Below are 111,332 nucleotides of genomic sequence, written 5' to 3'. Positions count from 1 at the left end.
CGGGGCAGCCCGTGCACGTCGGCCTGTACCCGGGTGGCGACGTCCGCCGCCCGGACGACGTCCGGCGCATGTTTCCGCAAGGACGACAGTGCCCCGGACATCCCGTCGCTGCCGCCACCCGGTGCCGGCAGGGCGCGCACCAGCGGGGACAGGACGCCGGCGGACAGGTGGTCCGCCGCCGAGGCGGCGCCGCGCACGGTCCGCAGCGGGCCGCCGAGGAAGGGCAGCCGGGCGGCGCAGTACCAGGCCGGGCCCGTGGTGAGGCGGTGGGCCCGCACGGCGTGGGCCGCCGCGGACCGCACCGTACGCTCCCGCTCCCCGGCCGCGCCGGGTGCCGGTGCGATGGTCGCGGACCGTCGCAGCGCGTCGAGGTCCCGCTGGGCCGCGAGCAGTTCCGTGCGGGCGAGCAGTCCGGTGACTGCGATCCAGGCGGCGCCTGCCAGTGCGAGCGCCGCGATGGCGGGCAGGGCGTACCTGAGCGCACGGCGCAGGACGGGCACCTGGTCAAGGCGGCGGCCCGCCCCCGGCAAGCGGACGGCGCCCCGGCCGAAGCCGTGACGCCTTGGGGGTGCCGTACCGGTGTCCCGGTCCGTCATGAACTGCGGCGCCGGCGCGCGGCGAGCATCGTGCCACGGCCTGCCGCGATCAGCCCCGCCGGGGCCCCGCCCAGCGCCAGAGCCGTCCCGCTGCCCGTGCTCCCGAGGCCTACGCGCGCGGGCTGCCCGTCGGGGTACGACGTGGTGGCGGGTCCGGCCAGGACTGCCCGGCCGGCAACGTGCCGCACCCTGATCTTGGCGGCGCACTTCCGATAGGGCTTCCGGGCGAACAGTTCGAAGATGTAGGGCCCCGGATGGGTGGCCCGTGGGATGGTCACCGTGCCGGTGACGTCTCCGTGCCTGTCCGCCCTGAAGGCGCCCAGCACGGCGAACTGCCTCAGGTGCGCCGCGACCCGCTGCCGGGGAGCGAAGCCCGCGCCGTGGAAGCCCAGTCTGGCTCCGGCGTGCAGAGTGGTGGCGGTGAGCTTCAGGCAGTGGGGTCGTGGGGGGTACGGCCCCGCGGACTGCGCGTGGGCGCTCTGCGCCACCGCCAGCGGTGCGGCCACGAGCACGGCGGCCGATGCCAACGCGCCACGCCACCTGGGCGATCTCATCATGTTCACTCTCCTCCAACTTGGCCCGGACCAGGCGGCAAAGTCGGCCGTCGTCGAGATCTGAAAACCGGTAAAAGTATGAATACCGGTAAAAGTGGGATATGTGAAAATCTCCGTCGTGGCGCGGCCAAGAAGTCACCGGATGGGGTAGGCCTGTCCTCGCGGTGGTCCCGCATGAGGGTGGCTCCCGCGTTCGATGCGTGCGAGTCCCTATGGTCGGCTGCGTCCACAGGGAACAGAACGCCCCACTCCGGGTGGTTCCCTCGGTTCCATGAGGGGTGCAGCTTGGATCTCCACGGCTTCCTGAAGGCCCTGGCCAGACGCTGGCCGACCGTCGCCGTCTGCCTGGTTCTCGGGGTCGGGGCGGCGCTCGCCGCGACGAGGGTGAGCACCACCGTCTACGAGGCCGGTACCCAGCTCTTCGTCGCGACCCGCGCCGGGCAGGACACCGCCCAGCTGAACCAGGGCCAGACCTTCTCGCAGGCGCGGGTGCAGTCGTACACCGAGATCGTGACGACCCGGCAGGTGACCGTGCCTGTGGTGAAGGAGCTGGGGCTGCGCACCACGCCGGAGAAGCTGGCGTCCCGGATCACCGCCCAGGCCCCGCTCAACACCGTGCTCATCGACATCACCGTCCGGGACACCGCGCCCCGGCGTGCGGCGCGGATCGCCAATGCCGTGGCGGAACGGTTCATGACGGTCGTCGAGCAGCTGGAGACGCCCAAGCGCGTGCCCAGCTCCCAGAACTGGACCGGCGGGGAGACCTCCCCCGTCTCCCTCCGAGTCACCCAGGAGGCCGTCGCCCCCGCCGCCCCGGTCTCGCCCCGGCCGCTGCTGAACCTGGCTGCGGGGGTGCTAGCCGGCCTGCTGCTCGGCGCCGGCGTCGTGGCGTTGCGCGAGACGCTCGACACCACGCTCAAGACGGTCGAGGCGCTGAGCGAGTTCACCAAGCTGCCGGGGCTTGCCACCATCCCGTACGACAGGAGCGCTTCCAAGCAGCCGCTCGTCAGCGCCTACGGGCACTCCGGGCGCGCCGAAGCCTTCCGCAAGCTGCGCACCAACCTGCAGTTCTCGCAGGTCGACGACCCCCCGCGGATCATCGTCGTGACGAGTTCGGTGTCGGGCGAGGGCAAGACCAACACCGCGGCGAACCTCGCCCTGTTGCTGGCCGAGGCGGGCGTCTCGACCTGCCTGGTGGACGCGGACCTGCGCCGTCCGTGCGTGGCCTCGGCCTTCGGCATCGTCCGGGACGCCGGCCTGACCACCGTGCTCATCGGGCAGGCTCGGGTCGCCGACGTGCTGCAGCAGGTCGCCGGTGGGCTGTCGGTGCTGGCCAGCGGCGCCGTACCGCCGAACCCTACCGAGCTGCTCGCCTCGGCGCGCATGGAGGAGGTACTGAAGGAGCTGGCGGACACGCACGAGGTGGTGATCGTCGACACCGCGCCGCTGCTGCCGGTCGCCGACACCGTGGGGCTCGCCTCGTTCGCTCACGGCACGCTGCTCGTCGTCCGTGCCGCCAGGACCAAGCGGGATCAGGTGCGCGCCGCCGCGGAATCGCTGGAGCGGGTGGGCGTGCGCGTCCTCGGCACCGTCTTCAGCATGGCTCCGGTCCCCAAGGGCGGCCGGTACGGCTACCGGAGCTACGGTGAGCTGCCCGCTCCCCGGGCGTCGGTTGCCCGCCGCGAGGCCGCTGCGCCCGCCGGGACGGGTGAGGCCAGTGGGGCTGGTGAGGAATGATCCGGGTCCTGTTCGTCTGCACCGGCAACGTGCACCGCTCGGCGCTCGCCGAGCGGCTGCTGGCCGCCCGGCTGCCGCGCGGCCCGGCCGTGCGGCCGGAGAGCGCCGGTACGCAGGCGTGGCCCCGCTCGGGCATGGAGTACTCCACCCGGACGGTGCTGGAGCGGCTGGGCGGCGACGGCTCCGGCTTCGTCGCGCGCCCGCTCACCGCCCGGCTCGTCCTGGGATCTGCGCTGGTGCTCGGGCTCTCCCGCGAGCACCGCGAGGCGGCCGTACGGCTCGCGCCGTCGGCGATGCGGCGCTGCTTCACCCTCAAGGAGTTCGTACGGCTCGCCGGCGGGGAAGCCGACGGGGACGGGCAACGGCCGGAGGGCGCCGGTGTCTTCGCCGCCGTGGTCGCGGCCGCCGCCGCCCGCCGGGGACACGCGGCCCCGGTCCCGCCGGAGGAGGACGACGTCGCGGACCCCCGAGGGAGGCCCTCTGCGGCGCTGGCCAGGTGCGCCCGCGAGATCGACGACGCAGTGGGAAGTCTCATTCAGGTGGTGCGAAGCCTCGGTAACGACGCAGGCCAGAGCGCCCTTGCACAAAAGACGCCGTCAGCTGTCGAGCACGGAACCGACCTGACCGAACAGGTGCGGGACCGGGACCCGCAGCCAGGGCGCGGCGCCTGCTGGGTAAGTGCGCCGTTTGGTCCGTGACTGGTCCGGGAGCGCTGCTCAGGATCGGGACACCGGTGGGAGAAACTGGGAGGTATAGCCGCTGTGGCGTTCGCTCCGGACAGGCCGAGCGAAAGGCGCCCGAGTGGAAAAGGCCGGGTCAGGCGCCTTTCTCCGTGGCCTTAGAAGAACCCCAGCTTCTTCGGCGAGTAGCTCACCAGCAGATTCTTGGTCTGCTGATAGTGGTCCAGCATCATCTTGTGGGTTTCCCTGCCGATTCCGGACTGCTTGTAGCCGCCGAAGGCGGCGTGGGCCGGGTAGGCGTGGTAGCAGTTGGTCCATACGCGGCCGGCCTGGATGGCGCGGCCCGCGCGGTAGGCGGTGGAGCCGTCGCGGGTCCAGACGCCGGCGCCCAGGCCGTACAGGGTGTCGTTGGCGATGCCGATGGCGTCCTCGAAGTCGGAGAAGGGTGCCACGGCCACCACGGGGCCGAAGATCTCCTCCTGGAAGACCCGCATGCCGTTGTTGCCCTCGAAGATGGTCGGCCGGACGTAGTAGCCGCCCTCCAACTCGCCGCCCAGTTCGGCCCGGGAGCCGCCGGTCAGGATGCGGGCGCCCTCCTTCTGGCCGATGTCCAGGTAGGAGAGGATCTTCTCCAGCTGGTCGTTGGAGGCCTGGGCGCCGATCATCGTGTCGGTGTCCAGCGGGTGTCCCTGGACGATCTTCTCGGTACGGGCCACCCCGGCCGCCAGGAAGTCGTCGTAGTGCCCGCCCTGGATCAGCGCCCGGGACGGACAGGTGCACACCTCGCCCTGGTTGAGGGCGAACATGGTGAAGCCTTCCAGCGCCTTGTCGTGGAAGTCGTCCGCCTTCGACGAGACGTCGTCGAAGAAGATGTTGGGGCTCTTGCCGCCCAGTTCGAGCGTCACCGGCCGCAGATGCTCGGACGCGTACTGCATGATCAGGCGGCCGGTGGTGGTCTCGCCGGTGAAGGCGACCTTCGCGACCCGGGGGCTGGAGGCCAGCGGCTTTCCGGCCTCCGCGCCGAAGCCGTTGACGATGTTGACCACGCCCGGCGGCAGCAGATCGGCGATCAGGCCCATCCAGAAGTGCACCGAAACGGGGGTCTGTTCGGCCGGTTTGAGGACCACGGCGTTGCCGGCGGCCAGTGCCGGGGCGAGCTTCCAGGTCGCCATGAGGATGGGGAAGTTCCAGGGGATGATCTGGGCGACGACGCCGAGCGGCTCGTGGAAATGGTAGGCCACGGTGTCCCCGTCGATCTCCGACAGGGAGCCTTCCTGCGCGCGGATGGCGCCCGCGAAGTAGCGGAAGTGGTCGATGGCGAGCGGGATGTCGGCGGCCAGGGTCTCCCGTACGGGCTTGCCGTTCTCCCAGCTCTCCGCGACCGCCAGCTTCTCCAGGTTCTGCTCCATCCGGTCGGCGATCTTGTTGAGGACGGCGGCGCGTTCGGCGGCGGAGGTGCGGGCCCAGCCGGGCGCGGCCGCGTGGGCGGCGTCGAGGGCCCGCTCGACGTCCTCGGCGGTGCCCCGGGCGACCTCCGTGAACGGCTGTCCGTTGACCGGCGTCGGATTCTCGAAGTACCGGCCCAGCGCCGGCGCGACGAACTCGCCGCCGATCCAGTGGTCGTAGCGGGGCAGGTAGCTCATGACGGCGTCGGCGGAACCCGGGCTGGCGTAACGGGCCATGGGGCGGCCTCCCAATCGCTCTCGGCGCGGTGCCCGCCACTCCCTGCGACGGGCGATGTGTGCACGCTAGAGCCGCGGAGGTTGCGGGAAGGTTGCGACGCGCGCGGGAACGGAGGCCTTCGCGTCGGCCCGGGAACCGCCGGTCAGGCCGTATGCGGCGCGCAGCCGGTCGGCCGTGGCCATCGGTGCGGCGCGGGCCGGGGAGCGCTCCGGCAGGGCGTCCACCAGGGCTTCCCAGATCGTCAGGTCGTCCTCGCCCCAGGGGGTGCGTGACCACTCGCGGAGCAGACCGGGGTCGTGCGCGCCGAGCAACGCGCACCGTGTCCGGTCCTCCAGCGCGCCGCGCATCCGCTGGATGCCCGGTGCCTCCGACAGCGGCAGCAGCGGACCGCGGTAAGCGGCCAGCGCGGAGTGCACCTCGCCGGCCGCCAACGCCTCCTCGACCGTGCGCACATCGGTCTCGACGGGCCGGCTGAGCCGGTACGGACGGGAGTGCAGCAGGGTGCCGACGAGCTGCCGCAGCCGGGACAGCTCGGCCCGCAGCGTCACCGGGCGCACCGCGCGCTCGCCGTACAGCAGCACCGAGAGCTGATCGCCCGTGAGCCCCTCGGGGTGCTCGGCCAGCAGCACCAGGATCTCGCTGTGCCGCCGGCCGAGCCGCAGCCGCTCCCCGTCCACGACCAGCAGCGCCTCGTCCCGGCCGAGCGCCGACAGACACACGCCCCACTCCGGTACGCCGGCGGCGAGATGAGCCTCCGCGGCGCGTGCGGTGGCCTGCACCAGGGCCAGGCTGTGCGGGCTCGCCAGATGATCGCCGCCGGTGATGTCCACCGCGCCCAGCAGCCGCCCGGTCCGCGGATCGTGCAGGGGCGCGGCCGCGCAGGTCCAGCGCTGCACCTGCCGGTTGTAGTGCTCGGCGGCGAAGATCTGGACGGCGTGATCGGCGGCCAGGGCGGTGCCCGGGGCGTTGGTGCCGGCGTGCCGTTCGTCCCAGCGGGCACCGACGACGAAGTTCATCCGCTCGGCGCTGCGCCGCACCCCGCGGTGCCCCTCCACCCACAGCAGCCGTCCCTGCGGATCGCAGACGGCCAGCAGATGGGCGCCGTCCTGCGCGAAGCTGCCCAGCAGCTCCCGGAAGACGGGCATGGCGCGGGCGAGCGGATGACTGTCCCGGTAGGCGCCCAGCGCGGGCTCGTCCAGCTCGATGGGTGCGGCGCCGTCCGCTGCGGCGTGGGCGTCCGCGGAGCGGCGCCAGGAGTCGGCGACCACTCGGCGCACCGGCGGTGCGACGGTGCCGTCGGCCAGGAAGGCCGCATGGGCCCGGCGCACCGTGCGGGTGCGCGCCACCGGGTCGGCACCGGCCTCCATCGCCAGCCAAGGGTTGACCACGTGACACCTCTCCGATGCGGCTCCTGCTCCTAGGGCGTGTCCGCAAAGTCCCGCCTGGCCCACGACGCCTGGCACGCACGCCCTAGGACCTGTCGTCGAACTCCCGCCTGCCGCGCGGCGCCCGGCAACGACCGGTCCTTGGGGCGATGGTGCTCGTACGGAGCCCAGCCGTAAACCCCACGGGGGCGCGCACGCCGGGCTCGCGCACCTCCCCGAGATACGGCGGCCGGGCGGGAGACACCGCCTCCCGCCCGGCCGGTTCGTGTCGTCTCCGTGCTACCTGATCGCCTTGATCAGCTCGCCGCTCGCGGTGTCGCCGCTCAGTTCCCAGAAGAATGTGCCGCCCAGGCCCTGGGCGTCCTTGAAGGCCATCTTGCTGCCGATGGTCTGCGGGGTGTCATAGCTCCACCACTGGTCGCCGCACTTGGCGTAGGCGGTGCCGCCCACGGTGCCGGTGGCCGGGCAGCGGGTCTTGAGCACCTTGTAGTCGTCGATGCCGGCCTCGTACTTGCCCGGTGCCGCACCGGTCGCCGTGCCGCCCGGAGCATCCTGGGTGACGCCCGACCAGCCGCGGCCGTAGAAGCCGATGCCCAGCAGCAGCTTGGTCGCCGGCACGCCGAGGCTCTTGAGCTTGGTGACGGTGTCGGTGGTGTTGAAGCCGGCCCTCGGAATGCCGTGGTACGAGGTGAGCGGGGAGTGCGGGGCCGTCGGGCCCTTGGCGTCCCAGGCGCCGAAGTAGTCGTACGTCATCGGGTTGTACCAGTCGACGTACTGGGCCGCGCCCGCGTAGTCGGCGGCGTCCATCTTCCCGCCGGCCGAGGCGTCCGCGGTGATCGCCGCGGTCACCAGATCGTTCCGGCCGAACTTCGACCGCAGCGCCCGCATGACCCCGGAGAAGGCGTCCTTGCCGCTGGTGTCGCAGGTCAGGCCGCAGGCGTTGGGATATTCCCAGTCGATGTCGATGCCGTCGAAGACATCCGCCCAGCGCTTGTCCTCGACCAGGTCCAGGCAGGACTGGGCGAACGCGTCGGGGTTCTTGGCCGCCTCGGTGAAGCCGCCCGACCAGGTCCAGCCGCCGAACGACCAGATCACCTTGAGGCCCGGATGCAGCTTCTTGAGCTTGCGCAGCTGGTTGAAGTTGCCGCGCAGGGCGCCGTTGTCCCAGGTGTCCGCGGTGCCGTCGACGCTCTGGTCGGCGGTGTACGCCTTGTCGTAGTCGGCGTAGGAGTCACCGATGGCGCACTTGCCGCCCTGGACATTGCCGAAGGCGTAGTTGATGTGGGTCAGCTTGGCCGCCGACCCCGAGGTCTCGATGTTCTTGACGTGGTAATTGCGGTCGTAGACACCCCAGTTGGTGAAGTATCCGACGACCTTGTTGCCCGCGGTGGCCGGTGTCGTCCCGGTCGCGGCGGCCGTGGACGGGTGGTGCGCGGTGCGGGCGCCGGTGGGGACGGCGGAGGCGGGTCCGGCGAGCAGGGTGCCGGCCAGCGCCGCCGTACACAGCGCGGTGGCGGCGGCGATCAGTCTGCGTGGGGCGATCAGTCTGTGGGGGGAGTGCGTCCGGGGCGGTCTGAGCATGTCGTCTCTCCTCGGAGGGGGCGAGGGATGGTGCCTGACCTGACCTGCGTTCCGAATTGGCATGAACGCGTTGAGCATGGCAGGAAAGGTAGAAGGACTAGACCAGTGCGTCAATGGTTCGGACCAATTTCCCGGCTGCGGGGAACGAGGCCCGTTCCCCGCAGCCGGTGATGATCAACCCGTGACGTGGAGCCTCCGATCGGGCATACTCCTAGCGCCACAGTCGCAGGTCATCGCCTTCCGAGACCCGGAAAGCGATCATCGGACCGGCATTACGGAACCGGCGCCGCCGCCCACCCCGCGCGCGTGTCGCCGCAGCGCCCGACAGGGAGGAGAGCGCCGCCATGACCGAGTACGGCCCCCGGCCGGTGGACCGCAGGTTGCCCACGGAGGAAGCCCGCGATCTGCTGACACTCGTACGCGAGCTCGCCGAGCGCGAGATCAGGCCCACGGCGGGCGAGGAAGAGGAAGCCGGCCGCTTCCCGCGCGAGACCTTCACCCTGCTGTCGGAATCCGGTCTGCTCTCGCTGCCCTATGACGAGGAATTCGGCGGCGGTGGCCAGCCCTACGAGGTCTACCTCCAGGTCGTGGAGGAACTCGCCGCCGCCCGGCTCACCGTTGGCCTCGGCGTCAGCGTGCACACCCTCGCGTGTCATGCCCTCGCCGGATTCGGCACCAAGGAGCAGCGCGCCGACCACCTTCCGGACATGCTCGGCGGCGGCCTCCTCGGGGCGTACTGCCTCTCCGAGCCCTCCTCGGGCTCCGACGCCGCGTCCCTGACCACCCGGGCCACCCGGGACGGGGACACCTGGACCCTGGAGGGCACCAAGGCCTGGACCACCCACGGCGGTGTGGCCGACTTCTACACCGTGCTGGCCCGCACCGGCGGTAGCGGCGCCCATGGCATCACCGCCTTCCTGGTCCCCGGCGACGCCGAGGGGCTGAGCGCCGCGGCGCCCGAGCGCAAGATGGGCATGAAGGGCTCCCCGACGGCCCAGCTGCACTTCGACGCCGTCCGCATCCCCGACGCCCGCCGCCTCGGGGACGAGGGCCAGGGGTTCGCCATCGCGCTGTCCGCCCTGGATTCCGGGCGCCTGGGCATCGCGGCCTGTGCTGTCGGCGTCGCCCAGGCGGCGCTGGACGAGGCGCTCGCGTACACCGCCGAACGGCAGCAATTCGGGCGCCCGATCCTCGACTTCCAGGGCCTGCGCTTCATGCTCGCCGACATGGCCACCCAGATCGAGGCGGGCCGCGCGCTCTACCTCACCGCCGCCCGGCTGCGCGACGCCGGTCTGCCGTTCTCCAAGGAAGCGGCGATGGCCAAGCTGTTCTGCACGGACACCGCGATGCGGGTGACCACCGACGCCGTCCAGCTCCTCGGCGGCTACGGCTACACCCTCGACTTCCCGGCCGAGCGCTATATGCGCGAGGCCAAGGTCCTGCAGATCGTCGAGGGCACCAACCAGATCCAGCGGATGGTCATCGCCAGGCATCTCGCGGGGCCGGAAACGCGCTGAGGGGGAGCGGGGGGCGGGCCGGGGTGACCCCGGCCCGCCCTCGCGTCTCGCGATCCGCACCGCACCCGCACGCCTCCGGGGGCCTGGCCGTTCAGTCCTACCTGACGTACCGTCAACTCCCGCCGTGAGGGCTGACGTTCCTGCGGCGTTCCGCCGACCGCGCGCCCAGGAGGAGACCGTGCCCGACCGCCCGATCGCGCTCGACGAGTACCCGATCCACCAGGTCCCGCTGTCCATGCGGCACGTCGCCACCGGTGACCGCAACGCCTATGACCGTTGCATCTTCCACGTCCTGGATCACTCCGGCCGCGCCCTGCTGATCGCCGGCCTCGGGGTCTATCCCAACGCCGGCGTCATCGACGCCTACGCCACCCTTCGCCTCGGCGACCGGCTGCACGCCGTACGGGCCTCCGACGCGCTCACCGACGACCGCCTCGCGCTCACCGTCGGCCCGCTCACCATCACCGTCGAGGAGCCGCTGGCCCGCCTCCGGCTGACCTGCGCCGCGGACCCCGACGATCCGGACGGCCTGGCGTACGACCTGACCTGGTCCGCGGCGTTCCCGGCCACGTGGGAGCCGCACCACACCCAGTACCGCGGCGACCGGCTGACGCTCGAAGGCCGGCGGTTCGTCCAGGCCGGCACCTGCACCGGGCGTATCCGCGTCGCGGGTGAGGAGCTCGCCGTGACGGCGGGGGAGTGGACCGGTACCCGCGACCGCAGCTGGGGGGTGCGCCCCATACCGGGCGAGGACGGCGGGCGGGCCGCCGAGGAATGGCGACCCGAGGGCTTCCACTGGATCTGGTGCCCGGTGCGCTTCGACGACCGCTTCGTGATGGTCATCGTCCAGGAGGACGCCGACGGGCACCGCACCCTGAACGAGGCGGTCTCGGTCCGCGGCGACGGCGCCCGCGATGTCCAACTCGGCTGGCCACACACCGACATCAGCTACCGCCCCGGCACCCGGCACCCCGAACGCGCCGTCCTCCACCTCACCGGTCCCGACCGCACGCCCCACGAACTGACCGCCGAGATCCTTACCTCCTCGCCGCTCGCCGTGGGCGCCGGCTACCTGCCCGCCGACGACTGGCAGCACGGCACCTGGCGCGGCCGCGGCTGGACCGATCGCCGCAGCTACGACCTCTCCGACCCGGCCGCACACCCGCTCGCCGCGTACGGCGTCACCGACCACGCCGCCCGCTTCACCCTGGACGGCCGGACCGGTCACGGCATCTTCGAACACGGCAGCTTCGGCCGGCACGATCCCAGCGGCTTCACCGGCTATGACTCCGTCGCGGGGGAGGCCGGGCGATGACGGATCACCCACTGCCCGCCGGCTCGGACCCCGACCGCGCCGCCACTCCGGCCGCGGCGCGTCCCCGCACGACCACCCGCGACCCCGAGGTGCTCACCCGCCGTCTCACCGCCTGGCTCGGCACCCGGCTCCCCGGCGCCCGCGCCCTGGCCGCGACCGTCCCGGACGCCAACGGCATGTCCAGCGAGACCCTGCTCTTCGACATCGACCACCCCGACCCGCCGGAGACCGCCTGCGCGCTGCGCCTCGCCGCCGACCCCGCCGCGTACTGCATCTTCCCGCGGTACGACATGGCACGGCAGTACCGCACCATGCGCCTGGTCGCCGCCCATACGGACGTCCCGGTGCCCCGCACCCTCTGGCTCGAAGAGGACCCGGCGCACCTCGGTGCACCCTTTTTCGTCATGTCCCGCGCCGCCGGCCGGGTCCCGCCGGACGTCATGCCCTATACGTACGAGGGGAATTGGCTCCATGACGCCACCGACGCCCAGCGCGACCGGCTGGAAGACACCAGCGTCTCGGTGCTCGCCCGGCTGCACGACCAAGTCCCGCTCGCCGCGGCCGAATTCCTCGCCACTTCGGGCACCGGCAGCGCGCTGCACCGCCATGTCGCGTCCCAACGGGCCTACTACGACTGGGTGGTTGACGGCCGGCCGCGCTCCCCGCTGATCGAGCGCGGCTTCGCCCGGCTCGCCGACCACTGGCCGCCGGATCCCGGTGAGACCGTACTGAGCTGGGGAGACGCCAGGATCGGCAACATCGTCTACGACGGCTTCGAGCCGGCCGCCGTCCTCGACTGGGAAATGGCGGCCCTGGGCCCGCGCGAACTCGACCTGGGCTGGATGGTCTATCTCCACCGCTTCTTCCAGGACCTGGCCGAAGCGGGCGGACAGCGGGGACTGCCCGGCCTCCTGTGCCGTGACCGCGTCGAGAGCCGCTATGCCGAGCTCACCGGGCACCGGCCCCGCAACATGGAATTCCACACTCTCTACGCGGCCCTGCGGCACGCCATCGTCATGCTGCGCGTGGCCTACCGCCGGATCCACTTCGGCGAGGCGCCGGCTCCGGCCGACGCCGATGCGCTGATCCTCCACCGGGACACTCTGGAGGCGATGATCGAGGGCCGCTACTGGTGAGGCCGGAGCGCCCGTACGGACGGGCGCGGAGCGGCACTCAGGCGGGCGGACGCATCCGCGGCACCCGCACCGGCCGGGTGCCCGGGCCGCCGACGTGCGAGAACGGCTGGCGGCGCCAGTCCAGGCCGGCCGGCAGGGTCAGCAGCACGGCCGCGTCCTGCTCCTGCGGGGTGTCGAGGGTGTCCTCGGTCTCCGGGGCCTCGGACACCGCCCGGCCGGAGCCCTGGCACACCGTCAGGCCGAACGGGTTCCACGGTGAGGGGCACCGGGCGTGCTCCGGGAGGATGTCCTCGTCCGCCAGCAGCGCGATCGGCTGGCGGCAGTCGGGGCAGGTCACGCGGTAGATCTCATAGGTGTCGAACGTGTCGTCCTCGCTCACGGCGCCGAGACTGTCGCCCTCCTGGGCGCCGGCGTTCGCGGCAGCGGATTCCTGCTTAAGGCGTCGCATGATGTCCATCCCCCTCGGGTGGGCCGATCGGATCGCTGACTTCCTGTGACGGGCGGTCCTGGCCACCACCAGCAATTCCCTTCATGCCGCGCGCATAATCGCGGGCGCCCGGCGGACACCGGTTCACCCATGTGGCATTGGTCACACAACCCGGCGCGAGGGTGTCCACGAGCCGGCGCGCGATGCGCATCCGCGCCCGCGCACAGTAGGTTGAACGGGTGGAGGAGTTGGACCGACAAATCGTGGAGCTGCTCGTCAAGGACGGGCGGATGAGCTACACCGACCTGGGCAAGGCCACCGGCCTGTCCACCTCGGCGGTGCACCAGCGGGTGCGCCGCTTGGAACAGCGCGGTGTCATACGGGGCTATGCCGCCATCGTGGACCCCGAAGCCGTGGGCCTGCCGCTCACGGCCTTCATCTCGGTCAAACCCTTCGACCCCAGCGCGCCGGACGACATCGCCGACCGCCTCGCCGAGGTGCCCGAGCTGGAGGCCTGCCACAGCGTCGCCGGCGACGAGAACTACATCCTCAAGGTCCGGGTGGCCACCCCGCTGGAGCTGGAGCACCTGCTCACCCGCATCCGCACCCTGGCCGGTGTCTCCACCCGCACCACCGTCGTGCTCTCCACGCCCTACGAGGCCCGCCCGCCGCGTATCTGACCGTTGATCGCCCCCCGCGCGCGGCCCACCCCCGCGCAGGGGCCAAACTGTCCGGTATGAGCGCGCACGTTCCCGAACCGGCCGGGCAGCACCCCTCCAGCCCTGCCCGCCAGCACCTTTCCCGCCCGGCCCGGCAGGACCCTTCCCGCCCGGCCCGGCCCCGCACTGTCCTGCTGCGCGGTGGCGAGGTGCACAGCCCCGCGGACCCCTTCGCCACCGCCATGGTCGTGGAGGGTGACCGCATCGCCTGGGTCGGCGAGGAGGGGGCGGCCGACTCCTTCGCCGACGGCGTCGACGAGGTCGTGCAGCTCGACGGTGCGCTGGTCACTCCGGCGTTCACGGACGCACATGTGCACACCACGGCGACCGGACTGGCGCTCACCGGGCTCGACCTGTCCGGCGCCGGCACCCTGACCGGGGCGCTGGCCCGGATCCGTGCCTACGCCGACGCCCGCCCCGCGGACCGGGTCCTGCTCGGGCACGGCTGGGACGCCGGTGCCTGGCCGGAGGGCCGGCCGCCGTCCCGCGCCGAACTGGACGAGGCCACCGGCGGCCGCCCGCTCTATCTCACCCGGGTCGACGTGCACTCCGCGGTCGTGACGACGGCGCTGCTGGATCTGGTGCCCGGCGTGCGCGGACGCACCGGATTCCGCGCCGACGCCCCGCTGACCGGTGACGCCCACCACGCGGTGCGCAAGGCCGCGTACGCCACCCTCACCCCCGCCCAGCGCACCGAGGCCCAGGCCGCCGCGCTCGCCCGGGCCGCCGCGCTCGGTATCGGCACCCTCCACGAGTGCGCGGGCCCGGACATCTCCGGTGAGGACGACTTCACCGGGCTGCTCGCCCTCGCCCGGGAGGGGGCGGGCCCGCGGGTGGTCGGCTACTGGGCCGAGGCGGTCGCATCCGCAAAGGACGCGCAGCGGATCCGTGAACTCGGGGCGATCGGCGCCGCGGGCGATCTGTTCGCCGACGGCTCGCTCGGGTCGCACACCGCCCACCTCCACGCCCCGTACGCAGACTCCCCCGGCCACACCGGCGTCGCGCACCTGCGGGCCGAGGACGTCGCCGCCCATGTCGCCGCCTGCACCGAGGCAGGGATCCAGGCAGGTTTCCACGCCATCGGGGACGCCGCCCTCACCAGCGTCGTCGACGGCGTACGGGCCGCCGCCGAGCGCGTCGGCCTGGGGCGGATCCGGGCCGCCCGGCACCGCGTCGAACACGCCGAAATGCTCACCGAGCGCACCATCGCCGGCTTCGCCGAGCTGGCCCTGACCGCCTCCGTCCAGCCCGCCTTCGACGCGGCCTGGGGCGGCGAGGACGGGATGTACGCCGCCCGCCTGGGCGCCGACCGGGCCCGCACCCTCAACCCGTATGCCGCGCTGCTCAAGGCGGGTGTCCCGCTCGCCCTCGGGTCCGACAGCCCGGTCACCCCGCTCGACCCCTGGGGCACCGTCCGCGCCGCCGTTTTCCACCGCACCCGCGCCCACGGCATCTCCGCGCGCGCCGCGTTCACCGCCCACACCCGCGGTGGCTGGCGCGCCGTCGGCCGCGACGACGCGGGCGTGCTGGTGCCCGGCGCGCCTGCCGACTACGCGGTCTGGCGCACCGGCGAGCTGATCGTCCAGGCGCCCGACGAGAGGGTGGAACGCTGGTCGACCGACCCGCGCTCCGGCACCCCCGGCCTGCCCGATCTCACCCCCGGCAACGACCTCCCGGTGTGCCTGACCACGGTCGTCGCCGGGCGAACGGTCTTCGGGCCGCCGAACGAGTGACATCGCGCGGGCAGGTGCCGCCGCGGACCGTGCTTGGCGCTCCTTGGCTCTCCTGAGGGTGCTCGGGGCTGACCTGGGGCGACGCGAAACGACGCAGGCGGAGCACCTGTTGACAGCAGACGGTCGGCGGCCGGTAGGTTCGGCCGAGTCCACCACAGGACGTCCGACCGGGAGACCTCCGCGCAGTCGTCGAACGCAGCTGGGCCATGGGGTGGTGTGCCACTGGGCACGCCACCACTGGGAGCCAGGTCCAGCACCAGCGGCACGGGGCGACGGAACGTCTCACCTGATCGGCAGGTGCGACCCGGGTGGGGCCCGGACGCTCAGTAGACAACGGCTCTCGGTCGACCCGCAGCCAGCGGGTCCCAGGTCGGCCCGAAGGGCGCCGGGCCCCTATCCGCACCACGCCGCGGCCCGCCCGCGGCCTTCTTTACCTTTTGTGCACCCCGCATCCGCAACCCGGGCCTCCCGATGTACGGTCTGCTCACTACCGCACGACCTGCAGGAAGGCCCGCGACCGTGCCATCGGGTTCCGATACCACCGAAGAAGCCGTCAGCGGCACCCCGCCCGACGGCCCGGTGCCCTCCGCGGAGTTGGGCGCCACCGCCGTGACCGCCCGGCCCCGGCGCGCCCGGCGGCTGGCCGCACTGGCCCGCCGTGAGGCGCTGCGCACCGGCCTCGCGGTGGTCTCCGGCCTCGCGCTCGGGCTCGCCTTCCCGCCGTACGACCTGTGGCCGCTGTCCCTGGCGGCGGTCGCCGCGCTGTCGCTGCTGACCCGCGGCCGGACCGCGCGCCAGGGTGCCTGGACGGGCTTCGTCTTCGGGCTGCCGTTCTTCCTGATCCTGCTGAAGTGGCTGCATGTCGTCGGCTGGGACGCGGTGGTGGGCCTCTCGATCGCCGAGACGCTGTTCGTGATGCTGCTGGGTGCCGCGCTCGCCGTCACCTCGCGGCTGCCGTTCTGGCCGCTGTGGACCGCCTGCCTGTGGGTCGCCGAGGAGTGGGCCCGCGACCGGCTCCCGTTCGGTGGCTTCCCCTGGGGCCGGCTGGCGTTCGCCCACACCGGCTCGCCGTTCACCCCGCTCGCCGCGCTCGGTGGCGCCCCGCTGGTCACCTTCGCCGTCGCGCTGGCCGGTGCGCTGACCGCCGCCTGCGCCGCCACCCTCTGGGGGCTGCGCCGCGAGGGGCCCCTGCGCCGGGCCGTGCCGGCCTTCGAGGCGTTCGGGCTGGCCGCCGCGGTGGCTCTGGCCGGTTTCGCCGTCCCCGTCCCCACGAAGGCCGACGACACCGCGGACATCGCGATCGTCCAGGGCAACGTCCAGCAGGCCGGTATGGACTTCCTGGGCCGCCCGATGAAGATCCTCGACAACCACGCGACGGCCACCGAGAAGCTCGCCGCGGACATCAAGGCCGGCCGGGCCAAGAAGCCGGATCTGGTCATCTGGCCGGAGAACTCCTCCGACCTCGACCCGTTCCAGTACCCGCAGGCCTACGACCGGATCGACCGGGCCGTGAAGGCCATCGGCGTGCCCGTCCTCGTCGGCGCCCTGGTCGACCACCCCTCCAAGAAGGGGTACGTCTTCAACGAGGGCATCGTCTGGGACCCGAAGAAGGGCCCGGGCGCCTCCTACACCAAGCAGCATCCGGTGCCGTTCGGCGAGTACGTCCCGTTCCGGGAGCAGCTCAGCAAGATCATCACGCGCTTCCAGCGGGTGCCCCGCGACTTCTACCCCGGCAACCACACCGGCGTGCTCCAGCTCGGCCCCGCCCGGCTCGGCGACGTCATCTGCTTCGAGGTCGCCTACGACGAGATCGTGCACGACACCGTCGGCGCCGGCGCCCGCGCTCTGGTCATCCAGACCAACAACGCCACCTACGGCCGCACCGGCCAGCCCGAGCAGCAGCTGGCGATGTCCAAGCTGCGCGCCGTCGAACACGGCCGGGCCGTGGTCACCGCCGCCACCAGTGGCATCAGCGCGGTGGTCGCGCCGGACGGCACGGTCACCCACCGCATCCCCGAGTTCACCCAAGGCGTGGTCTCCGCGCGTATCCCGCTGCGCGACGAAACGACGCTCGCCGACCGCGTCGGAGCCGCTCCTGAGTGGGCGCTCGCTATCGTGGGCCTGCTGTCCTGTGCCGCCGCGGTGGCCAGTGGCAGGCGCGCGCGCACGAAGGACGAGAAGGGGCAGCAGTGACAGACGGTCAGCGGCAATACGGTCCGCTCGGCACCACCTTGGTGATCATTCCGACCTACAACGAGGCGGAGAACATCAAGCCGATCGTCTCGCGGGTGCGGGCCGCCGTGCCCGAGGCGCACGTCCTGGTCGCGGACGACAACAGCCCCGACGGCACCGGCAAGTTCGCCGACGAGCTGGCCGCCGACGACGCGCACGTCCATGTCCTGCACCGCAAGGGCAAGGAAGGCCTCGGCGCCGCCTACCTCGCGGGCTTCCGGTGGGGCATCGACAACGGCTACGGCGTGCTGGTCGAGATGGATGCCGACGGCTCGCACCAGCCCGAGGAACTGCCGCGCCTGCTCACCGCCCTCAAGGGCGCCGATCTTGTCCTCGGCTCGCGCTGGGTGCCCGGTGGGCGCACCGTCAACTGGCCCAAATACCGGCAGCTCATCTCCCGCGGGGGCAGCACGTACTCCCGGCTGGTGCTGGACCTGCCGCTGCGCGACCTCACCGGCGGCTTCCGGGCCTTTCGCGCGGAGGCGCTCAAGGGCCTGGGCCTGGACGATGTGGCCTCCCAGGGCTACTGCTTCCAGGTCGACCTCGCCCGCCGCGCCGTACAGGCCGGCTTTCATGTCGTCGAGGTCCCGATCACCTTCGTCGAACGGGAACTGGGCGACAGCAAGATGAGCCGCGACATCGTCGTCGAGGCGCTGTGGCGGGTCACCGCCTGGGGGATCGGCTCCCGGGTGGACAAGATCCGCGGCCGCTGACGCCGCCCGACGTGCCGGGAACGTGCGGAGTTGTTCCGCCCCGCGACCCTCACGGAGGGCGACGGGACGGGCCAGGCACACTTGAGGCATGACGTTCGGAGCCACGCCCTCGCCGACTCCTCGGCCACCCCAGCGTTCGCGCGCCCGCCGGTTCATCCCCTTGGGCATCGCCGCCTGGGTGGTGCTGGAGATCTGGCTGCTGACCGTGGTCGCCGGGGCCACCAGCGGACTGACGGTCGCGCTGTTGCTGATCGCCGGAGTGATCATCGGCGGCTACGTGATCAAGCGGGCCGGCCGCCGCGCCTGGCAGAAGCTCACCGAGAGCATGCAGGGCAGCGGCGCCCCGTCGGCACCCGGCAGCTCCGCGTCATCCGGCAACGCCACCTCGGGCAGCGGCAATACGCTCCCGATGGCCGGCGGACTGCTGCTGATGGTGCCGGGGCTGGTGTCCGACGCGCTGGGGCTGCTCTGCCTGTTCCCGCCGACCGGAAAGCTGATCCAGCGCCGGGCCGAGAAGCTGCTGTCCCGGCGGGCGCAGTACGCCCCGGGCTCCTTCGGTGACGCCTTCCAGCAGGCCCGGATGCACCGGCCGGACGGCAAGGTCGTCCAGGGCGAGGTCATCCGCGACGACGATCCGCCGTCCCCGCGCCGCCAGGACCCGCCGCTGACCGGCTGAGAGCCCCGGCGCACGCCGGGACGGCGGGAGCCGCGGACACGGACGGACCCGGACAAGGGCGTCGCGGACACGGACAGAACAAGGGCCGGGGTCACTGCGCAGTGCAGTGACCCCGGCCCTTGTGTGCTGCTCGGTGCAATCCCGCCGTCAGGCGGACTTGCGGTTGGTGTCGCGCGGATGCACGGCAATGTTCATGGTGCCGGAGCGCAGGACGGCCAGCCGTTCGGCCAGCACCTCCTCGAGCTCCTCGCGGGTGCGTCGCTCCATGAGCATGTCCCAGTGCGTACGCGCGGGCTTACCCTTCTTCTCCTCAGGGCCATCGCCATCCACCAGAAGCGAGGGTGCACCGCATACCTTGCACTCCCACTCCGGCGGAATCTCGGCCTCAACCGAGAACGGCATCTCGAATCGATGTCCGTTCTGGCATGCGTACTCCACCGCCTGGCGCGGGGCCAGGTCGATGCCGCGGTCGGTCTCGTAGCTGGTCACCACGAGTCGCGTGCCGCGGAGAGCTCGCTCACTCATGAATCGTGCCTCCCGGGCTTGTCGCCCACAGGACAGGTGTCGCTGTCGTCGTCATCCGGTCAACGTCCGGTCGGCGGTGAAGATTCCCGCAATCGGGAGATGCGCCCACCCGTCGCCCACCACCGCCCATGATGGAGGCGCTGCGCGCCGCTGCCTTCCTTCGTGCCGCCCCTTGTTGTACCCACCATTGCCCGGTTTGTCACATCTGGCAGCAGATGTCACCCAGCGCCATGCATGGTTGAGCGCGCAGTAACGGTCCGCCTGGTGAGCCAAAGGCGTACACTACCGCCCCGCACGCCCTGGGGCTAAATCCGGTCAGGCATTGGATTTCCGGCCGCCGCGCTCGCCCGGCCTGCCGGCGCCCTCGCCGGCGGGCAAACCCGTTCGGGCCGGGGGTCGGTCCGGTGCCGGTGACCGGCGCGAAGAACCACACGGGTGCCCCGGGCGGAAGGATCCGCAAGGATCCGGAAGGAAGCAGTCGGCCGCACTCGTCGGCGAAGACGGTCGGTCCGGTCGTCGCGGTCGTCGAAGAGACGCTGTTGGTCCAGTCGTACCAGCGCCGGCCGCGTGGTGCGCGGCGCCGGGCGGCAGCCCCGGCCCCGGCACCCCGCTCAGACCCAGCACCCCCGCTCGGTCAGTACCGTCCGCAGCGTCTCGATGTGATCGGTCATGATCCCGTCCACGCCCAGGTCGAGCAGTGCGGTCATCCGGTCCGCGTCATTGACCGTCCAGACGTGGACCTGCATGCCCAGTGCGTGTGCGGCGCGCAGGAACAGCGGATCGACGACCGGGATGCCGGACTGCCGCTCGGGGACCTGGACGCAGACCGCGCTGCGCCGCACCGCCGCGCCCAGCAGCCGGTCGAGCGGCAGCGCTCCGCGGCCGTACGAGCGCAGGCGCAGGCCGGCCACGCCGCGGGTACCGAGCGAGCTCGCCATCTGCCGGCCGGCCAGCCGCTGGGTCCGTGCCACCCGGGCCTCCGAGAACGAACCGACGCACACCCGGTCCCAGGCGTTGGTGCGGCGCAGCAGGTCCAGTAGCGGCGGCAGCGCGGCCTCCGCTTTGAGGTCGACGTTCCAGCGTGCGTCGGGGAACTCCTCCAGGAGCTCCTCGAACAGCGGCAGCGGTTCGCGGCCGGCGACCCGGGCCCGGCGCACGGCCCGCCAGGGGAGCGCCTCGATCGCGCCGCGGGTGTCGGTGACGCAGTCGAGCGTCGGATCGTGGAAGGCGACGAGGTGTCCGTCCGATGTGGCGTGCACATCGGTCTCCAGATAGCGGTAGCCGAGGGCCACCGCGCGCCGGAAGGCGGCGGCGGTGTTCTCCAGGCCCTCGGCGGCACCGCCGCGGTGGGCGAAGGGCAGCGGCGCGGGGTGGTCGAGATAGGCGTGGCGGGGGCGTATCGCTGAGGTCACTCGGGCAGTATGGCGCGCTCAGGTGAAGTCCCTCCGCGGGCCACCACGGGGGACGGCTCCCCGGTCAGGTCCTTGATCGCGAAGCGGCGCAGGAAGAACTGTGCCAGTGGCCCGATGGCCAGCGCATAGACCACCGTGCCGGCCCCGAGGGACCCGCCGAGCAGATAGCCGACCGCGAGCACCGTCACCTCGATGCAGGTCCGCACCAGCCGCACCGGGCGGCCGGTGCGCTGGTGCAGCCCGGTCATCAGCCCGTCGCGCGGCCCCGGGCCGAAGCGGGCGGAGATGTAGAGGCCGGTCGCGGCACCGTTGAGGACGACGGCGAACGCCAGCAGCGGAATACGGGCACCCAGCGAGGCCGGCTCCGGGGTCACGGCCAGCGTCGCGTCCATCACCAGCCCGAGGATCACCACGTTGGACACCGTGCCCAGCCCGGGACGCTGGCGCAGCGGGATCCACAGCAGCAGGATCAGCGCACCGGAGACAATGGTGACCGTACCGATCGTCAGTCCCGTATGCCGGGATATGCCCTGGTTGAGCACGCTCCATGGCTCCAGGCCCAGGTCCGCGCGGACCATCAGTCCCATGCTCACGCCGTACAGCGACAGTCCCGTGTACAGCTGGAACAGCCGGCGTGCCAGCAGGGCCCTCCCCGGGCCGGCTTCCTTGATCATGGACACGACTCTTCCCCCTCCTGGCAGGATTGGACCGACGCGTGACACCATGTGGCATGTCCGGGCTCGGGAAGTAGAGCCAATTCGGGGAAGGTGGACTGATCTTCATGGCTCAGTGGACTTCAGCGGTAGGCGCGCCCCAACTCGCCCGCCTGCTCCGGTCGCAGGACCCGTACGACGCACAACTCGCGGTCGGCGGGCGCCGGTTGCCCGCCTACCGCAGCCTCGCCGACGGTGTGCGCCTGCTCGTACTGGAGGGCCGGATACCGGTCGCCGCTCGCTTGCCCGCCGAACGCGAACTGGCCGCGGCCTTCGGCGTCAGCCGCACCACCGTCGCCGCCGCCTACGAAGCGCTGCGGGCCGAGGGCTTCCTGGAGTCCCGGCGCGGCTCGGGCAGTTGGACCGCCGTCCCGGCCGGCAACCCGCTGCCCACCCGCGGTCTGGAACCGCTGCCCCCGGAGGCCGCCGGATCCATGATCGACCTCGGCTGCGCCGCCCTCCCGGCCCCCGAGCCCTGGCTCACCCGCGCCGTCCAGGGCGCCATGGCCGACCTCCCGCTCTACGCCCACACCCACGGCGACTACCCCGCCGGCCTGCCGGTCCTGCGCCAGGCCCTCGCCGACCGCTACACCGCCCGCGGCATCCCCACCATGCCCGAACAGATCATGGTGACCACAGGCGCGATGGGCGCGGTGGCCGCGATCTGCCGGCTGTGTACGAGCCCCGGCGAGCGGGTGGCCGTCGACTCCCCGTCGTACGCCAACATCCTCCAGCTGATGCGGGACGCCGGCGCCCGGCTCGTCCCGGTGGCCCTCGGGGAGCGGCTGGCCGGCTGGGACATCCCCGTCTGGCGCCAGGTGATGCGCGATGCCGCGCCCCGGATGGCCTATGTCGTCGCCGACTTCCACAACCCCACCGGCACCCTCGCCACCGACGACCAGCGCCGCCGCCTGGTCGACGCCGCCAAGTCGGCCGGCACGCTGCTCGTCGTCGACGAGACCATGACCGAACTCCAGCTGGACCAGGACCCCGAGCCGCCGCGCCCGGTCTGCGCCTTCGACCCCGCGGGCAGCGCGGTGATCACCGTCGGCTCGGCGAGCAAGGCGTTCTGGGCCGGGATGCGGATCGGCTGGGTGCGCGCCGCGCCCGACATCATCCGCAGTCTGGTCGCCGCCCGCGCCTACTCCGACCTCGGCTCACCGGTCCTGGAACAGCTCGCCATCGCCTCGCTCCTGAAGGGCGGCGGCTGGGAAGAGGCCGTCGAGATCCGTCGGGAGCAGGCCCGCGAGAACCGCGACGCGATTGTCGGAGCCCTGCAACGCCACCTCCCCGACTGGGAGTTCAGCGTTCCCCGCGGTGGGCTCACGCTGTGGGCGCGTACCGGCGGACTCTCCGGTTCCAGGATCGCCGAGGCGGGGGAGCGGCTCGGGGTGCGGGTGCCTTCCGGCCCGCGGTTCGGTGTGGACGGTGCCTTCGAGGGCTTCGTACGGCTGCCGTTCACGGTCAGCGGGGCCGTCGCCGACGAGGCCGCGGTCCGGCTGGCCGGCGCCGCGCGGCTGGTTGCGACGGGTGCGCCGGTGGAGACGGAGACCCGGCACGCCTTTGTGGCCTGACCGCAGGGCGGGTATGCGGCCGCCGGGCGGCTGAGCCTCAGCCCTCCGGCCGGGACGCGTCCGTCGACCCGTTGACCACCCGGGGTTCGCCGCCCTTGCTGGGTGCCGCGCGGACAGCCGCCCCCACCGGTTCGCCGGCGGACCCGTCTTCCCCGTCCTGCGTCGCCCCCTCGGCCGCGGCGGGCCCGTCCGCCGGCTCCACGGCGGCCGCGCCCCCGGACTTCCGGGTCTCCACCTTGCGGACGTCCACCGGCTTGCGGACGTCCACCGGCTTACGGACGTTTTCCAGCTTGCGGACGTCTCCCGTCTTGGCGTCTCCCGCCGTCTTGGCGTCTCCCGCGGCGCGGACGTCTTCCGTCTTACGCATGTCTCCCGCCGTGCGGACGTCTCCCGCTTTGCGCACGTCCACGGGTTGCGGTGCGTCCACCAGCTCGGCGGGACCGGCTCCGTCGGCCGGGACCGTACGCTCCGGCAGCAGCGCAAGGACGGCCTCGCGGTGCGCCCGACCGGTGGCGTCGTCGAGCGGGTCGGGGGTGGCCGGCACCTGGAGCCGCAGCACGGCAGCGGTCCCCAGGCGCACATAGCCGCGCCCCGGCGGCACCTGCGCGATCGGCGTGGTGTGCGGCGGCGCCCCGAGCACCGCCCGTACCTCTTCGGCCGTGGCGGGGCCGAGCACCACCCGGGCCTTGGTGTGCGCCCGCACCGGCTCGCTCAGCAGCTCCGCGCTCTCGAAATGCTCGGCCACGACGACCGTGACGTGGGCGGCCCGGCCGTGCCGCAGCGGCACCCGGAGCCACTCCTGCGGATCCTCCCGGCCCTCCGCGGACGCGATGTGGGCCAGCGCAGTGGGACGGTCCGCGATGATCCACAGCGGTCGCCGGGTGTCCTCCGGCGCGGGCCGGCCGGCCTGCCGCGCGCGGTTCGCCGTGATCAGCCGCCGCTCGGTCTCGTGGGAGGCCCACTCCAGCGTCGCCAGCGCGCCCGCCAGCCCGCTCTCCACTCCCAGCACCCCACGACGCCCGGCCAGACACCCGTACTCGCCGGTGCCGCCGCCGTCGATGACCAGCACATCGCCGTGCTGCAGCGCCTGGAGGGCGAGCGAGCGCAGCAGCGTCGTGGCGCCCGTCCCCGGCTGCCCCAGGGCGAGCAGATGCGGTTCGGTGGAGCGCGGGCCGGTGCGCCAGACCACCGGCGGCGCATCCCGCGTCTCCTCCCCGCCGGTGACCGGCAGGGTCCGCTGGACGAAGCCCGGATCGGTGAACCCGAGCACCAGCTCACCCGGCGAGGTGACGAAGCGCTGGGCGGCGATGTCGGTGGGCAGCGGGCCCAGGGCGGTCAGGGTGAGCTGATTCGTCAGCTCGTCCCAGGAGAAGTGGTACTCCCGGCCGCGTCCGGCCTTGGCGTACAGCACCTGCTCGATGCGGGCCCGGGCGCTGTCCTCGCCGTCGGTGAAGTACGCCGGGTACTTCAGCTGCAACCGTTCGAGCCGCCCGCTGTCGTCGAAGGCGTACTCGGGGAAGGCCCGCTCCCAGTCACCGTCGGGCGCGTACAGGGGGCTGGGGTCACCGTCGACGGAGAGGTACGGCACCAGCGCCTCGTACAGCGCGCGCAGCCGCTCGGTCGCAGCCTCACCGGGGCCGGTCTCCACCGGCGTACGCTCCCGCCCCGCCCAGGCCCCCGCACCCATCAGCGTGATCAGGGCGAGCAGCGGCCCGTACGGCACCAGGCACACGACCAGTACGCACGCCCCGACGAAGAAGGCCATCGGGCCGCGGTGCTCCCTGGGGGTGGCGACCCAGCGTCCACGGCCGGCCGCGCCCAGCCGGCGCAGCCCCCGGGCGATGATGATCAGCGGGTGGAACACGTCGGAGGCGCTGTCGGCGGCGGTGCGCGCCAGTTCGCGGCTGCGGGCGAGGGAGGCGCTGTTGGCCATGCGGGCGAGGGGTTGGCCGCTGGTCAGGATGCGGGGCAGGGGGCGCCGGGCCACGTCTTCTCCTGTTGCTCGTGCGGGGGTCGTGAGGGCTCGGTGTGGGCGGCGAGCCGGGGAACGGGCTGCACACGGAGCCGCCCGGACGGGAGCAGGCGCGGCCCGTTCGGGCGGGACCGGTGGGGTGGCGCCGGACGAGAACTCCGGACGGGAGCGCCGGACGAGAACCGCGGACGGGCTAGATCTTGATCCCCCCGAGGAGGTTGGCCAGGCTCGCCCCACCGGCCTTGATGCTGGGCGCGATGGCGGAGCTGGCGAGGTAGAACCCGAAGAGCGCGGAGACCAGGGCGTGGGACAGCTTCAGGCCGTCTTTGCGGAAGAAGAGGAAGACGATGACACCGAGCAGGACGACGCCGGAGATGGACAGAATCATGGGGTTCTCTCCTGGGTGGTGGGGACGGTCACCATGAGTTCTTCCAGCCTCACAGCACGGACCAAGCCACCAAAAGCTGCAATTGGGTGATTTATCGTTGAAATTCCCTGGATGGGCGCACCTTCTGCGTGGGCCGCTCCGGCGGATGCCCGGCGTGTCGCGGACCGATCCGGCCCACCCGGCACAATCGTGGGGTGCCGAAACCGAAGAACACGCCCCGCCGCCCGGCCCCCGTCACCCCCGACTCGCCCTGCCCCTGCGGACGCGCCGCGGCCTACCGCGACTGCTGTGCCGCCTTCCACCAGGGACGGGCCACCGCCCCGACCGCGGAGCGCCTGATGCGCTCGCGGTACAGCGCCTTCGCCGTCGGTGACACCGGATATCTGCTGCGCACCTGGCACCCGACGACCCGGCCGGGCAGCCTCGAACTCGACGCGGCGCAGCGGTGGACCGGACTCGACATCCTCGGCACGACCGGCGGCAGTGCCTTCCACACCGAAGGCACGGTGGAATTCCGCGCCCACTACACCCTGCACGGCCACGCGGACAGCCAGTACGAGCACAGCCGCTTCGTCCGCGAGGCCGGCCAGTGGGTCTATCTCGACGCGCTGCCGCCGGCCTAGGGTCTGTCGTTCGGATCAGGCCGGGCACGCGCTCCGCGGCCGCCCGGCGTCCGAACCGCGGATCCGGTCGCCTCAGTGGCCGCGCAGCTGGTCGATCTCGCGGCGCTCGCGCTTGGTGGGGCGGCCGGCACCGCGGTCGCGCAGCGCGATCACCGGGACCTCCTCGCGCGGCGGGGCCGGCGGACTGTTGTCGACGTAGCATTCCGCGGCGATGGCCGCGCCCACCCGTTTGCGCACCAGCCGCGAGACCACCACGATCCGCTCCCGGCCGGCGTGCCGCAGCCGCACCTCGTCGCCGTTGTGCACGCCGTGCGCCGGCTTCACCCGCTCACCGTTGACCCGTACGTGCCCCGCACGACAGGCCGCCGCGGCCAGCGAACGCGTCTTGGTGAGCCGTACGGACCAGATCCAGCTGTCGATGCGGGTGGTCCCCTCGTCTGAAGCCATACCCCGACTCTAGAACGGGCGCCGACGGGAGAGGTGCTCCCGCCCCACGGGAGAGACGACCCGACGGCCCTATGCGGACGACCGCTTGCCCGTCTTCTTGGCCGTGGTTTTCTTGGCGGCGGTCTTCTTGGCGGTGCTCTTCGATGACTTCCCGGACGTGGCGGCCGCGGATTTCTTCGCTGCCGTCTTCGTCTCCGCCGACTTCTTCGCGGGGGCCTTCTTGGTGGCCGCGCCGGTCTTCCGCGCTGTGGCCTGCTGCCCGGTACCGCTCTTCTTGGCGGTGCCCGAGCCCGCCGCGCTCTTCTTCGCGGCCTTGCGTCCCCGCAGGGGGGTCACGGACGCCGACTCCGACTCCGCGCCGGTGTCCTCGCCCTGCGCCGCCCGCACGCTCTTCTCCAGGGCCGCCGTCAGATCGATGACCTGGGCGCCGGACGCGGGGGCGACCGGCTCCGTGCCCTCCAGCTTGGCGGCGACCAGCTCCTCCACGGCCTCGCGGTAGTCGTCGTGGAGTTCGGCGGGATCCAGCTCGCCCAGGGAGTCCATCAGGGTCTCGGCCAGCGTCATCTCGTTCTCGCGGATCTCGACGTCGTCGGGCACCACCTCGGTGGCGGGCCGGATCTGATCCGGCCACAGCAGCTGATGCATCACCAGTGCCCCGTCGTGCGCCCGCAGCATCGCCAGCGACTCCCGCCCCCGCATCGCCACCTTGCCGATCGCGACCTTCCGGTGGTGTTCCAGTGCCTCCCGCAGCAGCGTGTACGGCTTGGCGGCGGACGCTCCGTTGGGCGCCAGGTAGTAGGACTTGTCCATCTGGAGCGGATCGATCTCGGTGGGGTCGACGAACGACAGGATCGACAGCGTCTTGGCGGTCGGCATCGGCAGCTGTGACAGATCGTCGTCGGTGATCGGCACGATGGTGTCGTCGCCGGGCGGCTGGTAGCCCTTGCCGACCTCTTCGTTCGGGACCTCGTTGCCGTCCAGCTCGCAGATCTTCCGGTACTGGACCGGCGCACCGTCCTTCTCGTGAATGCGCACGAAGGAGACCGACGAGGTGCGGTCGGTGGCGCTGTAGGTCTTCACCGGGATGGTGACCAGGCCAAACGATATGGACCCATTCCAGATAGAACGCATCTTTCATCCCTTGTGTGGGATTCTCATGGTATGTCGCCGATCACCGTCGTGGAGGGGCGGCGCCTCTCGCTGACCAACCTGGACAAGGTCCTCTATCCGGGGACCGGCACCACCAAGGGTGAGGTGCTGCACTACTGCACCACCACCGCAGATCCGCTGCTCAGCCACCTCCGCGACCGGCCGCTGTCCTTCCTGCGCTACCCCGACGGGCCGGACGGCCAGCGCTTTTTCACCAAGAACGTGCCGCCCGGCGCACCCTCCTGGGTGAAGACGTGCGAGGTCCCCCATTCGACGTCCGGGCCCACCCGCCAGGTGCTGCTGCAGGACCTGCCCTCGCTCGTCTGGGCCGCGAACCTGGTCGTCGAGCTGCACACCCCGCAGTGGACGTGCGGGGCACCGGGCATCGCCGACCGGCTCGTCTTCGACCTCGATCCCGGAGCCCCGGCCACCATCGTGGAGTGCTGCACCGCGGCCCAGTGGCTGCACGACCGGCTGGCGGCCGACGGCCTGGACGTCCACGCCAAGACCAGCGGGGCCAAGGGGCTGCACCTCGTCGTGCCCGTCGAGCCCACCCCGGCCGAGCGGACCACTGCCTACGCCAAGACCCTCGCCGTCGAGGCCGCGGCGGCCCTCCCGGAACTCGTCGTGCACAAGATGACCAAGACGCTGCGCCCCGGCAAGGTCTTCATCGACTTCTCCCAGAACGCCGCCGCCAAGACCACCGCGGCCGCCTACACCCTGCGGGCCCGCGACACCCCCACCGTCTCCGCCCCGGTCACCTGGGAAGAGATCGCCGACTGCACCGACCCGCGGCACCTGACCTTCCTCTTCGGCGAGATCGCCGCGCGCCTCGCCCGCCACGGCGATCTGCTCGCCCCGCTCCTCGACCCGGACCGCGCCCGCCCGCTGCCCGCCGCGCGGCCGGCCCGCGCGCGGGCGAGACCCCAGCGGTCCAGGTCCGCCCCTGATTCCCCGTAGATTGACGGAATGCTGGAGGGGACACCACACACATCGCAGACACCGCACGACACACTGCCGCTACGCCTGCCGGACCGCTCGGCGGACGAGGAGATATCCGGCGGCGGACCGGAGCCAGACGGCGCGGCGGAGCTGGAAGGGCATACGTCGCAGCCGGGGCAGGGCCGCCCCGCCGCGAGCACGGGGGAGGGCCCGGGTGGCGGGCTGCGACGCTCCTCGCTCCTGATGGCGCTGGGAACCGTGGCCTCGCGGGCCACCGGACTGATCCGCGCGATGCTCCAGGCGGGCGCGCTCGGTACCGGACTGCTCGCCACCACGTACAACATGGCCAATACCATCCCGATGGGCATCTACACCCTGATGATCGGCGGCGCGCTCAATTCGGTGCTGGTGCCGCAGCTGGTACGGGCCAGGGCCGAGCACCCGGACGGCGGCCGCGCCTATGAACAACGCCTGGTCACCCTGGTCCTGAGCGTCCTCGCGGCCGGTACCGTGCTGTCGGTCTGGGCCGCGCCGCAGATCGTCGCCGTCTACACGAGCGACACCCCCGAGAACCACGCCGCCTTCGAGCTCACCGTGGTCTTTGCCCGCTTCCTGCTGCCGCAGATCTTCTTCTACGGCCTGTTCTTCATCCTCGGGCAAGTCCTCAACGCCCGGAGCAAGTTCGGCGCGATGATGTGGACGCCGGTGCTCAACAACGTCGTGCTGATCACGATGTTCGGCCTCTACCTCGGCCTGCTGGCCGGCCCGGACCGCATCGAGGACATCACCCCGGGTCAGGTCGATTTCCTGGGCCTCGTCACCACGGGCGGTATCGCCGTCCAGGGACTGGCCCTGATCCCCTTCGTCCGCGCTTCCGGCTTCCGCTTCCGGCCGCGCTTCGACTGGCGCGGCAACGGTCTGCGCAAGAGCATCGGGGCCGCCCGGTGGACCCTGCTGCTGGTGCTCGCCAACCTGGCCGCGATGACCGTCGTCACCCACTTCGCCGGCGCCGCGGACCAGCAACTCCCCACCGGAGGCGTCGGATACACCGGCTACAGCCTTGCCCAGGGCATCTGGGTGCTGCCGCAGTCGGTCATCACCGTCTCGCTGGTGACCGCGCTGCTGCCACGGATGAGCCGGGCGGTCGCCGAACACCGCCTGGACGACATGCGCGCCGACCTCTCCCACGGGCTGCGGATCAGCGGGGTCCTCATCGTCCCGGCCGCCTTCTTCTTCCTCGCGCTCGGCCCGCAGACCGCTCAACTCCTGTTCGCACACGGTGCCGTGGACGCGGCGTCGGCCGTGCCCGCCGGGCAGATGCTGCAGGCCTTCGGGCTCGGGCTGATCCCGTTCTCCGCCCAGTACCTGCTGCTGCGCGGCTTCTACGCCTTCGAGGACACCCGGACGCCGTTCTGGACGGCGCTGTGCATCGCCGCCGTCAACATCGGCCTGGCCGTGGCCTGCCACCTCTGGCTGCCCGCCCGCTGGGCGGTCATCGGGATGGCCGCCGCCTACGCCGTCGCCTACGGAGCCGGGCTGCTGCTCACCGTGGTGCTGCTGCGCCGCCGGCTCGCCGGACGCCTCGACGGCCGGCGGCTGTGCCGTACCTACGGCAAGTTGGCCCTCGCCGCGGCCGCGGCTGCCGTGCTGGGCCGGCTCGTGGCCGGTGCCTGCTCCGGCGTGTCCGTCCCGGCGGGCTGGGCCTCCGTGCCGGCCCTGGCCGCCGGCGGCCTCGCCATGGCGGTGGCCTTCGTGCTCCTGGCCCGCGTCCTGAAGGTCGCTGAGCTGCGCAGTCTGCCCGGGCTGCGCTGACCCGGGCAGCGCGCTCCGTCACACTGCTCGGGGCCGCGGCCAGGACGCCCGGGCGGCGGCCCCGAGCCAGCCGATGACGGCGGCGACCGTGGCGTCGCCCAGGCTCGCGATCTCCGTCAGGGCCGTCAGATCGCCGTCGGCGGGAGCGACGCCCGCCGCGGTCAGCGCGGCCTGGAGCTCCTGCCGGCGGCGGTCGGGCATCGCCACCGGTCCCTGCCGCTGCTCCTCGGGGCGCGGCGGAGCCGGCGGCCGGTCCTGCGGGAGCAGCGGCTCGAAGTGCAGCCGGTCCTCCGGGCGGGGCGGTGGGAGAACGGGGTCCGCGGCGTACGCGGACGGGCGCTCCTGTGGGTTCGCCGGCGCACCGAGACGCTCCTCGGGGCGCGGGGGAGCGAGCACATAGCCCGGCGTGGCACCGTACGGCGGGGGAGTGGGGCGGTACTGCGACATGGGGGCCTCCACAACTCACGGTCCGAAGGGTTGGAGGGGATTCGGGTAATTCGGGTTCGAGGGGATTCGGCGGTTCGGGGCATTCGATGAACAAGGTGTCAGTTCTTCGGAAGCCGGACCATGCCCGTCCGGTTGCGAGTGAAGTGCGAGTTCACCCGATAAGGCCAATGTGCGCCGGTTGTTTCGCTAGCGTGGCCGCATGCCGAGCCCGGAAGAACTACCGAACCCGTACTGGAATCACAATGTGCACTATCACCGGCTCGTGCTGGGCGCCGTGCCGGACGGCTGCACCCGGGCGCTGGACATCGGATGCGGCGACGGCCTGCTGGCCCGCAAACTCGCGCGGCGGATTCCCGAGGTGACCGGCGTGGACCGCTCGCCGGCGATGATTCGGCTGGCCCGCGAGGCCGGAGCCCGGACCCCGAATGTCACCTTCGTCGAGGCGGACTTCATGACGGCGGCGGACGGCGTTCTTCCCGGCAGGTACGACTTCCTCTCCGCCGTGGCCGTACTCCATCACCTGGACTTCACAGCCGCGGTCCGCCGGATGGCTGCTCTGCTCACGCCCGGCGGGCGCCTCGTCGTCATCGGCCTGGCGAACAACGGGACGCCACTGGACTGGCTCATCAGCGGGGCGGGCCTACCCGCCTCCTGGATCCTCGCCCGGCGCCACGGCGGAAATTCCGGACCGTCGGGCCTGCCGGTGCAGGATCCCGACATGACGTGGAGTGAGATCCGGCGCGCTGCACAGGACATGCTGCCGGGCAGTCGCGTCAGCCGCCATCTGCTGTGGCGCTACGCATGGGTGTGGGACAAACCGAGTTCTGAATTCCGGTCGAGGTAAGCGGGCGGGGGCGTCAACTCGCCCGCGTCGCAGCACTTGGCCGCGCGCATACGATCGGGTATCGACGGCAGTGCTGCGTTTTCGGCGGAATTCGGTGATCGCCACGGAGTGCGCACATAACCCTCCCTCGCTGTTCACACCGTGATGATTCCTGCAATGGAAAGCTGCCCTGCGGCCGTGTTTCCCAACGGCCGGCGCGGGTCGCGCCCCCACATTTCGCGACTCGGCGCCACAATTCGGGGAGAGGACACCCTTCGTGGACACCACTCGCGTGACCCGTCGCGCCCGTACCGCACTGGCTCTCGCCACCGGAACGGTGCTGACGGCGGTGGTCGTACAGGTCCCGGCCAGTGCGACGGCCACCGTGGCCGGACACCGCAATGCCGCTGCCGCGCCCATCAGCCCGCACTCGCCCCATTCCATCCGGGCATTTGACGCCACGTCGTATGACGCCACCTCGCATAGCGCCATGTCGCATGACGCCGCGTCGTATGGCGACACGTACTACAAGGACGCCATCGGAAAGACCGGCCCGGCGCTCAAGGAATCACTGCACCGGATCATCAGCACCACCCAGACCGGAAAGCTGACGTACGACGAGGTCTGGGACGCGCTCAAGGACACCGACCAGGACCCGGCCAACAGCGCGCACGTGATCCTGCTGTACTCCGGCCGGTCCGCGAGCAAGGACGCCAACGGTGGCGGTCCGGACGACTGGAACCGCGAACACGTCTGGGCGAAGTCCCATGGCGACTTCGGCACCGACACCGGCCCCGGCACCGACCTCCACCACCTGCGCCCGGCCGATGTCTCCGTCAACAGCGCCCGCGGCGACAAGGACTTCGACAAGGGCGGTACGGAGGTCGCCGAGGCACCGGGCAACTTCACCGACGACGACTCCTTCGAGCCCCGGGACGCGGTCAAGGGCGACGTCGCCCGCATGATCCTCTACATGGCCGTCCGTTATGACGGCGGCGACGGCTTCCCGGACCTGGAGCCCAACGACAAGGTCGGCAACGGCACCGAGCCGCACATCGGCAAGCTCTCCGTATTGAAGCAGTGGAGCAAGCAGGACCCGCCGGACGCCTTTGAGAAGCACCGCAACCAGGTGATATTCGACAAGTACCAGCACAACCGGAACCCGTTCATCGACCACCCGGAGTGGGTCGACGCGATCTGGTGACCGGCCTCCGGCCGCGCGGGCCGGGGCGGGGCGGTCCGACCGCCGGTCCCGGCCCGCCGCGTACGGCAGTCGGGGCGCCCGCATATCGGATGGCGTATGCCAGACGGCGCCACGCCCGGGTCGTTTTTAGCGTGGCCACATGTCTCGCGTGAGTTGGGTCCCCGTCAGAGTCGCCACCACCGCCACCCTTTGTGCCGCCGGCCTGTGTGCCGTGCCCGGCCAGGCAGCCGCCGATGGCCCGAACGGCATCGACGACCTGCGGCCCGGAGCGCACCTGGTCGATCCGGCAGTTGCCGAGAACGGGCTGGACCGGCGCGGAGTGCAGTTCCTGCCCCGGGCGGACGTGCCCGAGCCACCGGATGTCTCCGCCCTGTCCTGGATGGTGACGGACATGGCGAGCGGCAAGGTCCTGGCGGCCAAGAACGCCCACCGGCCCCTGCCGCCCGCCAGCACCCTCAAGACGCTCTTCGCCGTGACGGTGCTGCCGAAGTTCGGCCAGGGGGAGGTGCACACCGTCTCGCTGGCGGACCTGTCCGGTATCGAGGCCGGGAGTTCGCTCGCCGGCCTCAAGGAGGACATGCCGTACCACGTCGATGACCTGTGGCGTGGCGTCTTCCTGCGCTCGGGCAGCGATGCCGTCCACACCCTGGCCGCCATGAACGGCGGCTGGAACAAGACCATCGACGACATGCAGGAGACCGCGTACCGCCTCGGCGCCCGCGACACGCGGGTGGAATCGGCCGACGGGTTCGACACGCCGGGCCAGGTCTCCTCGGCCTACGACCTGACGCTCTTCGGGCGGGCCGGTCTGAACAACCCGGACTTCGCCCACTTCGCGGCGACGAAGAAGGCGCAACTTCCCATGGACGGCGGCCCGGACTCGTTCGGCATCCAGAACACCAACCGGCTGCTGGTCGGCTCACACGGCGTCCGGCCGTACGACGGGCTGATCGGGGTGAAGAACGGCTACACCAGCCACGCCGGCAACACCCTGATCGCCGCGGCCCGGCGCCACGGGCGGACGCTGCTGGTCACCGTCATGAACCCGCAATCCGGGGCCCCGAACGCCGTCTACGAGGAAACCCGCACCCTGCTGGACTGGGGGTTCGAGGCGGCCCCGCGCACCACGCCCGTCGGGGCGCTCCCCGCCTGGAGGCCCGGCGACGCCGACGGCGGAGCGGAGCATTCCCCCGATCAGCGGCAGCCTGGCCTGCCCCTGCACAAGGCGGCGATCGGGACGCAGACGGACGCCGGACGGCAGGGGCGGTACTGGTGGATGCTGTCGGCCATCGGGCTCGTCGCCGTCGCGGGCCTCGGTACCGGGGTGTGGTGGCGCCGGCGCAAGCTGCGCGAGAGAGGGATCGCGAGCGAGACCGGGAGCGGGAACGAGAGCGGAGGCGGGAAGGAGAGCGAAAGCGTGGGCGTGAGCGGGGAGTCCGACTGAGGTCTCCGCCCGCACCGCCGGGCCGTCGCACACCCGTCCGATCGGTCAGGGATACGGAGGACACGCGATGGCCTTGGCCGGTGAAGGGCGACGCGTCCGTCATGGTTGTGCGGGCTGCCGGGGGTTGCTCGGTGTAGCGTCCTGATCAGCTGTCGTGGTTCCGAAGTGCCGGACGCCCGTGTCGCATTCACGGGCGTCCTTGCTGTGTAGCGCGTCTCCGGACCAGGGCGATCACCTCCGGGTTCCGCAGCACGCGGAAGCCGACTCAAGCCCATTGAACGAAGGAGACGGACATGGCTTCCGGCACGGTGAAGTGGTTCAACTCGGAGAAAGGCTTCGGCTTTATCGCCCAGGACGGCGGCGGCGCCGACGTCTTCGCGCACTACTCGAACATCGACGCCACGGGCTTCCGCGAGCTGCAAGAGGGCCAGAAGGTGACCTTCGAGGTCACCCAGGGGCACAAGGGCCCCCAGGCGGAGAAGATCCGGCTGGCGTAGTTCGCGGCCCCGCCCCTCGGTGCCCGCTCCCGATCCCGGGGCGGGCACCGTCGCGTGCGGTACGGCGCCGGCCTCACCCCATCGGCCCCGTCCACCGGCACCCCGTAAGTGCCGGGGCACCGGGCGCGGACCGGCCGGACGGCGCGGTGCTCATCCGTGCGGCGTACGACGGAACGGTGGAATGTGACCGCCGCCGGGCGGGCCGCTCAGGGCTGCGGTGGCTTGTCCTGGCCCGGTCCGCCGCCGAACTCGTCCCTGAGCTTCTCCTGGCCCGTGTCGACCTGGCCCTTGTACTTGCCCTGGGTCTTGTCGTCGACCATGTCGCCGGCCTTTTCGACGCCCTTGTCGGTCTGGCTTTCGTGGCCCTTCAGCATGCTCTTGATCTTGTCCATCATGGACATGAGTCGTCCTCCTCACCACGATCCCCCACGACTCCAGCATCGTCCCGTCCCGGGGGATCTGCATCAGGGAGCCCGGCAGGGCGCCCGCTGCCGGGGTAGGGGCCGGTGCGGCCGTGCATTCCCGGCTGCCGGAAGCCCGCCGGCGCCGTGCTGACCCGGTGTCCGGGGGCCCAGCGGCATCGCCACGGGAAACGGACGGCTCCTGCCGCGGCGCGCAGCGGCGGAGGGTCCCGCGTCGTCGCCGCACGCCGGAGGTGCCCGCCCACCCGTGTGGCGCAGTGGCCTCGCGGAAATTCCCCGGAACTGCCGTCGGCCCGCTCGACGGGCACGGCGTCGCGGTCCGGCTGAGAATGCAGCGGTGAGCGATGAACACCGCAGTGCCGAAGACGCCGCGCCGCGCGCCGTGCCGTGTGACGAGGAACGACGGCTCGCCAGGAAGGCACTGGCCGGCCATGCGCGGAACGCGGACGACCTGTCGATGTTGATGGACATGCTGGGCCTGGACCCGAGCCGTGATGCGGACGCTGAGCCGCCCTGCTGCCAGGAGCAGGGCCATGGCCACGAGTGTGGCGGTGGCCCGGCAGCCGGGCGGGGCGCCGGCCGTGAGCGTGAACGGCGGCCCGAGCCACGCCGCGACACCTGCCGCGACGCCCGGTCACGCTCGGGCGGGCCACGGGCCTAGGGGGTAGTGATGCCTCGTAGGTGCCGTGCTGCCTCGTCGTGGCACCGGTGACACACTCGGCGTCGCAAGGCATCGACCCGCTACTCGCCCGAGGAGGCCGTGCAGATGTCCGGCGCAGGCGAGTTTCCCGCGCGGCCGGGGGCGCACCCCCGCGCCCTGGTCACTGGTGCCACCGGCTACATCGGCGGCCGTCTGATCCCCGAGCTGCTCACGGCCGGGTACGCCGTACGCGCGCTGGCCAGGACCCCCGAGAAGCTGCGCGACCATCCCTGGGCGGCGCACACGGAGGTGCTGCGCGGCGATGTCACCGACGCCGACTCGGTGGCCACCGCCATGGACGGCGTCGACATCGCGTACTACCTGGTGCACGCCCTGGGCAGCGGTCGGCGGTTCGAGGACACCGACCGCGAGGCCGCGCAGATCTTCGCCCGGCAGGCCCGCGCCGCCGGAGTGCGCCGGATCGTCTACCTCGGCGGCCTCGCCCCGGTGGGCATCCCCGAGCAGGACCTGTCACCCCATCTACGTTCCCGTGCCGAGGTCGCGGACATCCTGCTGGCGTCCGGCGTCCCCACCGCCGTGCTGCGCGCCGCGGTCATCATCGGCTCCGGCTCTGCCTCGTTCGAGATGCTGCGCTATCTGACCGAGCGGCTGCCGGTCATGGTCACCCCCAGCTGGGTGCGCACCCGCATCCAGCCGGTCGCCGTCCGCGACGTGCTGCGCTACCTGGTGGGCTGTGCCCGCCTGCCCGACGACGTCAGCCGCGCCTTCGACATCGGCGGACCCGACGTGCTCACCTATCGCGCCATGATGCAGCGCTACGCGCACGTCGCCGGGCTGCCCGAACGGCTGATCCTGCCGGTGCCGATGCTCACCCCGCGCCTGTCGAGCCTCTGGATCGGCCTCGTCACGCCCGTACCGCCCGGCCTGGCCCGTCCCCTGGCCGAATCGCTGCGGTACGAGGTGGTCTGCCGCGAGCACGACATCGCCCGCTACGTCCCCGATCCGGACCCGCCGGGCCACCCCATCGCCTTCGACGAGGCGCTGCGACTGGCGCTGCGCCGGGTGCGGGACGCCGAGGTCGCCACCCGCTGGTCGAACGCCGCGGTGCCCGGCGCGCCGAGCGACCCCCTGCCCACCGACCCCGACTGGGCCGGCGGCAGCCTCTACACCGACCGGCGGGAGCGGACCGTGGACGCGCCGCCCGAGGCGCTGTGGCGGGTGGTCGAGGGCATCGGCGGCGACAACGGCTGGTACTCCTTCCCGCTCGCCTGGGCGGTACGCGGCTGGCTGGACCGGCTGGTCGGCGGGGTGGGGCTGCGCCGGGGCAGACGGGACGCCCGCCGGCTGCGGGTCGGTGACTCGCTCGACTTCTGGCGCGTCGAGGAGGTCGACCCGGGGCGCCTGCTGCGGCTGCGCGCCGAGATGCGGCTGCCCGGGCTGGCCTGGCTGGAACTGACCGTCGGCCGCGACGCCCAGGGCCGGACGCGCTACGGCCAGCGGGCCCTGTTCCACCCGCACGGACTGACCGGCCATGCGTACTGGTGGGCCGTCTCGCCCTTCCACGCCGTGGTGTTCGGCGGCATGGCCCGCAACATCGCCGCCACCGCGGAGGCCGAACACCGGGCCCGGTGTGCGGAGTGACTGCCGAGGAACAGCCTGCTGTCGGCCGAACTCCCGGTCGCCACAAGGGGGATGGGGCCGCCGAGTGCTGTCCGCCTTCTCAGGCACGCCGACAGCGGGCCCCGGGCATGCGTCGCCCGGAACCCGCCGCAGTGAGTGACTCAGTGGTGCGTCACCCCCAGTGATCCAGCGGTGAGTCACGACCAGTGATGCAGTGGTGCGTCACCACACCCGACTCAGTGGTGCGTCACCGCACCGGCCGCGAACCGGCCGCAGTTGGAGCCGGAGACGCTGACGCTGACCGACTCGATCGAGCCGCCCCAGTCCACGCAGATGCCCTTCCCGGGCAGATAGACGGGACCGGCGTAGGCGGTGTACTTACCGCTGTCGTCCACCCACGGAGAACTGCCGTTGGAGGCCGTGATATAGGCGGACATCTGTACGGCCTTACCGGTCTTGTTCCGCACCGTCACGACACAGTTCTTTCCGGTCTTTGCGCTGTACGTCAGGTACACGGTCCCCTTTCCGGTGACCGGTACGGAATTCACGACGCGGTAGCTGCTTCCGCAGACTCCGTTGTACGCGGCGGCCTTCGGCGCGGCGGTTGCGGTGGTGGCCGTCGCCATCGTGGCGATTCCCGCCACGGCCAGGATTGCCGATCCTGCGATGGCACGTGAACGCTTCATGTGGATACCCCCGTTGGGTGCAGTGCCTTGCGTGGTCGTTGCGAAGTGTTGGACACCGGCCGGCCAAGGATGGTTGCACCGCAGACGTGAATTCCCTTTTTTCTGGCCGAGTTGAGATGCCGAAACAAGGGGTTTCCGTGAATGCTGTGGCGGCAGGGGCGCAAGGGGTACGACAGGGGTACGACGAAAGGCCGGTCCCCGGCGCCGCGGAGGGCGCCGGGGGCCGGCCGGGGGTAGCAGGGCGTACGGGCTCAGCGGCCGTTCGCGAGGACCTTGAGGCGGCTGTACGTACCGTTGAAGCGGTTGCGGTCGCCCACCGGGTGACCGGAGGAGGTGTGCTGCCAGATGCTGTGGTAGTTCCAGCCGTGGGGCAGTTTGCCGACGGAGGAGCCGTAGCGCGGGATCCACAGCGGATTCGTCCGGCCGAACTTGCCGGAGTTGCCGGTGCACCGCTTCCACCAGTTGGTGGAGGTGTAGATGACCGGGTAGCGGCCGGTCTCCTCCCGGTAGGTCTGCACGAAGTCGTGGATCCAGCTGACCATCGCCTTGTGGCTCTTGCCGTAGCAGGTCGCGCCGTAGGGGTTGTACTCCATGTCGAGGGCGCCGGGCAGCGTCCTGCCGTCCCGGGACCAGTCGCCGCCGTGGTCGGCGAAGTACTCCGCCTGGGAACCGCCGCTGGAGTGGTCGGGCAGCGCGAAGTGGTACGCGCCGTGGATCATGCCGGATTTGTACGAGCCCCTGTACTGCTGCGCGAAGTAGGGGTTCGTGTAGTTGGTCCCCTCGGTGGCCTTGACGTAGGCGAACCGCACCCCGGACCTGCGCAGTCCTGACCAGCCGACGTTGTGGTTGTGGCTGGAGACATCGACGCCGGACACGCCCCTTCTGTAGGACGCCCGCGGTTCGAGGCCACCGGCCCGGAGGGTGCCCTCATGGGCCACGATGGTGGACCCCATCCAGTCCTGGTCGGGGTGGGCGGGTCTCTTCCCGGCATCCTGCGCCGTGGCGGCGCCGGACAGCGCGAGCGGCAGCACGGAGAGAAGAGAGACAAGAGTTCCGGCCGCAATAGGGACAGTACGGCGGGCCGGACCGGATCTGCGCAAGGGCATCGCATGCCTCCGAAGGCCTTCGGTTGAGTCAGGTTCGGCAGCTTTTGAGCAGAATCCTGCCGATAAGAGACTTATACGCAGAACTGCCTGACGCTAAGGCCCAACAGGCCGTCAGTCCGCCGACCGGCCTCGCATCTCACCCGTCTGGCGGCCGGAAGCGGTCGCCGGGTCCCGGTCCGAGTACCCGTCCGAGGGCAGAGCGAAGCGGGCCCCGGCTGTGCCGGGACCCGCTTCACCGCGCAGCGGCGAACGCGCCATTCCGCCGCTTCGCAAGCTGCCTTGTGCAGAGCCTGTCGGCTCGCTTGTGGGGTCCGTCATACCCGTTGCCTCATCCGGCCGGTCCGGCCTCGGTGCGTGGGCGACGGCTCTTCGGTCGGGTCGGCTCAGTAGGCGGAGTCGACGTTGTCGATCGAGCCGTAGCGGTCGGCCGCGTAGTTGGCCGCGGCGGTGATGTTGGCGACCGGGTCGGTGAGCTTATTGGCGGTGCCGGCCACGTGGTACTGGTCGAACGTGGGCTGGATCACCTGCAGCAGGCCCTTGGACGGTATGCCGTTGGCGGCGTTGACGTCCCAGCCGTTCACGGCGTTCGGGTTGCCGCTGGACTCCCGCATGATGTTGCGGTGCAGGCCCTCGTAGGAGCCCGGGATGCCCTTGGCCTTCATGATGTCCAGGGACTGGCGGATCCAGCCGTCCAGGTTGTTCGGGTAGTCCTTGACGGCCTTGCGCTCGGCGGAGCGGTTGGCGGCCTGCAGGGCGCTGTGCTGCTTCGCGACGCCGCTGACCTTCACGCGGTCGGCGACCGAGGCGGTCACCGCGCGGCTGGGCTTGGCGTTGTCGGCCTTCGCCGGCTGGCCCTTCGCACCGACCGGCTGGACCACGGCCGGAGCGTGCTCAGAAGCGGCCTGAGCGGCGTCCGGAGCCGAGGTGAGGGCCAGGCCCGAGGTGGCACCCGCGGCGGCCAGAACGGCCACGGCGATCTTGTGGGTGCGGGTGATGCGGGTGATACGGGCAGCGCGGGGCAGGGTGAAGCTGGGCATGCAGAGTGACCTCTTCCAGGTACCGGGGACGGGGAGGCGGCCTTCTTTGGCGGCGCGAGACGAACCGGAGGTCTTCGCTGCGTTCGCCGTGCGGCGTGAATCGCAAACTCGCTCTCAGCGCGTCGGAATCCATGGTTAACGTCCGCCCCGAATTGAGGCAATGGTGCTCTGTACTACTCATCTTCGTGAGAGAAACCCGCAGCCCTGAAGTGATAAGCGTTTCTGGCTCCGTTGACCCGCAATGGCCGCGCGCTGTCGACTAGGCAGACTCGTAAGTGACATACGTCGCGTGCGTCGGGTCACCCGAGAGCGGCGGTAAAGACCCCTGGAGCCCTGGCCATAAGTTGCCTGGCTCACACCGGAATTAGGGTTCCGCGGTACCGCTTTACCCGCCGGTGGTCGCCGATTTATCCGGACGACGGACCCGCGGAGCGCGCCGGGATTCCTCAAATGTGGCGAGGGGCACGGTGTCCGGGCCCGGAAAGGGCGGTAATTGTGGCCCGACTCACGGCTGATTCGCGGCCGATTCGCCGCCGGTTCGCGGCCGATTCGCGGCCGGGGCGCGGCCCGCCGTCACAGGCGCACGACGGGGCGGAGGCGCGGCGTCCGCTCGGCCGTTGGTGCGCCTGGGATACGGCGATACGGCGGTGCCGCTGGGCCGTTCGCAGCAGCGTCCGGGGCTGTCGCATGACTACGGGCCCTCCGCTCCCGGAGGGTGACACCGCACACTGTCCGCACTCACCGTAGGGAAGTGCTCATGCTCCGTCGTCTTTCCGTCGTTCTCACCGGTCTTCTCGTCACGGGCTTCCTCGCCGCCGGCCCCGTGGCCGCGGCACCGGCCGATGGCCACCGTCACCACCATCACCTCACTGCCAAGGAACGGGAGGGACTTCGCGTGGCCGAGCAGGTCCTCGACGCCCTCTTCGGCGCTCCGGTGAGCCGGGACCGCTACTGACGGGCGCCCACGCACCACGGCAGCGGCAACGGCAATGGCCCCACCCGCGAGTTGCGGGCAGGGCCACTGCCGTTGCCATGCCTGGGGCCGCCTGCGCGGCACCCGTCTCAGTCGGCTCCGACCGTCCGCACGGTCGTGTCCCGCCGGCTCAGTACGCCGAGTTGACGTTGTCGATCGAGCCGTAGCGGTGCGCCGCGTAGTTGGCCGCGGCGGTGATGTTGGCGACCGGGTCGGTGAGCTTATGGGGCGTACCCGAGACGTGGTACGTGTCGAAGGTGGGCTGGATCACCTGCAGCAGGCCCTTGGACGGGATGCCGTTGATGGCATTGATGTCCCAGTCGTTGACGGCGTTCGGGTTGCCGCTGGACTCCCGCATGATGTTGCGGTGCAGGCCCTCGTAGGAACCCGGTATGCGCTTGGACTTCATGATGTCGAGCGACTCGCGGATCCAGCCGTCGAGGTTGTTCGCGTAGCGCTTGGCGGCCTTCGGCGCGGCCTTGTGGGCGGCCTTGGGAGCGGCCTTGGGAGCGGCGGCCTTCGGCGCGGCGATGACCTTGCGGTCGGCGGACCGGTCGGCGGCCTGCTTGGCCGCGTGGCCCTGCTTCGCGACGGCGGTGACCTTGAGGCCGGTGGCGAGGGACGAGGCGAGCTGCTGGTCCTTCTTGCCGTCGTCGGCCCGGTCCTTCGCGGTGAGCGGCAGGCCGTTGGCGCTGACCGGCTTCACCGCGGCCGGCGCGTGGGCGGCAGTGGTCTCGGCGTTGCTCGGCGCCGCGGTGAGCGCCAGGGCGGCGGCGCAGCTCGCGGACGCCACCACTGCCGCGGAGATCTTGTGGGTGCGGGTGATGCGGGTCGTACGGACGGCGCGGGGCAGGGTGAAACCAGGCATGCGGATATGACCTCTTCCAGGGCTTGGTGGCGGGGGAGGCGGCCTTTGGTTGGCGCGTGAGAACCGAGGGTCATGGCCGCGTTCCGCCGCTCTGGCTGAGTCCGCAGGCTCGTTCTCGGTGCTACGCGGAACATGGTTAACGCGAGCCCTGGATGGTGGCAATGATGCTTTGTACTACCTATCTTCGTGAGATCGGGCGAGATGTCCCTTATAAAGAACGCGCTATGCAGTAATGCCGGGAAGGGCGCCGACTAGCGGCCCTCGTACGTGACGTACGTCGCGTGCCGTGCATCACGCGGCACGGACGTCAAAGGCTTCTCCGGAGCCCCGCAAAGTTGCCTGGCTCACACGGGGAAGAGGCTTTCCGCGGCGGGAAGCGGAGGCCCGGACCGACCGCCGAGTGCGCCATCGCTCGCGCCCCCTGCGGAATCCACAGGGGGCGCGACGGAGCGAGGCGGGGAAATGCGGAATGTCGGCGGAAGGTCAGTCGGCCAGCAGCCGCGCGGCGAGGCGCTCGATGCGGTCGTGCCAGGCCTCCAGCGCGGCGGCCGTGTCGAAACCCGGCGGGCCGGTCTGGGTGAGGACGAGCCGGGCGCCGTGGCCGGTGCCCCGGCCCAGCTCCCAGCGGACCGTGCCCTGCGGATGCCAGCGGTAGGCGAGCACCGACGGCGCCCGTACCTCGGTGACGGGCCCGGCCGTCGCGGCGCCGGCGGTGAAGCCCTCCGGTGCCGGTGCGCCGGCCGTGGGCTCCGCGCCCGAGGTCAGCGCGGCCCAGACCGTCTCGGCGGGCTTGACGAGCTGACGCTCGAAGCGGACCCGCGGGCCGTCCGCGGTGTCCTCGACCACGCCGTGCCCGAGATCGAACTGCTCGACGTACGCCTCGTGCAGCTCGCCGGTATCGCGCTCCATGGCGGTCGGGGCGCCGTCGAGGAGCTGTGACAGCGCGGTGAGGCACAGATGCCAGCCGGAGGCGAAGCTGGCGCCGCCGAAGCGGTCGCCGAAGGTGTGCACCAAGGTCAGCAGCGAGCCCTCCCCGTCCGGGGTGATCTCCCAGCGCAGGTGGTCCTCTCCCCAGGTGAAGGCGAAGAGCCGGGGCTCGTCGGCGTCGGTGACCGTGCCGGTCATGGCGATCCCGCTGACGCCCGGCATGACGAAGGTCATCGCCCCGCCCGGCCGGAGTTCCACGGTGACCTCGGCGGGGAACCACTGCCCGATCTGTGCCGGGTCGGTGATCGCCGACCAGACCTTCGCGGGCGGATGGGCGAGCCTGCGCTCCATGCGCAGCGCGGTGCGGCCGTCGGAGGTGGTGAGGGAGTCGGAGTGCGGGTTCATCGGGGGTCGTCCTCCATGGCGTCGAGATGCCGTTCCAGGGCGTCAAGGCTCCCGGCCCACAGATGCCGGTAGTGGGCGAGCCAGGCGTCCAGCTCCGCCAGGGGTTCGGGCCGGAGCTCGTACCAGCGGCGCTGGGCGTCCTGCCGGACCCGGACGAGTCCGGCCTCGCGGAGCACCCGCAGATGCTTGGAGGTGCCGGGCTGGCTCAGTCCGAGCTGCTCGGTGAGCTCGCCGACCAGGCGCGGCCGCTCCAGGAGCAGGTCGAGGATCTTGCGCCGGCTCGGCTCGGCGAGAACGTCGAACGGTATGGACATGACCCCAGCATGCCTCGGCGGTTATATAGCCGCAAGGGGATGTATCCGTCTCCGTGGCTCACGCACACGCCGGATCGGCCGCGGACGGCTCCCTGCGCACCACCGGCGCGAGGCAGGGTGCCGAGCTCAGCGGCCCATCGGTGAAGAACCGTGCGGCCAAGTCCCCGACCTCCTGCGGGCGTTCGAGCACCACCCAGTGATCGGCGTCGGGAATCGTCAGAAAGCGGCTGCCCGGGATGGTGGCCGCGAACGCACGCTGTCGGGCCGGCGAGGTCACCGTGTCGTGCTCGCCGCTGAAGACGAGGGTGGGGACGCCGGCCAGCCCGCCGGAGAAGTCAGGGCGGTCCAGGAGCCCGCGGTTCAGTGCTTCGACGGTGTGCCGCGAGTTCCGGGCCGCGTGCAGCATCGAGCGCCTGACGTAGCGGTACGCCAGCTCACGGTGGACGACGTGCCGCCGGGTGTCGAGACACATCAGCCCCTCGGCGACGAGGGTGGCGAAGGACTCGGTGTCGCCGTCCAAGAGGTGGTCGGAAGCCCGCCGCCACAGCTCCACCTGCGCCTCGCTGATGTGGGCCGGAACCCCGCCGAGGGCGAGGCGTGCGATCCGCCCGGGGAACCGCCGGGCGCACCCGTACGCCAGGCCCGCGCCGTAGGAGAAGCCGAAGAGATTGACCCGCGGAACGTCCAGGTCGTCGATGATCCGCTCGATCGCCGCGCACACGACATCGATGCTCGGCCCCGCCGGGAGCGGATCGGCGTTCCCCATGCCCGGCAGGTCGGCGGTCACCACATCCGCCACCGGCCCCACGTGATCTTCCATCTGCGCCCAGCCGAACATCCCCTGCAGCGCGCCGCCCAGTACCAGCACGGGCTCGGTGGTCCGCGCCGGCTGCCGCAGCCGTCGGTAGGAATAGGACAGCCCGCACACCGACAGGGTGCGGATCATTTCCTCGGACATGGCAGATTCCTTCTCGGGGACCGGCGGGAATGCGCGCCGATGGGCGGTCCAGGGCGGCTCGCTCGGGTCACCCCGGGGCCGTGGCCTGATCCGGGCGGATCCGAAAGACCGGCCCTAGCGGGTCAGTACCAGCGCGGCATTGTGGCCGCCGAAGCCGAGCGATGTCTTGACCGCACAGTCGAAGGCCGCCTGCCGGGCCTCCTTGCGCACGATGTCGATCGGGATCCGCGGATCCGGCACGTCGAGGTTGGCGGTCGGCGGCACCAGCTGCTGCTCCAGGGCGAGCACGGTGAGTGCGGTCTCGATGCCGCCGGCGGCGCCCAGGGCGTGCCCGGTCATCGCCTTCGTCGAGGTGACCAGGGGATGATCGCCGAGCACCCGGTGCAGCATGACGGCCTCGATGCGGTCATTGACCACCGTCGAGGTCCCGTGCGCGTTGACGTGCCCGACGTCGCCCGGCTGCACCCCGGCGTCCGCCAGCGCGGTACGCAGCGCCCGCTCGATGCCGTTGCCCTCGGGGTCCGGGGCCACCGCGGCGTAGGCGTCGCTGGACGCGCCGTATCCGCGGAGGTGTGCGCGGACGGGCGCCCGGCGTGCCCGGGCGTGCTCGGGGCGCTCCAGCACCAGGAGCCCGGCGCCCTCGCCGACCACGAAGCCGTCCCGGTGCGCGTCGAAGGGGCGGCAGGCCGCGGCCGGGTCGTCGCGGCGGGTGGAGACCGCCTTCATCTGGCAGGCGCTGGCGATCAGCAGCCGGGACAGCACCGACTCCGCCCCGCCGGCGATGGCGATGTCGCAGACCCCGGCGCGCAGCAGCTGGTGCGCGGTGCCCAGCGCGACGGTGCCGGAGGAGCAGGCCGTGGCCACGCCCAGGCTGGGGCCGTGGGCACCGAGATCCGTGCAGACACTGCTGGCGGCGCTGTTGACGACGGTGAGCGGGGCGAGCTTGGGCGAGACCCGCCGGGCGCCGCGCCCGGCCATCGCCACATGCTGCTGGTCGTAGAACGGCAGCCCGCCGTGCGCGGAGCCGATGACCACCGCGACGCGGCTGCTGTCCCAGGATTCCGTGTCGAGTCCGGCATCGGAGACGGCCTCCCGGGCGGCGATGACCGCCAGCTGCGAGAAACGGTCCATCAGCCGCTGGGTGGCCACGCCGAGCAGCCCGAGGGTGTCCAGATCCGGCACGGTGTACATGAAGTCGCAGGGCAGATCGGCGAGTTCCTCGTGGCGCGCCACTCCGGTGGGCGCCGTGTCCTGGGTGACGGAGTGCCACGTGGCCTTCGCGCCGACGCCCGCCGCGGTGACCAGTCCCAGTCCTGTGACGGCCGCGGAAAACGGCTCCTGGCGGCCCGTCATGCCGGAACTTTGCCGTCGACGGCCGCCACCAGCTGGCCCACGGTGTTCCTCGGGGTCAGCGACACCTCATCGAGGTCGATGTCCAGCCGCTCCTCGATGAGGACGCGGAGCTCTTCCAGTGCCAGGGAGTCCAGCCGCAGGCTGCGCAGCGGAGTCCCGTCGGTGATGTCGCCCGAGGAGACCCCGAACCGTTGGACCAGCATGGTGGTGACAACTTCTGCCGCATTCACCTGGCGCTCCTCCTTGTCGTAGGCGATGCTGCCAACCGCGTCGTGGGCGGGACTTCACCGGCGGCTCCGGCTGGTTTGACCACCCTTTATACGCCTTTGTCCTGATGACTCCCCAACCTTGGTAGCTCAATGGGGTGATGAGCGCACCAAGGTGGGCAAGGCGTCCGTCCCTCGCCTTGCGGATGCCGCGGAAAGCACCTACGTACGTAACGCCGCGGACCGTCGAGAGGTACGGGCCGGATGCCGGCGGACTCGGGGGAGCGGTGGGCTCAGGCCTCGTCGAGGGCGCTGGTCACCCGCGCCAACAGGCCCTGGAGCGTGCGCAGTTCCTCGATGGTGAGGCCGGTCGCGGCCAGCATTCTGCGCGGGACCGGCAGGGCCTGGGTGCGCAGCTCGTCGCCGGCGGGCGTGAGGTGGATGGTGACCGAGCGCTCGTCCTCGGTGCTCCGTTCGCGCCGTACCAGGCCGGCCGACTCCAGTCGCTTCAGCAGCGGGGAGAGGGTGCCGGAATCCAGCCGCAGCTGCTCGCCGATGGCCTTGACCGGCCGGGGGCCGTGTTCCCACAGGACCAGCATGACCAGGTACTGGGGGTAGGTCAGGCCCAGGTCCTTGAGGGCGTCCCGGTAGACGCCGCCGAAGGCGCGCGAGGCGGCGTGCAGCGAGAAGCAGACCTGGTGGTCGAGGCGAAGCAGTTCGGCGTCGGGCACCGGAGGCCTGGTCGTAGGGGTCATGGGACCAGGTTAGCTCGCCCCGGGTTATTTAATTGCGCACAACTTAGTTGCGCACAATTTAGATGTGTGCGACTGTAGTGCCCATCGGGCGGCCGGGAAACGGCCGCCGTGCCACGAAGGGAACCGTGATGGACGCGCTGTACACCGCTGTCGCCACCGCCAACGGCCGTGAGGGACGGGCCGTCAGCTCCGACGGCCGGATCGACCTCGACCTGGCCATGCCCCCCGAGCTCGGCGGCAACGGCGCGGGCACGAACCCGGAGCAGCTCTTCGCCGCCGGCTATGCGGCCTGCTTCGCCAGCGCGATGAGCAATGTCGGCCGCCAGATGAAGATCGACACCAAGGACGTCTCGGTCACCGCCGAGGTCTCGATCGGCAAGGACGGCACCGGCTTCGGCCTCGGCGTCGTCATGCGGGTGGAGCTGCCCGAGACCCTCGCGGGCGAGACCGGGCGGAAGCTGGTCGAGGCGACGCACGAGTTCTGCCCGTACTCCAAGGCCACCCGCGGCAACATCGACGTCGAGCTCGTCATCGAGTGAGCGGGTGAGCGGGTAGGGGCGCGGCGCACGCCGCGGGCCGGCCCCGGCGGGAGGGCGAGGTCGGTCCGCCGGGCATCCCGCAGGGGCACCGCGCACGGCCGGGGCGTGGGGCCCCGGCCGTGCCGTTTGCCTCAGGCGTCGTCGGCCGCGTACACCCGACGGCCCCCGACGAAGGTCTCCAGCACACGGGTCGCGGCGATCTCGTCCTCGGGGCCGTCGAACGGGTCGCGGTCGAGGACGGCCAGGTCGGCCAGCATGCCGGGCCGGATGGTGCCGGTGTCGTCGAGGTGGTTGGCGTAGGCGCTGCCGGCCGTGTACGCGGCGAGCGCCGCACCCAGGTCGATGCGCTGTTCGGGCAGGAAGGCCGGTGCCGAGTCCGGGGCGTCCGGGGTCCGGCGGTTGGCCGCGACATGCAGCGCGGCGATCGGGTCGGGGGAGCTGACCGGCCAGTCGCTGCCTGCCGCGAGGGTGGCGCCCGAGCGCAGCAGATCGCCGAACGGGTACTGCCAGGCGGCCCGTTGGGCGCCCAGGAAGGGGATCGTCAGCTCGTCCATCTGCGGTTCGTGGGCCGCCCAGAGCGCCTGGATGTTCGCGGTCGCGCCGAGCCGGCGGAAGCGCGGTACGTCCTCGGGGTGGACCACCTGGAGATGCGCGAGGTGCGGCCGGGTGTCGGTCCGGCCGTTCGTCCGCCGAGCCGCCTCCACCGCGTCCAGCGCCTCGCGTACCGCCCGGTCGCCCAGGGCGTGGAAGTGCACCTGGAAGCCTTCCGCGTCCAGGCGGGTGACGTAGGTGCGCAGCTCAGCGGGGTCGATGAAGGAGATGCCGCTGTTGCCGGAGGCGCAGCCGCAGGCGGTGAGGTAGGGGCTGAGCATGGCGGCCGTGTGGTTCTCGGCGATCCCGTCCTGCATGATCTTGACGCTGGTCGCCTGCAGCCGTCCGCCCGTCAACTCCGCCCGCCGGGCCAGCAGTTCGGGGATCTGCTCCACTCCGCGGTCCCGCTCCCACCACAGTGCCCCCCGCACCCGTGCGGTGAGCTTCCCCTCGCTGCGGGCGGCCACGTAGGCGGGAGTGACGTCGGACATCCCCGGAGCGTGGCCCAGCATCGCGTCCTGCCAGGCGGTCACCCCGTACCCGTGCAGCAGACGCTGCGCCCTGAGCAGGCCGGCGGTCCGCTCGGCGAGGGTGGGTTCCGGCACCAGGTCACCCACCAGCCCCATGGCCCCCTCCTGCAGCATGCCGGTCGGGCGGCCGTCGGCGTCCCGCTCGATGCGCCCGTCGGCCGGGTCCGGCGTACCGGCGGTGATCCCGGCCCGCTCCAGTGCGCAGCTGTTGGCCCAGGCGCCGTGGTGATCACGGTTGACGAGGAACACCGGGCGGTCGGGGACGAGCTCGTCCAGGAACTCCCGGGTCGGCATCCCGCCGGGGAACGCCTCCAGGGACCAGCCGCCGCCCGTCACCCACGGAGCCTGTGGATGCGCTGCCGCATACGCGCTGATCAGCTCGCGGTACGCCGCGGCGGTCTCCGCCGCGCTCAGATCGCACAGCGCCAACTCCAGCCCGCCGCCGACCGGATGGACATGGGCGTCCTGGAAGCCGGGGATCAGCAGCTTGCCGCCCAGATCGACGACCTCCGTACGGGGCCCGATCAGTTCGCGCACCGCCGTGTCGTGCCCGACGGCGATGATCCGGTCTCCGCGGACCGCCACCGCGCTCGCCCGGGTCCGCGCGGAGTCGACGGTGTGCACGGGGCCGGAGCGGAAGACGAGGTCGGCGCGGTGGTCACGGTGGGATCCGGTGGAGGCGGTGTCCGGCCCGGGTTCGGGGTGCACGGTGGTGCTGAGATCCATGAGGTTGCTGCTCCAGTGGTGTGGGGTGTGTGGTGCGGTCGTCGCAGGGGTGCGGGCGGGGGCCGTGCGGGCGGTGTGGTCTCCACGGGGCGCGGCGGTCAGCTCTCCACGGGGCGCGGCAGCGGGCCGCCGGCGTCCCCGTCCATCGGCAGGGTGAGCGCGTCGGCGTCCGTCCCCTGCCCGGTGCGGAAGTACGGGGCGCGGCGCACCCACTTGGCCCAGGCGGCGGTGGCCAGGCCCAGCAGGATGAACAGCGCGGGGAGCAGCAGCATGAACCAGCCGTTGTCCGGACTGGCCTCGAAGTGGTCGCTCATGGTCGCGTAGTCCCAGACGAGGTAACCACCGAGCCCGAAAAGGGTCAGCGCGCTCGCCGCCGGGACGACCACGTCCCGTAGCGCGCGCACCACCCCGTCACGCAGGCTGCTGCGGAAGCGCACCGCGCAGGCGAGCGCGGTCAGCCCGTAGTAGAGGGCCACTGTCAGGCCGATGGAGTTGACCGCGGTGAGGATCATGTCGTTGAGCTTGGGGATACCGACCGCAAGCACGGCCAGCAGCGCCGCGAGCGCCATGATCACGAGGGTGCCGACGGCGGGCGAGCCGTAGCGCGGATGCACGCGCTGCCACACCGGGCCCAGCGTCCGGTCGCGGGCCATCGCCAACGCGCCCCGGGCCGTGGGGATCACGCTCGACTGGAGCGAGGCGAAGGCGGAGCACATCAGGGCCGCCAGGGGCAGTGAGGCCCAGGGTTCCGGTGCCAGGGAGCTGCCGAGGAAGGTCAGTGCCTGCGGACCGTTGTGCATGAGTTCGCCGGTGCTCATCACCCGCTGGAACGCGAGCGCACCGATCAGGAACAGCCCCAGCATCACCACCAGCGCGATCAGACCGCCGCGGGCCGCGTCGGAGGCGTTGCGGGTCTCCTCGTTGACGCTGAACGCGGCATCCCAGCCCCAGTAGATGAAGACCGCGATCACCATCCCCTGGGCCAGCGCCTGCGGTGAGCCGATGTCGAAGGGGTTGAGCCAGGACAGCGAGAACGGCTGGTCGCCGATGTAGAGGGCGTAGCCGCAGAAGACCACCAGCACCGCGTACTCGAAGACCAGCAGCCACATCTGCAGCCGTGTCGCGGCCTGCACGCCGGTGATGGCGGTGACCGTGACGACGACCAGCGCGACCAGGCCGACGGCGGTGCTGATGCCGGTCGAGGACGGATCCAGCCGGAGCCCCCACAGACTGTGCAGGCCGAGCTTGTTGAGGAACTGGAGCACGACGGAGCCGGTCACCGCCCCCGTGTACGCCATGAAGATCACGTTACCGATCAGCACCACCCACCCGGTCAGAAAGCCGGGCCAGGGGCCGATGGACCGGCCCACCCAGGTGTAGCCGCTGCCGCAGTTCGGCTCGGTGCGATTGAGTCGCGCGTACGACAGGGCGATACCGAGGATGGGGAGGAAGGCGAGCAGCAACAGGGCGGGCGTCTGGCGCCCGGCGTACGCGGCCAGCGAGCCCATCCCGATGCCGATGCTGGTGGTGGCGGCGGTGCTCGACGCGGCGATGGCCACGCCGTCCTTCACCCCCAGCGAGCGGCGCATTCTCGGCTGGCCGGGGTCCTGCTGCACGGGGGAAGGCATGGCACTCACTCCTTGGACGGGCTGCCCGGACCGGACGTGGTGCCGGGCCAGGGGGGAGGTGCGGGCGTGGCGGGGCAGGGCGGCACGGGCCGGGCCCGGGATCAGGGCCTGGCCGCGTCGTGGAAAGAGAGGTGCGGTGCGGGGTACGGCACCGCGGCGATCCGTGTATGTCCGCCGATGAAACCGTCCGTTCATCCTTGTGTCAACGGTGTTGACATAACCTGGTGATTTACTGGCCCGCACGGGGCCCGGGGGCGGGCGACGGAGCACTGTGGAGGACCTGCGTGACGGAGAGCGAGCGCGTACCGGCCGAGCGCAAGCGGCGCCGGCCGACCAGTTCGGGAGTGGTCCTGTCCGCCGATCTCATCGTCGACGCCGCCTGTGAACTGATCGACGCCCAGGGCGCGCAGGCCTTCACCGTGCGCAAGCTCGGCGCAGCCCTCGGCGCCGATCCCTCCGCCGTCTACCGCTACTTCCGCAACACCGAGGACCTGCTGCTGGCGCTGGCCGACCGGCTCATCGGCGAGTCCATGGCCGGCTTCGGACCCAGCGGAGACTGGGCCGCCGACCTGCGCGAGCTGGGCCTGCGCGCCTACCGTTCCGCGCTGCGCCATCCGCAGATCGCCGTGTTCAGCACGGTGCGGGTCACGGGCCGGCCCCATGAGCAGCGCGCGGTCGACACGGGCGTGGGCCTGCTGCTCCAGGCGGGCTTCGACGAGGCCACCGCCGTCCGCCACTACCACGCGCTCGTGGACACCGCCCTCGGCCATGCGGCCCTGGACGCCGGTGTGTTGCGGCTGGCACCCGCCCAGCGCGCGGCGGACGAGCAGGCCTGGCAGGCGCAGTACGGCAGCCTGCCCGCTGACGAGTACCCGAGCCTGCACCGCGTACGGGAGCATCTCCCCCTCATGGCGGGCTCGGCCGTCGAGCGCGCGCTCGATCTGCTCGTCGCGGCGATGCGGCGGGAGGCGGCGGAGCAGGGGGAGGCTTCGGAGCGCGGGGAGTAGAGGGGGCTGCGGAGCGAGCCTGTCGGGCGTGGCTGTCGGGGGCGGCCTGAGGACGGCGGGGTGAGGAAGCGGGGCGACGGGTTGGCCGGGGGAGGAGAGTGAAAGGGAGGGGCGAAGGGCCGCCACAGGAGGCGGCACCCCGATGGGGCGATCCGGGCATTCAGCCCTCCCGGGTGCAAGCATGAGGCATGCCCTTCCAACGGCTGCCGCAGCTACAGGGACGACGGGAGCTCAGCCACGTCCTGGTGCTGATCCCGATCGGGCTCATCGTGGCGGTCTGCACGATCGATGTCCTCTCGCCGCCCCAGATCCATCTGGGGCCGCTGCTGGTCGCGGCGCCCACGCTCACCGCGGCCTTCGCCGGGCCCGGGCTGACGGCGGCGATCGGTGCCCTGGCGGTGGCCGGCCAGGTGTTCATCGGTATTGCGCGCCATGTGCTGTTCACCGAGAATCTCGAAACCCAGATCGCCGCGCTGATCGTCGTCTCCGCACTGGTCGTGGTCTTCACCGTCGCGCGCGACCGTGGCGAGCGGCGTCTCACGCAGAGCCGCTCGGTGGCCGCCGTCGCCCAGCAGGTTCTGCTCAGACCGCTGCCCGCGCGCAGCGGCCCCTTGGAGATCGCCTCCTTCTACCTGGCCGCCGAGGAGGAGGCGGAGATGGGCGGCGATCTGTTCGCGGCGGCGCGCACCACCACCAGTACCCGGCTGATCATCGGGGACGTCCGGGGCAAGGGAGCCCCCGCCTACAGCCACGCGGCCCTTCTCCTCGGCGCCTTCCGGGCCGCCGCCCACCGTCAGGCCACCCTGCCCAAGCTGGCCATTCACCTCGACGGCGCCGTGCGCTGGGACAGCAGCCAGTGGGACCACGCGCCGGACGCCGCGCCGGCGCCCGGTGCCGCTCCCGACCCGCAGGACCGCCCCGTCCCCGGAGCCGCGGATCCCCTTCCCGAGCCCGCCGGCGGCTCGGGCCTCGACACCGACGAGACCTTCGCGACCGTTCTGCTGCTGGATGCCCCCGACCACTGGCCCGTGCTGCGCACCATCAATTGCGGCCACCCGCCCGCGCTGCTGCTGCGCGACGGACGGGCCCTCACCCTGCACTCGGAGCGGACCGCCCTGCCGATCGGGCTCGGCGGCCTGACCGGCGCCCCCGGCTACGAAGTCGAGACGTTCCCCTTCGAGGCCGGGGATCTGCTGCTGCTCTACACGGACGGCGTGACCGAGGCCCGCGACGGCACGGGGGAGTTCTACCCACTGGCCGAGCGCGCGGGTGCCTGGAGCGGCTGCAGCCCACGGCAAGCGCTGCGGCTGCTGCGCGCGGATCTGCTGGCGCACACCCACGGCCGGCTGGGCGACGACGCCGCAGCGGTCGCGGTCCGACGCCTCCCGACCGGGTCGCCGCCCGCCGGGTTGCCGCCCACAGGGCGGCCGGACGGGCCCTGAGGCCACGCCGCGGTGGCCCGGCCGATACGGCGACCGCCACGGCCGCGATGAATTCGCGCAAGCCTCGCATTACCGAACATCTCCGGCATGACGCAGCCGCCATCTCGCGCGGGAATTCTGCCGCGCCCTTCCTCTCCGCTTCCCCTCCCTTTCCTCCGCCGCGCTTTCCCTGCCGCCACACTTCTCCCTTCCCTCTGTGTATTCAATTCCTCGCGCTGAGCCACCAACCATTCCGCATTCCGGACGTTTTCCGGGTGCCTCCAGGCTGACGCTTCCTCAGTGCCGCCTCGCTTGATAAACACGTCCGAATCATCCGCAAGTGGCATGGGACGCGCACCATGATCGACCGCAACACCCCGGACCAGCACATAGTCGAGTTCGACCTCACCGCACACGAGGCCCGGCGGCGCACCGAAGTCGTCGCGGCGCTGGGTGACGGCTGGGACCCCCTCGCGGTGATGGAGGGCGAGGCCGACGCCTACCGGCTCCTCTACTCGGACCTGGACGCGGAGCAGCAGGCCACCTACGACATGCTGGTCTCCGCCGGAGTGCTGCCGGGCCCCGGACGGGCCTGAGCATGCTGCCGCTCGATCCCACCGCCGACATCGGCCGCCGGGCCTGGGTGCCGTGCCCCGGCTGCCAGGACCACCAGGACTGCGGCACCTGCCTCGACGGCCGCACCTGTGAGGACCACTGGCGCTACCTCCTGTCGAACAAGGGCAGTGTGCTGCATCTGCAGTGCCCCAACTGCACCCATCTGTGGGCCTGGCAGTCCGGATTCGGAGCAGGCGGCCGCACCGACGGCTGACGACAGAACGCCACCGGTCGCCCCCGCATCGCCCCCCACCGGCCGCTACGCCTGCCGTTCCAGTGCCTCCTTGTACGCCACCTCGAATGCCGTGTCGGCCGGTACGTCGCGATCCGGCCGCACGCCGACGCCCTCCCAGTTGGTGCCCGTGACGGCATTGGTGGTCCGGGCCGTGGGCACGGTGACCGTGATGTGCTCCGTCACCGGATACCGGTCGGTGGGGTGCGCCCCGCCGCGGGTCGTCTCCCCGATCACCTCCGCGCGCTCGTACGCCTGCAGGGTGTACGCCACGTCCTCCCCGCCCGAGAAGGTGGTCGCGCTGGTGAGGACGTACACCGGACGGTAGAGATAACGCGGCGCGGGCAGGTGCGAGAGGGTCCAGTACTGCCGGGTGGAGTCGGTGGAGCGCTCGTAGAAGTCATTGAGGTGCACCTGATCGTCGGGGAAGAAATAGCTGCACCACATCGCGGCTCCCGCGGGCGAGCCGCCCCGGCACTCCCGCAGATCGAGAAGGAGAGCCCGGCTGTGCGCGACCAGCTCCATGGCCGCACCGATCGCGCGGGCACCTTCCCCGGCGTCGGCCATCCACCGGACGTCCAGATAGCCGATATTGCCGTCGAGCTGCTCGCAGCGGCGGATGCCCTGGTTCTCGGCCCGCATCAGTGCGAGGAAGGCCGCCCGGCCCGCGTCCTCCTCCGAGGACCCGGTGGCCCGGGGCTCGTCCTGCCACAGCAGTCTGAGGTGCTTGTCCGGGCAGACCTCCTGCAGATGCGCGGTCACCGCCGCGCAGAACGCGGCACCGCTCAGCGCGTCATACGCACCGGACGCCAGCCGGGCGCGGATCGCCTGATCGACCTCCACGGCGCGCTGGGGGAAGACATAGCCCGTCACTATCCGGTCCAGGGCGAGGTCGATGATCTGTGCGTGGGTGGTCATGGCTGCTGATCCTCTCTACGGGGCGGGTGCGTCATCCCGCCCGGCCGCCACTCCCGGGCCGGGCTCGTCCGACGGGGGTGGCAACGGCGGTGCATGCGGTGCGCCGGGCCTCCGGCAGCGGTAGCGTGCCGGGCATGGAGCTGCACGCACGATCGCTTTGGCTGCTGACCGAGCCGCTGCATGCGGTCTGCTACTTCGACGACCACTGCCGCGGTATGGGCAAGGACCTGGGCCTCAAGGGCTTCTGGATGGGGTATTTCGCGGCCCGCACGGCTCCCATGGGAGCCCTGGAACCCGCCGCGGCCACTGCCGTCCTCGGGGTCTTCGCACCGGGGATGGTCGCCCGGGCGCTGCCCGCGGCCTGGAGCATCGTCAGCCCGGCTCACGTCCTCGACGAGCGGGGCAGCCGTGCGGCCCGGGCACTGCGCGGGATCGACCCCGAACTGGAGGGCCGCGCCGCCGAGCTGCTGCCCCCGCTCCAGGCGATCGTCGACGACGCACCGGGCACCGCACGTCCGCTGTTCGCCGCCAACCGCGCGCTGTGCGACCACGCCGATCCCGTCGAGCGCCTGTGGCAACTGGTCACCGCCGTAAGAGAGTTCCGAGGCGATGCGCACCTCGCCGTACTCGCCGATGAGGGGCTCGACGGATGCGAGGCGCTCGTCCTGGCCGCCGCGTCCGGCCGCGTCCCCGGGGACACCATGCGGCAGGACCGCGGCTGGAGCGAGGAGGAGTGGGCCGCCGCGGCGGACCGGCTGCGTGCCCGTGACCTCGTGGACGCACGCGGCGACGCGACCGAACACGGCAGGAGGGAACGGGAACGCATCGAGGCAGCCACCGACCGGCTGGCCGGCCGGCTGCTGCGCTCGCTGCCCGAGGCGCAGACCGCGGCGATGCTGCACTCGCTGGAACCCGTGGTCCGCCGCATCCTGGCCGCGGAGGTGCTCCCCTTCCCCAACCCGATCGGCCTGCCACACCTCGATGAGCCCGTGCCGCACTGAGGTGTCCGTCAGGAGGAGTGCGGCAGTATGCCGCCCTCCTTCAGCTTTCGCTCCAGGTCCACCGTGTCCGAAGCCGGCGGCGCCTGGACCGTGACCGGCTTGTTGACGTCGGAGAACCGGATGGTCAGGTCCAGCGGCCCCTGGGCCGTCTGCGCACGCTCCCGGAACTTCACGGTCCGGTCATCGGGACCGATCCACATGTCGAGTTGCAGCTTCCGCACCCCGAGCTGCCGGTACTGCTCCACCACCTTCTTGCGGCGCGTGGCGTCCAGGGCGCTCTTGGGCGCCCGCTTCGTGAGCAGATCCGCCACCTCCACCGCGCCCGCGTAGTGCGTCGTCCGCACGCCGTCGACGGTCTCCTCGCCGACCTTCGTGACGTCACCGGACTGCGGAAGCAACGACGCCTGCGCCGCCGGGTCCTGGTCGGCCTGCCGCTGCATCCCCCCGAATCCACCGGCCCCCTTGCCCTTCATGGCGAACCTGATCCAGTGCTTGCCGTCCATCTCGGCGGCCGCGGCCGAGCCCCCGCCGAGATAGACCGAGTCCCCGACGAGCCGCACCGAGAACTCGTGCCTCTGCTCGCCCTTGGCGGCCTGCATCCGCATATCGACGGCCCGCGGGCGGAGGCTGAACGACACCTTGCCCTCGACGGTTCCCTGGCCCGGGAGGCTGCCGGAGAGGCGATACGACGCGGAGTTGAGCCGGGCGCCCTTGTTGACGGCCTTCTGCACGGCGGCGACCGGTGCGGCGCGGAAGCCCTCCGGCGCGGAGCGGTGCGCGGACGGGCCCGGGGACGCCGTGCATGCCGCCGTGCCACACAACACGGCGCCGGTCAGCAACGTCCCCACGACGCGGAACGAAGTACGGGAAATACGAGTCATGGCCCCCCCATGAACACACGGACATATGGAAATGCGACTGATCGAGACAGTAGCGCACGGCACCGACAATCCACTTGGTGTCTCAGCGCAGCCGTGTGGCCAGGGCATATGAGATCAAGAGAGGCGGGGAGCGGCCCGGAGCCGCGCGCCCGGGGTGATTTTCATCTGGTGGTTCGATGGGTGCTTTGGGGTGTTTTATTTAGTCAGATCGGGACACCAGCGCGGGCGAGGCGTTGAATAAGTATGGATCCTAGAGAGTTGTGGGACCGCAACGCCGTGCTGGCTGAAGCGTTTTGTCTTGGCGACGAGCGTGTGCGTGAGGCGCAGGCCAGACTTGACGAGGCGCAGGCCGACCGGTCACGGGTGCTGGCGGCGTTTGCCGTGACGGTGGGCAGTACCGGCGCGGTGGCCGGCCTGTTCGGTTTGAACGAGCGGGAAGTGCGCATCGCCCGGCGCACGGTGGGCAAGGACGACGCCCGCGCCGTCGCCGAAGAACTGCTGGCGGCCTCGACCCCTGCCGCGGTACCGCGGGAGTCCGAGGAGACGCCGCCGGCGCCCGAGGCAGCTGCGGAATATCCCCACCAGAACTCCTCTGCCGGAACGCGTCCCACCGGTCCGGCCCGCGAGAGTGGCGGCCCGGGCGCAGCGGAACAGAGCTGGTCGCCGGCGATGGACGCGGTGCTCATCGGGAGTTGGCAGACCGGGGTGGATTTGCGCGAACTCGCCACCGAATTCGGGCTCGATCTCACCCGCCTGGTGACCCGGGCCCAACAGCTCTCCGCCCAGGGGCGGTTTTATCCGGGGCCGGTCGAGACCCATGCGGGACGCCATCGGCGCGGCCCCGGCGATGTCCATGAAGCCGAATACACCATTCCCGCACAGCAGACGGCCGCCTCCTGGAATTCCGCGCCCTCGGCGCACCCGATGGCATCCGCCTGGCACACGGGCGCGATGCCGACCGGGGAGTCCGTCCCGGACAACATGGCCGCCCTCGCCTCCGAATGGGACAACACCCTCGCCCCGTGGGGAACCCTCGCGCCCTCGCACGAGGACTCCGTGGCGTCCCATCAGCCCTGGGCCCAATACCACCTCAGTTCCTGACCGTCCGATGAGTTTGCGACGCGTACGTACGCCGCCTCGAAGGCCGTGACCGGCCGTGCCAGGGGCGGCGGGTCCCCGCCCGGCCACCCCGGGCGGGGACGACGCCCGTGTCCGGGGGATCAGCTAGTCGCCCGATAGGCGCCACGCGGCTCGGGTTCGCCGTGGGGGCGCACACCCTGTCCGGCTCCGGAACCCGATGGCCTCACCCCGCCGTCTCCCCCGCATGCGGCGTCAGCACCCCGGCCGCTACCAGGGCGAACAGGGCTATGCCCAGCAGGATGCGGTAGATCACGAACGGCATGAAGCTCTTGTGGGAGATGAACTTCATGAACCACGCGATCACGGCGTAGCCGACGACGAAGGCGATGACCGTGGCGAAGACGGTGGGGCCCCAGGCGACATGTCCCTCTCCGGCGTCCTTGAGCTCGAAGACGCCGGAGGCCAGTACGGCCGGAATGGCGAGCAGGAAGGAATAACGGGCCGCGGATTCGCGGGTGTAGCCCATCAGCAGGCCGCCGCTGATCGTCGCGCCGGAGCGGGAGACGCCGGGGACGAGGGCCATGGCCTGGCAGGCGCCGTACAGCAGGCCGTCCTTGACGCTGAGGTCGGTGAGGGTCTTGCGCTGCTTGGCGGCGCGGTGCCGGCCGCCGGTCTCGTCGCGGGCGGCCAGCCGGTCGGCGATGCCCAGGACCACACCCATCACGATGAGGGTGGTGGCGATCAGCCGCAGATCGCGGAACGGGCCCTCGACGGCGTCCTTGAGGGTGATGCCCAGGACGCCGATCGGTATGGAGCCGACGATGACCAGCCAGCCCATCTGGGCGTCGTGCTCGTGCCGCAGCTCGCGCTGGAACAGGGACCGGGCCCAGGTCGAGATGATCCGCCCGATGTCCTTGCGGAAGTAGATGATGACGGCCGCTTCGGTGCCGATCTGGGTGATGGCGGTGAACGCGGCGCCGGGGTCGTGCCAGCCGGCGAACGCCGCGGTCAGCCGGAGATGGGCACTGGACGAGATGGGAAGAAACTCGGTCAACCCTTGGACGAGTCCGAGCACGAATGATTCAAACCAAGTCATGGAAAATACGCTATCCAAGGGTGATCAGGCGCTGACCTGCGCGAGATGTGAAAAAGCGGACAGTGGCGGCGGATGTGGATCATCGCCGATCGGGGGCAGCGTAACGTCCGAAGATGTCCGGATGGCCAAAGGGTGCTGGCCCCGGCACGCCTGCCGGATGGCGGCTCCCGCGCCGTGCGCCCTCGGCCGGTTCCGCGGTCAGCTGCGGCGCAGCGCCTTGCGCTTGCACCACGCCACCGCCGGCGCCCCCGACTCGGGGCGTTGAGCAATGCCCGGGCCCGGCCGTGGCTTTGCCGGTTAAATCGTTCGACGCCGGTGCGGGCGCCCGGCACGATAGGGCGCATGATCCGGCACGCCTTCCTCGCGCTCCCGTCCGCAGTCGCGGACGAGCAGAAGGCTGCCGTCGCACTCCTCGCGGCCGTCGCCGCAGCGGATGATGCCACCGCCACCGCCGCCGTCGCAGCGGCCGTGCCGGCCGACGGCGCACGAAGCTGACCCTCTCCGGATCGTCCGGCGGACCCCGCAGGGGGAGGGTCGGCCGGTCTCCGGGGTCCCCACGGCGCCAAGTCGCCGTCCTCACCGCATTGTTGCGAGGAAGAACACCATGCCCAAGACGGCATACGTGCGCACCAAGCCGCACCTGAACATCGGCACCATGGGCCATGTCGACCACGGCAAGACCACGCTGACCGCGGCCATCACCAAGGTCCTCAGCGACCGGGGGAGCGGCACGTTCGTACCGTTCGACCGCATCGACCGGGCCCCGGAGGAGGCCGCCCGCGGGATCACCATCAACATCTCGCACGTCGAGTACGAGACCGGCACCCGGCACTACGCCCACGTCGACATGCCCGGTCACGCCGACTTCATCAAGAACATGGTGACCGGCGCGGCGCAGCTCGACGGGGCGATCCTCGTCGTCTCCGCGCTCGACGGGATCATGCCGCAGACCGCCGAACATGTGCTGCTCGCCAAGCAAGTGGGCGTCCGGCACCTCGTCGTGGCCCTCAACAAGGCCGACGCCGGCGACCCGGAGCTCACCGACCTGGTGGAGCTGGAGGTGCGCGAACTGCTGAGCGCGCACGGTTACGACGGGGAGCACGTACCCGTCGTACGGGTCTCGGGGCTGCGTGCCCTGGAGGGCGACCCGCGCTGGACGGCGGCGATCGACGCGCTGCTGGACGCCGTGGACGCCTGTGTTCCGATGCCCGAGCGGTATGTGGACGCGCCCTTCCTGCTGCCGGTGGAGAACGTCCTGTCCATCACCGGGCGCGGCACGGTCGTCACCGGAGCCGTGGAGCGCGGCAGGGTGCAGGTCGGCGACCGGGTGGCGGTGCTGGGCGCGGGGACCGAGACGACCGTCACCGGGCTGGAGACGTTCGGCAAGCCCATGGCCTCCGCCGAGGCCGGGGACAACGTCGCCCTGCTGCTGCGCGGACTCCACCGCGACCAGGTGCGCCGCGGGCACGTGGTCGCCGCGCCCGGCAGCGTCACCCCGCGGCGCCGTTTCACCGCCGACCTCTATGTGCTCTCCACCGAGGAGGGCGGCCGCCGTACGCCGCTGTCCACCGGCTACCGGCCGCAGTTCTACCTCCGCACCGCGGACGTGGTCGGCGACCTCGACCTCGGCGAGCGGGGCATCGCCCGCCCCGGCGAGACGGTGACGGTCTCGGTCGAGCTGGGCCGTGAGGTGCCGCTGGAGACGGGCCTGGGCTTCGCCGTCCGGGAGGGCGGCCGGACCATCGGCGCGGGGACGGTGCGCACCGTCGAGGAGTGAAGAAGCGCAGGTCAGCGACTGTGTCCGGCACCGTCACGGGTGCCGGGCACAGCCGCCCCTGTCCCGGGGGCACGGGGAGTGCGACACTGCACGCCCGGAGGAACGGCTGCGCACACACGGATGACGAGGGTGACCTGATGGCGGGAACGGCACTGGTCCTGGGCGGTGGAGGGCTCACCGGCATCGGCTGGGAGATCGGTGTACTGGCCGGTCTCGCCGAGGCGGGCATCGGTCTCGCCGACGCCGACGTCGTCATCGGCACCTCCGCCGGATCGATCGTCGGTGCCCACCTCACCTCCCGGCAGCTGCCCATGGAGGAGATGTACGAGCGCCAGCTCGCCGTGCCCGCGTCCCGCTCGGCGGAGCGGATGGGCCCGGCCGCCCTGGCCCGGTTCGCGACCATCGCGCTGCGCTCCCGGGACGTCGAGTCCTTCGGCGTACGGATGGGGAAGCTGGCCCTCGCGGCCCGTACCGTCCCGGAGGAGGCCCAGCGGACGGTGATCGCCCGGACCCTGGACGTGGCCGACTGGCCGGCCCGCCGGCTGGTGATCACGGCGGTGAACGCGGCCACGGGGGAGCGGACCGCCTTCGACCACACCAGCGGTGTGCGGCTGCTCGACGCCGTGGGCGCGAGCTGCGCGGTCCCCGGTGTCTATCCGCCGGTCACCATCGACGGCACGCGCTGGATCGACGGCGGGGTGCACTCCAGCGCCAACGCGGATCTGGCCGCCGGCTGCGACCGGGTGGTCGTCGTCGCGCCGATGGCGGCCTCCGGCGGGCCGATCGCCGGACCGCGGGCCCAGGGCGCACAACTGGCGCGCCAGGGGGCCCGGGTGTGCGTGATCACTCCTGACCGCGCGGCCAGGTCGGCGTTCGGCCGCAATGTCCTGGACCCCACCAGGCGCGCGGACGCGGCCCGCGCCGGGCGCCGACAGGCCGTCTCTCATGTGGCGGAGATCCGGCAGGTCTGGCCGGACTGACCGCCCCGCCCGCACCGGCACAATGGGACGGTGGACGAAGCACCCGAGCCGATACCCGTCACCCGGACCGTGGACTGCGGCACCGCCAAGCTGCTGCCGGACGTCGACCGTCCCCGGGCCTGGCTGCTCACGGTGGACGGCGCACCGCAGTCGTACGTGGACCTCGATACCCCGCTGCACCTGGAATTCGAGTACGTGCGCCGGGTGGCCTTCGTCCTGGACGAGGCGGCCGCCCCGGGGCAGCCGCTGGATGTGCTGCACCTGGGGGGCGGGGCGCTGACCCTGCCCCGCTATCTCGCCGCCACCCGGCCGCACTCCCGGCAGGACGTCGTCGAGGCCGACCGCGCACTGCTCGCCCTGGTGGACGAGCATCTGCCGCTGCCCGACAACTGCGGCATCACGCTGCATGCCGACGATGCCCGTACGGCGCTGGAAGCGGCACCGGAGAGCAGCGCCGATGTGATCGTGGCGGACGTCTTCGGCGGCTCGCGGGTGCCGGCCCAGCTCACCTCGGTCGACTACGCGCGGGCCGCCGCCCGGGTGCTGCGCGAGGACGGCTGCTACGCCGCGAACCTCGCGGACAGCGCGCCGTTCGGCTTTCTCCGTGGCCAACTCGCCAATTTCGCCACGGTCTTCGAGCATCTGGCGCTGATCGCGGAGCCCTCGGTGCTGCGCGGCCGCCGCTTCGGGAACGCCGTGCTGCTCGCCTCGCGCAGGCCGCTCCCCGTCGCCGCGCTGGCTCGGCGGGCGGCCGGTGATGCCTTCCCGGCCCGGGTCGAGCACGGCGCGGCGGTGCGGCGGTTGATCGCGGACGCGGTACCCGTACGCGATGCCGAGGCGGTGGCGTCCCCGGTGCCGCCGGGCGGCGCGTTCAGTGTCGGCTGAGCGCCCGGCCGGAGACGGGACTCACGGCGTCCCCGACGTCTGCGGGTCCGCCGCACCGGCCGCACGGGAGTCCGTCCCCCCGGCCACGGGCTCCGGTTTCGGGCGCCGGGTCAGCTGCCGCACGCCGGGAACGCACAGCACCGCCGCCGTCAGCAGCACGATCAGCCCCGAAGCGCCCCACAGCGCCGCCCGCCTGCCGATGAGGTCCTGGACGGGGCCGGCCAGCGCGGTGGCCACCGGGACCAGGGCCACGGACCCCAGCCAGTCGTAGGACGAGACCCGGGAGAACTTGTCCTCGGGAATCTCCTGGTGCAGCGCCATCATCCAGGTCACCGAGAAGACCTCGATCGCGACCCCGGTACCGAACATGACCACGGTGAGCCCGGCCGTGGGGAGCGGTACGGCGAGCGCGGCGGACGGGAGGGCGAGGGGGAAGACACACAGCGCACCGGTCAGCAGGAGGCGGTGCGGTCGGAGCCGGGTCATCATCAGCGCGCCGCCCGCCGTCCCCACACCGAAGGCGGCCAATGCCAGTCCCCATGGGCCGGGGCCGCCCAGGTGCTCTGCGGCGACCAGCGGCCCGTAGACCGCCTCGGCGGCCGCGACCACCGCGTTGACGAGGGAGAACTGCAGGACCACGGCCCACAGCCAGGGCCGGGAGACGACCTCCTGCCAGCCCTCCCGCAGGTCGTGCAGCATGCCGCCGCCGGCCGCCCGCCGGGGAACTCCGCTGACGTCGAGGAAGGCCCGCAGCGCCGCCGCGAGCGCGAACGAGGCGGAGTCGACGGCCAGCACCCAGCCGGGGCCGACCGCGGCGACCAGGGCGCCGCCGAGCGCCGCGCCACCGATGTTCGCGCCGTTCACGCCCATCCGGAACACCGCGAAGGCGCGCCCGGCCTGTTCGCCGGAGACGCTGGCGAGCACCATGCCCTCGGAGGCCGGCGCGAAGAACGCCTGCCCGGTGCCGCCGAGGGCGGCCAGCAGCGCCATCTGCCACAGCCGCGGCTCCCCGGTCAGGACGAGCAGCGCGAACAGGCCCTGGGAGACACAGTTGAGGGCGTTCGCGGCGACCATCACACGATGCCGCGGGAGTCGGTCGGCGACCGCGCCGCCGACCAGCAGGAAGACGACCAGCGGGACCGTACGGGCGGCCGCGACCAGGCCGACATCGGTGGCGCTGCCGCCGGCGGCGAGTACCGCGAAGGCGGTCGCGATCAGTGCGCCGGAGCTGCCGAGGTTCGCGATCACCGTGGCGCCGGTGAGCAGCAGATAGTTGCGTCCCGCCCACGCGGGACGGGCTCTCACCAAGGCCGGATGTCCGGAGTGGATGCGGCGGTGGACGGCATGCGGCGCGGGAAGGCGGGCGTTCGGTGCCCGCGGAGTGCCGGATACCTCACCGTCGTGCGTCCGCGCGGTTGTTGTCCTGTCCCCATGGGCGCTCACGATAGGCCGGGCGGGGAGCCGGCCGCACCAGGATTGTCGCCGGGCGGGACGCCGGGTCGCGCCGGCCCTTCACACCTAAGCTACTGCTAGGTAACATGTCGCCCATGTCCTCCGAGCCCCTGCCGTCGATCGGCGAAATGATGGCGGCATCCGTGCCGATGGTCCGCACGCTGAACCTCGAGTTCACCGAGACCACCGCCGAGCGTGCCGTGGTCCGCATGCCCGACCAGTCCGACTTCCACAACCACGTCGGCGGCCCGCACGCCGGCGCGATGTTCACCCTCGCCGAGTCCGCGAGCGGTGCCATCGTGATGACCGCCTTCGGTGACCAGCTCGGCCGCGCGGTGCCGCTGGCGGTGCGCGCCGAGATCGGCTACAAGAAGCTCGCCATGGGACCGGTCACCGCCACCGCGGAGCTGGGCCGGCCGGTCGCCGAAGTGGTCGCCGAGCTCGACGCCGGCGGCCGCCCGGAATTCCCGGTGAACATCGCCATTACCCGCGAGGACGGCGCCGTGACCGGTGAGATGAGCATCGTCTGGACCCTGCGCCCCAACAAGTGAGCCGCTTCACCGGGTGAATCGCTGCACAGCCGAGTTCTCCCCCGGCCCGCCGTGTCACCGCCCGGCGGGCCGTCGTCGTACCGGGGCGGGCATCTCGCCCGGATCGGGCCGGGCGGAGGATGCCGCCCACCGCAGGAGGTATCGGCCCCAGGGTGGCTCGATCGAGTACGCTTCCCGGGGCGCGCCCAGGCGTGTCAGGGGATCGAGCGGTCACGGTGTCAGGGCATCGGGCCACGGCCCACGGGGGCCCTACACCAGCGGAGGAACCGGTTTTGCACATCCAGGAGTGGCTCGAGACCGTACCGGCCGTGAGCGTCTACCTCCTGGTGGGGGTGGTCATCGGACTGGAGAGCCTCGGCATTCCGCTGCCCGGTGAGATCGTCCTCGTCAGCGCCTCGATCCTCGCGGCGACCCAGGATCACATCAACCCGTTCGTGCTGGGCGCCTGCGCGTCCATCGGCGCGATCCTCGGTGACTCCGCCGGCTATCTGATCGGACGCAAGGGCGGCCAGCCGCTGTTGCATTGGGCCGGCCGGAAGTTCCCCAAGCACTTCGGTCCCGACCATGTCGCCATGGCCGAGGAGAAGTTCGACAAGTGGGGGATGTGGGCGGTCTTCTTCGGCCGCTTCATCGCGCTGCTGCGCATCTTCGCCGGCCCGCTCGCCGGCGTCCTGCGGATGCCGTACTGGAAGTTCCTGATCGCGAACGTCCTCGGCGGCATCGTCTGGGCCGGCGGTACGACCGCGCTGATCTACAGCGTGGGAATCGTCGCCGAGCCGTGGCTCAAGCGGTTCTCGTTCTGGGGCCTGGGTGCCGCGGTGCTGTTCGGCATCGGCTCGTTCTACGTCATGAAGCGCCGGGCGAAGAAGGCGGCCGCCGCCCGCGAGGCGAAGGAGACCGCGGTCGCCGCACCGGTCGACTGACCGCCGCACCGGTCGGTGTGGCTCTCCTGCCCGGCGGCGCGGCCGGACGCTGCGGTGGCCCAACTCGATTGATCCGTCGGGCCGGTGCCGCAACGGTGGCGGGTCAGGGCATCAGCCAGACGTCCGGTCCGCCGTCGCGCCATTCGAAGACGCCGGTGTCGTCCCAGACGAACTTCGCGGTGCCGAAACCCGCCCGGCGCAGTATCGCGGCCACATCGCCGGGGCGCAGTGCGCGGCCCAGATCCTGTCCGTAGAGCGTCACACGGCGCCCGCCCGTACAGGGCGGATGCACGATCACGGGGGCACGCTTCATATCCTCAGCATGCGACCGGGCCGCCGCCCCCGCATCCCGAACGTGTCCGGAACGTCACCCAGCGTGCCCACGTCGGGCCGGTCGTACGCCGTGCGTCCCGGCCGCTCAGGACCGCGCCCGCAGCCGTGAGAAGAACGGCCGGGACCGTGCGCCGGAGCCGCCGCGCTGCCACCAGGGTTCCTGCGCGTCCCGGTCCGGCGGCGGGGCGCCGGTGCGTAGTTGGTGCCGCAGTCCGGCCAGCAGCGTACGGGCCCCCGCGATGGACAGCGGGTCGCCGACGAGCCGTTTGGCCGCCAGGGCCTTACGGCAGGCCCGCAGGGCCGCCTCCGGTTCCCCATGGGCGCGTTCGGTCATGGCCAGTGCGTACAGGACCGTCGAGTGGAGCCAGAAATCGCCGTCGGAGTGCCGGGCCTCCCAGGCCCGGTGGGCCGCCGTCCTGGCCCGCCGGGCGTCGAGCGACGACAGGGCGATGGCGAGCAGCGCCCCGCTGTGGGCGGGCCCCGGGCCGAACCACGGATCCAGGGAGCGGTGCCGGGAGGCGTCCTCCAGACAGGCCACGGCCGCCGCGAGGTCCCCGCGGTACAGCGCCAGCACCCCGTGCGCATGCGCGATCCGGGCCAGCCCGTCGCTGTCCGCATGCATCACGGCCGCCGTCCATGCCTGGTCGAGCAGCGCCCCGGCGGCGGGCGAGTCTTCCTGCGCCGCCAGATACCCGGCCAGCCAGAGGGCCCGGGCCCGCAACGCGGTGTCGTCGGGGGAGAGCAGCAGCAGCCGGTCCAGATGCGCCCGCCCCTCACGACGGAAGCCGCAGGCCGCCCAGTGGAACCACAGCGACACCGCGATCTCCAGCGCGCCGAGCGCGTCCTCCGCGTCCAGCGGCGGCCGGGTCAGCGCCGCCTCGAAGTTGGCCTGTTCGTCCTCCACCAGCCCCACGGCGAGCTGCTGGTCCGGGCCCTGCCAGGCGATCTGGGCCTCGGCCGCGAGCGCCGCACAGGCCTGCCGGAACCGCCTGAGCGCCCCGGCCTCCTCGCCCGCCTCGCGCAGTTGTGTCCGCCCGAAGTCGCGGGCGGCGCGGGGGAGTCGGTAGCGCGGCGGCAGCGCGGCGCCGGTGTCCTCGTGGACGCCTCCCGCATCCCGTACGCGCTCGACGACCGAGGCCGTACGAAGCCGTTCCAGGGCGCCCTCGACCGCGGCCGCAGGAACGTCACTGCTGGCACAGACGCATGAGGCGAGCCAGGGATCGAAATCGCCGGGAAGCACCGAGAGCCGCGCCCACACCTGCCGGTCCACAGGCGAGCAGAGGGCGTAGCCCGCGGCCTGCGCGGCGTAGAGCGAGGTGTGCCGCACGGTCGCCGCCGGCCCCGCGTAGAACAGCGGACCGTCCGTGCCCACCTGCGCTGCGAGCTGCGACAGCGACATCCGGTCCAGTTGCCGCGCGGCCAGCCCGATCGCCAGCGGCGAGCCCTCCAGGGCCTGGCACACCGCGACCAGCAGCTCCGGCGCGGCGGTTCCGGTCCGTGCGGCCAGCAGCTCGACGGCCGGTCCGGCGATCCCCTCGCCCAGCGTCACCGGGAGCGGCGCGATCTGGACGACCCGCTCCTCGGCCAGCCCCAGCGGGCCCCGCGCGGTCGCCACGATCCGCAGCGCCGGGTCGGCCCGCCACAGCCGCCGGACGAGCCGTGCGCACGCATCGCGCTGTGGGTCGCAGTCGTCCAGCAGCACGATCGCCCGGCGTCGCCGGCAGTACGCGGTGAGCGCCGCGAGGGGGTCCGCCGTGGCATCCGCCCGGTGGGCCGCGCCGGGCGGTGCGCCGGCGCCGGGGTGGGCAAGGGGCACAGCGGGAGGCCGTGCGGTGTCCTGGCCGTTCTTGCCGGTGTCGTGGGCCGGTTCCGCCGCGCGGAGCAGGGCCTCGGCCGGCCCGCCCCTGGCCGCGCCGTCCCAGCAGCCGACCCGGAGGACCGTGCCGTCATGGCGGGCGGTGTGTTCCTCCAGGACGGCGCGGGCCAGCACGCTCTTGCCGACCCCCGCGGCGCCGGTGAGCGTCACCAGCCGGGCGCTGTCCAGCAGTCCGGACAACTGCTCGTGCTCCACCGCGCGTCCCACGACGCCGGGCAGTGGCCGGAGGTCGGCCCACGTGGTCATCAGTCATCCCCCACATCGGCACAGCGCCGCACCCTTGCGAACTGGGAACCCACGATGCCAGAACCGACCGTCCGGTAAACAAGCCAAAGGCCTATCGAACGGGGGAAACCCGGTCGGCCCAATTGACGTACCGGGGCGCCCTCTTGAGGTCTCAGGGCCGCGGACTGCCAGGTCACGGCGGCTGTGGGCGGCGCCGGGCGGACTCCGGACGATCTTGGAGTGGTGACCTTCGACCGGTGCCTTGCTGGCAGCGTGGTGCCCGCGGCCGGACCGAGCATCCAAGGAGAACGTCCCGATGAAGTGCCTGCGTGTGCGTGCGGCGGTGAGCGTGGTGGTTCTGGCGCTGCTGGCCGGCTGCGGCACCGACCGGGACCTCGTCGACGCCTCCCGCGTGCCGCGGTTGCGGGCCCGCCCCGCGGACGCCAACAACGGCCGGCCGCGCACGGTGCCGCCGCGCGGACCGCGCTCCTCCTTCACCCCGTTCCGGACGACCGGGAACGACGGCACCCAGGTCGTGCGGACGACGTGGCACGGCCGTACGTCCGGCTTCACCGGCGACATCTGGGCCTGGGTGCCGCCCGAGTACCACCGGCCCCGGTACGCCAGGAGCGGCTTCCCCGTGCTGATCGCGCTGCCCGGTTCCTACGGCTATCCGTTCAACTACTGGGCAGGGGAGCCCTTTTCGCTGGAGGAGCGGATCGCGGAGTGGTCGCGGCAGGGCAAGACGCTGCCGTTCATCCTGGTGATGCCGGTGCTCAATCCGGGCACGAAGTACTACGACGGCAGCGACATCCCGGGGCAGCCGAAGATGGGCAGCTGGCTCACCCGGGACGTGCCGGACTTCGCCCGGGCCAACTTCCGTACGTACGACAGCCGTGACGGCTGGGCCTTCATGGGCTCCTCGTCCGGTGGCTTCGCCGCTCTGAAGGCCGTCCTCAAGGAGCCGCAGAAGTTCAAGGCGGCCATCGTCAACGGCCCTGACACGGCGCCGGATTCGCCGATGTGGCGGGGACATCCGGCCGAGATGCGGGACAACGACCCACGCCACCTGGCGCGGCAACTGGCCGCACGGAAGAGCCCGGACGTCTATCTGGCGTTCGAGCTGGGCAGCAAGGAGGCGGCGGTGCCGGACGTGAAGCGCTTCATCGCGGACCACACCGGCGGCCCGATCCACTCCACCCTCTTCGAGATACCGAACGGTGTGCACAGCGGCCACACCTACATCCAGCGGATGCCCGAATCGCTGCACTGGATCAGCGAGCGGATGCAGGGCCCGGTGCCGTCCGCCTGACCCTGTCGCCTGGCTGGCCGCACCGCGGGCGACCCATGTTGCCGACTCCCGGCAACCGGCCAGAATTGTTCCTGATCCGGCCGTGCCGCGGCCGGATCACGGTGTGTATCCGCGGGAAGGAGAGTCGTGCGCACACTGCGAGCGGCCGGCCTGGCGCTGGTCGGTACGGCCCTGCTGGCGGGGAGCCTCACGGCCGGCAACCAGTGGCTGCGGGACCGGGACGCGACCAGCGAGGTGAAGGGGACGACCGATGCCGTCCCCCGCGACGAGGTCGCCCGCTCGATCTCGGGCCATCTGTCGCTTCCGGTGATCCCCAAGGGGCCGCGCTCGGTCGACTGCGTGCGGGATCTGCGTGCCGTCAAGGGGGCGCGGACCCGGTGCACGGCCCACTACCTGCGCGGGACCGACCGCGAGATGACCGTCCGCGTCGTCCGGGTCCGTGGTGGCGAGATCACCTACGTCCACGACGCCCCGCACCGCTGAGTCCTGCTGATCGGTCCCGTCATTGCGTTCGCGACGTCGCAGGACAGCGTGCCAAGGGAGCGTCAGGAAGCGGCCGATCGCACAGCACCGGATCCGGCGGTAGGGTCCAATGTCCCGAAACCCAGCCTTTGTTGAATCTCCTTCAGATGAGGAACTGTTCAGATAGCGGTTGGACGATGGTCGTTGTCGTGATGCTAAGATCATCACACTTGCCAACGGGTTGACCACCTGCTAAGGCAGGAAAGAAATTCCGCGCATTGGCCTATGAAAACTGCCACCCCGGGAGAAATATGCCATTAGCCGGCCCTTTGATGGCTTTCTGGCAGGCGACTGTGCGCGGCGTTCCCGTATGTCTGGAACCGCGAATGAGCAGATCCGCCGCAGCCAGGCACACGACACCTGGTGGCTCCGTCGTCCGAAGAGAGTCTTATGACGCAATACTTCCAGGATCCAGCGCTCTGGGGACTGATCGCTGGCACACCTGTCGCCGCAACCGCGATTATTCGCGGCAGAAAGAAGATATCGGAGCTACGAGCAGAAAAGGCTGAACTCAAGCAGCACTACGCCAATCTGGAGCACCACTACACGGAGGCGGTGGAGGAGGCCAAGGACCGGGCGGAAGAGGCCACCAAGACCACCTTGAAGTCCGCCATGCGGACCCTGCAGGGGCTGGCGAGCGAGCAGCAGCTGGCGATCTCCAAGTTGCAGGAAACCTATGGCGAGCACCAGATCCTCCAGGATCTGCTCGACATCGACCACATGAACTCGCAGTTTGCGCGGCGCGCCCAGTCCATCGCCGTCCTCTGCGACGGCTGGCTCGGCCGGCGGCGGCACAATGCTTCGCTCTACGATGTGGTCCGCAGTGCGAAGGGGCGCATCCGCCACTTCACGCGCGTCGAAATCCGCTCGCAGAGCAACTTCGCCATCGTGAGCCGCGCGGTGGAACCGGTCGCGTTGGTTCTTGCCGAATTGCTGGACAACGCCACCAGTTATTCGGCACCGGAAACGATGATCGAGATCAATATCCGTCCGGTGCCCAAGGGCGTATGCATCGTCGTCGACGACGCCGGTGTCGGCATGAACGAGGAGGAGAAGGCGCGCGCCGCTCAGCTGCTGTCGAGCGAGAATTCCGCCAGCGTCTCCAGCCTCGGCAACCCGCCGCAGTTCGGTTTCACGGTCATGGGTGTGCTCGCCGCCCGATACGGATTCACGGTATCGGTCGATTCCACCTCTCCCTACGGTGGCGTGCGCGCGGTCGTCCTGCTCCCCGACGATCTACTGACGTCCCTGCACGAGCCCGAGGAGAGTCCTGCCGTGGCCGCGTCCGCCCCGTTGCCGCCCGAGCATCCTCCTGGTCAACCGGCCCCCGGCGGCGCTGTTCCGGCTCCCCGGGCCCCCGCGTACCCGACTCCGGGGCGGCAGCCCATGGAGCAGCCGGCTCCCGTTCAACCGGTCGCCGAGACGACCGCCGGCGGGCTGCCGAAGCGCCGCCGCCGCGGCGCGATTTCCATCGTGCCGACCCAGACCGAGACCACGGAAACCCCGGCCCGCGACAGTGCAAGGACCGCGTCCGTCATGGGCGCATTTCAGCGCGGCACACAGTCCGGGCGTCGTTCCACGAATGCAAGCAATGAAGGGCATGAGGTTCAGTGAACTACGATCTGTCGTGGATGCTTGACAGTGCTCTGGAATTGCCCGAAGCGCAGCATGCCATTCTCGTTTCCGCCGACGGCCTGCTCATGGCCCGCTCGAAGGATGTCGGCCGGGACCACGCCGACACTGTCGCCGCGGCGATGAGCGGAATGCAGTCGCTGAGCCGTACGGTCGCGGACTTCTGTCACGGCGGGGTGCCCGCCAATCGTCCGCAATGGCGGCAGACGCTGGTGGAATTCGACCATGGCTGGGTCTTCCTCATATCCGCCGGTGAAGGTGCCTACCTCGCCGTTTCGGCCTCGCCCGATGTCGACATGGCGGAGATCACGTTCCGCATGCAACAGCTTGTCGGGCAGCTCGGCAAGGCGCTGACCAGCCCGCCTCGCGATAGGGCTGATATCCAGTCATGACACATGACGACGAGCCGGAGCTGGAACACGAAGCAGCAGAATTAGTACGGCCGTACGTCATCACCAACGGCCGCGATCTTCTTGACGGCAGTGATTTCTCGCTGATCACCCTGGTCACCGTGCATGCGGAGCCGCCTCGGACGAGACCTCTCGATCCGGAGAAGCTCCGCCTGCTGGAGCTGTGTTCGGGAGGTTTCCTGTCGGTCGCCGAGATAGCCGGGCACACCCGGCTGCCGGTGGGCGTTGTCAAGATTCTGGTGGCCGATCTCGCGCGGGAGGGTCATCTCTACTCCCGCGCGCCCATACCGAGCGCTCAGCTTGTCGACCGGAAAATCCTTGAGGAGGTGCTGAATGGGCTCCAGGCTCGCTTTGGATGACGGCGTGTACCTGCGCAATTCAGTGCAGACCGCGGCGAAGATCCTCGTGGTCGGACACTTCGCCGTGGGGAAGACGACATTCATCGGCACCATGTCCGAGATTCCTCCGCTGCGGACCGAAGAGGTAATGACTCAGGCGGGCGCTGGAATTGACGACCCGAAGGGCGCACCGGACAAGACCACGACCACGGTCGCCATGGACTTCGGGCGGCTCACGCTCAGCGAGAAGCTGGTCCTTTATCTGTTCGGAACGCCCGGACAGCAGCGGTTCGTTCAGGTGTGGGAAGACATGACGCGGGGGGCGCTGGGTGCGCTGGTCCTGGTCGACCCACAGCGACTCGACGAGTCCTTTCCTGTCATGGACCTGGTGGAACACTACGGAATCCCGTACGCCATCGCCGTGAACCGGTTCGACGGGACTCCCTCCCATTCGCTCGACGAGATCCGGGAGGCGCTGGACCTTCTCCCCGAGACACCCGTCGTCCACTGTGACGCACGGGACCAGCGTTCCTCGGCGGATTCCCTGATCACGCTCGTCCGATACCTACAGTCCCGCGTCAACTAGGAGCTCAGGCATGCAATCTCACTCGGAATTCCAGACTCCGCCGCCCGGCTGCCCCGCGCACGCCGGCGGCGAAAGGGTGCCCCTGCACGGGCCGGAATTCGCCGCCGCGCCGAACGCTTTCTACGAGAGGCTGCGGCAGTACGGCCCCAGCGCGCCCGTCGAGCTGGCTCCCGGAGTGGAGGCCGAACTCGTCACGGACTACGCCACCGCGCTCCATGTCCTGCAGAACCCGGACAGCTTCGCGCGGGACTCCCGCCGCTGGCGCGCGCTGAACGAGGGGCGTGTCCCGCTGGACAGCCCCGTGCTGCCGATGATGATGTACCGGCCGAATTGCATGTTCTCCGACGGCGCCGATCACCTGAGGCTGCGCCAGGCGGTGACGGAGAGCTTCGCGCGCCTGGACATGCACCGGGTGAGCCGGCATGTCGACCGCGTCGCCGCGTACCTCATCGACCAGTTCAGCGTCCGCGGCAAGGCCGATCTGATCAGCGACTATGCGCAGCTGCTGCCGCTGCTGGTCTTCAACGATCTCTTCGGCTGCCCGGCGGAGATCGGCGACCGGCTGATCAGCGCCATCTCCAACCTCTTCGACGGTGTCGACGCGGAGCGGGCCAACGAGGTCATGACGGGTGCCCTGTTCGAGCTGGTCACGCTGAAGCGCGACACGCCGGGCGAGGACCTCACCAGCTGGCTGATGCAGCATCAGGCACGGCTGTCCAACGAGGAGATGGTCCACCAGCTCGCCCTCCTCATCGGGGCGGGCACCGAGCCGGTGCAGAACGTCATCGCCAACGCGCTGCGGCTGCTGCTGTCCGACGAGCAGTTCGCCGGCGGCCCGCAGGGGGGCGGCGACGTCCTGGTCGAGGACGCCCTGAACGAGGTGCTGTGGAACAGCCCGCCGATCGCCAACTACGCCACCCACTACCCGGTGCACGAGGTGGAGCTCTCCGGGAACAAGCTGGCGGCGGGCACCCCGGTGCTCATCAGCTTCGCGGCGGCCAATGCGGACCCGAGCCTGTCCGCAAGCCGGCAGACCTTCAGCAAGCGGGCCCATCTGGCCTGGGGCGCGGGCCCGCATGCCTGCCCGGCGAAGGACCCCGCGCTGCTGATCTCCATACGGGCGATCGAGAAGCTGCTGAACACGCTGCCTGACATCGAGCTGGGCGTTCCCGCGGAGACGCTGACCTGGCGGCCCGGCCCCTTCCACCGGGCGCTCAACGCGCTGCCCGCCCGCTTCACCCCGGTACGCAGCGAGCGGCGGGGACCGCTGCCCGACGCGACGAACGGAGCCGCCGGGGGAGAGGCCCGGGCCCGGGAGCAGCAGGGCAGCAGGCCTCAGAAGGGCAGCTGGTGGAGCGGGTTCCTCAACTGGTGGCGGGTGTGACATTTACTACAGCTTGAACGTTCGCTTTGCGCATGAATGTTCAGCCGTAGGGGTATGCAGGGTTGGCGAATATCCGTGATCTTCCGAAAGAAGGTGTCGCCTTGCCGCCCGCTCTGGCCGCTTCCCCCCTTGACCGGCGTAGCGTGGTTTCGCTTTTCTCCCGTCTGCGCACGGCCGATGGCCAGATGAATCCATTGCCGTTGTACGCGAAACTCAGGGCGTTGGGGGATATCGTTCCGGCGCCCTGGGGCGGCTATTTGACGACCTCATACGGGCTGTGTCACCAGATCTTACGGAGTAGATCCTGGCGGGTCCCGGACAGTGCCTGGCGGGCCCACCAGGACGACGCGGCCCGCTGGAATGCGGCGGCATCACGCCAGATGGGCGACACCCTGCCGATGCTCAACCCGCCGCACCACACCCGCGTGCGGCGGTCGGTGGGCAACGTTTTCGACCGTAACTCCCTGGCCGCGATGAGGTCCTCGGTCGAGCAGACGACCAGTCGGCTGCTCGACCGGTTCGAAGCGGAACTCGCGGACGGACCAGCCGATTTCTGCGCACTGGTCAGCGAAGAACTTCCGGTGATCAGCATCGGCGAATGGCTGCAGATTCCGCCGGCCGACTACGCGCTCCTGCGTTCCCTGACCCACGACCAGGTGTACACCCAGGAATTGTTTCCGACCCCGAGCCAGCTCACCCTCTCCGACGATTCGACCCGCCAATTGCGGGAGTATTTCACGGGATTGGTGAACAAGCGGAGGAGGAATCCGGGGAATGACCCGGTCTCGTCATGGCTGCGCGTCTGGGACGCACAGGAACCCGACCGGGAAGCCGCCGACGAGGCCGTATTCTCCGTGACGCTCTTCATGGTCCTGGCCGCGCTGGAGACGACCTCGCACGTCCTGTCCAGCACGGTCCGGCTGCTCCTGGAACACCCCCGGCAGCTGAACTGGCTGCGTATCCATCCCGAGCAGATACCGGACGCGATCGACGAGGTGCTCCGCTACGACGCCCCGATACACATGATCAGCCGGGTGGCTCCCGAGGACACCGAACTGGCCGGGGTGACCGTCCGCAAGAACGAGATGGTGCAGCTCATGGTCGGCGCCGCCCATCACGACCCGAACCACTTCGCCTCTCCCGAGGACTTCGACCTCAGTCGACGGGCCTCTCACCTCAGCTTCGGCGGGGGCATTCACTTCTGTCTGGGCAACGCGCTGGCCCGTATGGAGGCGGACTGCCTGCTCACCGCGCTGCTCGACCGGCTGCCCGGACTGCGGATCGGGGCCCCTCCGGTCTGGGAGCCACGCGTGGCCTTCCGCCGCCTGATCTCCCTGCCGGTCGTCCGTGTCTGACCATCCCGGCGCACCGCTCTCCCCCCACAGCGGATCAACGAAACAAGGAACGGCATGACGTACGACTTCAAGACCCTCCTCGTGACACGGGAAGGGCCCGTCCTCACGGTGCAGTTGAACTGCCCCGAGACCGGCAACGCCATCTCCGGGGAGATCCTCGACGAGCTGCTCGCCGTACTGGGAGCCCTGGACGACGAGTCCGCCACCAGGGTCCTGGTCCTGTCCGGTGCGGGCGAGGACTTCTGTCTCGGCGGTGACCGCGCGGAGTTCCCCGCCCTGCTCGCTGAGGATCCCGGCGGACTGGGGCTGCGCACCCTCGGCAACAAGGCGCGACGGGTGTGCGACGCCCTCGCGAGCACCGACGCGGTGACCATCGCGCGGCTGCACGGCGGGGTGGTCGGGGCGGGAGTGGGGCTCGCGGTCTTCTGCGACCTGCGGGTCGGCGCGGAGGACTGCCGGTTCCGACTGCCGGAGCTGGGCCTGGGGGTGCCGCCCGCGTGGGGCGGGATCATGCCGCGGCTGCTGCACGAGGCGGGCGCGGCGCGGATCCGCGAGCTGATACTGACCGCCGACAACTTCGACGCCGCCACCGCGCAGGAGCTGTCCATCCTGCACAAGGTCGTCCCCAGGGACCAGCTCGACGGCACCGTGGCACGGTGGATCAAGCCGCTGGTCCGCCGTTCCCCCTCGGCGCTGCGGACCGCCAAGCTGATGCTCAACGCCTACGCCAACGCCCATCGCATGGCGGACGCAACCCTGTTCGACGCCGAGCTGCTGTCCTCCGCGCTGACCGTCGTCTCCGCCCGGAGCTGAGCCGCCCCGCGGCGGCGCGGGTCCGGCCCCGGTCCGGGCCGCGGCGGGCGGCCGAGCCCGACCGGCCGGTTATTCTTCGTCGGCCGTGACCGACTCCCGGTGCCGGTCCGCCAGCTCCCCGTACATCGTGGCGTTGACCGTGATGAGTTCGCGCTCCTCGGCGGTCAGCTCCCGCTTGACCTTCGCCGGCACCCCGGCGACCAGGGAGCCGGGCGGCACGCGCATGCCCTGGGGAACCAGCGCCTGCGCGGCGACCAGGGAGCCCGCGCCGATGTGCGCGCCGTTGAGGACCGTCGCGCCCATGCCGATCAGGACGTCGTCCTCGACGGTGCAGCCGTGCAGCACCGCGTTGTGGCCGACCGAGACCCGGGCGCCGACGGTCACCGGGAAGCCGGGATCGACATGGACCGTGCAGTTGTCCTGGATGTTGCTGTCGGCGCCGAGCACGATGGGGCCGCAGTCGGCCCGCAGCACCGCGTGGTACCAGACGCTGGAGCCGGCCGCCATGGAGACCTCGCCGAGCACGACGGACGTCGGGGCGGTGAACGCCGCCTGATCGACCCTCGGCTCCTTGCCGCCCACCGCTGAAATCAATGCTCGTCCCGTCATCCTTCGCTCTCCTTGCCGTACCGCGCCGCGCCCCCAGCACCGTAGACGACCGCGGTGGTGCCCGGCGGGGACGGCCACGGGTGGGGCGAAGATCACAGCCCGTCGCGCGGCCGGTATCCCGCCGGGCTGAGTACGGTGTGCGGGTGCCGATAGACCAGAACGTGTTCTCATCCGTCGCGGCCTGGCGGCGCCGGGCCGTGTCGCGTGCCGTGCACCGCGGCGCGCGCTGGGTGAGGGATGCCGCGGCCGTGACCGCCGGGCGCCCCGGTCCGTACCGCTTCCGCCGGATCGGCACCGGCACCCGGCTCGCGTTCCCGCAGGGCACGGTCTTCGGTGACCCGTGGATCGAGCTCGGCGACCACTGCATCATCGCCCAGGACGTGACGCTGACGGCAGGCATGATGCCGGACCTGGATCTCGGCCCGGACCCGATCCTCACGCTGGGCAACGGCGTGGTGCTCGGGAGGGGAAGCCATGTGATCGCCGATGTCCGGCTCACGATCGGAGATGACTGCTTCTTCGGCCCCGGTGTGTACGTCACCACCACCAACCACAGCTATGACGACCCCGAGGTGCCGATCGGCAAGCAGTGGCCGCGCAGCGACCCGGTCACCATCGGTTCCGGCAGCTGGATCGGAACCGGGGCGGTGATCCTGCCCGGCGCGCGGCTGGGCCGGAACGTGGTGGTCGCGGCCGGTGCCGTGGTCCGCGGTGAGGTCCCCGACCATGCGGTGGTCGCCGGCGCGCCCGCCAAGATCGTCCGCCGCTGGGACCCCCAGGAGGGCTGGCAGCCGCCGCTGCGCACCCCGGCGCCGGTGCCGATCCCCGACGGCGTCACCCCCGAGCAGCTGCGCGCGCTGGGCGCCTGGCAGGCGGAGGGGGCCGGGGAGGCCTACGAGGCGTTCTGACCAGTCGTCAGACGCGCTCGTACCGCCGCCGTCCCCGCCCCGGTCAGCTGCCGGAGGCGAGTAGCACCGTGCCGACCAGCGCGAGGGAGGCGCCGGCGGTCTGGATGGCCTGCAGCCGCTCCTTGAGGACGCCGAGTGCGGCGAGCGCGGTGACGACGGGGTAGAGGGAGGCCAGCACCGCCGCCATCGTGACCGGCCCGTTCTGGGCGGCGAGGGCGTAGGTGCCGTTGGCGGCGACATCGGCGATGCCGACGAAGGCGAGGGCGGGCAGCGTGCCGCGCAGGGCGGCCAGTCCGCCGTCGGGCAGCGCCGGGGTGCCGCGCCGCACCGAGGCGTACAGCGCGGCGCCGCCGACGGCGACATTGCACAACCGCTGGACGAACAGGGCCAGGAAGAGCCCGGTCACGGTCGTGGACGCCTCGGAGATCAGCGCCATCACCGCGCCGAAGCCGAGCGCCGAGACCAGTGTCAGCACGATCGTCTGGCGGGCCACCGACGCGCCGCTGATCCGCGGGCCGCCGGCCAGCAGCACGCCGACCACCGCCACCACCATGCCGGTGGCCTGGAGCAGGCCCGGCCGCTCGCCCGCCACGATCCCGACGCCGAGCGGTACGAGCACGGTGCCGATCGAGGCGAGCGGGGAGACCACACCCATCGGGCCGAGCGCGAGGGCACGGTAGAAGCAGAGCATGGCGGCGGGGCCCACGACGCCCGCCCCGACCGCGAACCACAGCTGCGGTCCGGCCTCCCGCCAGCCGCCGGTGGCCACCACGATGGCACCCAGGACGAGGGCGGCCAGGGCCTGCGAGACCACCACGACGGTCAGCGCCTGAAGCCGTCGGGTGAGCAGTCCGCCGCCGAAGTCGGCGAGCCCCCACAGAAGGCTGGTGGCCAGGGCGAAGACCGCTGTCATGGTGAAACCTCGCAGTACAGTGAACCGGACGCTGAAGTACACCACACCGTAGTACAAGAAATTGAACTGCGACATCGAATATATTCGCCCCCCGACTTGGACGGACCCGTGACGGATCTCGACCAGCTCACGCAGTCGCTCGCCCGCAACCTCAAGCACTGGCGCGCCGAGCGCGGCTTCACCCTCGATGCGCTGGCGGCCCGTGCCGGCGTCAGCCGCGGCATGATCATCCAGATCGAGCAGGCGCGTACGAACCCGAGCGTGGGAACCACCGTCAAGATCGCCGACGCGCTCGGCGTCAGCATCACCACGCTCCTCGATTACGAGCAGGGCCCGCAGGTACGCATCGTGGCCGCGGACGAGGCGGTCCGGCTCTGGTCCACCGAGGCCGGCAGCCACACCACGCTCCTTGTGGGTGCCGAGGCGCCCGGCCCGTTCGAGCTGTGGGACTGGCGGCTGATGCCCGGCGACCGCAGCGCCTCCGATCCGCACCCGCCCGGCACCGTCGAACTGCTGCAGGTCCGCACCGGCACCCTGACGCTGGTCGTGGAGGGTGTGGAGCACCGGGTGCCCGCCGGTTCCGCCGCGACGTTCGAGGCCAAGGCCCCGCACGCGTACCGCAACGACGGCGAGGAACCGGTCGAGATGACCATGTCGGTGATCATCCCGCTTGCCCGCTGAGGCGGTCCGCCGCCGGGTGGCCGCGACTGTTAGCTTGGCGCCCATGCCCGTGCCGATGGATGCTTTTGACGACGTCCGACCCGCCGTCGAGTGCCTTGACCTGCTGGTCGGGCCGGTGGCCGCCGCGCTGCGGGACTGGCACGGGTCCGTGCCGGTCGAGGAGCTGCGCTACGTCGACACCGACCCGGCCATCGCGGACACCGCCCTGCTCGTCGAGCGCTACGGCCCCTGGCTGCTGGAGCAGTCGGCGAACTGCGTGGTGGTGGCCGGCAAGCGCGGCGGGCAGACCACCCTGGCCGCGTGCGTCGTCCTCTCGCACACCCGCGTCGACGTCAACGGTGTGGTGCGCCGTCAACTGGGCGCCCGCAAGGCGTCGTTCGCACCGATGGACCAGGCGGTCGGCGACAGCGGGATGGAGTACGGCGGGATCACCCCCATCGGCCTGCCCGCCGACTGGCCACTGCTGGTGGACACCGCCGTCGCCGATGCCCCGTACGCCCTGATCGGCAGCGGCGGCCGCCGTGGCAAGCTCATCGTGCCCGGCAAGGCCCTGGCCGAACTCCCCGGCGCCACGCTCCTGGAGGGGCTGGGTACGATCTGACGGGTGTCCGCCGGGTCCAGCTGCTCGCGGCGTTCAAGGTGGGGATGCCGGCGGGGATCCGGCCGAACAGCTCGTCAGCGAGCGTGATCGCGCCGCGTGATCGAGCGGCGCAACGGCACCACGCTGCTGCGGAGGGCGGCCCCTCAGCCCAACCGGGGCAGCTCGATCGCCGGACAGCGGTCCATCACCATGTCGAGCCCGGAGTCGTGCACGCGGTTCCAGGCCGCCTCGTCGACCACCCCGAGCTGGAACCAGACGGCCTTGGCGCCCAGCGCCACCGCCTCGTCGGCTATGCCACCCGCCAGCTCGCTGTTGACGAAGACGTCGACCACATCGACCGGGAAGGGGATCGCGGCCAGCGAGGGGTATCCCTGCTCGCCATGGACCGTCTCGGCCTTCGGGTGCACCGGCACGATCCGCTTGCCGTAGCGCTGCAGCACCCGTGCGACGCCGTGCGCCGCGCGCTGTTCGTTGGTGGACAGGCCCACGACGGCCCAGGTGTCGCCGAGCTCGGTGAGGATCCTGCGGATCGTGGTGGGGTCGCCGTAGACGCGCACTGCCTCCTGCGGATGGAAGGGTCCTGTGCGCTCAACGGACGGCGCCGCCCGGAGATTCCCGTCGCGAGGACCGCCGGGCCGCGGAACCGCACGGGCCTCCCGGCCCGCCGTACGGCAGACGCCCCGCCCGAAGGGGAAGACGGGCGGGGCGGGTCCTGTGGGCCGGCGGTTCAGTTCGCGCCGCGGGCCACTCCACTACTGGCCATCCCGGCCCCCACCACGGTGCTGCCGTTCGCCGCACGGGCCGGCTTGCCGATCGCCCGGCCGCCGCTCACCGGCTCGGCCCCGCCGGCGCCCGTTCCCGGGCGGGAGGCCGCGGCCGGCTTTCGCGCCTGGTCCGCCGTGCCGGACGCGCCGGCCAGCGCCGTACGCAGCTCCTCGGTGTCCACCAGCATGCTCACCGGGCCGGTCGGGTTGAGGTACAGCGCATGCCCCGGCGGCAGCTGCTCGACGAGTGCGGCCACCGGCCGGCGGTCGTAGAGCAGCCGGCCCACCGATTCGAGATAGCTCTGCGAGGTGTAGACCGGGATCACCGGGGTGCCGTCGGGGGAGGCGGCGGCCAGCGGCGACCCGGTCGCGGTGACCAGCACGGAGACCTCCGCGTGCGCGAGCGCCTCGGAGACGTCCTGCCCCGGCCCGTAGCCGGTCGCGGCGAGCTGCACGGCGCTGTCGACCGCGTCGGCCGGCTCCGGCCAGTCCAGCATCTGCGGCGACGGCCGGTACTCCGGGTTGTCCCGCCACTCCTCGATCTCCCCCGTCGGGCCCGAGCGCCACTGCCCGATCAGTGCCCACAGGGGCGGTGGTCCCTCTCCCTGCCAGGTCAGGTCCACCATGGCCAACCAGTGATCGGGCGCGTTGCGTGCCGCCTCGATGACCTCCGGCGGGGGCTCGGGCATCTCCTCGCCCGTCACGGGAACGCCCGCCGTCATCGCCGACTGTGTGCTTTCTTCCATGCCGCCCTCCGCAAACCCGCCGTTCCTACCTGTACGAGCGGGGCCCCGGAAACACGAGGCTCTCGCACTGGCCTCACAGTGCCCACGGTGCGGCGCGGACGTCTCCCCGACGCACCGTGCGGACGGGGCGGGTACGCCGCCTGGCCGTGCGCTCTGCGCCCGTCCGGCGGACCCGCGCGCCCTTACGGCGGACACCCTCGCGCGGCGCGGGCCGCGGACCGGCCGGTGTCCGCAGGTCACAGCGGCCGCATAGGCTGGTCCGATGCAGGAGCAGTACCGCACGCTCGCGCGCGAGGGCGTCCATGAGATCGAGATCAACAAGTCCCGCTTCCGCTGCGCGCTCGCGCCCGTGGCGACCGAGGCCGAGGCCCAGGACTTCATCGCGCGCATCCGCAAGGAACACCCCACCGCCCGCCACCACTGCTTCGCCTATGTCCTGGGCGCCGACGGCAGCGTCCAGAAGGCCAGCGACGACGGGGAGCCGGGTGGGACCGCGGGCGTGCCGATGCTACAGATGCTGGTGCGCCGCGAGGTCCGCTATGTGGTCGCCGTCGTCACCCGCTGGTTCGGCGGCGTCAAGCTCGGGGCCGGCGGCCTGATCCGCGCCTACGGAGGCGTCGTCGGCGAGGCGCTGGACGCGCTGGGGACGGTCACCCGGCAGCGCTTCCGGCTGGTGACGGTCACCGTCGACCACCAGCGGGCGGGCCGGGTGGAGAACGATCTGCGCACGACCGGCCGGGCGGTGCGCGAGGTGACGTACGGCGCCGAGGTACGCATCGAGGTCGGGCTGCCGGAGGCGGATCTGGAGGCCTTCCGGGTCTGGCTCGCGGACAGCACCGCCGGCACGGCGCGGCTGGAACTCGGCGGCGAGGCGTACGGGGACGTCTGACGGGGACATCGAGTCCCGGTTCCTTCGCGCCGGTGCGGGTGACCGGGTGTCAGCGCCCGGGCGTCAGCCCTGCCAGCTGTGCGGCGCCCGGAAGCCGGGGGTGCGCTCCAGGCGGCGCCAGCCGGCCGTGGAGCGGCGGCGGGACGGGGCCGGCTCGGGTCGGACCGCGGCGCGGGCCATCAGGAGCGCGGTGAGCGCGGCGAGTTCCTCGGGGCCGGCCCGGCCCTTCTCGACCCGCAGTACGGAGGATTCGGCGGGAGCGCTCATGGGGGTGTTCTCCGTCCGTCGGCGCAGGATCACTGCGGGGGATTGCCGTGCTTACGGGCCGGCAGGTCCGCGTGCTTGGTGCGGAGCATCGCGAGCGAGCTGATCAGCACCGCGCGGGTCCCGGCGGGGTCGATGACGTCGTCGATCAGGCCGCGCTCGGCCGCGTAATAGGGGTGCATCAGCTCGGACTTGTACTCCTTGACCATCCGCGCCCGCATCGCCTCCGGGTCGTCGGCCTCGGCGATCTGCTTGCGGAAGATGACGTTGGCGGCGCCCTCGGCGCCCATCACCGCGATCTCGTTGGTGGGCCAGGCGTAGGTCAGGTCGGCGCCGATGGACTGCGAGTCCATGACGATGTAGGCGCCGCCGTAGGCCTTGCGCAGCACGATCGAGATCCGCGGGACGGTGGCGTTGCAGTACGCGTACAGCAGCTTCGCGCCGTGCCGGATGATGCCGCCGTGCTCCTGGTCGACGCCGGGCAGGAAGCCGGGCACGTCCAGGAGGGTGACGATCGGGATGTTGAAGGCGTCGCAGAGCTGGACGAAGCGGGCGGCCTTCTCGGATGCCTCGATGTCCAGCACCCCGGCCAGAAACTGCGGCTGGTTGGCGACGATGCCGACGACCTGGCCGTCCAGCCGCGCCAAGGTGCAGATGATGTTGCGGGCCCAGCGCTCGTGCACCTCCATGTGGTCGCCGTCGTCGACGAGTTCCTCGATGACCTTGCGCATGTCGTACGGGCGGTTGCCGTCGGCCGGGACGAGGCCGAGCAGTGCGGTACCGGAGCGGTCGGCGGCGTCCTCGCAGGGCACCGACGGCGGATTCTCACGGTTGTTGGAGGGGAGCATCGAGAGGAGGTAACGGACCTCGGAGAGACAGGTCTCCTCGTCGTCGTAGGCGAAGTGGCACACGCCGGAGGTCTCGGCGTGGACGTCGGCGCCGCCGAGCCCGTTCTGCGTGATCTCCTCGCCGGTCACCGCGCGCACCACGTCGGGGCCGGTGAGGAACATCTGCGAGGTGTCACGGACCATGAAGACGAAATCGGTGAGCGCGGGGGAGTACGCGGCGCCGCCCGCACACGGGCCCAGCATCACGCTGATCTGCGGGATCACCCCCGAGGCACGGGTGTTGCGCTGGAAGATGCCGCCGTAGCCGGCCAGCGCGGAGACACCCTCCTGGATCCGGGCGCCCGCGCCGTCGTTCAGCGACACCAGCGGGGCTCCGGCCGCGAGGGCCAGGTCCATGATTTTGTGGATCTTGGTGGCGTGGGCCTCGCCCAGCGCGCCGCCGAAGATCCGGAAGTCGTGTGCGTAGACGAAGACGGTGCGGCCGTCCACCGTCCCCCAGCCGGTGACCACCCCGTCGGTGTACGGCCGGTTGGCCTCCAGCCCGAAACCGGTCGCCCGGTGCCGCCGCAGCTGCTCCACCTCGGTGAACGAGCCCGGGTCCAGGAGCAGTTCGATCCGCTCCCGCGCCGTCAGCTTGCCCTTGGCGTGCTGCGCCTCGGTCGCACGGGCACTCGGTCCACGCACCGCCTGCGCACGAAGGGCGGACAGTTCGGCGAGAGGCTCGGTCATTTCGCATCCTTCCGACGCGGGCGGGTGGGTCGGCTCATGGCGCGTCCCGGCCCGGATTCCTGAGGGCACGCCGTCCCATGGCGTGCCTTGGGTACGGGTTCGTCCGGATGGCGGCGTCAGCCGACCAGGGATCCGATGTGGTCCCGGATCGTCGAAATGACGGCCGGGACCTGCGAGTTGAGGTAGAAGTGGCCGCCCGGAAAGGTCCGCAACGCGAACCCGGCCGTGGTGTGTGCGGCCCAGTCGTGGGTCTCCTCGACCGTGGCCATCGGGTCGCGGTCCCCCAGCAGCGCGAGGACCGGGCAGGGGAGGGGCGGTCCCGGCCGGTGGCGGTAGGTCTCCACGGCCTGGTAGTCGGCACGGATGACCGGCAGGAACAGGTCCCGGAGTTCGGGGTCCTGGAACACCCGCAGATCGCTGCCGCCGAGCAGCTCCATCTCGGCCACGACCCCCTGGTCGTCCCGCAGATGGACGTTCTCCTCCCGGTCCCTGGTCGGTGCGCGGCGACCGGAGACGACGACGGAGAGCGGTGCGGCCCCGTCGTCCGTGAGCCGCCGCGCCACCTCGAAGGCGACCAAGGCGCCCATGCTGTGCCCGAACAGGGTCAACGGGCTGTCGGCCCACGGCCGCAACGCCTCCGTGGCCCGCTGCGCCAGCGCCTCGATCGAGTGCAGCAACTGCTCGGTCCGGCGCTCCTGACGGCCCGGGTACTGGATCGCGAGCACCTCGACCGCGGGCGAGAGCGCGGCGGAGACACCGTGGAAGTAGCTCGCCGAACCGCCCGCGTACGGAAAGCAGACGAGCCGGGTCTTGGCCTCCGGAGCCGGGTGGAACCGCTGGATCCACCTGCTCTTCTCCTGATCGTCGCCGCTCAACTCACTCAACTCGGTTGCCCCTTGTGACGATTGTGGTCTGCCCGTGAAGACTCCCACCGGGGCCCGGACCCGGCCAACCCCGGCTGACCCCTAGCCACCCCCACCCGCACCCGATCGGCGGACGGCACGGTGGCGGTCCGGCATGGGGCTGCTGCTCTTGGCGGCGCCACCCTGGTGCCGTCCACCCTGTCCCTGATCCGCAACATGTTCAGCGACGACGGGCAGCGCCGGACCGTCATCGCCGTGTGGACCGGCGGGTTCGCCGGCGGGGCCGTGCTCGGCCCCCTCCTCGCTGGTCACGGCCTCCTCGCCGGGGCCGTCCGCCAGCAGACGGAAGAGCACGCTGACCGCCTGGCGCCCGAAGGGACGCGCGAGTCGGGGCAGGCGTCCGGCTCCGGGGTGGCCACCGAGCCGGCTGAATCTGTCAGCAGGGCGGGAAACGAGTACGCCATCCAGCCGCTGAGGGCTGCCAGTTCCTCGGAATCGACGCGGTCGGACCCGGTGTCGTTCGCCTCCCAGCGGGTGAGGGTTTCGCGGGCCTCGCGGTAGCGGCCGTGCCACAGCAGACTGCGGGCCAGCAAGCCGGTGTCCTGGCCGGTCAGGTGCCCATCCCGCGAGGCCTCCTGTAATCGCTCCGCATGCCGCATGGCCTTGAGCGGTGACTTCTGCCATTCGACCCGCATCCGGTCCGCGGTGAGCGCGGCCAGCGGCCGGCTGTCGCGGCAGTTGTTCAGTGCGAGATCGAGGTATTCACAGGCCATTCCGGTCCTGCTGGCGGCGAGTTCGCCGTGCGCCGTGTCCCTCAGTACGTTGATCATCCACGCTTCGGGAGCCGTGTCCGCCGCGACGAGTTGTTCGGCCACCGTGACCGGTGGCGTCCCTTCGTTCTGGAGCGCGGCCGCGGCCCGCAGGTGCAGTGCGTGTCTGGCCTCGGGGGCATCTCCTCAAGAATGGCCGTACGCGCTGCAGGGTGCCGGAAGCCCTCCGCGTCGAGCAGCCCGGTGGCGGTGAGCGAGGCAATCGCGTGCTCCACGGTGGCGGTGCTCAGGCCGAGGACGTGGCCGATCAGCACGGAGGATCCGACCGTGCCCAGTGCGGCCACCGCTCGTGCCACGTCGAAGGCCGCCGGCTCGGTCAGATACAGGCAGTCTGTCAGCGCGTTGCGGAAGGCCGGCTGGGAAACGGTGGGCTCGGTTTCGAGTCGCCCGGCGAGGCGGTGGATCGCTTGGTAGTCGTCCAGCAGCGCGGACAGGAAGAGCGGACTCCCGCCCGAGGCCTTGTGGTACGGATCGGTGAGTTCCTGCGCCTTGGCGGGGCCCAGGCGTGCCGCGATCATGGTGTGCGCGCCGGAGCGGGTGAGCATGTCGAGCCGGATCGTGCGGCAGTTCGGCTGCCGGAACGGCTCGGCGTGGAAGACCGGATGGGGCGAGCGCACCGTTGACAGCTCGGCGAGCAACAACAGCAGGCGTGACGACTTCATCCGGCGCTGCAGGAACAGCACCATCTGGAGTGAGGGGCCGTCGGCGAACCGCAGATCATCGATGCTCACCACGACGGGGCCGCGCTCGCTCAGCTCCAGGAGGAGGGAGCGCAGCTCGTTGGCCACCGTGAAACGGTGTGCTCAGATGTCGAGGTCCGCGTACAGCGCACCGTGGTCGGACGCCTCGGTGTCCTTCGAGGTCACGGTCGGGAACGACTTGAACGTGTGGGGCGCGAAGACCCCGCGCCGCTCGACGTCCACCGCCTGCACCCGCGTGAACAGGTTCGGCGAGAACATCAGGTAGTCGATCTTCTGCTTGAGCGACTGGCCCGTCTCATACGTGCCGGGCGCTCCCGTGTAGCTGCTGTGGGACATCGCGTCCTGCAGGTCCGTGTCCAGGAGCGCCTGGAGCGGAGTGCTGTCCGGGGTGTCGTTGAGATCCCCGGCGACCACGACGCGCGCGGAGCGCTTGAGGGCCTCCTCGTAGATCTTCGCGACCCGCTCGGCCTGCGCCTTCCGTCTGTTGGCGCTCTCGGTGGGGTTGCCGAACCCCTTGCTCTTGAAGTGGTTGCCCAGGATCCACAGCCGCTTCCCACCGTCGAGCTCGATTTCGAACTCCGGGCAGTCCCGGCTGAAGACGGGCCGGCCGGTTTTGGGGTCCGGATCGAAGATGTGCGAGCGAATGGCGGTGATCGGCCGGCGGCTGAACAGCCCGACGTCGATGCCGCGGCTGTCGTTGCCGTCGATCAGCATGTTGAACGGGTACCGCTTCCGCCGGGCCGGCCCCTCACCCGCCCTCAGGGTGCAGTGAGTTCGGGCACCTCCGTCTGCCATGCCGCCGTGGCCCTCTGAAGCGCACGGCGCAGCAGGTGCATGGGGGTGTCGTCGAGCGGCTGGACGCGCATGACGAAGGCCTCCGTTCCAGGGGCGGGATGCAGATCCTCACACGACATCGGGTTGCCCAGGGCAACCATGAGCCGTACGCTGACATTCAGCACACCAATAATACGTGTACTGACATTCGGGGGGACTCCTATGCATCACCCTTCGGATCTGCGCGAACACATAGCGGCACTGGAAGGCATTGGCGACCTCGATCGCATCGAGAGGGAGGTCGACTGGAACCTGGAAGCCGCCGCGCACACGCGCTACAGCGTTGAGCGTCGTCTTCCCGCACCGCTGTTTCAGAAGGTGAGCGGTGTCGAGGAGGGCTTTCGCCTGCTCGGCTCCCCGGCCGCGCTGAGCGCCGCCCCGGACAAGCCGTTCGCCCGCGTCGCACTGAGCATCGGCCTTCCGCCGGAGGCCACCGGCCGAGAGGTGGTGGACCACCTGGTCGACACCTGGAGCCGCCCCGGCATCCCCCCGAAGACAGTCGGCCGCGAAGAGGCCGAAGCCAAGCAGAACGTGCTGCTCGGTGACGACGCGGACCTGACCCGTTTCCCGGTGCCGTTCGTGCACCACGGGGACGGCAACCGCTACGCCAACACCTATGGCGTGATCATCGCCCAGACCCCGGACGGTTCGTGGACCAACTGGTCCATCGCCCGGATCATGATGGTCGACGGCAAGCACATGACCGGTCTGGTCATGCACCCTCAGCACATCGCCCAGGTCTGGCAACAGTGGGTCGACCTCGGCAAGCCCATGCCGTACGCCCTGGTGCAGGGCGGCGACCCGGCCATTCCGTTCATCGGCGGTGTCCCGCTGCCCGACAACGTCAACGAGGCCGACTACATCGGCGCACTGATCGATGAACCGCTCAAGGTGGTCAAGGCCGAACTGTCGGATCTGCTGGTCCCCGCCAGTGCCGAGATCGTCATCGAGGGCCACCTCTCCATCGAACGCTCCGGCGTGGAGGGGCCGTTCGGCGAATACGCCGGCTACATTCCGACCGAGACGAGCCTCCAGCCGGTCTACAGCGTGGAGGCGATCACCTACCGCGACGACCCGATCTGGCCCCTGGTCGCGGAAGGCACACCCGTCGACGAGTGCCACACCTCGCAGACCATCGGCATGGCCGTCGGTTCAGTGGCCGCGCTGCGTGCAGCAGGCCTTCCGGTCACCACCGTCTGGGGCTCGATGTACAGCGCAGGCCACTGGTATGCGGTGACCGTGCCCTCCGACTGGCGCGACCAACTGCCCGGCACCACGCCCGAAGAGTTCGCCCGCCGGGTCGGCGAGACCCTCTACTCGACCAAGTTCGGCCACTGTCTGCCGCAGGTGTTCCTGCTCGACGACGACATCGATCCCGCTGACGAGCATGCCTTGTTGTGGGCACTGGCCACCCGGGTCCACCCGGTGGACCGCAAGGTCCACTTCGAAGACGGTCCGATCCTGCCGCTGCTCGCCTGCTACACCGAGGAAGAGCGGCACGCCGCACATGCCACCAAGGTGGTGCACGAGGCACTGCTCCCCGCCCCCGGAGAACGCCAGGTGACCTCCAATTTCGAGCACGCCTACCCCGCCGAGGTGCGGGCCAAGGTGTTGGCCCGGCACCAGCGCTGACTCCGATGGGACGCGGGGCGGTCGTGCCCAGCCCGGGCTGCGCCCCGGCCGCCCTGCGTCCCGTGCCTCTTCGGATCGGCGCGATACCGGGCATTCAGGCAAGTTCAAGCGAAGGGTACGTACATGCGGTTGGTCGTCGGGATGACGGGCGCCACGGGCGCGATTCTGGGCATCCGATTGCTGGAGGAACTACGCCGGCAGCCGGACGTGGAGACACACCTGGTCATGAGCCGCTGGGCGCGGGCGACCATCGAGCTGGAGACCTCGTGGACGGCGCGGCAGGTCGCGAAACTGGCGGATGCGGTGCACGGCCCCGAGGACCAGGCGGCCGCCATCTCCAGCGGGTCGTTCCGCACCGACGGCATGGTGATTCTGCCGTGCAGCGCCAAGACGCTCGCTGCGATCCGGGCCGGTTACGGAAGTGACCTCGTGTCACGGGCGGCAGATGTCGTTCTCAAGGAACGGCGGCCCCTGGTGCTCGGCGTGCGGGAGACCCCGCTGTCGGCCATTCACCTGGAAAACATGCTGGCCCTCTCCAGGATGGGCGTGACGATGCTGCCGCCCATGCCGGCCTTCTACAACAAGCCCGAATCGATGGACGACATCGTGAATCACCTTGTCGCCCGCGTCATGGACCAGTTCGGCCTCGACAGCCAACGCGCGGTGCGCTGGCAGGGCCCTTCCACCGCACGCGGCGACCACGCCCCCTCCACGCCTCGTGGCCCGGACACGGCCGTTGCCTGAGTCGTAGGGGCTGCCGCCGTCGGGCCGCGACGGCGGCAGCGCTCCCCGCAGGTTTCAGCCCTTGCGGGGGTAGAAACTGCCGTTGGCGTCGCCGTGGGACGTGCAGTCCGTGTCGTGGTAGCGGTCGACGAAGGTGCCGGTGACGCCGGTGAACGCGTCGTACGTCTGGTCCAGGGGCAGGTCTGTGCTCACCCTGAACCGCAGCTGTACGTGGACGGACTCGCGAGGCTTCAGCGTCTTCGGGCCGGGGACGGTGCCGCGGGGCCTTTCCGTGCCACCCGGCTTGCCCGGCTCACCCGGCTTGGTGGTGGGGGGCTGCGTCGGCTTCGCGCCCGCGGGGAGGATGGTGAAGTCGTACCAGGCTTCCTTGGCCGAACCACAGGAGCCGTCGGTTGCGGTGGTCGCCGGCGGCGAGCGCGTATCCGGCGCCGGGCTTGGCGTTCTTGACCGCGCGGGTCCGCAGTTGGAGCGTGCGGGCGCTGCGCGGACCGACGGCGAAGAAGCCGAACAGGTCGTCGGGCTCCGCGTCATGGAAGGCCTTCCACCGCCCCGTCTTGGGGTCGCGGTACTCGGTCTCCAGTTCCCAGTAGGGGCGGTCGACATCGTCTGCGGAGGACACGAGCAGGAAGGGTTGGACCTCCTCCAGGGGCTTGCCGGTGGTGTGGGTGAGCGTCATGGAGATCGTCATCGTCGTCGACGAAGACGTCGCCCCCTTCGACCTCCCTCAGGTGATGTGGGCGCTGTCCACCAAGGTCAACCCGGCGGGCGACCTGGTCACTCTGCCGAACTTCCCCGTGGTGGGGCTCGACCCGGCCTCCGAGCCGGCCGGCATCACCCACAAGCTCGTCATCGACGCCACCACCCCCGTCGCACCCGACGACCGCGGCCGCTACGGCCAGCCCGTCACGACCTGCCCGAGATGGCCGAGTGGGCGGCGAAGCTGCACGCCCTGCGCGCCGCGGTCTGATCCCCGTACCCCCCCTGTATCTGGAGGCTCACCAAGACCTGTCCCCGCTGCGCAGCCACCCGCATTCGAGCAGCTGGCCACTTCACCGGTCCCGGCGTCTGGGACGTTCTGCCGCGCCGGACCTTCTTGTACCCCTGGCGCACCACCGAACCGGTCCGCCGCACCAGCCGTGACGCCTACCCGGAGGAGTTCCGCATGACCCGGCCCGACCCCACTCCCGGCGACGCCCTGGCCCACACCACCCGGTGACGCCCGGCCGCCCCGGCCCCGGTCGGGGCGGCACCCCCGTTGGCCTGGGGACGTTCGTCCTGTCCATGGCTGTCTGTGCCAAGATTCGCCTGGAGCCTCACCGCGTGGCCCCGCTGGCCACCCGCCGGCGCTGCAACGATGCGGAGACACCGCGGCCATGCCCGAGCAGTCCCTCGCCGACACTCCGATGCACCTGTTGCGTCGCGCGCTGCAACAGCTCACTGCGGTCTGGCATGCAGAGGTTCCCGACCTCACCGCCCCCCAGTACGCCGTCCTCACCGTTCTCGTCGACTCACCCGGCAGCACCCAGGTGGAGCTCTGCAGGGCCACCGCGATCGACCGGTCCACCATGGCCACCATGCTCGACAGACTCGCCTCCCGTGGTTGGGTCACTCGCGAGGTCGACCCCGCCCACCGCCGCCGGCACCAGGTCCGGCTGACTTCCGAAGGCCGTGATCTCCTGCGTCGTGTCGCCCCCGCGGCCGCCCGCGTCGACAGCTGGCCGGTCGAGCGGCTCGGCGCTCGGCGACTGGAGGAGCTCCTGCCGCTGCTGCGGGAGCTTGCCGGGGTGGAGGAGGAACGCGGTGACTGAGAGCCGCCCGACAGGCGGCTCCTCGGTCCGCGCGGGCGTGCGCCGACATGACCAACATCCCCTGGAGACAAGCCTGTTCGCCGGATTCAGCTGCGGTGGGCGGCTGCCGTGGACGTCCCACTCACCCGTCATCGGGATGTGCCGCCGGGCACGCCTTGAAGGGGCTGCTCGGTCCAGATGGTCTTTCCGCGAGGGCCATGGCGGCAGCCCCAGCGGGTGGTCAGCTGGGCGACGAGGAACAAGCCGCGGCCTCCTTCATCGGTGGACCGGGCCCGGCACAGCCGGGGCTGGCTGTTGCTGCCGTCGGATACTTCACAGACCAGGATGCGGTCGCGGGTGAGGCGCAACTGCACAGGGCCGACCGCGTAGCGGATGGCGTTGGTGACAAGCTCGCTGACGACCAGTTCGGTGGTGAACGTCAGGTCCTCCAGGCCCCAGGCGCCGAGCTGCCTGGACGTGACGGAGCGAGCCGCTGGAACGATCTTGGGGTCGCGAGGAAAATCCCACGTCGCCGTATTTTCGTCGAGCACGGTACGGGTGCGAGCCAGCAGCAGCGTGACGTCATCTCCGGGAGCGGGGTCCGAGAGCTGTTCGACAAGACGGTCGGCCGCTTCTGGCAGGTTGCACTCTGAGCGCAACGCCATCAGAAACGGCGTCTTATGAGAAGACGATCTCTCAGCCAGCAGGTCGTGATACTTCCCTGACGGCTCCCGCGGCCGGACCCGAGGCGCGGAAGGTGCGCCGGTATGCCGACGGGGCGACCCCCGCCTCCGCCGCCAGGTGCCGCCGCAGCGAGGTGGCGGTGGCGAAGCCGACCTCGTGGGCGACCCGTTCCACCGGCAGGTCGCTGGACTCCAGCAGGTGTCGCGCCCGCCGCAGCCGCTGCTGGGTCAGCCAGCGGCCGGGGCTCAGGCCGGTCTCCTCTTGGAAGCGTCGGGCGAAAGTGCGGGTGCTCATCGCCGCGTGCGCAGCCAGTTCGTCCAGCGACAGCGGCAGTTCCAACCGCTGCAGCGCCCAGTCGCGAGTGGGCCCGGTGCCGGTTACGCTCGCCGGCGGCAGCGGCCGCTCGATGTACTGCGCCTGCCCGCCGTCCCGGTACGGCGGGCAGACGCAACGACGGGCTACGTGGTTGGCCACCTCGCTGCCGTGGTCCTGGCGCACCAGGTGCAGGCAGACGTCGACACCGCTCGCTGCCCCGGCGGAGGTCAGCACATCACCGTGGTCGACGAAGAGCACGTCGGCGTCGAACTCGACCTTGGGGAACAGTTCCTGGAAGTGGTCGGCGAGCGCCCAGTGGGTGGTGGCCCGCCGCCCGTCCAGGAGACCGGCGGCGGCCAGCAGGAAGGCGCCGGTGCAGATGGACACCAGACGGGTGCCAGGGCGGATGCGGGACAGGGCGGCGAGGGCCTGCGGGTCCGGGGCGGTGGCCGAAGCCGGGGAGATCGCGTACGGAGGGATGACCACGGTGTCCGCCTCGGCCAGTGCCTCGGGACCGTGCCGGGGGGTGACGGTCAGGTCCGTGTTGGTACGCACGGGCTGGCCGTCCACGCTCGCGGACAGCACCTCGTAGCGGCCATCGGCGGAACCCAGGACCCGGTGCGGGATGCCGAGTTCGAAGGGGTAGACGCCGTCGAGGGCAAGGACGACGACCTTGTGGGCGTCAGGCCGCGGGTCCGGGTGCATCCGGCGGTGCAGCTCCGCCGCCCGCTCGGCGAGGTCGCGGGCCCAGGAGGGGGCGACGGACGCGGTGCGGGCGGTGGGGGTATCGACGGGCATGGCAGGATTGTATCGGAGGCTGACTTTTTTGCCATCGTCACGGGCGGACCGTACAGCCAGGATCGAGGCATGGCCTCCATAGACAACCCTGAAGACCGCATCTCCAGCCTCCTCTCCCCGGGCTCCGCCGAGGGCGCCCCCATGACGCGCGCCCTGCACCAGACGGAGCTCGGCGGCCCGGAGGTCCTGCATGTGGCCGAGGTTCCGCGGCCCGTGGCCGGCCCCGGGCAGATCCTGGTCGCCGTGCACGCGGCCGGATTCAACCCCACGGACTTCCATCACCGCGCCATGAGCATCTTCCTGCCGCCCCCGCCGCTCACCCTCGGCTGGGACGTCTCCGGCACTGTGGTGGAGACCGGCTTCGGCGTCACCCTCTTCCGGCCCGGTGACGAGGTGTTCGGCATGCTGCCCTACCCGCACGGGGCCGGCTCCCACGCCGAGTACGTGACCGGCCCCACCCGCGCCTTCGTCGCCAAGCCCGACGGGATCGACCACGTCCAGGCGGCCGCTCTGCCGCTGGCCTCGCTCACTGCCTGGCAGGCCCTCGTCGACACCGCGGGCCTCCGGGCCGGCCAGCGGGTGCTGATCCACGCCGCGGCCGGCGGTGTCGGTCATCTCGCCGTACAGATCGCCAAGGACCGCGGCGCACACGTCACCGGGACGGCGAGCGCCCCCAAGCACGACTTCCTGCGCGAGCTCGGTGCGGATGCCTGCATCGATTACCGCTCTGAGGACTTCGCCGACACCGAGGAGCGCTACGACGTCGTCCTTGACACCCTCGGCGGCCAGACCGCCACCCGTTCCGTGAGCGTGCTCCGCCCCGGCGGCGTCCTCGTCTCCCTGCTGCCGGTCGCCGAGGACACCCCGGCCGCGGCGGAGAAGGCACAGGTCCGCGCCGTCAACCTGCTCGTTGAGCACGACCAGGCCGGGATGCGCGCCATCGCCGAGCTCGCCGACCGGGGCAAGCTCCGCGCCCACGTCTCCGGAACCTTCCCCCTCGCCGAAGGCGCCCAGGCCCACGTCCTGGGACAGACGGGCCGCACCACGGGCAAGCTGGTCATCACCGTGCGCTGAGGCGGATCGCGGTTCGTGATCGACCACGTGCACCAAGCGACATGCTGAAGCCGTGGATCGCGCGCCGCGACCAGCTGGGACGGTTCGTCCTGCGCGGCGACCCGCGCGACATCAGCCGGATCTGGGCCCTGGGCCCGGTAACGCAGATGCGCCAGATCATGACACTGCCGCGGCCTCCACTCGTAAGGCCCGCCGCGACCGGCCGCGCCGCGACACCGCCTCGGCCGGTCGCGGTGCCGCCGGGTCATTGAAGGACTTGAAGTCGAATCATCGTCGTGACAATCCCTTCCGGAAGGCAGGCAGAGCCGTGGAAAAGCGCAGGATCGTGTTGCTGGGCGCAACGGGGTACACCGGGCAGAGAGTGCTTCGGGAACTCCTCGCACGAGGTGAGAAGCCAACCCTGATCGGGCGAAACCGAACCAAGATGCTGACCCTGGCCGACCGCTTCGAGGCGGAGCTACCGGTCGTCGAGGCCGACGTCACCTCGGCGGCCGACCTCACGCGCCTCCTGGGGCCCAGCGATGTCGTCCTCTCCACGGTCGGGCCGTTCATGCAACTCGGCATGGCCACGGTCACGGCGGCGGCGCAGGCAGGTGCGCACTACTTCGATTCTTCGGGAGAGGGGCCCTTCGCCCGCCGCGTCCTCCTCGAACTGGGCTCCGTCGCGGCCGCCCGGGGAGCCACCGTGGTGCCCGCCTTCGCCTACGACTACATGCCGGGAAACCTCGCCGGCGCGCTGGCTGTGCACAAGGCCGGCGAGCGCGCACGCCATGTCGAGATCGGCTACTTCTTCAGCCGCTCGGGACAGGGAGACGAACTGCTCTACCGGAGCACCCTGCGCGACATCTTCACCCTGACCACGGCAGGCACACGGCAGACGCTGGTCGCCTCGATGGTCGAGGGCGGGTTCGCCTACCGCTCTCCACGCCCCGGGACGCCTCCCCGTCTGGTCGACGAACGTGTCGCCAAGCGGGTCCGCACCTTCCGCCACGCCACTGTGAAACGCGCGGCCATAACCGTCCCCGGCACGGAACACCTCGGCCTGCCGGAGGCCTTCCCCCAGTTGGAGAGCGTCGAGGTGGGTCTGGGCTGGTTCGGGAGGTGGACCCGCCCGGTACAGATCGCCGCCACGCTGCAGGCGCCACTGCTGCGGTCGGCGAAGGTGCGGGCCGCATTGCTGCGGTGGTCCGAGCGGCTCCCCGGATCGCATCGCGAACCGGACCCCGACGGCCGTTCTCTGATGATCGCCGTCGCCCGCGACGGCGACGGCCGCCCCCTGGCCAGGTCCGTTCTCACCGGACCGGATCCGTACGAGATGACGGGCTCCCTTCTGGCCTGGGGCGCCGTCCATGCGGCGGCGCCGGATGCTGCCCTCGAACCCGGCGTGCACGGACCGGTCGCGGCCTTCGGGCTCGACACCCTCGTCCATGCTGCCGCCGAGGCCGGAGTACACGAAGTCGACGAGGTGTCGGCGCGCCGTCGATGATTCGCCGCGCTCGCCGTAGCTCAGGCATACGACCCGCACGTCGTGGCCGCGTTCGGCGTACAGGGCCAGCGCGCCGCCGGCGCGCCATACGAAGTCACCGGAGTGGGCGCTGATCACCACAACCGAAGGACGTTTGTCGTCAGCCATTGCTGCTGTCCTGGCCTTTCTCGGCGGTCCTGCCGCCGCCGGGGGACATCGTCGGGGCATGGAGGAAGCGGGGAGGATTCGAGGGGTTCGGGGCAAAGCGCCCGCGCCCGGCCCGGGGTACGCAGATCGTCTTGGTGTCGTCGAGGTCTGCTCCTCCGTGCTGAGGACGGCGTCGCGGTGGCCGAGTTCCCTTCGACACGTCCGACGCTACCGAGCGGTGCGATCCCGGGTATCTCGCTAATGACCGGACTCGCCCGGAGGCGTGTCCCGCCGCCACTACGTCATTCGTCGCGCACCACCACGATCGGTGGGTGCCGGTTGCGCCGCCGGCAGCGCCATCGCCCGCACCGGCGGGTCATCATCGATCGAGGTCTCTCGCGGGTTGGGAAACACCGCAATTCACACCACATCTGGCATTTATCAACATTTGCCGCCAGGGGTGGCTGCGAGGGCGAGGACCGCCACGGCCGGGGTGCGTGCAGTGACCGACCTGGGCCGGGCCGGCTCGTAGACTTGTGCTGACCTGGTGCGACCCAGCGCCCACGGAGAGGGAGAACATGCAGGCCGGAGCGGATAGTTGAGATTTCTGCACACCTCCGACTGGCATTTGGGGCGGTCCTTTCACCGGGTGAATCTGCTCTCCGCGCAGCGGGCCTTCCTCGATCATCTCGTCGAGACGGTGCGCGCCCGGGACGTCGATGCGGTGCTGGTCGCCGGTGACATCTACGACCGTGCGGTGCCGCCGCTCGCCGCCGTCGAGCTGTTCGACGAGGCGCTGCACCGGCTCGCCGGGCTCGGGGTCCCGACCGTGATGATCTCCGGCAATCACGACTCCGCCCGTCGGCTGGGCGTCGGTTCCGGACTGATGGAACGGGCCGGCATCCACCTGCGGACCGACCCGGCAGGCTGCGGTACGCCCGTGCTGCTCGACGACGCGCACGGCCCGGTGGCGCTGTACGGGCTGCCGTACCTCGAACCCGCCATGGTGCGGGACACCCTCGGCGCCCGGCGGGCCGACCATGCCGAGGTGCTGGGCGCGGCCATGGACCGGGTACGGGCCGACCTCGCCGGACGGCCCGCGGGGACGCGCTCGGTGGTGCTGGCGCATGCCTTCGTCACCGGCGGCGCGGTCAGCGACAGCGAGCGGGACATCACCGTCGGCGGGGTCGCGTCCGTCCCGGCGGCCGTGTTCGACGGGGTGGACTACGCCGCCCTCGGGCATCTGCACGGCTGTCAGACCCTCACCGAGCGGGTCCGCTACTCCGGATCGCCGCTCGCCTACTCCTTCTCCGAGGCCGGGCACCGCAAGTCCACCTGGCTCGTCGAGCTCGACGCGGCGGACTCCGTACACGCCGAGCGGGTGGACTGCCCCGTACCGCGGCCGCTGGCCCGGCTCCGGGGAACGCTGGAACAGCTGCTGGACGACCCGGCACAGGCGCGGCACGAGGACTCCTGGGTCGAGGCGACGCTCACCGACACCGCCCGTCCGCCCGAGCCCATGGCCCGCCTCACCAAGCGTTTCCCGCACCTCGTCAGCCTCGTCTTCGACCCCGGCGAGGCCCCCGGCGGCTCGCCGGCCTCGTACGCCCAGCGGCTGCGCGGCCGCAGCGACCAGGAGATCGCCGAGGACTTCGTGGCACACGTACGGGCCGGCCGCGCGGCCGATGCGCAGGAGAAGGCCGAGCTGCAGTCGGCGATCGACGAGGTACGCACCGCCGAGATGGCGGCCGAGGGGGTGCGATGAGGCTGCACCGGCTCTCGCTCACCGCCTTCGGTCCCTTCGGCGCCGCGCAGACCATCGACTTCGACCGACTCGCGGGCGAGGGCCTCTTCCTGCTGCACGGGCCGACCGGCGCGGGCAAGACCTCGGTCCTGGACGCGGTGTGCTTCGCGCTGTACGGGTCGGTGCCCGGAGCGCGGCAGAGCGGTCAGGCGCTGCGCAGCGATCTGGCGGACCCGCTGACGCCCACCGAGGTCGTCCTCGAACTGAGCGTCGCCGGGCGGCGGTTGGAGATCACCCGGCTGCCCGAGCAGCCCCGCCCCAAGAAGCGGGGCAGCGGCACGACGAAGGAGAAGGCGCAGAGCAGGCTGCGGGAATTCGTGCCGGCCGGGCCCGGCGCGAAGGGAGCGCCGGGCGGCGACGAGTCCGGACCGGACGGCCACTGGAAGGCGCTGAGCCGCTCCCACCAGGAGATCGGTGAGGAGATCGGCCAGCTGCTCGGGATGAGCAAGGAGCAGTTCTGCCAGGTGGTGCTGCTGCCGCAGGGCGACTTCGCGCGCTTTCTGCGGGCCGATGCGGAGGCCCGCGCGCGGCTGCTGGGGCGGCTCTTCGACACCCGGCGGTTCGCGGCGCTCGAAGAGCAGTTGAACGCGCGCCGCAAGGCCGCCGCGGACACGGTCCTGGCGGGCGACGAACGGCTGCTGGCCCTGGCACACCGGATGGCACAGGCGGCCGGTGAGAGCGCCGACCTCACCGACCCGTCGGTCCGGGCGCCGGACGGGGGCGGGGAGGGGCAGACGGCAGCGCGCGGACGCGGTGGCGCGTCGGTTGCCGGGCGCGGCCGCGGGGCGACGGCGGTCATGACGCGGCCGGCGGCCACGGCGACCGTACCGGGACAGGGCGGAGCGATGGAGCCCGGCGGGCGGGGGACGGCCCGCGCCGCCGCCGCGGACGAACCGGCCGTACCGGGCCCGGGCGAACCGGGTTTCGTGGAGACGGTGCTGGTGCGGGCGGCCGTCGCCCGGGTGAGCGCACGGGAACGGCTGGCCGTGGCCGGCAGCGCGGTCGCGGCCGCAGAGGCCGCGGAGCGGGCGGCGGCCGAGCAGTGGACGGTGGCGCGCGAGCGGGACCGCCTCCAGCAGCGGTACGCCGACGCCCGGCGGCGGGCCGGCCGGCTCGAAGCCCACGCCGAGGAGCGGGAACACACCCGCGGCAGGCTGGAGCGGGCCCGCGCGGCGGCGGCCGTCGCTCCCGCGCTCGCCCTGCGCGACGCCGCCCGGCGCGAGCTCGATGCCGCCCGGCGCGCCGAGCGGGAGTGCCGGGGCCCGCTGCCCGCCGGCCTCGCCGAAGCCGCGGGGGAGCATCTCGCGGCGCGGGAGCGGGCGTTGCGGGAAGACCTGGGCTCGCTCACCGCGGCCCGCCGGGCCGAGCGGCGGGCCGCCGACATCGCGCGGGAGCGGGCCGCCCTCGACCGCGAGGCGCGCGCCGACGAGCAGACGCTGCTGGACGCCGCCGAGTGGCTCGCCGTATGGGACGAGACCCAGCGGGCCCATCAGCAGCGCATCGAGACGGCACAGGAGGCCGCCACCCGGGCCGAACAGCTCGGGGCCCGGATCGTACCGGCCGTCGAGCGCGCGGAGGCGGCCCGTCGGCGCGACCGGATCGGCGACGACGTACGCACCGCGGAAAGAGAGTTGCTCGTCGCCAGGGAGCGGTCCACGGCCGCCCACGAACAATGGCTGGAGCTCAAGGAGCAGCGGCTGCGCGGGATCGCCGCCGAGCTCGCGGCCGGGCTGCGCGACGGCGCGGCCTGCGCGGTGTGCGGCGCGACCGAGCACCCCGACCCGGCGCGGGCCGGTGCCGGCCATGTCGACCGGGCGGCCGAGGAGGCCGCGCAGGAGGCCCACCGACAGGCCGAGCGGACCCGCCGGCAGGCGGAGGCCGAGTGCCAGTCGGCCAAGGAGGCACTGGCCGCCGCGGCCGCCGCGGCAGGGGACGCCTCGGCCGCCGAACTCACCGCGCAGATCGAGGAGTTGCGTGCCGAGTACGCCCGTGCCCAGGCACTCGGCGCCGGCCTGCACGCCGCCCGCGAGGCGTTGGGGCACGCCGAGCGTGAATACGAGCGGCGCCGTGCCGAGCAGCAGCAGGCCGAGCGCCGGGCTGCCGCCCGTACCTCCCACCGCGAGGCGCTGGACCGCGAGCGGGCCGCCCTGGAGGAGGAGCTCGCCCGGGCGCGGGGCGACAGCCCGAGCGTGGCCGACCGGGCCTCCCGGCTGGAGCGGCAGGTGACCCTGCTCGCCGAGGCGGCGCAGGCGTCCCGTACGGCGGAGTCCTGCGCCCGGCGGCTCGAAGAGACCGCGGCCGGGCTCGCCGACGCCGCCTCCGCGGCCGGATTCGACACCGCCGAGGCCGCCGCGCAGGCGTTGTTGAGGGACGGCGAATGGCGGGCACTACAGCAGCGGCTCGACGACTGGCAGGTCGAATCCGCCGCGGTGCAGGCGGAGTTGGCCGACCCGCAGGCCCGCGCCGCCGCGGCGCTGCCGCCCGCCGACCCGGCCGCCGCGCAGGGCGCGCACCAGGCCGCGGCGGTTCGGCTGCGTACCGCCTCGGCCACCCTCGCCGCGGCGCAGGAGCGCTGCGCCGCGCTCGACCGGCTCTCCGCCCGTGCCGAGGCCGACGCCCGCCAACTGGCCCCGCTGCGCGCCGACCACGACCGCATCGCCCGGCTCGCCGCCCTCGCCTCCGGCACCTCCGCCGAGAACGCACGGCGGATGCGCCTGGAGTCGTATGTGCTCGCCGCCCGGCTCGAACAGGTCGCGGCCGCCGCCAGCGCCCGGCTCCAGCGGATGTCCGCCGGCCGCTACACCCTCGTCCACTCCGACGAACGGGCCGGCGGCGCCCGGCGGTCCGGCCTGGGGCTGCATGTCATCGACTCCTGGACCGGCCACGAACGGGACACCGCCAGCCTCTCCGGCGGCGAGACCTTCTTCGCCTCGCTCGCGCTGGCGCTCGGCCTCGCGGACGTCGTCACCGATGAGGCGGGCGGCGTCCGGCTGGACACCCTCTTCATCGACGAGGGATTCGGCAGCCTCGACGAACAGACCCTGGACGAGGTGCTGGACGTGCTGGACTCGCTGCGCGAACGCGACCGCAGCGTCGGCATCGTCAGCCATGTCCCCGACCTCAAGACCCGGATCCCCGCCCAGCTGGAGGTCGTCAAGGCCCGGTCGGGCTCGACGGTGCGCCACCGCGTACCGGGGTGAGCCTGCCGCCGGGGCCGTGGGACAGCGCGCTGCCGTCGGCGGTCCCGGCGGTCGCCGCAGAAAAACCGGGTGACGGCGGGACGGGCCGGCCACCAGGCTGATCCGCCATGACCTACGACAGCAACCGGCCCACCGCCGGCAAGCCCCACCGCGATGCGCTGCCGCTCCTCGGCCGCACCGCGCTGGTCACCGGAGCCAGCCGGCGCAGTGGCATCGGCTACGCCATCGCCCGACGGCTGGCCGCCTACGGCGCCGGTGTCTATCTGCACCACCATGTGCCGCACGACGCCGGGCAGCCGTGGGGAGCGGACCCGGGCGGCCCGGAGGCGGTCGCCGACGGAGTACGTGAGGTGGCCGTGCCCGGCGCGGTGGTGGCTCACGGGCCGGCCGACCTGGCCCGGCCGGACACCCCTGCCCGGCTCATCGACCGCGCGGCCGAGGCGCTCGGCGGCCGGCTGGACATCCTCGTCGCCAACCATGCGCTCAGTGGCAGCGACGGTCCCCTCGACACCATCGACGCGTCCATGCTCGACGCCCACTGGGCGGTCAACACCCGCTCGGTGATCCTCCTCGCCCAGGCCTATGCCCGCCGGCGCGCCGCGGGGGCGCCGGGCGGGCGGATCGTGCTGATGACCTCGGGCCAGGACCTGGGGGACGGCCTGCCGGAAGAGATCGCCTACGGCCTCGCCAAGGGAGCGCTGGCCTCGGCGACCCGCAGCCTCGCCACCACCTTCGCCGCCGCCGGGGTGACCGTGAACACCGTCAACCCGGGCCCCGTGGACACCGGTTACGCGGTCGGTGAGCTGCACGACCGGGTCGCACGGAGCTTCCCCGGCGGCCGGTGGGGCGCACCCGACGACCCGGCCCGTCTGATCGCCTGGCTCGTGACCGAGGAGGCGGGCTGGATCACCGGGCAGGTCATCAACTCCGAGGGTGGCTTCCGGCGTTGAGCGGTTCCTCGTCCTCGGCGCCGGCCGGGTTCGGTGCCACGGCGGCGGCCTCGTAGGCACGGAGCCCCTCGCGCTCACCGACGAAGCGGAAGCCGGCCCGTTCCAGTACGCGCTGCGAGGGGAGGTTCTCCGGCTCGGTCAGGGCGCACACCGTCCGTACCTCGGGGTGGGCCGCCGCCCACCCGGCCAGCAGCCGGACCGCCTCGGTCGCCCACCCGGCGCCGCGGGCGGACGGGGAGAGGTCGTAGCCGATCTCCACGAAGCCCTCGTCGTCCGGCGGGCCGTGGAAGCCGATGCTGCCGAGCGCCGTACCGGCCACCGCGTCGGTCAGCACGAAGACGCCCCAGCCGGGGCGGTAGTGGCCGGCCGCTGCGGCCCGGACCGCGATGCCGGCGCCGCCGGAGGTCGTCTCGGCCGGGGCGCCGTCGATCCAGTCGAACCCGGCGGACTCGCCGTCCGCGACCCGTGCGGCGGTGGTCGGCAGCAGGGCGCGCAGCGCCACCCGGCCGGCCGTGAGCGCCAGCGGGTACCCGGCGCCCGCGGTCACCAGCGCCTCGAACAGCGGCCGGTGGTCCAGCCCGGCGGGCAGGCCGCTGACCTGGCCGTCACCGACCTCCACCACCCGCCATACCCCGTCCGCACGCCGCGCCAGATCCGTGGTGACGAAGCGCGCGCCCAGCGCCCGGACCGCGGGCGCCACCGAGGCGAGGTCCGGGACGGGCCGCAGCCCCGGAGTGTCGGGATGCGGACCGGTCAGCACCGGTTCGCCGTCCAGCCACCACACCCGGGCCGTACCCACCGCATCGAAGGACTCGACGGCCGGCGCGGCCGGCTCCGGGGCCCGGCCGACGGCGTACGGAAGCCGGATGCTGCGCGGCGTCAGCGCGCGGAACGTGTCGTACCAGCCGGGGAGTTCATGGGCTGTGCGGTAGGCGGCGGGGGAGGTCAGCAGCCGGCCGCCGTGGGCGGCGAGCGCCCCGGCGAGTGCGGCATACCGTTCGGGCGGCAGCGCCCAGCCGCGGTACCAGACCGGTCCGGCGCCCCGGGGAACCCTGGCCAGCGCCCCCTCGGTGTCCCCGGCGAGCAGCGCCTCGTGGTCGAGCACCGCACACCCGGCGCCGGCCGACAGCGCCGTGGTGGCCTCGGCCGCGAAGCGCGGGTCCGCCCCCAGCCTGCGGCCGGGAGCCGTCCCCGGCCCGGCGCGGCGGGGGGCGCCGGAGAACAGAAGCAGCGGCGAGCCGGCCGCAGGGTCCACTGTCATGTCAGCAGACCCTACGGAGGGCGGCGGGCCGGTCACCGCACCGGGCGACCCGCCCCGCCACCGTGTCCGGGTCCGGCCTCAGAGCACCGACAGCTCGCTGCGCAGATCGTCCAGGCCCAGCGAGCCCTGGGACAGGGCGGCCATGTGCCAGGCCTTGAGGTCGAAGTCCGCGCCGTGCCGGGCGCGGGCCGCCTCCCGGCCCTCCAGCCACACCCGCTCGCCGAGCTTGTAGCCGATCGCCTGGCCGGCCATGCCCTGATAGCGGATGATCTCGCTCTCGACGAAGTCGGCCGGGCGGCTGCAGTGGCTCGCCAGGAACTCGTGCGCCAACTGCGGGGTCCAGCGCTCGCCGGGGTGGAAGGGGGAGTCCGCCGGGATCTCCAGTTCCAGATGCATCCCGATGTCGATGATGACCCGGATGGCCCGCATCATCTGTGCGTCCAGATAGCCCAGGCGCCGCTCGGCGTTGGTCAGGAAGCCCAGCTCGTCCATGAGCCGCTCGGCGTACAGCGCCCAGCCCTCGGCGTTGGCGCTGACGATGCCCACGGTCGTCTGGTACCGCGAGAGCCGGTCGGCGACATGGACCCACTGCGCGAGCTGGAGGTGATGGCCGGGCACCCCCTCGTGGTACCAGGTGGAGACCAGGTCGTACGCCGGGAAGCGGGTCTCGCCCATCGGCGGCAGCCAGGTGCGGCCGGGGCGGGAGAAGTCCAGCGACGGCGGGGTGTAGTACGGGGCGGCGGCGCTGCCGGCCGGCGCGATCCGCGACTCCACCCGGCGTACCCGTTCGGCGAGTTCGAAGTGGGTGCCGTCGAGCGCCTCGATGGCCTCGTCCATCAGCGACTGAAGCCACCGACGGGTCTCCTCCACGCCCTCGACGGCCTCGCCGTGCTCATCGCACCAGGCCAGTGCCTCCCACGGGGTCTTCGCGCCGGGCAGCACCTTCTCGGCCTCGGTCTCCATCTCGGCCAGCAGCCGGTGGAATTCGGACCAGCCGTACGCATACGCCTCGTCCGCGTCGATGTCCGCGCCGTTGTAGTAGCGGGCGAGCCGTCCGTAACGCTCCCGGCCCACCACGTCCGGCGCGCCCGCAATGGCCGGAAGGTAGCTGTCCCGGAACCACTCGCGCAGCTCCACCAGGGCACCGGTCGCCAGGCCGGCGGCCTCGGTCAGCTGGTCGCGCAGCGTGTTCGGGCCCGGGTCGGTGAACTCGGCGAACCAGCTGCGGTCCGTGCCGATCCACTCGTCCAACTGGCCGATGACCGTGGTGACCTGAAGCGGTCCGGCCGGCAGACCGCGCTTGCGGCCGGCGTCCAGGGCGGCGCGGTAGCCCTCCAGCGCGGCTGGTACGGCCCGCAGCCGCAGCTCGATCGCCGCCCAGTCCTCGTCGGTCTCGGCGGGGGTGATCGTGAAGACCTCGCGGACGCTGTGCAGTGGCGAGCTGAGGTTGCTGACGGTGCGCAGGCCCTCGCCCGCGTCATGGACGGCCAGCTGGGCGGTCAGGCGCTCGCGCAGCAGCCGCGCGCAGACCTGCTCGGCGGGGAGCTCCGCGCCCGGCCGGGCCTCGGCCTCGGCGAGCTTCTCCAGCGTCGCACGGGCGAGCTGGGCCAGCGCCTCCTGGCCGGTCGGCGAGAAATCGGGGAGTTTGCCGGAGCTCTCGGGGACTCCGAGGAAGGTGCCGGTGATGGGGTCCAGGTCCACGAAGGCGTCGACATACGCGTCGGCGAGCTGGCGGGGCAGCGGGCCGCCCTGGGAGGTAGTGGTGTGGGGCATACGGGCCATCCTCGTACGGATGGCCCGCCGCGTCACCATCAATCGGCCAATGGCTCACGCCGATGGTGACGGCGTGGCCGGCCGGGCGGCACTGCGCCCGGCCGGCTCACCCGCGTCCACGGCGGTGGCGCCGCGGTGGTCGTGCTCAGCGGCGCCCCGTGGCGTCCTGGATCCGTACGCTCTCGCGGGACTCGCGCCGGGCGGGCAGACCCGCCGGCCGGGCGGTGATCACCAGCGTGCCCTCCTCGATCTGGTAGTCGAGGGGCAGCCCGAGGCCGCGCATCGCCGCCACCATGCCGGTGTTGGAGGCCTGGGTGATCGCGTACACGCTCTCGCAGCCGGTCTCGGCCGCCATCCCCGCCAGCCGGCGCAGGAGTTCGGCTCCGATGCCGCGCTGCTGCCAGGCGTCCTCGACCAGGAGGGCGACCTCGGTCTCCTCGCCGTCCCACAGCAGATGGCCGAGGGCCACCAGCCGGCCGGACGCGGTCTCCACGGCCAGCGTGCGGCCGAACCGCGGGCTGAGCAGATGGCCGAGATAGCGGTCGGCGTCGCCGACCGGGCCGTGGTAGCGCAGGGCGAGGGTCCGCGGAGAGCAGCGGTCGTGCATCTCGCGGGCCGCGGCCAGGTCGGAGGTGTCGGCGCGGCGGATGGTGATCTCGTTGCCCTCGGGCAGCGTCAGCACATCCCGCCGCGGCGGCACCCGCTGGCCGAGCCTGGCGTCCAGGTCGACCAGGGCGCGCACCCGGGCGAACTCGGTGGGGGTGAACGGCAACTGCGGCCTTTCGATGGTGAGCGAGCCCCCGGAGGAGTCGCGGAACTTCATGCGGTGTTCCTCCAGCACGCCCTCGGTGGGCACCTGCTCGGCGAGCGGCCGGCCGCGCAGCGACCGCGCGGGCACCGAGTGGATCGTGCAGCGGCCCAACAACTGACGCAGGGCCAGCGGGAGTTCGGCAGAATCAAGCGCCGTACGGGTCGCCAGGCCCAGCATCCGGGTCGGGGCGTCGACGAGGTCGTGGGCGTCGGCCCGCTCCAGCCAGCTGTGGGCACCGCCCGCGCCGGCCACCGTACGGGTCAGCTCATCGGCCCGCAGCGAACCGGGCGCGCGCAGCAGGAACTCGTCGACCGTGCCGTCGGACAGCGGGTGGGTCTGCAGGCTGAGGATGTCCACCCGCTGCCCGGCCAGCGCCGTGCACAGGGCGGCCAGGCTGCCCGGCTCGTCCCGGACCGTGGTCCGCATCCGCCACAGCGTCGTCTCCTGGCCGGCGGCCTGGGGGGCCGGACCGGCGGGGGACGGCGCCGTGGCGCCGGTATCGGTCGGCGGCGGGGCGTTTTCGTGGCGTCGTGACCACCAGACGTGGAAGACGGCCGTGGCGAGCAGTGCCACCGCGGAGGAGCACAGCAGCACGGGGCCCGACGGGCCGTGTGCGACGGTGTTGGCGACGACGTCGGCCACCGCCACGGCGGTGAACATGGCGGCCAGCTCGACGAGGTCCCGCCGCCAATGCGGACGGCGGGTGGAACGGGCAGAGGATGCTTCAGTCATACACACAAGCCTGGCGGACAGGTGTTGCCTGATCACCAACACATTGTGTCCGACGGGTAAAAGACGCAATCGACACATTGGCCTTTACTGTCCCACCCGTCCCGGTTGGAGTGTCTTGCTGAACAACATCCTGCCGCCTTCCTGCCGCAACCGCACCGTCAGCTCCCCGCTTCCGCCGTCGATATCGATCTCGCCGAAGTTCTGCGGACTCTCCGCGGGAGAAGTGTTGGCACGGTCCGGCGCCTTGAGGAACGGCTGCTCGGGCCCGAAGGTTCCGTCCAGCTTCACCGCCTGGAAGCCGCCCGCGTTCAGCGGCCCCGACACGAACTCCCAGAAGGGCTCGAAGTCCTTGAACGCGGCCCGCTCCGGCGCGTAGTGCTGCGCCGAGGTGTAGTGGACGTCCGTGGTGAGCCAGAGGGTACCGGTGATCCGGTCGTGCTTGATGTGCCGCAACAGCTCGGCGAGCTGGAGCTCGCGCCCCAGCGGTGCGCCCGGGTCGCCCTGTGCCACCGCCTCGAAGTTGGTCTTGCCGTCCGGGACGACCAGGCCCAGCGGCATGTCGGAGGCGATCACCTTCCACACCGCCCGCGAGCGGGAGAGCTCCCGCTTGAGCCAGCGCAGCTGCTCGGCGCCGAGGATGCCCTGCCTGTCGTCGGTCTGCCGGCCCGGCGAATTGGCGTTGCGGTAACGGCGCATGTCCAGGACGAAAACATCGAGCAGCGGGCCGTGGTGCACCACCCGGTAGACCCGGCCGTGCCCGTCGGGCCGCAGCGTACGGATCGGGAAGTACTCGCTGAAGGCGCGCAGCGACCGTGCGGAGAGCACGTCCGCGTTCTTCTCCGTGTACCGGTCGTCGTCGAGCAGCTGCCCCGGGTACCAGTTGTTGTGCACCTCGTGGTCGTCCCACTGCGTGATCGTCGGCACCTGCGCGTTGAAGCGGCGCAGATTGTCGTCCAGCAGGTTGTAGCGGAAGGCGCCGCGGAACTCCGCGAGCGTCTCGGCGACCTTCGCCTTCTCCTCGGTGGTCACGTTCCGCCAGATCCGGCCGTCCGGCAGGGTCACCTTGTCGGTGATCGGGTTGTCCGCGTAGATGTTGTCGCCGCTGCACAGGAAGAAGTCCGGGTTCCGGCGCCGCATGTCCTCGTAGATGCGGTAGCCGCCGCGCTCCGGATTGATGCCCCAGCCCTGCCCGGCGAGATCGCCCGACCAGTGGAAGCGGACGTCCGCCCGCCGCCCCGCGGGTGCCGTGCGGAAGGTGCCGGCGACCGGCTCGCCGGTGCGCCGCGGGTCGTCCGGGTCGGCGAGCAGCACCCGGTAGTGGATCTGCTCACCCGAGGGCAGGCCGTGCAGCGAGGTGACGCCGGTGAAGTCCGTCCCCGGTCCGAGCACCGGACCGGTCCAGGACCGGGCGTGCCGGAACGACTCGGTCGCCGCGGTCTGCACCACCATCCGGGCCGGCCGGTCGGACCGCACCCAGACGAGCCCGGAGGACGTGCTCACATCGCCGACCTGGACACCCCACCCGGCGCCCGGCCGCCCGCTGCGGGCCTGCGCCGGTGCGGCGGACAAGAACGTGGGCAGCGCCAGTGTGGCCGAACCCACCGCCGCTCCCCGCAGCAGCGACCGCCGCCCGAAGCCGTCGGATTCCTGCGCCATACCGAACCTCCATGCCTCGACCGGTCTTGTCTGCCGCCCCGTTCGTATCGCTGTCCGGTGCCCCGTTGTCGAACGGACGGTGAACAGCGGCCCGTTCCCGGTGCGGTGCCGTTCGCCCGAACGGGTCCCGGGCCCTCGGACCCACCGGACCCGGGCCATGGTCGCAAGACCATCGGCCGATCGCCAGGATGCCACCACGGCCCCTACGTTCCTGATACGCGCCGCCGCCCGGCGGCCTTGAGAAAGGTGCCCCCATATGCCCGCCAACGGCTCGGCCCACCTCCGCATCGCCCGCCCGTCCCGCGACCTGGCGGCGGCCGAACGCTTCTGGAAGCAGGGACTGGGCCTCACCGAGCTCTTCCGGCACACATCCGAGGCGGGCGAGCACGCCCTGCTGATGCTCGGTTGGCCGGACGCCCACTGGCACCTGGAGCTGACCCTCGACCCGTCCGGCACGCTCCAGCCGTCCCCGACACCGGACGATCTGCTGGTGGTCTATCTGGGCGAAGCGGTACCGGCCGAGCTCGTCGCCCGGCTGGAGCGCAGCGGGGGCAAGCGGGTGGCCGCCTACAACCCCTACTGGGACGAGTGGGGTGTCACCCTGGAGGACCCGGACGGATACCGGCTGGTGTTGTCGTCGCGTGACTGGTCCAACTCCTAGCCGGCCCAGGGGGGTACCCGTCGGTTCGGGCGGTGCGGCCTGGCCGCACCGGGGCGAGCCGGCCCGGCCCGTCCGCCTTCGACCGACCGGCGCCCGCCGCCCCTATCGCACGGTGTCGAGGACGACCCGTGCCACCAGCGCCGGATCGTCGTTCATCGGCACATGTCCGCAGCCCGGCAGCCGTACCAGCCGGGCGCCCGGGATCGTGTGCTTGGCGCGGATGCCCTGGCGGGGGAGGAGCAGCCGGTCCCGGCTGCCCCAGCCGATCGTCACCGGGACGTCCGGCACATCGTCGGTGAACCGCACACCCCGGCCGGCTGCCAGCGTCGCGGCGAAGCCGGCCGCGTCGCGCAGCGCCCGGGTCTCCGCCACCACGGCATCGGCCGAACGGCGGCCCGGGTGGGCGTAGATGGTCCCGGTCAGCGAGGCCCGGCCGAGGGCGGACCGGGCCAGCGACTCCACCATCGGCTCCGGGAGTGCCTGGGCGCCCGCGTACATGCCGCGCAGCACGCCGAAGGCGTAACGCCGCTCGGCCGGGGTCCAAAAGCCCGCGGGCGACAGCGCGGTGACCGACCGGACGGCCCGCCGGCGGCCCAACTCCAGTGCCAGCAGCCCGCCCAGTGAGTTCCCGACCACATGCGGACGGTCGGCGCCGAGCTCCGTGAACGCCGCGGTGAGCAACGGAAGAACCGAGTCCAGGTCGTACGGGGAGTCTCCCGGCAGCGCGGGGGAGGCGCCGAAGCCCGGCAGATCGAGCGAGATGACCTCGTGGGACGCGGCCAGGATGTCGGACACCGGGTGCCAGGCCTGGAGATGGTGGCCGATGCCGTGCAGCAGCACGATCGGTTCGCCCGCGCCCTTGCGTTCGTACGCGACCGTGAACGGCGGCCGGTCCTCGGGCGTGATGCGGGCGAAGGAGACCTGGGCGGCCATGGGGAACTCCTCGGGGGGTGCGGTACGTGCGGTATTGCAGGGTGTGCACTGACACGATGCCAGCTGAGGCTACTGAGCGGTATGGGGCAGCCGGGGCGAGCAACAGGAGACCGCACGCACCGGGGGCGGCGTGCCGTATTCCCGCCGATCCCCTCGGAATCGGGTCCGGCACGATCCGGACGGCGCGGCGGGATTGGTCTTGACCAAGGGTGGGGGCGGTCATATCGTCGGGATACTGCAACAACCTTTCATAAAGAAGCGCTCATCAACGGGCAGGCGGACGGGCCGGCTTCACCGGCCGTGGGTGCGGGCCCGTGGGCCATGGGGGCACTACCCCACGGGGTGACGGCCGGTGTGGAGGACAACGGTGGGGACCAGGCAACTCGAACCGGTGCCGGAGCCGAAGTACTGGCACCTCAAGACCGTGCTCAGCGAGGCGCTGGACTCGGAGTTCGCGGTCGGCGAGATTCTTCCCAACGAGCGTGACCTGGCGGCCCGGTTCGGCGTCGCACGGGCCACGCTGCGGCAGGCCCTCGAACAGCTGGAGCTGGAAGGCAGACTGCAGCGCCGCCGCGGTGTGGGCACCACCGTCGCACCGCCGCGGGTCGGCGTCCCCGTCGGTCCCGCCCGCCACACCTGGCCCGGCGTCGCCGATGACGACTGGCAGCCGGTCGACGCCGTCGAGACCGACAAGGTGCCCGCCGCGGTGGCCAATCTGCTGGAGACGGCCCCCGGCGACCGGGTGCACCTCGTGCGCCGAAGCCGGGTCACGCACGATCAGCCCGTCGCCGCCGAGCTGCTGTACGTCCCGGCCTCCGTGGTCCCCGGCTGTGCGGCGGCCGTCTCGCCGGGCGCCCAGGCCCGTGCCCGTACGGTCCTGCGCGAGCTGCAGACGCTGGAGCTGGAGGGCCGCGACCGTACCGTGGAACTCGGTTCGGCCCGCGCCGAGGACGCCAAGCAGCTGGACCGACTGCCGGGCGCGCCCGTCCTGGTGGTCACCACCCGCTATGTCTCCGCAGGGCGCACGGCGGCCGTTGCGGTCGCCACGTACCGTGCGGACACCTGCCGACTGACCTTCGGCGAGAGCGACCCGGTCACGCTGCTCGCGGGCTGAGTCCCGGGGGCGGGTTCGGGGGTGACGAGCCGTCAGTGATGCCCC

The 111,332-nt window shown here is 71.7% G+C and carries 110 protein-coding genes and 3 pseudogenes (1 of these 113 running past the window's edge); 59 read left to right on the top strand and 54 right to left on the bottom strand.

Features of this window, described 5'->3' with window-relative positions; translation table 11 throughout:
• Both EST92_RS01710 and EST92_RS31275 read right to left on the bottom strand, forming a co-directional pair.
• On the bottom strand, window positions 1-500 hold the beginning of the coding sequence (locus EST92_RS01710) for a DUF4012 domain-containing protein (RefSeq protein ID WP_254068398.1). It extends 1,273 nt beyond the left edge of the window; only the first 500 of its 1,773 coding nucleotides appear in the window; it begins with the start codon at window positions 498-500; its stop codon lies beyond the left edge, outside the window.
• A 92-nt stretch (window positions 501-592) separates the two neighbouring features.
• On the bottom strand, window positions 593-1,123 hold the full coding sequence (locus tag EST92_RS31275) for a hypothetical protein (protein ID WP_161981689.1): 531 nt from the start codon (window positions 1,121-1,123) through the stop codon (window positions 593-595).
• Between the two features lie 312 nt (window positions 1,124-1,435).
• Between EST92_RS31275 and EST92_RS32530 the strand changes: the two genes are divergently transcribed.
• Window positions 1,436-2,887, top strand: a complete 1,452-nt coding sequence (locus EST92_RS32530; RefSeq protein WP_161981688.1) for a polysaccharide biosynthesis tyrosine autokinase — start codon at window positions 1,436-1,438, stop codon at window positions 2,885-2,887.
• Window positions 2,884-3,585 carry a low molecular weight phosphatase family protein gene (locus EST92_RS01700; protein ID WP_129279205.1) on the top strand — a complete coding sequence of 234 codons (702 nt, stop codon included), beginning with the start codon at window positions 2,884-2,886 and terminating at the stop codon, window positions 3,583-3,585. The genes EST92_RS32530 and EST92_RS01700 overlap by 4 nt, the downstream gene beginning before the upstream one ends.
• 140 nt (window positions 3,586-3,725) lie before the next feature.
• Here EST92_RS01700 and adh read toward each other — a convergent pair whose 3' ends face one another.
• The 3 genes from adh to EST92_RS01685 form a co-directional block, all read right to left on the bottom strand.
• Window positions 3,726-5,249: an aldehyde dehydrogenase gene (adh, locus tag EST92_RS01695; RefSeq protein WP_129279204.1), complete on the bottom strand. Its 1,524-nt coding sequence runs from the start codon at window positions 5,247-5,249 to the stop codon at window positions 3,726-3,728.
• Window positions 5,250-5,315: 66 nt separating this feature from the next.
• Window positions 5,316-6,638: a GAF domain-containing protein gene (locus EST92_RS01690; RefSeq protein ID WP_129279203.1), complete on the bottom strand. Its 1,323-nt coding sequence runs from the start codon at window positions 6,636-6,638 to the stop codon at window positions 5,316-5,318.
• 276 nt (window positions 6,639-6,914) lie between these two features.
• Window positions 6,915-8,216: a glycoside hydrolase family 18 protein gene (locus tag EST92_RS01685; protein WP_129279202.1), complete on the bottom strand. Its 1,302-nt coding sequence runs from the start codon at window positions 8,214-8,216 to the stop codon at window positions 6,915-6,917.
• Window positions 8,217-8,560: 344 nt separating this feature from the next.
• On the opposite strand from EST92_RS01685, the gene EST92_RS01680 reads away from it, so the two are divergent.
• From EST92_RS01680 to EST92_RS01670, 3 genes are all read left to right on the top strand, one after another.
• Window positions 8,561-9,733, top strand: coding sequence for an acyl-CoA dehydrogenase family protein (locus EST92_RS01680; RefSeq protein ID WP_129279201.1), 1,173 nt, complete (start codon window positions 8,561-8,563; stop codon window positions 9,731-9,733).
• A 178-nt stretch (window positions 9,734-9,911) separates the two neighbouring features.
• A complete protein-coding gene (locus tag EST92_RS01675) occupies window positions 9,912-11,048 on the top strand; it encodes a hypothetical protein (protein WP_129279200.1) in 1,137 nt (378 codons plus the stop codon).
• Complete coding sequence (locus tag EST92_RS01670; protein ID WP_129279199.1) at window positions 11,045-12,184, top strand: phosphotransferase family protein; 1,140 nt, start codon at window positions 11,045-11,047, stop codon at window positions 12,182-12,184. Before EST92_RS01675 ends, EST92_RS01670 begins: the two co-directional genes overlap by 4 nt.
• Before the next feature lie 37 nt (window positions 12,185-12,221).
• Here EST92_RS01670 and EST92_RS01665 read toward each other — a convergent pair whose 3' ends face one another.
• Window positions 12,222-12,641: a hypothetical protein gene (locus tag EST92_RS01665; protein ID WP_129279198.1), complete on the bottom strand. Its 420-nt coding sequence runs from the start codon at window positions 12,639-12,641 to the stop codon at window positions 12,222-12,224.
• A 209-nt stretch (window positions 12,642-12,850) separates the two neighbouring features.
• Here EST92_RS01665 and EST92_RS01660 point away from each other — a divergent pair, with 209 nt between their 5' ends.
• The 5 genes from EST92_RS01660 to fxsA all read left to right on the top strand — a co-directional run bounded on the left by EST92_RS01660 (window position 12,851) and on the right by fxsA (window position 18,684).
• On the top strand, window positions 12,851-13,291 hold the full coding sequence (locus tag EST92_RS01660; RefSeq protein ID WP_003984197.1) for an Lrp/AsnC family transcriptional regulator: 441 nt from the start codon (window positions 12,851-12,853) through the stop codon (window positions 13,289-13,291).
• A gap of 56 nt (window positions 13,292-13,347) precedes the next feature.
• The gene (locus tag EST92_RS01655; protein ID WP_254068396.1) at window positions 13,348-15,063 is read left to right on the top strand and encodes an amidohydrolase; all 1,716 of its coding nucleotides are present in this window, start codon (window positions 13,348-13,350) and stop codon (window positions 15,061-15,063) included.
• Between the two features lie 519 nt (window positions 15,064-15,582).
• Entirely contained in the window at window positions 15,583-17,256 is a 1,674-nt protein-coding gene (gene lnt, locus EST92_RS01650; protein ID WP_129279197.1) for an apolipoprotein N-acyltransferase, read from the top strand.
• Window positions 17,253-18,008: a polyprenol monophosphomannose synthase gene (locus EST92_RS01645; RefSeq protein WP_129279196.1), complete on the top strand. Its 756-nt coding sequence runs from the start codon at window positions 17,253-17,255 to the stop codon at window positions 18,006-18,008. Before lnt ends, EST92_RS01645 begins: the two co-directional genes overlap by 4 nt.
• A gap of 88 nt (window positions 18,009-18,096) precedes the next feature.
• The gene (fxsA, locus tag EST92_RS01640; RefSeq protein WP_129279195.1) at window positions 18,097-18,684 is read left to right on the top strand and encodes an FxsA family membrane protein; all 588 of its coding nucleotides are present in this window, start codon (window positions 18,097-18,099) and stop codon (window positions 18,682-18,684) included.
• Between the two features lie 147 nt (window positions 18,685-18,831).
• Here fxsA and EST92_RS01635 read toward each other — a convergent pair whose 3' ends face one another.
• The 3 genes from EST92_RS01635 to EST92_RS01625 all read right to left on the bottom strand — a co-directional run bounded on the left by EST92_RS01635 (window position 18,832) and on the right by EST92_RS01625 (window position 21,295).
• A complete protein-coding gene (locus EST92_RS01635; RefSeq protein ID WP_006601711.1) occupies window positions 18,832-19,209 on the bottom strand; it encodes an RNA polymerase-binding protein RbpA in 378 nt (125 codons plus the stop codon).
• 611 nt (window positions 19,210-19,820) lie between these two features.
• Window positions 19,821-20,621 carry a glycerophosphodiester phosphodiesterase family protein gene (locus tag EST92_RS01630; protein WP_129279194.1) on the bottom strand — a complete coding sequence of 267 codons (801 nt, stop codon included), beginning with the start codon at window positions 20,619-20,621 and terminating at the stop codon, window positions 19,821-19,823.
• A complete protein-coding gene (locus EST92_RS01625; protein ID WP_129279193.1) occupies window positions 20,618-21,295 on the bottom strand; it encodes a hypothetical protein in 678 nt (225 codons plus the stop codon). Before EST92_RS01625 ends, EST92_RS01630 begins: the two co-directional genes overlap by 4 nt.
• Window positions 21,296-21,402: 107 nt before the next feature.
• Between EST92_RS01625 and EST92_RS01620 the strand changes: the two genes are divergently transcribed.
• The gene (locus EST92_RS01620; RefSeq protein ID WP_129249253.1) at window positions 21,403-22,908 is read left to right on the top strand and encodes a PLP-dependent aminotransferase family protein; all 1,506 of its coding nucleotides are present in this window, start codon (window positions 21,403-21,405) and stop codon (window positions 22,906-22,908) included.
• A 37-nt stretch (window positions 22,909-22,945) separates the two neighbouring features.
• Here the strand turns inward: EST92_RS01620 and EST92_RS01615 are convergent, their stop codons facing one another.
• Both EST92_RS01615 and EST92_RS01610 read right to left on the bottom strand, forming a co-directional pair.
• On the bottom strand, window positions 22,946-24,895 hold the full coding sequence (locus EST92_RS01615; protein WP_129279192.1) for a hypothetical protein: 1,950 nt from the start codon (window positions 24,893-24,895) through the stop codon (window positions 22,946-22,948).
• 178 nt (window positions 24,896-25,073) lie between these two features.
• Window positions 25,074-25,268 carry a hypothetical protein gene (locus EST92_RS01610; protein WP_006601706.1) on the bottom strand — a complete coding sequence of 65 codons (195 nt, stop codon included), beginning with the start codon at window positions 25,266-25,268 and terminating at the stop codon, window positions 25,074-25,076.
• A gap of 194 nt (window positions 25,269-25,462) precedes the next feature.
• Here EST92_RS01610 and EST92_RS01605 point away from each other — a divergent pair, with 194 nt between their 5' ends.
• Window positions 25,463-25,891 carry a YchJ family metal-binding protein gene (locus tag EST92_RS01605; protein ID WP_129279191.1) on the top strand — a complete coding sequence of 143 codons (429 nt, stop codon included), beginning with the start codon at window positions 25,463-25,465 and terminating at the stop codon, window positions 25,889-25,891.
• Window positions 25,892-25,963: 72 nt separating this feature from the next.
• Here EST92_RS01605 and EST92_RS01600 read toward each other — a convergent pair whose 3' ends face one another.
• The gene (locus tag EST92_RS01600) at window positions 25,964-26,338 is read right to left on the bottom strand and encodes an RNA-binding S4 domain-containing protein (RefSeq protein ID WP_093487431.1); all 375 of its coding nucleotides are present in this window, start codon (window positions 26,336-26,338) and stop codon (window positions 25,964-25,966) included.
• A gap of 69 nt (window positions 26,339-26,407) precedes the next feature.
• Window positions 26,408-27,469, bottom strand: a complete 1,062-nt coding sequence (locus tag EST92_RS01595) for a Ku protein (RefSeq protein ID WP_129279190.1) — start codon at window positions 27,467-27,469, stop codon at window positions 26,408-26,410.
• 30 nt (window positions 27,470-27,499) lie between these two features.
• On the opposite strand from EST92_RS01595, the gene ligD reads away from it, so the two are divergent.
• Both ligD and murJ read left to right on the top strand, forming a co-directional pair.
• Entirely contained in the window at window positions 27,500-28,447 is a 948-nt protein-coding gene (ligD, locus tag EST92_RS01590; protein WP_129279189.1) for a non-homologous end-joining DNA ligase, read from the top strand.
• A 225-nt stretch (window positions 28,448-28,672) separates the two neighbouring features.
• The gene (murJ, locus tag EST92_RS01585; protein ID WP_254068402.1) at window positions 28,673-30,241 is read left to right on the top strand and encodes a murein biosynthesis integral membrane protein MurJ; all 1,569 of its coding nucleotides are present in this window, start codon (window positions 28,673-28,675) and stop codon (window positions 30,239-30,241) included.
• A gap of 18 nt (window positions 30,242-30,259) precedes the next feature.
• Here the strand turns inward: murJ and EST92_RS01580 are convergent, their stop codons facing one another.
• Window positions 30,260-30,688: a hypothetical protein gene (locus EST92_RS01580; protein WP_129279187.1), complete on the bottom strand. Its 429-nt coding sequence runs from the start codon at window positions 30,686-30,688 to the stop codon at window positions 30,260-30,262.
• 199 nt (window positions 30,689-30,887) lie between these two features.
• Between EST92_RS01580 and EST92_RS01575 the strand changes: the two genes are divergently transcribed.
• The 4 genes from EST92_RS01575 to EST92_RS01560 all read left to right on the top strand — a co-directional run bounded on the left by EST92_RS01575 (window position 30,888) and on the right by EST92_RS01560 (window position 34,656).
• Complete coding sequence (locus tag EST92_RS01575; protein WP_129279186.1) at window positions 30,888-31,532, top strand: class I SAM-dependent methyltransferase; 645 nt, start codon at window positions 30,888-30,890, stop codon at window positions 31,530-31,532.
• Window positions 31,533-31,788: 256 nt separating this feature from the next.
• Complete coding sequence (locus EST92_RS01570; protein ID WP_129279185.1) at window positions 31,789-32,715, top strand: endonuclease; 927 nt, start codon at window positions 31,789-31,791, stop codon at window positions 32,713-32,715.
• Between the two features lie 139 nt (window positions 32,716-32,854).
• Complete coding sequence (locus EST92_RS01565) at window positions 32,855-34,159, top strand: serine hydrolase (protein ID WP_254068392.1); 1,305 nt, start codon at window positions 32,855-32,857, stop codon at window positions 34,157-34,159.
• Between the two features lie 293 nt (window positions 34,160-34,452).
• Window positions 34,453-34,656 (top strand): cold-shock protein, encoded by a 204-nt coding sequence (locus EST92_RS01560; protein WP_006601696.1) that lies wholly within the window; start codon window positions 34,453-34,455, stop codon window positions 34,654-34,656.
• A 206-nt stretch (window positions 34,657-34,862) separates the two neighbouring features.
• On the opposite strand, the gene EST92_RS01555 is transcribed toward EST92_RS01560, so the two are convergent.
• The gene (locus EST92_RS01555) at window positions 34,863-35,057 is read right to left on the bottom strand and encodes an antitoxin (RefSeq protein ID WP_129279184.1); all 195 of its coding nucleotides are present in this window, start codon (window positions 35,055-35,057) and stop codon (window positions 34,863-34,865) included.
• 358 nt (window positions 35,058-35,415) lie between these two features.
• Between EST92_RS01555 and EST92_RS01550 the strand changes: the two genes are divergently transcribed.
• Together EST92_RS01550 and EST92_RS01545 are read left to right on the top strand one after the other, a co-directional pair.
• Window positions 35,416-35,739: a hypothetical protein gene (locus tag EST92_RS01550; RefSeq protein WP_129279183.1), complete on the top strand. Its 324-nt coding sequence runs from the start codon at window positions 35,416-35,418 to the stop codon at window positions 35,737-35,739.
• 105 nt (window positions 35,740-35,844) lie between these two features.
• Window positions 35,845-37,380, top strand: a complete 1,536-nt coding sequence (locus EST92_RS01545) for an SDR family oxidoreductase (RefSeq protein ID WP_129279182.1) — start codon at window positions 35,845-35,847, stop codon at window positions 37,378-37,380.
• A 215-nt stretch (window positions 37,381-37,595) separates the two neighbouring features.
• Here the strand turns inward: EST92_RS01545 and EST92_RS01540 are convergent, their stop codons facing one another.
• From EST92_RS01540 to EST92_RS01530, 3 genes are all read right to left on the bottom strand, one after another.
• The gene (locus EST92_RS01540; protein WP_174243894.1) at window positions 37,596-38,045 is read right to left on the bottom strand and encodes a spore-associated protein A; all 450 of its coding nucleotides are present in this window, start codon (window positions 38,043-38,045) and stop codon (window positions 37,596-37,598) included.
• A gap of 251 nt (window positions 38,046-38,296) precedes the next feature.
• Complete coding sequence (locus EST92_RS01535; RefSeq protein WP_129279181.1) at window positions 38,297-39,151, bottom strand: lysozyme; 855 nt, start codon at window positions 39,149-39,151, stop codon at window positions 38,297-38,299.
• A gap of 383 nt (window positions 39,152-39,534) precedes the next feature.
• Window positions 39,535-40,188: a transglycosylase SLT domain-containing protein gene (locus EST92_RS01530; protein ID WP_129249228.1), complete on the bottom strand. Its 654-nt coding sequence runs from the start codon at window positions 40,186-40,188 to the stop codon at window positions 39,535-39,537.
• A gap of 757 nt (window positions 40,189-40,945) precedes the next feature.
• Between EST92_RS01530 and EST92_RS01525 the strand changes: the two genes are divergently transcribed.
• Window positions 40,946-41,143 carry a hypothetical protein gene (locus EST92_RS01525; RefSeq protein ID WP_129279180.1) on the top strand — a complete coding sequence of 66 codons (198 nt, stop codon included), beginning with the start codon at window positions 40,946-40,948 and terminating at the stop codon, window positions 41,141-41,143.
• Window positions 41,144-41,291: 148 nt separating this feature from the next.
• On the opposite strand, the gene EST92_RS01520 is transcribed toward EST92_RS01525, so the two are convergent.
• From EST92_RS01520 to EST92_RS01490, 7 genes are all read right to left on the bottom strand, one after another.
• Window positions 41,292-42,029, bottom strand: a complete 738-nt coding sequence (locus EST92_RS01520; protein WP_129279179.1) for a transglycosylase SLT domain-containing protein — start codon at window positions 42,027-42,029, stop codon at window positions 41,292-41,294.
• A gap of 483 nt (window positions 42,030-42,512) precedes the next feature.
• The gene (locus EST92_RS01515) at window positions 42,513-43,361 is read right to left on the bottom strand and encodes an SRPBCC family protein (protein ID WP_129279178.1); all 849 of its coding nucleotides are present in this window, start codon (window positions 43,359-43,361) and stop codon (window positions 42,513-42,515) included.
• A complete protein-coding gene (locus EST92_RS01510; protein ID WP_096211845.1) occupies window positions 43,358-43,675 on the bottom strand; it encodes a metalloregulator ArsR/SmtB family transcription factor in 318 nt (105 codons plus the stop codon). Before EST92_RS01510 ends, EST92_RS01515 begins: the two co-directional genes overlap by 4 nt.
• A gap of 58 nt (window positions 43,676-43,733) precedes the next feature.
• Complete coding sequence (locus EST92_RS01505) at window positions 43,734-44,633, bottom strand: alpha/beta fold hydrolase (protein WP_129279177.1); 900 nt, start codon at window positions 44,631-44,633, stop codon at window positions 43,734-43,736.
• 114 nt (window positions 44,634-44,747) lie between these two features.
• Window positions 44,748-45,986, bottom strand: coding sequence for a beta-ketoacyl-[acyl-carrier-protein] synthase family protein (locus EST92_RS01500; RefSeq protein WP_129279176.1), 1,239 nt, complete (start codon window positions 45,984-45,986; stop codon window positions 44,748-44,750).
• The gene (locus tag EST92_RS01495) at window positions 45,983-46,189 is read right to left on the bottom strand and encodes an acyl carrier protein (RefSeq protein WP_129249265.1); all 207 of its coding nucleotides are present in this window, start codon (window positions 46,187-46,189) and stop codon (window positions 45,983-45,985) included. The genes EST92_RS01500 and EST92_RS01495 overlap by 4 nt, the downstream gene beginning before the upstream one ends.
• A 296-nt stretch (window positions 46,190-46,485) precedes the next feature.
• On the bottom strand, window positions 46,486-46,947 hold the full coding sequence (locus EST92_RS01490) for a MarR family transcriptional regulator (RefSeq protein WP_129279175.1): 462 nt from the start codon (window positions 46,945-46,947) through the stop codon (window positions 46,486-46,488).
• A gap of 128 nt (window positions 46,948-47,075) precedes the next feature.
• Between EST92_RS01490 and EST92_RS01485 the strand changes: the two genes are divergently transcribed.
• The gene (locus EST92_RS01485) at window positions 47,076-47,486 is read left to right on the top strand and encodes an organic hydroperoxide resistance protein (protein ID WP_129279174.1); all 411 of its coding nucleotides are present in this window, start codon (window positions 47,076-47,078) and stop codon (window positions 47,484-47,486) included.
• Window positions 47,487-47,617: 131 nt separating this feature from the next.
• Here EST92_RS01485 and EST92_RS01480 read toward each other — a convergent pair whose 3' ends face one another.
• Window positions 47,618-49,333: an amidohydrolase gene (locus tag EST92_RS01480; RefSeq protein WP_129279173.1), complete on the bottom strand. Its 1,716-nt coding sequence runs from the start codon at window positions 49,331-49,333 to the stop codon at window positions 47,618-47,620.
• A 98-nt stretch (window positions 49,334-49,431) separates the two neighbouring features.
• On the bottom strand, window positions 49,432-50,961 hold the full coding sequence (locus tag EST92_RS01475; RefSeq protein ID WP_254068390.1) for an APC family permease: 1,530 nt from the start codon (window positions 50,959-50,961) through the stop codon (window positions 49,432-49,434).
• 284 nt (window positions 50,962-51,245) lie between these two features.
• Between EST92_RS01475 and EST92_RS01470 the strand changes: the two genes are divergently transcribed.
• The 4 genes from EST92_RS01470 (at window position 51,246) to EST92_RS01455 (ending at window position 54,218) form a co-directional block, all read left to right on the top strand.
• Window positions 51,246-51,968: a helix-turn-helix domain-containing protein gene (locus EST92_RS01470; RefSeq protein WP_129279172.1), complete on the top strand. Its 723-nt coding sequence runs from the start codon at window positions 51,246-51,248 to the stop codon at window positions 51,966-51,968.
• 188 nt (window positions 51,969-52,156) lie between these two features.
• Complete coding sequence (locus EST92_RS01465; protein WP_254068388.1) at window positions 52,157-53,410, top strand: PP2C family protein-serine/threonine phosphatase; 1,254 nt, start codon at window positions 52,157-52,159, stop codon at window positions 53,408-53,410.
• Between the two features lie 338 nt (window positions 53,411-53,748).
• Window positions 53,749-53,985: a DUF6400 family protein gene (locus tag EST92_RS01460; protein WP_129279171.1), complete on the top strand. Its 237-nt coding sequence runs from the start codon at window positions 53,749-53,751 to the stop codon at window positions 53,983-53,985.
• A 2-nt stretch (window positions 53,986-53,987) separates the two neighbouring features.
• Window positions 53,988-54,218 carry a hypothetical protein gene (locus EST92_RS01455; RefSeq protein ID WP_129279170.1) on the top strand — a complete coding sequence of 77 codons (231 nt, stop codon included), beginning with the start codon at window positions 53,988-53,990 and terminating at the stop codon, window positions 54,216-54,218.
• Between the two features lie 45 nt (window positions 54,219-54,263).
• Here the strand turns inward: EST92_RS01455 and EST92_RS01450 are convergent, their stop codons facing one another.
• Entirely contained in the window at window positions 54,264-55,154 is an 891-nt protein-coding gene (locus EST92_RS01450) for a S41 family peptidase (RefSeq protein WP_129279169.1), read from the bottom strand.
• Window positions 55,155-55,288: 134 nt separating this feature from the next.
• Here EST92_RS01450 and EST92_RS01445 point away from each other — a divergent pair, with 134 nt between their 5' ends.
• Complete coding sequence (locus EST92_RS01445; protein WP_129279168.1) at window positions 55,289-56,155, top strand: hypothetical protein; 867 nt, start codon at window positions 55,289-55,291, stop codon at window positions 56,153-56,155.
• Window positions 56,156-56,163: 8 nt separating this feature from the next.
• On the opposite strand, the gene EST92_RS01440 is transcribed toward EST92_RS01445, so the two are convergent.
• Window positions 56,164-57,036, bottom strand: coding sequence for a hypothetical protein (locus EST92_RS01440; RefSeq protein ID WP_254068386.1), 873 nt, complete (start codon window positions 57,034-57,036; stop codon window positions 56,164-56,166).
• A 258-nt stretch (window positions 57,037-57,294) separates the two neighbouring features.
• On the opposite strand from EST92_RS01440, the gene EST92_RS01435 reads away from it, so the two are divergent.
• Window positions 57,295-58,137: a hypothetical protein gene (locus EST92_RS01435; RefSeq protein ID WP_129279167.1), complete on the top strand. Its 843-nt coding sequence runs from the start codon at window positions 57,295-57,297 to the stop codon at window positions 58,135-58,137.
• Between the two features lie 202 nt (window positions 58,138-58,339).
• On the opposite strand, the gene EST92_RS01430 is transcribed toward EST92_RS01435, so the two are convergent.
• Window positions 58,340-59,212: an undecaprenyl-diphosphate phosphatase gene (locus EST92_RS01430; RefSeq protein WP_129279166.1), complete on the bottom strand. Its 873-nt coding sequence runs from the start codon at window positions 59,210-59,212 to the stop codon at window positions 58,340-58,342.
• Between the two features lie 342 nt (window positions 59,213-59,554).
• Between EST92_RS01430 and EST92_RS31485 the strand changes: the two genes are divergently transcribed.
• The 4 genes from EST92_RS31485 to EST92_RS01415 all read left to right on the top strand — a co-directional run bounded on the left by EST92_RS31485 (window position 59,555) and on the right by EST92_RS01415 (window position 62,854).
• On the top strand, window positions 59,555-59,707 hold the full coding sequence (locus EST92_RS31485; protein WP_174243893.1) for a hypothetical protein: 153 nt from the start codon (window positions 59,555-59,557) through the stop codon (window positions 59,705-59,707).
• A 109-nt stretch (window positions 59,708-59,816) separates the two neighbouring features.
• Window positions 59,817-60,989, top strand: coding sequence for an elongation factor Tu (gene tuf / locus EST92_RS01425; RefSeq protein WP_129279165.1), 1,173 nt, complete (start codon window positions 59,817-59,819; stop codon window positions 60,987-60,989).
• A gap of 137 nt (window positions 60,990-61,126) precedes the next feature.
• Window positions 61,127-61,969, top strand: coding sequence for a patatin-like phospholipase family protein (locus EST92_RS01420; protein ID WP_129279164.1), 843 nt, complete (start codon window positions 61,127-61,129; stop codon window positions 61,967-61,969).
• Window positions 61,970-61,999: 30 nt separating this feature from the next.
• Window positions 62,000-62,854: a fused MFS/spermidine synthase gene (locus EST92_RS01415; RefSeq protein ID WP_129279163.1), complete on the top strand. Its 855-nt coding sequence runs from the start codon at window positions 62,000-62,002 to the stop codon at window positions 62,852-62,854.
• 21 nt (window positions 62,855-62,875) lie between these two features.
• Here the strand turns inward: EST92_RS01415 and EST92_RS01410 are convergent, their stop codons facing one another.
• Window positions 62,876-64,159 (bottom strand): MFS transporter, encoded by a 1,284-nt coding sequence (locus EST92_RS01410; RefSeq protein WP_254068384.1) that lies wholly within the window; start codon window positions 64,157-64,159, stop codon window positions 62,876-62,878.
• A 242-nt stretch (window positions 64,160-64,401) separates the two neighbouring features.
• Here EST92_RS01410 and EST92_RS01405 point away from each other — a divergent pair, with 242 nt between their 5' ends.
• Together EST92_RS01405 and EST92_RS01400 are read left to right on the top strand one after the other, a co-directional pair.
• Entirely contained in the window at window positions 64,402-64,857 is a 456-nt protein-coding gene (locus tag EST92_RS01405; protein ID WP_129279161.1) for a DUF4442 domain-containing protein, read from the top strand.
• Between the two features lie 272 nt (window positions 64,858-65,129).
• Complete coding sequence (locus tag EST92_RS01400; protein ID WP_129279160.1) at window positions 65,130-65,780, top strand: DedA family protein; 651 nt, start codon at window positions 65,130-65,132, stop codon at window positions 65,778-65,780.
• Window positions 65,781-65,883: 103 nt separating this feature from the next.
• Here the strand turns inward: EST92_RS01400 and EST92_RS01395 are convergent, their stop codons facing one another.
• On the bottom strand, window positions 65,884-66,093 hold the full coding sequence (locus EST92_RS01395; RefSeq protein ID WP_040897791.1) for a hypothetical protein: 210 nt from the start codon (window positions 66,091-66,093) through the stop codon (window positions 65,884-65,886).
• 105 nt (window positions 66,094-66,198) lie between these two features.
• On the bottom strand, window positions 66,199-68,235 hold the full coding sequence (locus tag EST92_RS01390; protein WP_129279159.1) for an AAA family ATPase: 2,037 nt from the start codon (window positions 68,233-68,235) through the stop codon (window positions 66,199-66,201).
• Between the two features lie 295 nt (window positions 68,236-68,530).
• Here EST92_RS01390 and EST92_RS01385 point away from each other — a divergent pair, with 295 nt between their 5' ends.
• From EST92_RS01385 to EST92_RS01345, 9 genes are all read left to right on the top strand, one after another.
• Window positions 68,531-69,526, top strand: a complete 996-nt coding sequence (locus EST92_RS01385) for an alpha/beta hydrolase-fold protein (protein WP_129279158.1) — start codon at window positions 68,531-68,533, stop codon at window positions 69,524-69,526.
• A 126-nt stretch (window positions 69,527-69,652) separates the two neighbouring features.
• Window positions 69,653-70,009 (top strand): DUF4333 domain-containing protein, encoded by a 357-nt coding sequence (locus EST92_RS01380; RefSeq protein ID WP_129279157.1) that lies wholly within the window; start codon window positions 69,653-69,655, stop codon window positions 70,007-70,009.
• A 429-nt stretch (window positions 70,010-70,438) separates the two neighbouring features.
• Window positions 70,439-71,662: an ATP-binding protein gene (locus EST92_RS01375; RefSeq protein ID WP_129279156.1), complete on the top strand. Its 1,224-nt coding sequence runs from the start codon at window positions 70,439-70,441 to the stop codon at window positions 71,660-71,662.
• A complete protein-coding gene (locus EST92_RS01370) occupies window positions 71,659-72,072 on the top strand; it encodes a roadblock/LC7 domain-containing protein (protein ID WP_129279155.1) in 414 nt (137 codons plus the stop codon). The genes EST92_RS01375 and EST92_RS01370 overlap by 4 nt, the downstream gene beginning before the upstream one ends.
• On the top strand, window positions 72,069-72,449 hold the full coding sequence (locus EST92_RS01365) for a DUF742 domain-containing protein (RefSeq protein ID WP_129279154.1): 381 nt from the start codon (window positions 72,069-72,071) through the stop codon (window positions 72,447-72,449). The genes EST92_RS01370 and EST92_RS01365 overlap by 4 nt, the downstream gene beginning before the upstream one ends.
• A complete protein-coding gene (locus EST92_RS01360; protein WP_129248786.1) occupies window positions 72,424-73,014 on the top strand; it encodes an ATP/GTP-binding protein in 591 nt (196 codons plus the stop codon). The genes EST92_RS01365 and EST92_RS01360 overlap by 26 nt, the downstream gene beginning before the upstream one ends.
• Window positions 73,015-73,024: 10 nt before the next feature.
• Window positions 73,025-74,398 carry a cytochrome P450 gene (locus EST92_RS01355; protein WP_129279153.1) on the top strand — a complete coding sequence of 458 codons (1,374 nt, stop codon included), beginning with the start codon at window positions 73,025-73,027 and terminating at the stop codon, window positions 74,396-74,398.
• Window positions 74,399-74,778: 380 nt separating this feature from the next.
• Complete coding sequence (locus tag EST92_RS01350; RefSeq protein ID WP_343283765.1) at window positions 74,779-75,753, top strand: cytochrome P450; 975 nt, start codon at window positions 74,779-74,781, stop codon at window positions 75,751-75,753.
• A 54-nt stretch (window positions 75,754-75,807) separates the two neighbouring features.
• Entirely contained in the window at window positions 75,808-76,566 is a 759-nt protein-coding gene (locus EST92_RS01345) for an enoyl-CoA hydratase/isomerase family protein (RefSeq protein ID WP_129279151.1), read from the top strand.
• A 69-nt stretch (window positions 76,567-76,635) separates the two neighbouring features.
• Here the strand turns inward: EST92_RS01345 and EST92_RS01340 are convergent, their stop codons facing one another.
• Complete coding sequence (locus EST92_RS01340; protein ID WP_129279150.1) at window positions 76,636-77,175, bottom strand: gamma carbonic anhydrase family protein; 540 nt, start codon at window positions 77,173-77,175, stop codon at window positions 76,636-76,638.
• Window positions 77,176-77,312: 137 nt separating this feature from the next.
• On the opposite strand from EST92_RS01340, the gene EST92_RS01335 reads away from it, so the two are divergent.
• Window positions 77,313-78,083: an acyltransferase gene (locus tag EST92_RS01335; protein WP_129279149.1), complete on the top strand. Its 771-nt coding sequence runs from the start codon at window positions 77,313-77,315 to the stop codon at window positions 78,081-78,083.
• A gap of 43 nt (window positions 78,084-78,126) precedes the next feature.
• On the opposite strand, the gene EST92_RS01330 is transcribed toward EST92_RS01335, so the two are convergent.
• Complete coding sequence (locus EST92_RS01330; protein WP_129279211.1) at window positions 78,127-78,996, bottom strand: DMT family transporter; 870 nt, start codon at window positions 78,994-78,996, stop codon at window positions 78,127-78,129.
• A gap of 108 nt (window positions 78,997-79,104) precedes the next feature.
• On the opposite strand from EST92_RS01330, the gene EST92_RS01325 reads away from it, so the two are divergent.
• Together EST92_RS01325 and EST92_RS01320 are read left to right on the top strand one after the other, a co-directional pair.
• Window positions 79,105-79,677, top strand: coding sequence for an XRE family transcriptional regulator (locus tag EST92_RS01325; RefSeq protein ID WP_129279148.1), 573 nt, complete (start codon window positions 79,105-79,107; stop codon window positions 79,675-79,677).
• A gap of 43 nt (window positions 79,678-79,720) precedes the next feature.
• Window positions 79,721-80,278 (top strand): YbaK/EbsC family protein, encoded by a 558-nt coding sequence (locus EST92_RS01320; protein ID WP_129279147.1) that lies wholly within the window; start codon window positions 79,721-79,723, stop codon window positions 80,276-80,278.
• Window positions 80,279-80,421: 143 nt separating this feature from the next.
• Here EST92_RS01320 and EST92_RS01315 read toward each other — a convergent pair whose 3' ends face one another.
• Both EST92_RS01315 and EST92_RS01310 read right to left on the bottom strand, forming a co-directional pair.
• Window positions 80,422-80,835: a CoA-binding protein gene (locus tag EST92_RS01315; RefSeq protein ID WP_129279146.1), complete on the bottom strand. Its 414-nt coding sequence runs from the start codon at window positions 80,833-80,835 to the stop codon at window positions 80,422-80,424.
• Between the two features lie 170 nt (window positions 80,836-81,005).
• Window positions 81,006-81,788, bottom strand: coding sequence for a type VII secretion system-associated protein (locus EST92_RS01310; protein ID WP_129279145.1), 783 nt, complete (start codon window positions 81,786-81,788; stop codon window positions 81,006-81,008).
• 262 nt (window positions 81,789-82,050) lie between these two features.
• Between EST92_RS01310 and EST92_RS01305 the strand changes: the two genes are divergently transcribed.
• Window positions 82,051-82,677, top strand: a complete 627-nt coding sequence (locus EST92_RS01305; RefSeq protein ID WP_129279144.1) for a YigZ family protein — start codon at window positions 82,051-82,053, stop codon at window positions 82,675-82,677.
• Between the two features lie 63 nt (window positions 82,678-82,740).
• Here the strand turns inward: EST92_RS01305 and EST92_RS01300 are convergent, their stop codons facing one another.
• The 7 genes from EST92_RS01300 to EST92_RS31480 form a co-directional block, all read right to left on the bottom strand.
• Window positions 82,741-82,944: an acyl-CoA carboxylase epsilon subunit gene (locus EST92_RS01300; protein WP_129279143.1), complete on the bottom strand. Its 204-nt coding sequence runs from the start codon at window positions 82,942-82,944 to the stop codon at window positions 82,741-82,743.
• Window positions 82,945-82,973: 29 nt separating this feature from the next.
• Entirely contained in the window at window positions 82,974-84,518 is a 1,545-nt protein-coding gene (locus EST92_RS01295) for an acyl-CoA carboxylase subunit beta (protein ID WP_129279142.1), read from the bottom strand.
• 116 nt (window positions 84,519-84,634) lie between these two features.
• Window positions 84,635-85,393: an alpha/beta fold hydrolase gene (locus tag EST92_RS01290; RefSeq protein WP_129279210.1), complete on the bottom strand. Its 759-nt coding sequence runs from the start codon at window positions 85,391-85,393 to the stop codon at window positions 84,635-84,637.
• A 296-nt stretch (window positions 85,394-85,689) separates the two neighbouring features.
• Window positions 85,690-86,211 carry a hypothetical protein gene (locus tag EST92_RS31065; protein WP_154073958.1) on the bottom strand — a complete coding sequence of 174 codons (522 nt, stop codon included), beginning with the start codon at window positions 86,209-86,211 and terminating at the stop codon, window positions 85,690-85,692.
• Window positions 86,208-86,999 carry a hypothetical protein gene (locus tag EST92_RS01280; RefSeq protein WP_129279140.1) on the bottom strand — a complete coding sequence of 264 codons (792 nt, stop codon included), beginning with the start codon at window positions 86,997-86,999 and terminating at the stop codon, window positions 86,208-86,210. The genes EST92_RS31065 and EST92_RS01280 overlap by 4 nt, the downstream gene beginning before the upstream one ends.
• Before the next feature lie 15 nt (window positions 87,000-87,014).
• Window positions 87,015-87,626 (bottom strand): endonuclease/exonuclease/phosphatase family protein, encoded by a 612-nt coding sequence (locus EST92_RS01275; protein WP_254068382.1) that lies wholly within the window; start codon window positions 87,624-87,626, stop codon window positions 87,015-87,017.
• Between the two features lie 44 nt (window positions 87,627-87,670).
• Entirely contained in the window at window positions 87,671-87,871 is a 201-nt protein-coding gene (locus EST92_RS31480; RefSeq protein WP_174243891.1) for a hypothetical protein, read from the bottom strand.
• A 37-nt stretch (window positions 87,872-87,908) separates the two neighbouring features.
• Here EST92_RS31480 and EST92_RS01270 point away from each other — a divergent pair, with 37 nt between their 5' ends.
• Both EST92_RS01270 and EST92_RS01265 read left to right on the top strand, forming a co-directional pair.
• A complete protein-coding gene (locus EST92_RS01270; RefSeq protein ID WP_129279139.1) occupies window positions 87,909-89,378 on the top strand; it encodes a UbiD family decarboxylase in 1,470 nt (489 codons plus the stop codon).
• 123 nt (window positions 89,379-89,501) lie between these two features.
• Window positions 89,502-90,122 carry a non-oxidative hydroxyarylic acid decarboxylases subunit B gene (locus EST92_RS01265; protein WP_129279138.1) on the top strand — a complete coding sequence of 207 codons (621 nt, stop codon included), beginning with the start codon at window positions 89,502-89,504 and terminating at the stop codon, window positions 90,120-90,122.
• Between the two features lie 54 nt (window positions 90,123-90,176).
• Here the strand turns inward: EST92_RS01265 and EST92_RS01260 are convergent, their stop codons facing one another.
• Together EST92_RS01260 and EST92_RS01255 are read right to left on the bottom strand one after the other, a co-directional pair.
• Window positions 90,177-90,314: a hypothetical protein gene (locus EST92_RS01260; protein ID WP_254068380.1), complete on the bottom strand. Its 138-nt coding sequence runs from the start codon at window positions 90,312-90,314 to the stop codon at window positions 90,177-90,179.
• A 100-nt stretch (window positions 90,315-90,414) separates the two neighbouring features.
• Window positions 90,415-90,798 (bottom strand): hypothetical protein, encoded by a 384-nt coding sequence (locus EST92_RS01255; RefSeq protein WP_254068378.1) that lies wholly within the window; start codon window positions 90,796-90,798, stop codon window positions 90,415-90,417.
• On the opposite strand from EST92_RS01255, the pseudogene EST92_RS32660 reads away from it, so the two are divergent.
• From EST92_RS32660 to EST92_RS01240, 3 genes and pseudogenes are all read left to right on the top strand, one after another.
• Window positions 90,797-90,919 (top strand): annotated as a pseudogene (locus EST92_RS32660) (hypothetical protein); the annotation flags it as partial. The gene EST92_RS01255 and the pseudogene EST92_RS32660 overlap by 2 nt on opposite strands.
• 188 nt (window positions 90,920-91,107) lie before the next feature.
• Complete coding sequence (locus tag EST92_RS01245) at window positions 91,108-91,338, top strand: non-oxidative hydroxyarylic acid decarboxylases subunit D (protein WP_275540837.1); 231 nt, start codon at window positions 91,108-91,110, stop codon at window positions 91,336-91,338.
• A 157-nt stretch (window positions 91,339-91,495) separates the two neighbouring features.
• Window positions 91,496-91,930 (top strand): MarR family transcriptional regulator, encoded by a 435-nt coding sequence (locus tag EST92_RS01240; RefSeq protein WP_129279136.1) that lies wholly within the window; start codon window positions 91,496-91,498, stop codon window positions 91,928-91,930.
• A 128-nt stretch (window positions 91,931-92,058) separates the two neighbouring features.
• Here EST92_RS01240 and EST92_RS01235 read toward each other — a convergent pair.
• Window positions 92,059-92,502 (bottom strand): annotated as a pseudogene (locus EST92_RS01235) (ATP-binding protein); the annotation flags it as partial.
• Between the two features lie 103 nt (window positions 92,503-92,605).
• Complete coding sequence (locus tag EST92_RS01230; protein WP_129279134.1) at window positions 92,606-93,706, bottom strand: helix-turn-helix domain-containing protein; 1,101 nt, start codon at window positions 93,704-93,706, stop codon at window positions 92,606-92,608.
• Window positions 93,707-93,847: 141 nt separating this feature from the next.
• Here EST92_RS01230 and EST92_RS01225 point away from each other — a divergent pair, with 141 nt between their 5' ends.
• Window positions 93,848-94,780, top strand: coding sequence for an NADP-dependent oxidoreductase (locus EST92_RS01225; protein WP_254068400.1), 933 nt, complete (start codon window positions 93,848-93,850; stop codon window positions 94,778-94,780).
• A gap of 307 nt (window positions 94,781-95,087) precedes the next feature.
• Complete coding sequence (locus EST92_RS01220; protein WP_343283764.1) at window positions 95,088-96,266, top strand: saccharopine dehydrogenase NADP-binding domain-containing protein; 1,179 nt, start codon at window positions 95,088-95,090, stop codon at window positions 96,264-96,266.
• Here EST92_RS01220 and EST92_RS01215 read toward each other — a convergent pair.
• Window positions 96,249-96,413 (bottom strand): annotated as a pseudogene (locus EST92_RS01215) (PIG-L family deacetylase); the annotation flags it as partial. The gene EST92_RS01220 and the pseudogene EST92_RS01215 sit on opposite strands and share 18 nt — an antisense overlap.
• Window positions 96,414-96,990: 577 nt before the next feature.
• Here EST92_RS01215 and EST92_RS01210 point away from each other — a divergent pair.
• The 3 genes from EST92_RS01210 to EST92_RS01200 all read left to right on the top strand — a co-directional run bounded on the left by EST92_RS01210 (window position 96,991) and on the right by EST92_RS01200 (window position 102,346).
• Window positions 96,991-98,157 carry an exonuclease SbcCD subunit D gene (locus EST92_RS01210; protein ID WP_129279132.1) on the top strand — a complete coding sequence of 389 codons (1,167 nt, stop codon included), beginning with the start codon at window positions 96,991-96,993 and terminating at the stop codon, window positions 98,155-98,157.
• Window positions 98,154-101,396: an SMC family ATPase gene (locus EST92_RS01205; RefSeq protein WP_129279131.1), complete on the top strand. Its 3,243-nt coding sequence runs from the start codon at window positions 98,154-98,156 to the stop codon at window positions 101,394-101,396. Before EST92_RS01210 ends, EST92_RS01205 begins: the two co-directional genes overlap by 4 nt.
• A gap of 107 nt (window positions 101,397-101,503) precedes the next feature.
• Window positions 101,504-102,346 (top strand): SDR family oxidoreductase, encoded by an 843-nt coding sequence (locus EST92_RS01200; protein WP_129279130.1) that lies wholly within the window; start codon window positions 101,504-101,506, stop codon window positions 102,344-102,346.
• On the opposite strand, the gene EST92_RS01195 is transcribed toward EST92_RS01200, so the two are convergent.
• The 4 genes from EST92_RS01195 to EST92_RS01180 all read right to left on the bottom strand — a co-directional run bounded on the left by EST92_RS01195 (window position 102,318) and on the right by EST92_RS01180 (window position 108,579).
• On the bottom strand, window positions 102,318-103,607 hold the full coding sequence (locus EST92_RS01195; protein ID WP_129279129.1) for a GNAT family N-acetyltransferase: 1,290 nt from the start codon (window positions 103,605-103,607) through the stop codon (window positions 102,318-102,320). The two genes, EST92_RS01200 and EST92_RS01195, sit on opposite strands and share 29 nt — an antisense overlap.
• Window positions 103,608-103,685: 78 nt before the next feature.
• Window positions 103,686-105,380 carry a DUF885 domain-containing protein gene (locus EST92_RS01190; protein ID WP_174243892.1) on the bottom strand — a complete coding sequence of 565 codons (1,695 nt, stop codon included), beginning with the start codon at window positions 105,378-105,380 and terminating at the stop codon, window positions 103,686-103,688.
• 145 nt (window positions 105,381-105,525) lie between these two features.
• The gene (locus tag EST92_RS01185; protein WP_129279127.1) at window positions 105,526-106,923 is read right to left on the bottom strand and encodes a GNAT family N-acetyltransferase; all 1,398 of its coding nucleotides are present in this window, start codon (window positions 106,921-106,923) and stop codon (window positions 105,526-105,528) included.
• An 84-nt stretch (window positions 106,924-107,007) separates the two neighbouring features.
• Window positions 107,008-108,579, bottom strand: a complete 1,572-nt coding sequence (locus EST92_RS01180; RefSeq protein WP_129279126.1) for an alkaline phosphatase D family protein — start codon at window positions 108,577-108,579, stop codon at window positions 107,008-107,010.
• 256 nt (window positions 108,580-108,835) lie between these two features.
• On the opposite strand from EST92_RS01180, the gene EST92_RS01175 reads away from it, so the two are divergent.
• Window positions 108,836-109,240 carry a VOC family protein gene (locus EST92_RS01175; protein ID WP_129279125.1) on the top strand — a complete coding sequence of 135 codons (405 nt, stop codon included), beginning with the start codon at window positions 108,836-108,838 and terminating at the stop codon, window positions 109,238-109,240.
• 102 nt (window positions 109,241-109,342) lie between these two features.
• Here the strand turns inward: EST92_RS01175 and EST92_RS01170 are convergent, their stop codons facing one another.
• Entirely contained in the window at window positions 109,343-110,173 is an 831-nt protein-coding gene (locus EST92_RS01170; RefSeq protein ID WP_129279124.1) for an alpha/beta fold hydrolase, read from the bottom strand.
• Window positions 110,174-110,540: 367 nt separating this feature from the next.
• Here EST92_RS01170 and EST92_RS01165 point away from each other — a divergent pair, with 367 nt between their 5' ends.
• Entirely contained in the window at window positions 110,541-111,287 is a 747-nt protein-coding gene (locus EST92_RS01165) for a GntR family transcriptional regulator (protein WP_129279123.1), read from the top strand.
• Window positions 111,288-111,332: the final 45 nt, after the last annotated feature.

The sequence above is a fragment of the Streptomyces sp. TM32 genome (genome assembly GCF_004122755.1).
GTDB lineage: Bacteria > Actinomycetota > Actinomycetes > Streptomycetales > Streptomycetaceae > Streptomyces > Streptomyces sioyaensis.
This window is presented reverse-complemented; position numbering and strand designations above follow the sequence as displayed.

Bases quoted from the DNA above. Each gene is read 5' to 3' on its own strand.
- EST92_RS01270 (WP_129279139.1), top strand. From the start codon at position 87,909: ATGCATCACCCTTCGGATCTGCGCGAACACATAGCGGCACTGGAAGGC.
- EST92_RS01365 (WP_129279154.1), top strand. From the start codon at position 72,069: ATGACACATGACGACGAGCCGGAGCTGGAACACGAAGCAGCAGAATTA.
- EST92_RS01320 (WP_129279147.1), top strand. From the start codon at position 79,721: ATGCCCGTGCCGATGGATGCTTTTGACGACGTCCGACCCGCCGTCGAG.
- EST92_RS01580 (WP_129279187.1), bottom strand. From the start codon at position 30,688: ATGTCGCAGTACCGCCCCACTCCCCCGCCGTACGGTGCCACGCCGGGC.
- EST92_RS01265 (WP_129279138.1), top strand. From the start codon at position 89,502: ATGCGGTTGGTCGTCGGGATGACGGGCGCCACGGGCGCGATTCTGGGC.
- EST92_RS01560 (WP_006601696.1), top strand. From the start codon at position 34,453: ATGGCTTCCGGCACGGTGAAGTGGTTCAACTCGGAGAAAGGCTTCGGC.
- EST92_RS01460 (WP_129279171.1), top strand. From the start codon at position 53,749: ATGATCGACCGCAACACCCCGGACCAGCACATAGTCGAGTTCGACCTC.
- EST92_RS01225 (WP_254068400.1), top strand. From the start codon at position 93,848: ATGACGCGCGCCCTGCACCAGACGGAGCTCGGCGGCCCGGAGGTCCTG.
- EST92_RS01490 (WP_129279175.1), bottom strand. From the start codon at position 46,947: ATGACCCCTACGACCAGGCCTCCGGTGCCCGACGCCGAACTGCTTCGC.
- EST92_RS01520 (WP_129279179.1), bottom strand. From the start codon at position 42,029: ATGCCTGGTTTCACCCTGCCCCGCGCCGTCCGTACGACCCGCATCACC.
- EST92_RS01450 (WP_129279169.1), bottom strand. From the start codon at position 55,154: ATGACCACCCACGCACAGATCATCGACCTCGCCCTGGACCGGATAGTG.
- EST92_RS01350 (WP_343283765.1), top strand. From the start codon at position 74,779: ATGGGCGACACCCTGCCGATGCTCAACCCGCCGCACCACACCCGCGTG.
- EST92_RS01700 (WP_129279205.1), top strand. From the start codon at position 2,884: ATGATCCGGGTCCTGTTCGTCTGCACCGGCAACGTGCACCGCTCGGCG.
- EST92_RS01375 (WP_129279156.1), top strand. From the start codon at position 70,439: ATGACGCAATACTTCCAGGATCCAGCGCTCTGGGGACTGATCGCTGGC.
- EST92_RS01510 (WP_096211845.1), bottom strand. From the start codon at position 43,675: ATGTCCATACCGTTCGACGTTCTCGCCGAGCCGAGCCGGCGCAAGATC.
- EST92_RS01205 (WP_129279131.1), top strand. From the start codon at position 98,154: ATGAGGCTGCACCGGCTCTCGCTCACCGCCTTCGGTCCCTTCGGCGCC.
- EST92_RS01455 (WP_129279170.1), top strand. From the start codon at position 53,988: ATGCTGCCGCTCGATCCCACCGCCGACATCGGCCGCCGGGCCTGGGTG.
- EST92_RS01340 (WP_129279150.1), bottom strand. From the start codon at position 77,175: ATGACGGGACGAGCATTGATTTCAGCGGTGGGCGGCAAGGAGCCGAGG.
- EST92_RS01355 (WP_129279153.1), top strand. From the start codon at position 73,025: ATGCAATCTCACTCGGAATTCCAGACTCCGCCGCCCGGCTGCCCCGCG.
- EST92_RS01505 (WP_129279177.1), bottom strand. From the start codon at position 44,633: ATGTCCGAGGAAATGATCCGCACCCTGTCGGTGTGCGGGCTGTCCTAT.
- EST92_RS31485 (WP_174243893.1), top strand. From the start codon at position 59,555: ATGATCCGGCACGCCTTCCTCGCGCTCCCGTCCGCAGTCGCGGACGAG.
- EST92_RS01495 (WP_129249265.1), bottom strand. From the start codon at position 46,189: ATGCTGGTCCAACGGTTCGGGGTCTCCTCGGGCGACATCACCGACGGG.
- EST92_RS01670 (WP_129279199.1), top strand. From the start codon at position 11,045: ATGACGGATCACCCACTGCCCGCCGGCTCGGACCCCGACCGCGCCGCC.
- EST92_RS01310 (WP_129279145.1), bottom strand. From the start codon at position 81,788: ATGGAAGAAAGCACACAGTCGGCGATGACGGCGGGCGTTCCCGTGACG.
- EST92_RS01685 (WP_129279202.1), bottom strand. From the start codon at position 8,216: ATGCTCAGACCGCCCCGGACGCACTCCCCCCACAGACTGATCGCCCCA.
- EST92_RS01185 (WP_129279127.1), bottom strand. From the start codon at position 106,923: ATGACTGAAGCATCCTCTGCCCGTTCCACCCGCCGTCCGCATTGGCGG.
- tuf (WP_129279165.1), top strand. From the start codon at position 59,817: ATGCCCAAGACGGCATACGTGCGCACCAAGCCGCACCTGAACATCGGC.
- EST92_RS01485 (WP_129279174.1), top strand. From the start codon at position 47,076: ATGGACGCGCTGTACACCGCTGTCGCCACCGCCAACGGCCGTGAGGGA.
- EST92_RS01665 (WP_129279198.1), bottom strand. From the start codon at position 12,641: ATGGACATCATGCGACGCCTTAAGCAGGAATCCGCTGCCGCGAACGCC.
- fxsA (WP_129279195.1), top strand. From the start codon at position 18,097: ATGACGTTCGGAGCCACGCCCTCGCCGACTCCTCGGCCACCCCAGCGT.
- EST92_RS01610 (WP_006601706.1), bottom strand. From the start codon at position 25,268: ATGATTCTGTCCATCTCCGGCGTCGTCCTGCTCGGTGTCATCGTCTTC.
- EST92_RS01545 (WP_129279182.1), top strand. From the start codon at position 35,845: ATGTCCGGCGCAGGCGAGTTTCCCGCGCGGCCGGGGGCGCACCCCCGC.
- EST92_RS01420 (WP_129279164.1), top strand. From the start codon at position 61,127: ATGGCGGGAACGGCACTGGTCCTGGGCGGTGGAGGGCTCACCGGCATC.
- EST92_RS01525 (WP_129279180.1), top strand. From the start codon at position 40,946: ATGCTCCGTCGTCTTTCCGTCGTTCTCACCGGTCTTCTCGTCACGGGC.
- EST92_RS01255 (WP_254068378.1), bottom strand. From the start codon at position 90,798: ATGACGCTCACCCACACCACCGGCAAGCCCCTGGAGGAGGTCCAACCC.
- EST92_RS01625 (WP_129279193.1), bottom strand. From the start codon at position 21,295: ATGATCAAGGAAGCCGGCCCGGGGAGGGCCCTGCTGGCACGCCGGCTG.
- EST92_RS01385 (WP_129279158.1), top strand. From the start codon at position 68,531: ATGAAGTGCCTGCGTGTGCGTGCGGCGGTGAGCGTGGTGGTTCTGGCG.
- EST92_RS01345 (WP_129279151.1), top strand. From the start codon at position 75,808: ATGACGTACGACTTCAAGACCCTCCTCGTGACACGGGAAGGGCCCGTC.
- EST92_RS01655 (WP_254068396.1), top strand. From the start codon at position 13,348: ATGAGCGCGCACGTTCCCGAACCGGCCGGGCAGCACCCCTCCAGCCCT.
- EST92_RS01480 (WP_129279173.1), bottom strand. From the start codon at position 49,333: ATGGATCTCAGCACCACCGTGCACCCCGAACCCGGGCCGGACACCGCC.
- EST92_RS01190 (WP_174243892.1), bottom strand. From the start codon at position 105,380: ATGCCCCACACCACTACCTCCCAGGGCGGCCCGCTGCCCCGCCAGCTC.
- EST92_RS01600 (WP_093487431.1), bottom strand. From the start codon at position 26,338: ATGGCTTCAGACGAGGGGACCACCCGCATCGACAGCTGGATCTGGTCC.
- EST92_RS01230 (WP_129279134.1), bottom strand. From the start codon at position 93,706: ATGCCCGTCGATACCCCCACCGCCCGCACCGCGTCCGTCGCCCCCTCC.
- EST92_RS01680 (WP_129279201.1), top strand. From the start codon at position 8,561: ATGACCGAGTACGGCCCCCGGCCGGTGGACCGCAGGTTGCCCACGGAG.
- EST92_RS01275 (WP_254068382.1), bottom strand. From the start codon at position 87,626: ATGCTGATCGACGGCAACGACAGCCGCGGCATCGACGTCGGGCTGTTC.
- EST92_RS01390 (WP_129279159.1), bottom strand. From the start codon at position 68,235: ATGACCACGTGGGCCGACCTCCGGCCACTGCCCGGCGTCGTGGGACGC.
- EST92_RS01565 (WP_254068392.1), top strand. From the start codon at position 32,855: ATGTCTCGCGTGAGTTGGGTCCCCGTCAGAGTCGCCACCACCGCCACC.
- EST92_RS01465 (WP_254068388.1), top strand. From the start codon at position 52,157: ATGCCCTTCCAACGGCTGCCGCAGCTACAGGGACGACGGGAGCTCAGC.
- EST92_RS01295 (WP_129279142.1), bottom strand. From the start codon at position 84,518: ATGACCGAGCCTCTCGCCGAACTGTCCGCCCTTCGTGCGCAGGCGGTG.
- EST92_RS01575 (WP_129279186.1), top strand. From the start codon at position 30,888: ATGCCGAGCCCGGAAGAACTACCGAACCCGTACTGGAATCACAATGTG.
- EST92_RS01595 (WP_129279190.1), bottom strand. From the start codon at position 27,469: ATGCGTTCTATCTGGAATGGGTCCATATCGTTTGGCCTGGTCACCATC.
- adh (WP_129279204.1), bottom strand. From the start codon at position 5,249: ATGGCCCGTTACGCCAGCCCGGGTTCCGCCGACGCCGTCATGAGCTAC.
- EST92_RS01405 (WP_129279161.1), top strand. From the start codon at position 64,402: ATGTCCTCCGAGCCCCTGCCGTCGATCGGCGAAATGATGGCGGCATCC.
- EST92_RS01515 (WP_129279178.1), bottom strand. From the start codon at position 43,361: ATGAACCCGCACTCCGACTCCCTCACCACCTCCGACGGCCGCACCGCG.
- EST92_RS01475 (WP_254068390.1), bottom strand. From the start codon at position 50,961: ATGCCTTCCCCCGTGCAGCAGGACCCCGGCCAGCCGAGAATGCGCCGC.
- EST92_RS01500 (WP_129279176.1), bottom strand. From the start codon at position 45,986: ATGACGGGCCGCCAGGAGCCGTTTTCCGCGGCCGTCACAGGACTGGGA.
- EST92_RS01540 (WP_174243894.1), bottom strand. From the start codon at position 38,045: ATGAAGCGTTCACGTGCCATCGCAGGATCGGCAATCCTGGCCGTGGCG.
- EST92_RS01535 (WP_129279181.1), bottom strand. From the start codon at position 39,151: ATGCCCTTGCGCAGATCCGGTCCGGCCCGCCGTACTGTCCCTATTGCG.
- EST92_RS01360 (WP_129248786.1), top strand. From the start codon at position 72,424: ATGGGCTCCAGGCTCGCTTTGGATGACGGCGTGTACCTGCGCAATTCA.
- EST92_RS01170 (WP_129279124.1), bottom strand. From the start codon at position 110,173: ATGGCCGCCCAGGTCTCCTTCGCCCGCATCACGCCCGAGGACCGGCCG.
- EST92_RS01530 (WP_129249228.1), bottom strand. From the start codon at position 40,188: ATGCCCAGCTTCACCCTGCCCCGCGCTGCCCGTATCACCCGCATCACC.
- EST92_RS01330 (WP_129279211.1), bottom strand. From the start codon at position 78,996: ATGACAGCGGTCTTCGCCCTGGCCACCAGCCTTCTGTGGGGGCTCGCC.
- EST92_RS31065 (WP_154073958.1), bottom strand. From the start codon at position 86,211: ATGATCAACGTACTGAGGGACACGGCGCACGGCGAACTCGCCGCCAGC.
- EST92_RS01445 (WP_129279168.1), top strand. From the start codon at position 55,289: ATGGAGCTGCACGCACGATCGCTTTGGCTGCTGACCGAGCCGCTGCAT.
- ligD (WP_129279189.1), top strand. From the start codon at position 27,500: ATGTCGCCGATCACCGTCGTGGAGGGGCGGCGCCTCTCGCTGACCAAC.
- EST92_RS01175 (WP_129279125.1), top strand. From the start codon at position 108,836: ATGCCCGCCAACGGCTCGGCCCACCTCCGCATCGCCCGCCCGTCCCGC.
- EST92_RS01240 (WP_129279136.1), top strand. From the start codon at position 91,496: ATGCCCGAGCAGTCCCTCGCCGACACTCCGATGCACCTGTTGCGTCGC.
- EST92_RS01620 (WP_129249253.1), top strand. From the start codon at position 21,403: ATGGCTCAGTGGACTTCAGCGGTAGGCGCGCCCCAACTCGCCCGCCTG.
- EST92_RS01200 (WP_129279130.1), top strand. From the start codon at position 101,504: ATGACCTACGACAGCAACCGGCCCACCGCCGGCAAGCCCCACCGCGAT.
- murJ (WP_254068402.1), top strand. From the start codon at position 28,673: ATGGCGCTGGGAACCGTGGCCTCGCGGGCCACCGGACTGATCCGCGCG.
- EST92_RS01395 (WP_040897791.1), bottom strand. From the start codon at position 66,093: ATGAAGCGTGCCCCCGTGATCGTGCATCCGCCCTGTACGGGCGGGCGC.
- EST92_RS01440 (WP_254068386.1), bottom strand. From the start codon at position 57,036: ATGACTCGTATTTCCCGTACTTCGTTCCGCGTCGTGGGGACGTTGCTG.
- EST92_RS01300 (WP_129279143.1), bottom strand. From the start codon at position 82,944: ATGAGCGCTCCCGCCGAATCCTCCGTACTGCGGGTCGAGAAGGGCCGG.
- EST92_RS01555 (WP_129279184.1), bottom strand. From the start codon at position 35,057: ATGTCCATGATGGACAAGATCAAGAGCATGCTGAAGGGCCACGAAAGC.
- EST92_RS01180 (WP_129279126.1), bottom strand. From the start codon at position 108,579: ATGGCGCAGGAATCCGACGGCTTCGGGCGGCGGTCGCTGCTGCGGGGA.
- EST92_RS01635 (WP_006601711.1), bottom strand. From the start codon at position 19,209: ATGAGTGAGCGAGCTCTCCGCGGCACGCGACTCGTGGTGACCAGCTAC.
- EST92_RS01430 (WP_129279166.1), bottom strand. From the start codon at position 59,212: ATGACTTGGTTTGAATCATTCGTGCTCGGACTCGTCCAAGGGTTGACC.
- EST92_RS01305 (WP_129279144.1), top strand. From the start codon at position 82,051: ATGCAGGAGCAGTACCGCACGCTCGCGCGCGAGGGCGTCCATGAGATC.
- EST92_RS01195 (WP_129279129.1), bottom strand. From the start codon at position 103,607: ATGACAGTGGACCCTGCGGCCGGCTCGCCGCTGCTTCTGTTCTCCGGC.